This is a genomic window from Arthrobacter sp. 01L42 (assembly GCF_056400005.1).
On record NZ_JBFTSL010000003.1, the window covers coordinates 165824 to 246901 of the forward strand.

At 67.9% G+C, this 81078-nt stretch carries 73 protein-coding genes (1 of these 73 running past the window's edge); 20 read left to right on the top strand and 53 right to left on the bottom strand.

What is annotated here, in order from left to right; genetic code table 11:
* Positions 1-906, bottom strand: partial view of a glycerol-3-phosphate dehydrogenase/oxidase gene (locus tag AC1DN2_RS03915; protein ID WP_476849288.1) — the 5' portion only. 867 nt of this gene lie to the left of the window's left edge; only the first 906 of its 1773 coding nucleotides appear in the window; it begins with the start codon at positions 904-906; its stop codon lies off the left edge, out of view.
* A 123-nt stretch (positions 907-1029) separates the two neighbouring features.
* Here AC1DN2_RS03915 and AC1DN2_RS03920 point away from each other — a divergent pair, with 123 nt between their 5' ends.
* The 4 genes from AC1DN2_RS03920 to AC1DN2_RS03935 all read left to right on the top strand — a co-directional run bounded on the left by AC1DN2_RS03920 (position 1030) and on the right by AC1DN2_RS03935 (position 4970).
* Positions 1030-1992, top strand: a complete 963-nt coding sequence (locus AC1DN2_RS03920; RefSeq protein ID WP_476849289.1) for a sugar-binding transcriptional regulator — start codon at positions 1030-1032, stop codon at positions 1990-1992.
* Between the two features lie 82 nt (positions 1993-2074).
* Complete coding sequence (locus tag AC1DN2_RS03925; protein ID WP_476849290.1) at positions 2075-2944, top strand: aldo/keto reductase; 870 nt, start codon at positions 2075-2077, stop codon at positions 2942-2944.
* Between the two features lie 11 nt (positions 2945-2955).
* On the top strand, positions 2956-3882 hold the full coding sequence (locus AC1DN2_RS03930; protein WP_476849291.1) for an alpha/beta fold hydrolase: 927 nt from the start codon (positions 2956-2958) through the stop codon (positions 3880-3882).
* Entirely contained in the window at positions 3879-4970 is a 1092-nt protein-coding gene (locus AC1DN2_RS03935; protein WP_476849292.1) for a glycosyltransferase family 4 protein, read from the top strand. The genes AC1DN2_RS03930 and AC1DN2_RS03935 overlap by 4 nt, the downstream gene beginning before the upstream one ends.
* 250 nt (positions 4971-5220) lie before the next feature.
* Here AC1DN2_RS03935 and AC1DN2_RS03940 read toward each other — a convergent pair whose 3' ends face one another.
* From AC1DN2_RS03940 to pyrR, 13 genes are all read right to left on the bottom strand, one after another.
* Positions 5221-7440: a primosomal protein N' gene (locus AC1DN2_RS03940; RefSeq protein WP_476849293.1), complete on the bottom strand. Its 2220-nt coding sequence runs from the start codon at positions 7438-7440 to the stop codon at positions 5221-5223.
* A 198-nt stretch (positions 7441-7638) separates the two neighbouring features.
* On the bottom strand, positions 7639-8874 hold the full coding sequence (gene metK / locus AC1DN2_RS03945) for a methionine adenosyltransferase (RefSeq protein ID WP_028276457.1): 1236 nt from the start codon (positions 8872-8874) through the stop codon (positions 7639-7641).
* A gap of 77 nt (positions 8875-8951) precedes the next feature.
* The gene (locus AC1DN2_RS03950; protein ID WP_476849294.1) at positions 8952-10280 is read right to left on the bottom strand and encodes a bifunctional phosphopantothenoylcysteine decarboxylase/phosphopantothenate synthase; all 1329 of its coding nucleotides are present in this window, start codon (positions 10278-10280) and stop codon (positions 8952-8954) included.
* A gap of 52 nt (positions 10281-10332) precedes the next feature.
* Positions 10333-10593, bottom strand: coding sequence for a DNA-directed RNA polymerase subunit omega (gene rpoZ, locus AC1DN2_RS03955; protein ID WP_018773134.1), 261 nt, complete (start codon positions 10591-10593; stop codon positions 10333-10335).
* A gap of 39 nt (positions 10594-10632) precedes the next feature.
* On the bottom strand, positions 10633-11205 hold the full coding sequence (gene gmk, locus AC1DN2_RS03960; protein WP_028276459.1) for a guanylate kinase: 573 nt from the start codon (positions 11203-11205) through the stop codon (positions 10633-10635).
* Between the two features lie 40 nt (positions 11206-11245).
* A complete protein-coding gene (gene mihF, locus AC1DN2_RS03965) occupies positions 11246-11563 on the bottom strand; it encodes an integration host factor, actinobacterial type (RefSeq protein ID WP_223916673.1) in 318 nt (105 codons plus the stop codon).
* A gap of 189 nt (positions 11564-11752) precedes the next feature.
* A complete protein-coding gene (gene pyrF, locus AC1DN2_RS03970) occupies positions 11753-12619 on the bottom strand; it encodes an orotidine-5'-phosphate decarboxylase (protein WP_476849295.1) in 867 nt (288 codons plus the stop codon).
* Positions 12612-15911 (bottom strand): carbamoyl-phosphate synthase large subunit, encoded by a 3300-nt coding sequence (gene carB, locus AC1DN2_RS03975; RefSeq protein WP_459384934.1) that lies wholly within the window; start codon positions 15909-15911, stop codon positions 12612-12614. Before carB ends, pyrF begins: the two co-directional genes overlap by 8 nt.
* The gene (gene carA / locus AC1DN2_RS03980) at positions 15911-17140 is read right to left on the bottom strand and encodes a glutamine-hydrolyzing carbamoyl-phosphate synthase small subunit (protein ID WP_476849296.1); all 1230 of its coding nucleotides are present in this window, start codon (positions 17138-17140) and stop codon (positions 15911-15913) included. The genes carB and carA overlap by 1 nt, the downstream gene beginning before the upstream one ends.
* 97 nt (positions 17141-17237) lie before the next feature.
* On the bottom strand, positions 17238-17759 hold the full coding sequence (locus AC1DN2_RS03985; protein ID WP_476849297.1) for a PH-like domain-containing protein: 522 nt from the start codon (positions 17757-17759) through the stop codon (positions 17238-17240).
* Positions 17756-19144 carry a dihydroorotase gene (locus AC1DN2_RS03990; RefSeq protein ID WP_230009705.1) on the bottom strand — a complete coding sequence of 463 codons (1389 nt, stop codon included), beginning with the start codon at positions 19142-19144 and terminating at the stop codon, positions 17756-17758. Before AC1DN2_RS03990 ends, AC1DN2_RS03985 begins: the two co-directional genes overlap by 4 nt.
* The gene (locus AC1DN2_RS03995; protein ID WP_476849298.1) at positions 19144-20214 is read right to left on the bottom strand and encodes an aspartate carbamoyltransferase catalytic subunit; all 1071 of its coding nucleotides are present in this window, start codon (positions 20212-20214) and stop codon (positions 19144-19146) included. Before AC1DN2_RS03995 ends, AC1DN2_RS03990 begins: the two co-directional genes overlap by 1 nt.
* Entirely contained in the window at positions 20211-20825 is a 615-nt protein-coding gene (gene pyrR / locus AC1DN2_RS04000) for a bifunctional pyr operon transcriptional regulator/uracil phosphoribosyltransferase PyrR (RefSeq protein ID WP_476849299.1), read from the bottom strand. Before pyrR ends, AC1DN2_RS03995 begins: the two co-directional genes overlap by 4 nt.
* 136 nt (positions 20826-20961) lie before the next feature.
* Between pyrR and AC1DN2_RS04005 the strand changes: the two genes are divergently transcribed.
* A complete protein-coding gene (locus AC1DN2_RS04005) occupies positions 20962-22236 on the top strand; it encodes a PrsW family intramembrane metalloprotease (protein WP_476849300.1) in 1275 nt (424 codons plus the stop codon).
* A gap of 103 nt (positions 22237-22339) precedes the next feature.
* Here the strand turns inward: AC1DN2_RS04005 and nusB are convergent, their stop codons facing one another.
* From nusB to AC1DN2_RS04080, 15 genes are all read right to left on the bottom strand, one after another.
* Positions 22340-22750, bottom strand: a complete 411-nt coding sequence (gene nusB, locus AC1DN2_RS04010; RefSeq protein ID WP_018773145.1) for a transcription antitermination factor NusB — start codon at positions 22748-22750, stop codon at positions 22340-22342.
* Positions 22750-23313, bottom strand: a complete 564-nt coding sequence (efp, locus tag AC1DN2_RS04015) for an elongation factor P (protein ID WP_018773146.1) — start codon at positions 23311-23313, stop codon at positions 22750-22752. The genes nusB and efp overlap by 1 nt, the downstream gene beginning before the upstream one ends.
* A gap of 155 nt (positions 23314-23468) precedes the next feature.
* On the bottom strand, positions 23469-23987 hold the full coding sequence (locus AC1DN2_RS04020) for a tetratricopeptide repeat protein (protein ID WP_476849301.1): 519 nt from the start codon (positions 23985-23987) through the stop codon (positions 23469-23471).
* Positions 23987-25078 (bottom strand): 3-dehydroquinate synthase, encoded by a 1092-nt coding sequence (gene aroB, locus AC1DN2_RS04025; protein ID WP_079554549.1) that lies wholly within the window; start codon positions 25076-25078, stop codon positions 23987-23989. The genes AC1DN2_RS04020 and aroB overlap by 1 nt, the downstream gene beginning before the upstream one ends.
* Positions 25078-25632: a shikimate kinase gene (locus tag AC1DN2_RS04030; protein WP_290370253.1), complete on the bottom strand. Its 555-nt coding sequence runs from the start codon at positions 25630-25632 to the stop codon at positions 25078-25080. The genes aroB and AC1DN2_RS04030 overlap by 1 nt, the downstream gene beginning before the upstream one ends.
* Positions 25633-25697: 65 nt before the next feature.
* On the bottom strand, positions 25698-26897 hold the full coding sequence (gene aroC / locus AC1DN2_RS04035) for a chorismate synthase (protein ID WP_476849302.1): 1200 nt from the start codon (positions 26895-26897) through the stop codon (positions 25698-25700).
* Positions 26898-26923: 26 nt separating this feature from the next.
* The gene (locus tag AC1DN2_RS04040) at positions 26924-27835 is read right to left on the bottom strand and encodes a shikimate dehydrogenase (protein WP_476849303.1); all 912 of its coding nucleotides are present in this window, start codon (positions 27833-27835) and stop codon (positions 26924-26926) included.
* Positions 27832-29598 carry an endolytic transglycosylase MltG gene (mltG, locus tag AC1DN2_RS04045; RefSeq protein WP_476849304.1) on the bottom strand — a complete coding sequence of 589 codons (1767 nt, stop codon included), beginning with the start codon at positions 29596-29598 and terminating at the stop codon, positions 27832-27834. The genes AC1DN2_RS04040 and mltG overlap by 4 nt, the downstream gene beginning before the upstream one ends.
* Entirely contained in the window at positions 29595-30179 is a 585-nt protein-coding gene (gene ruvX, locus AC1DN2_RS04050) for a Holliday junction resolvase RuvX (protein WP_223916695.1), read from the bottom strand. Before ruvX ends, mltG begins: the two co-directional genes overlap by 4 nt.
* Before the next feature lie 10 nt (positions 30180-30189).
* On the bottom strand, positions 30190-32868 hold the full coding sequence (gene alaS / locus AC1DN2_RS04055; RefSeq protein ID WP_476849305.1) for an alanine--tRNA ligase: 2679 nt from the start codon (positions 32866-32868) through the stop codon (positions 30190-30192).
* Between the two features lie 175 nt (positions 32869-33043).
* On the bottom strand, positions 33044-33310 hold the full coding sequence (locus tag AC1DN2_RS04060) for a DUF6167 family protein (RefSeq protein WP_223916699.1): 267 nt from the start codon (positions 33308-33310) through the stop codon (positions 33044-33046).
* Positions 33311-33330: 20 nt separating this feature from the next.
* Positions 33331-33705 (bottom strand): DUF948 domain-containing protein, encoded by a 375-nt coding sequence (locus AC1DN2_RS04065; protein ID WP_018773156.1) that lies wholly within the window; start codon positions 33703-33705, stop codon positions 33331-33333.
* A 179-nt stretch (positions 33706-33884) separates the two neighbouring features.
* Positions 33885-34511, bottom strand: coding sequence for a 30S ribosomal protein S4 (rpsD, locus tag AC1DN2_RS04070; RefSeq protein ID WP_018773157.1), 627 nt, complete (start codon positions 34509-34511; stop codon positions 33885-33887).
* 186 nt (positions 34512-34697) lie between these two features.
* Positions 34698-35096 (bottom strand): cupin domain-containing protein, encoded by a 399-nt coding sequence (locus tag AC1DN2_RS04075; protein WP_028276474.1) that lies wholly within the window; start codon positions 35094-35096, stop codon positions 34698-34700.
* 265 nt (positions 35097-35361) lie between these two features.
* Positions 35362-36807, bottom strand: coding sequence for a replication-associated recombination protein A (locus AC1DN2_RS04080; RefSeq protein ID WP_476849306.1), 1446 nt, complete (start codon positions 36805-36807; stop codon positions 35362-35364).
* A 59-nt stretch (positions 36808-36866) separates the two neighbouring features.
* On the opposite strand from AC1DN2_RS04080, the gene AC1DN2_RS04085 reads away from it, so the two are divergent.
* Entirely contained in the window at positions 36867-37514 is a 648-nt protein-coding gene (locus AC1DN2_RS04085; protein WP_476849307.1) for an acVLRF1 family peptidyl-tRNA hydrolase, read from the top strand.
* A gap of 61 nt (positions 37515-37575) precedes the next feature.
* Here AC1DN2_RS04085 and AC1DN2_RS04090 read toward each other — a convergent pair whose 3' ends face one another.
* The 3 genes from AC1DN2_RS04090 to aspS form a co-directional block, all read right to left on the bottom strand.
* Complete coding sequence (locus AC1DN2_RS04090) at positions 37576-39288, bottom strand: DUF222 domain-containing protein (RefSeq protein WP_476849308.1); 1713 nt, start codon at positions 39286-39288, stop codon at positions 37576-37578.
* Between the two features lie 121 nt (positions 39289-39409).
* Positions 39410-40240 (bottom strand): GNAT family N-acetyltransferase, encoded by an 831-nt coding sequence (locus AC1DN2_RS04095; protein ID WP_476849309.1) that lies wholly within the window; start codon positions 40238-40240, stop codon positions 39410-39412.
* Positions 40241-40335: 95 nt separating this feature from the next.
* The gene (gene aspS / locus AC1DN2_RS04100; protein WP_476849310.1) at positions 40336-42120 is read right to left on the bottom strand and encodes an aspartate--tRNA ligase; all 1785 of its coding nucleotides are present in this window, start codon (positions 42118-42120) and stop codon (positions 40336-40338) included.
* 123 nt (positions 42121-42243) lie between these two features.
* On the opposite strand from aspS, the gene AC1DN2_RS04105 reads away from it, so the two are divergent.
* Positions 42244-43623, top strand: a complete 1380-nt coding sequence (locus tag AC1DN2_RS04105) for an APC family permease (RefSeq protein WP_476849311.1) — start codon at positions 42244-42246, stop codon at positions 43621-43623.
* Here the strand turns inward: AC1DN2_RS04105 and hisS are convergent.
* On the bottom strand, positions 43620-44960 hold the full coding sequence (hisS, locus tag AC1DN2_RS04110) for a histidine--tRNA ligase (protein ID WP_476849312.1): 1341 nt from the start codon (positions 44958-44960) through the stop codon (positions 43620-43622). The two genes, AC1DN2_RS04105 and hisS, sit on opposite strands and share 4 nt — an antisense overlap.
* A gap of 279 nt (positions 44961-45239) precedes the next feature.
* Here hisS and AC1DN2_RS04115 point away from each other — a divergent pair, with 279 nt between their 5' ends.
* The 3 genes from AC1DN2_RS04115 to AC1DN2_RS04125 all read left to right on the top strand — a co-directional run bounded on the left by AC1DN2_RS04115 (position 45240) and on the right by AC1DN2_RS04125 (position 48581).
* Complete coding sequence (locus AC1DN2_RS04115; RefSeq protein WP_476849313.1) at positions 45240-46046, top strand: peptidylprolyl isomerase; 807 nt, start codon at positions 45240-45242, stop codon at positions 46044-46046.
* Between the two features lie 61 nt (positions 46047-46107).
* Positions 46108-47784: a DUF349 domain-containing protein gene (locus AC1DN2_RS04120; protein ID WP_476849314.1), complete on the top strand. Its 1677-nt coding sequence runs from the start codon at positions 46108-46110 to the stop codon at positions 47782-47784.
* 116 nt (positions 47785-47900) lie between these two features.
* Entirely contained in the window at positions 47901-48581 is a 681-nt protein-coding gene (locus AC1DN2_RS04125) for a hypothetical protein (RefSeq protein WP_476849315.1), read from the top strand.
* Positions 48582-48621: 40 nt separating this feature from the next.
* On the opposite strand, the gene AC1DN2_RS04130 is transcribed toward AC1DN2_RS04125, so the two are convergent.
* From AC1DN2_RS04130 to pdxT, 9 genes are all read right to left on the bottom strand, one after another.
* Positions 48622-50940 carry a RelA/SpoT family protein gene (locus AC1DN2_RS04130; RefSeq protein ID WP_476849343.1) on the bottom strand — a complete coding sequence of 773 codons (2319 nt, stop codon included), beginning with the start codon at positions 50938-50940 and terminating at the stop codon, positions 48622-48624.
* Between the two features lie 215 nt (positions 50941-51155).
* Positions 51156-52175, bottom strand: coding sequence for a protein translocase subunit SecF (gene secF, locus AC1DN2_RS04135; protein WP_230008622.1), 1020 nt, complete (start codon positions 52173-52175; stop codon positions 51156-51158).
* Positions 52176-53951 (bottom strand): protein translocase subunit SecD, encoded by a 1776-nt coding sequence (gene secD, locus AC1DN2_RS04140; RefSeq protein ID WP_476849316.1) that lies wholly within the window; start codon positions 53949-53951, stop codon positions 52176-52178.
* A 104-nt stretch (positions 53952-54055) separates the two neighbouring features.
* On the bottom strand, positions 54056-54478 hold the full coding sequence (yajC, locus tag AC1DN2_RS04145; protein ID WP_476849317.1) for a preprotein translocase subunit YajC: 423 nt from the start codon (positions 54476-54478) through the stop codon (positions 54056-54058).
* A 214-nt stretch (positions 54479-54692) separates the two neighbouring features.
* The gene (ruvB, locus tag AC1DN2_RS04150) at positions 54693-55817 is read right to left on the bottom strand and encodes a Holliday junction branch migration DNA helicase RuvB (RefSeq protein WP_476849318.1); all 1125 of its coding nucleotides are present in this window, start codon (positions 55815-55817) and stop codon (positions 54693-54695) included.
* Positions 55810-56454 (bottom strand): Holliday junction branch migration protein RuvA, encoded by a 645-nt coding sequence (ruvA, locus tag AC1DN2_RS04155; protein WP_018773177.1) that lies wholly within the window; start codon positions 56452-56454, stop codon positions 55810-55812. Before ruvA ends, ruvB begins: the two co-directional genes overlap by 8 nt.
* Positions 56455-56579: 125 nt before the next feature.
* Positions 56580-57158 carry a crossover junction endodeoxyribonuclease RuvC gene (gene ruvC / locus AC1DN2_RS04160; RefSeq protein WP_079554348.1) on the bottom strand — a complete coding sequence of 193 codons (579 nt, stop codon included), beginning with the start codon at positions 57156-57158 and terminating at the stop codon, positions 56580-56582.
* Between the two features lie 49 nt (positions 57159-57207).
* Complete coding sequence (locus tag AC1DN2_RS04165; protein WP_223916716.1) at positions 57208-57963, bottom strand: YebC/PmpR family DNA-binding transcriptional regulator; 756 nt, start codon at positions 57961-57963, stop codon at positions 57208-57210.
* 3 nt (positions 57964-57966) lie between these two features.
* The gene (gene pdxT / locus AC1DN2_RS04170) at positions 57967-58668 is read right to left on the bottom strand and encodes a pyridoxal 5'-phosphate synthase glutaminase subunit PdxT (RefSeq protein ID WP_476849319.1); all 702 of its coding nucleotides are present in this window, start codon (positions 58666-58668) and stop codon (positions 57967-57969) included.
* Positions 58669-58772: 104 nt separating this feature from the next.
* On the opposite strand from pdxT, the gene AC1DN2_RS04175 reads away from it, so the two are divergent.
* The 3 genes from AC1DN2_RS04175 to AC1DN2_RS04185 are packed head-to-tail and all read left to right on the top strand — an operon-like array spanning position 58773 to position 61359.
* Positions 58773-60062: a MurT ligase domain-containing protein gene (locus tag AC1DN2_RS04175; protein WP_476849320.1), complete on the top strand. Its 1290-nt coding sequence runs from the start codon at positions 58773-58775 to the stop codon at positions 60060-60062.
* Positions 60059-60865, top strand: a complete 807-nt coding sequence (locus AC1DN2_RS04180; protein WP_476849321.1) for a type 1 glutamine amidotransferase — start codon at positions 60059-60061, stop codon at positions 60863-60865. Before AC1DN2_RS04175 ends, AC1DN2_RS04180 begins: the two co-directional genes overlap by 4 nt.
* A 5-nt stretch (positions 60866-60870) precedes the next feature.
* Complete coding sequence (locus AC1DN2_RS04185) at positions 60871-61359, top strand: GNAT family N-acetyltransferase (RefSeq protein ID WP_476849322.1); 489 nt, start codon at positions 60871-60873, stop codon at positions 61357-61359.
* Positions 61360-61393: 34 nt separating this feature from the next.
* Here the strand turns inward: AC1DN2_RS04185 and AC1DN2_RS04190 are convergent, their stop codons facing one another.
* The 3 genes from AC1DN2_RS04190 to AC1DN2_RS04200 are packed head-to-tail and all read right to left on the bottom strand — an operon-like array spanning position 61394 to position 64389.
* Positions 61394-62230 (bottom strand): alpha/beta fold hydrolase, encoded by an 837-nt coding sequence (locus AC1DN2_RS04190; RefSeq protein ID WP_476849323.1) that lies wholly within the window; start codon positions 62228-62230, stop codon positions 61394-61396.
* A 9-nt stretch (positions 62231-62239) separates the two neighbouring features.
* Positions 62240-63103 carry an alpha/beta fold hydrolase gene (locus AC1DN2_RS04195; RefSeq protein ID WP_476849324.1) on the bottom strand — a complete coding sequence of 288 codons (864 nt, stop codon included), beginning with the start codon at positions 63101-63103 and terminating at the stop codon, positions 62240-62242.
* Positions 63104-63114: 11 nt separating this feature from the next.
* Positions 63115-64389, bottom strand: a complete 1275-nt coding sequence (locus AC1DN2_RS04200; RefSeq protein ID WP_476849325.1) for a CapA family protein — start codon at positions 64387-64389, stop codon at positions 63115-63117.
* An 82-nt stretch (positions 64390-64471) separates the two neighbouring features.
* Between AC1DN2_RS04200 and AC1DN2_RS04205 the strand changes: the two genes are divergently transcribed.
* Entirely contained in the window at positions 64472-66484 is a 2013-nt protein-coding gene (locus tag AC1DN2_RS04205; RefSeq protein WP_476849326.1) for a M3 family metallopeptidase, read from the top strand.
* Between the two features lie 298 nt (positions 66485-66782).
* Here AC1DN2_RS04205 and pdxS read toward each other — a convergent pair whose 3' ends face one another.
* The 6 genes from pdxS to AC1DN2_RS04235 form a co-directional block, all read right to left on the bottom strand.
* Positions 66783-67709, bottom strand: a complete 927-nt coding sequence (gene pdxS / locus AC1DN2_RS04210; protein ID WP_026266390.1) for a pyridoxal 5'-phosphate synthase lyase subunit PdxS — start codon at positions 67707-67709, stop codon at positions 66783-66785.
* Between the two features lie 208 nt (positions 67710-67917).
* A complete protein-coding gene (gene pgsA / locus AC1DN2_RS04215; protein ID WP_223916731.1) occupies positions 67918-68556 on the bottom strand; it encodes a phosphatidylinositol phosphate synthase in 639 nt (212 codons plus the stop codon).
* The gene (locus AC1DN2_RS04220) at positions 68549-69169 is read right to left on the bottom strand and encodes an HIT family protein (protein ID WP_476849327.1); all 621 of its coding nucleotides are present in this window, start codon (positions 69167-69169) and stop codon (positions 68549-68551) included. The genes pgsA and AC1DN2_RS04220 overlap by 8 nt, the downstream gene beginning before the upstream one ends.
* Positions 69170-69188: 19 nt before the next feature.
* Positions 69189-71198: a threonine--tRNA ligase gene (gene thrS, locus AC1DN2_RS04225; protein ID WP_476849328.1), complete on the bottom strand. Its 2010-nt coding sequence runs from the start codon at positions 71196-71198 to the stop codon at positions 69189-69191.
* 129 nt (positions 71199-71327) lie between these two features.
* Complete coding sequence (locus tag AC1DN2_RS04230) at positions 71328-74840, bottom strand: DNA polymerase III subunit alpha (protein ID WP_476849329.1); 3513 nt, start codon at positions 74838-74840, stop codon at positions 71328-71330.
* Complete coding sequence (locus AC1DN2_RS04235; protein WP_476849330.1) at positions 74837-75172, bottom strand: DUF6504 family protein; 336 nt, start codon at positions 75170-75172, stop codon at positions 74837-74839. The genes AC1DN2_RS04230 and AC1DN2_RS04235 overlap by 4 nt, the downstream gene beginning before the upstream one ends.
* Positions 75173-75374: 202 nt before the next feature.
* Between AC1DN2_RS04235 and AC1DN2_RS04240 the strand changes: the two genes are divergently transcribed.
* Positions 75375-75761, top strand: a complete 387-nt coding sequence (locus tag AC1DN2_RS04240; protein WP_476849331.1) for a hypothetical protein — start codon at positions 75375-75377, stop codon at positions 75759-75761.
* A 7-nt stretch (positions 75762-75768) separates the two neighbouring features.
* Here AC1DN2_RS04240 and AC1DN2_RS04245 read toward each other — a convergent pair whose 3' ends face one another.
* Positions 75769-76095 carry a chorismate mutase gene (locus AC1DN2_RS04245; protein WP_028277548.1) on the bottom strand — a complete coding sequence of 109 codons (327 nt, stop codon included), beginning with the start codon at positions 76093-76095 and terminating at the stop codon, positions 75769-75771.
* Between the two features lie 14 nt (positions 76096-76109).
* Between AC1DN2_RS04245 and AC1DN2_RS04250 the strand changes: the two genes are divergently transcribed.
* Positions 76110-76532 (top strand): VOC family protein, encoded by a 423-nt coding sequence (locus AC1DN2_RS04250; protein WP_476849332.1) that lies wholly within the window; start codon positions 76110-76112, stop codon positions 76530-76532.
* A gap of 68 nt (positions 76533-76600) precedes the next feature.
* On the opposite strand, the gene AC1DN2_RS04255 is transcribed toward AC1DN2_RS04250, so the two are convergent.
* Positions 76601-77347, bottom strand: a complete 747-nt coding sequence (locus AC1DN2_RS04255) for an SOS response-associated peptidase (RefSeq protein ID WP_476849333.1) — start codon at positions 77345-77347, stop codon at positions 76601-76603.
* Positions 77348-77607: 260 nt separating this feature from the next.
* Here AC1DN2_RS04255 and AC1DN2_RS04260 point away from each other — a divergent pair, with 260 nt between their 5' ends.
* The 4 genes from AC1DN2_RS04260 to AC1DN2_RS04275 all read left to right on the top strand — a co-directional run.
* On the top strand, positions 77608-77865 hold the full coding sequence (locus AC1DN2_RS04260) for a mycoredoxin (protein WP_011692168.1): 258 nt from the start codon (positions 77608-77610) through the stop codon (positions 77863-77865).
* A 132-nt stretch (positions 77866-77997) separates the two neighbouring features.
* On the top strand, positions 77998-79083 hold the full coding sequence (locus AC1DN2_RS04265) for an S-(hydroxymethyl)mycothiol dehydrogenase (protein ID WP_476849334.1): 1086 nt from the start codon (positions 77998-78000) through the stop codon (positions 79081-79083).
* A gap of 11 nt (positions 79084-79094) precedes the next feature.
* Complete coding sequence (locus AC1DN2_RS04270) at positions 79095-79742, top strand: MBL fold metallo-hydrolase (RefSeq protein WP_476849335.1); 648 nt, start codon at positions 79095-79097, stop codon at positions 79740-79742.
* A gap of 162 nt (positions 79743-79904) precedes the next feature.
* Positions 79905-81078 (top strand): IS30 family transposase (locus AC1DN2_RS04275; RefSeq protein WP_476849336.1); only part of this gene is annotated, 1174 nt, incomplete at its 3' end.

Below are 81078 nucleotides of genomic sequence, written 5' to 3' on the forward strand. Positions count from 1 at the left end.
CGCCGCGAGCAGCTCCGGATGGTCCAGCACGATGTGCGAACCCTTGGTTCCGCCCATGAACGACGACGCCGCCCCCATGGCCTCGTTGGTCAGGTCGACCCAGGCGCCGGTGGTGTTCACGACAACGTCGGCAGTGAAGTCGAACACCTCACCGGTCAGTTCATCGCGCAGCTGGACAGTGGTTCCGGGGGTTCCGGGGGTGCTGGGGGTTCCGGAGCCGCCCAGCGAGACCAGGGAGACGTAGTTGCTGGCGCGGGCGTGGCTGTCCGCGCCGCCGGCCTTCTCGCCGTCCTGGAGCACGTCGAGGGTGAGGCGCTCGGGGTTGTGGACGGAGGCGTCGAAGTACGTGGCCGCGTACTTGATCCCGGGGTGCAGGCGGGGCAGCTCGGCGAGGGCGCGTTTGCGTCCGCGGAACTGGTGGCGCGGAACCGTGCCGCCGTCGCGGGAGAAGAAGTCGTACATGCTCAGGCCGAGCTTGATCAGGAACGCCCCGCGTTCGGTGTGCTTGCCCTGCTTGTGGGTCAGGAAGCGCATGGGGGCGGCCAGGACCCCGGAGAAGGTGCTGAAGATCGGGATCGTGGTCTGCAGCGGCTTGACGTAGTGCGGCGCGATCCGCAGAAGCCTGTTGCGTTCGGTCACTGACTCCTGGACAAGGCGGAACTCGCCGTTTTCGAGGTACCGGATGCCGCCGTGGATCATGTGGGAAGAGGCGCCGCTGGCACCCTGGCAGTAATCGCCGCGCTCAACGAGCGCCACATCCACGCCCTGCAGCGCAAGGTCACGGAACGTTCCGACCCCGTTGATTCCGCCTCCGATGATCAGAACCTGCGCGTGCCGCCGCGTCCGCAGCTTCTGCACCGAGGCGCGATCGTTCGCCGGTGTGCCGACTGAGTCCTTCTGTCCCAAAATTGCTCCCTTGGGTTTGATTCTGTGCGGCACGCCCGTGGCGCGGCGCCGTTCAACACTATTCTTTGGACTAATGGAAAATGGAGTCAAGCACTATGCACAAACGTGCAGATGGGAAATGTCATGATGCAATCACGCCAGTCCGACGCCCTCCGCGCGGCCCAGCTGTATTACCTGCAGGACCTGACCATGGACGCCATCGCCCGCGAGCTCCGGACGTCCCGGTCCACGGTTTCCCGGCTGTTGTCCGCGGCGCGCGATTCGGGTCTCGTGCAGATCCAGATCCGCAGCCCGCTGGACACCGGGCCCGAACTCGAGGGCATGATCCGCGCCGAATACAAGGTGGATGTCCATGTCGTTCCGGTGGTGGACACCCTCAATGAGGCGGAGACACTGGACCGTGTGGCCATGCAGGCTGCCCGGACGATCGGACCGCTGGTGGACTCCAACGCCATCATCGGCGTCGCATGGGGCTCCACCCTGAGCGCCGTGAGCCGGCACCTGACGCGCAAGATCACCCACGACAGCGTGATCGTCCAGCTCAACGGCGCCGGGAACATGCAGACCACCGGCATCACCTATGCCTCGGACATCATGAGGCGGTTCGGGAGCGCCTACGGAGCACGGGTGGAACAGTTTCCCGTGCCGGCCTTCTTCGACCACGCCGCGACCAAAAGGGCAATGTGGAATGAGCGGAGTGTTCAGCGGATCCTGGAGCTGCAGGCCCGGATGAGCATCGCGATCTTTGGTGTCGGATCGGTCGACGCCGACTACCCCAGCCACGTTTACGCCGGCGGCTACCTCGATGAAGACGACTTGAACGTCCTGGCGAACTCCGATGTGGTGGGCGATGTTGCCACGGTGTTCTTCCGCGCCGACGGGTCCTCGGACGGCATCACGCTCAACGCGCGCTCCACCGGCCCAGACCTGGCCCAGCTCCGCCAGGTCCGGCGCCGCATCTGCGTGGTGTCCGGTGCTTCCAAAATCAACGGGCTCAGGGGCGCGCTGGCGGCAGGACTGGCCACCGACCTGATCCTGGACGAGGCCAGCGCCCGCAGGCTCGTCCGGTTCGACGGACTGGGCTGAGCGGTTGCGGGCACCGTGACCGGCGCGGCCGGCGGCAACGACGGTCCGGCACTCGCCAGCGCCAGTGGGTAAAGTCTTTGTCATGAGACTCTCCCCCCGGCTGACCCTGAACAACGGCGTACTGATCGACCGGCTGGGGTTCGGGCTGTACAAGGTCCCCCCGGCCGACGCCGCCAGCCTGGTGACCATGGCGGTCGAGACCGGCTACCGGCACTTCGACACCGCCGCCATGTACGGCAACGAGACGGGCGTCGGCAAGGGAATCGGTGCCCTGTCCGGATTTGAGGGCACCGGCGGCGGGCCGGGGGAAACCGCACCCTACGTTTCCCGCGAGGACCTCTTCATCACCACCAAGGTCTGGAATGACGACCACGGCTACGACGCCACCATGCGTGCGTTCGACACCTCGATCTCCAACCTCGGCCTGGAATACATCGACCTCTACCTGATCCATTGGCCGTGCGCGCGCCGTGGCCTGTTCCCGGAAACGTACCGGGCCTTGGAGACGCTGTACCGCGAGGGCAAGGTTCGCGCAATCGGGGTCTCCAACTTCCAGCCGCAGCACCTGGACCGGCTCCTGGAAACGGCGGAGGTGGTGCCCGCCGTGAACCAGATCGAACTTCATCCCTGGCTGCAGCAGGATGAACTGCGGGAAAAGCACGAGCTGCTGGGTATCCGCACCGAGGCGTGGAGTCCTTTGGGCCGCGGCCAGGTCCTGAAGGACCCCGTGATCCTGGCCCTGGCGGCCGAACACGACCGCACGCCGGCACAGATCATCCTGCGCTGGCACCTGCAGCTGGGCAATATCGCCATCCCCAAGGCCAGCTCGTCCGGGCGGATCCGTGAAAACTTCGAGGTCTTCGACTTTGAGCTCTCCCCGCTGGATATGACGGAGGTCGGCGGCCTCGAACGCGGCTTCCGGACCGGCTCCCACCCCGACAACGTCGCATAGGATTCGAACCAATGGAACAAGTGGATACCGGGTCCTCACGCACGCCCCTCTTCAGCGGCGGACTCGACGCCCGCACCCGGGCCGCGTCCGTTGAGGTTGACGGTGCCCGGATCGCGTACTGGGTCTACGAACCCGCCGAGGTCACCCCCGAAACGCGCACCATCCTGGTGGTGCACGGGTTCCGCGGCGACCACCACGGCCTGCTCCGGGTAGCCGACCAGCTGACGGACATGCGCCTGATCATGCCGGACCTGCCGGGCTTCGGCAGCTCGGCCGCCTTCGCGGGAACCGGGCACAGCGTTGCCGGCTACAGCCAGTTCCTGGGCGGTTTCATGGCTGCTCTGGGACTGGGCGCGGACACGGTCCTGCTGGGGCATTCGTTCGGTTCGATCATTGCCAGCCATTTCGTGGCGGCCAACCCCGGTGCCGTGGCCGAGCTGATCCTTGTCAATCCCATCGCGGCGCCCGCCCTCGAAGGGCCCAAGGGCCTGATGACGAAGCTCGCGGTGCTCTACTACGAGGCCGCCGCACGCCTTCCCCAGCGGCTCGGGCTGGCCCTGCTGCGCAGCCAGGCGATCGTGCGGGTGATGAGCGTGACCATGGCCAAGACCGGGTACAAGGACATCCGCCGGTTCGTGCACGCCCAGCACAGCGCCTATTTTTCCTCCTTCGCGGACCGGGACAGCCTGCTTCAGGCCTTCAAGGCCTCGGTGGGCAGCAACGTCACCGAGGTGGCCGGCGACCTGACGCTGCCGGTGCTGCTGATCGCGGGCGAGAAGGATGAGATCGCCATGCTGGCGGACCAGCACAAACTCGCGGCGCGGCTCCCGGACGGGAGGCTGGAGGTCATTCCCGGCGTCGGGCACCTGATCCACTACGAAACCCCCGAGCCCGCTGCCCGCTACATCAGACGCTTCCTAAAGGACCACGCCGCGTGAAAATTCTCATTGATGCCCGCTTCACCCGGCTGGACCACCACGACGGAATCAGCCGTTACGGCGCCAGCCTGATCGCGGCGGCCGCCAGGATCGCCGACGTCTCGATGCTGATCAGCGACACCCGCCAGCTCGCGCTCCTGCCCGATGTTCCCTACACCCTGATCAACAGCCCGCTGTCCCCGGCCGAACTCTTCGTGGCGGCCAAGGTCAACAAGCTGGGCGCCGACGTGGTGGTATGCCCCATGCAGACCATGGGCAGCTGGGGCCGGAAGTACGCCCTGGTGCTGACCCTGCACGACCTCATCTACTACGAGCACCCCACCCCTCCCGGATTCCTGCCGGCCCCCGTCAGGTTCCTGTGGCGCCTGTACCACAAGGCTTTCTGGCCCCAGCGGCTCCTGCTGAACCGGGCGGACATCGTGGCGACGATCAGCTCCACCACGGCGGCCCTGATGGCCAAGTACCGGCTCACCCGGCGTCCTGTCAGGATTGTCGGCAACGCCCCCCAGCACGGCCACACCCCGCGCGATCCCGGGGCGGGGGCCGACAAGACGCTGCTCTACATGGGTTCCTTCATGCCCTATAAGAACGTGGAGACCATGGTCCGCGGCATGGCGGAGCTCCCGGACATGACCCTGCATCTGCTCAGCCGCATCACGCCCGAGCGGCGGGCCGAGCTCGAGGCCCTGGCTCCGGAGGGCGCAAGCATCGTCTTCCACAACGGGGTGACCGACGCCGAGTATGAGGCCCTCCTGGCACGCACCACCGCCTTGGTCAGCCTGTCCCGGGCCGAGGGCTACGGACTGCCGCTCGTCGAGGCCATGTCCCACGGCACGCCGGTGATTGCCAGCGACATCCCGATCTTCCGGGAGGTCGGTGACGATGCCGTCAGCTACGTGCATCCGGACTCCCCGGCGGAGTTTGCCGAGGCGGTGCGCACGCTCGAGGACCCCGCCCTGTGGAAGGCCCGGTCCCGCCGTTCAGTGGAGCGGGCCGCAGACTTCAGCTGGGATGAGTCGGCGCGGCGGCTCGTGGCCGTCGCCGAAGAGGCCGTCGCGCTCCGGAACCGGCCCCGCGACCGGAGATAGCCGGAACGGCTGTAAGTGGCCGGCGCGGAGATCCGCTCCGCGCCGCACCCAAAGCGAGGCCGGGATGACGCCGGCGCCACGGTCCCCGACCACCCATTTGCCGCGGAGGGCCGCAATACGGAGCCTCATTCCGGCCATCTGCGGCGAATGGCCGCCGGCCTGCGGGCCTGTTGTGGCATGCGCGCCCTTTGAATAGAGGGACCGCCGTGCCGGTGGGGCCATGTGAGCTGCGGAGACGCAATGGAGGGTCCTACAGGACGTCGACGCCGTCCAGGCGCAGTTGCACCGGGTCGTCGCTGCGTTTGGCTGCGGCCGCCGCCTTGACGGCCCGCATGACGGCCGTGGCAGCCGCGGCCTGGGCGTAGGGGATGAACAGCAGGGTCCGGACCTCCTGGCCGGAGTCCCGGGGCACAGCATTCCGGGGCACAGCATCCCGGGGGACAGTATCCCGCGTCGCAGCATCCTGCGGCGGCGTGCGGCCTGCCCCCGCGGCCGCCGGCAGAATGACCGGCGCGGGCCCGGCCGTCCGGAGGACGGTTCCCTGCGCCGCCAGCCGCTGCTGGATGGCATCCGTGAAATGGCCGACGGCGGTCCTGCCGCCGGTGACGGAAGCGACCCGCACGGCGGGCGGCAGCTGCAGCTCCTGCCGCAGTGCCAGTTCCCGGCTGGCGTACCCGGCGGGATCCCAGCGCAGCAGGGCGCCAACCCCGGCGGCGTCGTCGGCGGTGATGACCACCAGGCCGCCCTCCGAAGCGGGCCGCACCAGGGCCGCGGCGTTGAACCAGCGGCGGACCGCGTCCTCCCCCGCCCTTAGGTTTTCCCGGCGCAGCAGCGAATCGCCGTCGAGCAGCAGGGCCGCTGCGTACCCGCCGAAGGCCACGGGTTCGGCGCCGACGGTGGCCACCACCAGGGCCGCGGTCTCCGCAACGGTGGCCTTGATCTGGTCCCCGGATGAGGTGATGACCGGTTTTCCCGGAAACGCCCGGCCCAGCTCCTCCGCGGTGCGGAGGGCTCCCGTGGCGCCGCGCCTTAGCTTGGCGCCGTTGCACGTGCCGCAGCGCCACGCCGGGGCCGGGGCCGAGCACCAGCGGCATTGCGGCACGGCGCTGCTCCCGGCCGGGCCGGCGATCGCCAGCGGGCCGCTGCAGGCGGTGCAGCGGGCCGGTTCCCGGCACGTGTCGCACACCAGCGAGGGGGCGTAGCCGGCGCGGGCCACCTGGACCAGGACCGGCCCCCGCTCCAGGCCCTCTTTGGCGGCCCGCCAGGCCGCGCCGGGGAGCCGGGCGATCCGGGCGAGCGGGTCATGCTCGAGTTCGTAGCTGTCGGCCGTGTTCAGGACCCGCGGGACCGTCCGCCGCACGACGGCCCGGTCCGCTTCCACTGCCTGCGCCCAGCCCGAGGCGACCAGCCGCTCCGTTTCGGTGCTGCGCGAATGGGCCGCAAGCAGGCACGCGGCGCCCTCCTGGCCCGCCCGGAGCAGGAGGACTTCGCGGGTGTGCGCATACGGGGAGCGCTGCTCGATGTGGAGGTCGTCGCCGTCGTCCCAGCAGATGACGAGCCCGAGGTTCGGCACCGGTGCGTAGGCCGCGGACCGCGTGCCCACGGCGACCCCGGCGGCGCCGCTGAGCACGCGCAGGAAGCTGCGGTAGCGCGGCGTCTGGCCGTCGTCCGCGGTGAGCCGGGCGACGTCGCCGGCGGGAAGCAGTTCCAGCAGGGCAGATTCCACGCGGTCAAGGTCCCGGTAGTCGGGCACCACGACGACGGCGCCGCGGCCGGAGATCCGCACCGCGGCCACGGCTTCGGCGATCATCCGCGGCCAGCCGGCGGGCCCGTACCCCTGCAGGGCGGTCAGCACGGCCCGGGGCGACTCCCCCGCGGCGAGGTGGGCGAGGAATGCCGCACCGTTGCGGTACCGGGTCCAGATGCTGCCGGCGGCCGGCGACGGAAGCGACACGTCGGTCGCCAGACCGAACGTCTCAGTGCCGAACAGCGCGGGATCGAGCCGGCCGTCCGGGGCGAATTCCTTTTCCAGCTTGGCCATGCGCGGCGGCACTGCAACGCGCAGGACATCGCTGACCGTTCCGGCGTAGCGCGAGGCGATCCGGCCGGCGAGCTCGGCCACTGCGGGGGTCAGGACCGGGACGGCGGAGAGCACCTTGTGCAGCGGCACCAGGGGGTGGCCGGCGTCGGATCCGGCGGTGCGCTCCAGCAGGTATCCGGCCAGTTCCTGCCCGTTGAATTTGACCTTGACCCGGACTCCGGGCATGGCGTCGGCGTCGAGGGCGGCGGGGACGCTGTAGTCGAAAGGCCTGTCCAGGTGGGGCAGCGAGGACTCGATCAGCACCCGTGCCACCGGCAGGTGTGCCGCAAGGGCCGGCCCGGACGCTTCCGCGGCGGAGGCGGGAAAACCCTGGAGCAGGGACAGCTGCTGGGGTTCACCGGGCGCGCCGCCGGCAGGAATGGGACTCACGGCTCGCACCTCCCCTGAGGATCGTTCGACACATGCACTGTTTTCCGAAATGCACTGTCTTCCGAAATGCACTGTATTCCCAAATGCAATGTAGCCAGGCCACCGGAGGGCGGCCTGGCTACAGCACATCACGCAGGACTGACAAACTCACTGTCAAAACAAACCGCCTGGGCGGCTTTGGACCGTGTGGGCCGGGCCTTAGGCGTTGAAGAACGCCTTCAGCTCGTCCACCCGGTCCAGGCGTTCCCACGTGAAGTCCGGGTCTTCGCGGCCGAAGTGACCGTGCGCGGCCGTCTTGGCGTAGATCGGGCGCTTGAGGTCGAGGGCGTCGATGATGGCCCGCGGGCGCAGGTCGAAGATCTCGGCGATCGCGGCGCTGATGCGGGCCGGGTCCACGGTTTCGGTTCCGAATGTCTCAACGTAGGTTCCCACCGGGCGGGCCTGGCCGATCGCGTAGGCGATCTGGATTTCAGCGCGCTTGGCGAGGCCGGCGGCCACCACGTTCTTGGCGACCCAGCGCATGGCGTAGGCGGCCGAACGGTCCACCTTCGACGGGTCCTTGCCGGAGAACGCGCCGCCGCCGTGGCGGGCCATGCCGCCGTAGGTGTCGACGATGATCTTGCGGCCGGTGAGGCCGGCGTCGCCCACCGGGCCGCCAATCACAAAGGCGCCTGCGGGGTTGAGGATGTTGCGGGTCCGTGAGGTGTCCAGGTTGGACAGTGCCATGACCGGCCCCACCACGTGCTCGGCAAGGTCGGCCCGGAGCTGGTCCAGGCTGGTGCCTTCGGCGTGCTGGCTGGAGATGACGACGGTTTCGACTGAGACCGGGCGGTCGCCGTCGTAGCCCACGGTGACCTGGGTCTTGCCGTCCGGGCGCAGGTAGGCGAGTTCGCCGTTCTTGCGGACCTCGGTCAGGCGCTCGGAGAGCCGGTGCGCGAGCCAGATCGGCACGGGCATGTAGGACGGCGTTTCGTCGCTGGCGTAGCCGAACATGAGTCCCTGGTCGCCAGCCCCCTGGAGGTCGTAGTCGTCCTCCTGGCGGCCCTCACGCGCTTCGAGGGAGTTGAACACGCCGCCGGCGATGTCGTTGGACTGCTGGCCGATGGATACCGAGACGCCGCACCGGGCGCCGTCGAAGCCGTTGGCCGAAGAATCGTACCCGATGCCCAAGATGGTCTCCCGGACAATCTGCGGAATCTCGACGTAGGCGTCGGTGGTGACCTCGCCCGCGACGTGGACCAGCCCGGTGGTGGCCAGCGTCTCCACGGCTACCCGGGACTCGGGGTCTTTGTCGAGCAGTGCGTCGAGGATCGCATCGCTGATCTGGTCACAGATCTTGTCGGGGTGGCCCTCCGTCACCGACTCGGATGTGAAGAGCCGGAGCGCGGCGGGCGTGGACCCGTGGAAGGCGGGGATGTGCAGCGGTAAAGTCACTCAACTACCTTACTGGTTGGATAACGGACGTCCGGCGGCGTGTGTCCCCGTGCTAAGGAGATGTTGGTTACGCCGGGCTACGCCGGCGGTACAGCCCGGCTCAGCTCGGCGCTGATCCGGTCGATCACGGCAGCCGCGACGTCGGATTTGGAACCCGACGCCTCTTGGGGTTCGGAGCCGTCACGGGAAAGGATGACTACTGTGTTCGTGTCCTTGCCAAAGACCAAGTCCCGGCCCACCTGGTTGACGACCAGCAGGTCGCAGGCTTTCCGGTGCAGCTTGGCCCGGGCATAGTCCAGGACATCGCCGCCGGCATCGCCCGTCTCGGCGGCGAAGCCGACGATCAGCTGATTCCGGGACGCGGCGTCGCGGACCTCGACGAGTTCGCGCAGGATGTCGGGGTTGCGCACCAGGTTGATCACGGGATCGGCGACGTCGTCGCGCTTCTTGATCTTGGTCCCGGCGACGTCCGCCGGCCGGAAGTCCGCGACCGCGGCGGCCATGATGACGACGTCGGAGTCGGCGGCCGCGTGCAGCGCCGCCTCCCGCAGTTCCAGGGCCGTTTCGACCTGGACGATTTCGACGCCGGCGGGCGCCGGGACTTCCATGTGGGCGGCCAGCAGGCGGACGCGGGCGCCGGCGTCGCGGGCCGCGGCGGCCAGGGCCACGCCCTGCTTGCCGGAGGAGCGGTTGCCGAGGAACCGCACGGGGTCCAGCGGTTCCCGGGTGCCGCCGGCACTGATGGTCACCGTCAGTCCGGCCAACGGCGTAACCGCCGGCTGCGCCGTTGCGGGCGCGGCGGCCAGGGCAGTGGTCACGTCCGGGTCAACGGCCGGCATCGCCGCGGAAGTTGCGGAAGCGTCGGCGGCGGCCGCTTCGGCGCCGGCGAGGGCCATGGCGGCGGTGAAGATCGCCTCCGGCTCGGGCAGGCGGCCGGGACCGGAGTCGGCGCCGGTCAGCCGCCCGCTCGCGGGTTCCAGCACGGTGACGCCGCGGCTGCGCAGGGTTTCGACGTTGGCCTGGGTGGCGGGGTGTTGCCACATTTCGGTGTGCATGGCCGGGGCCATGAGCACCGGGCAGTCGCCGGCCATCAGCAGGGTGTTGGTGAGGAGGTCGTCGGCCTGGCCGGTGGCCGCGCGGGCCAGGAGATCGGCCGTGGCCGGGGCCACGACGATCAGTTCGGCCTCGTGGCCGAGCCGGACATGGTTGACCGTGTGGACGGCGTCGAACACGCTGTTGCTCACCGGGTGCCCGGACAGGGCCTCCCACGTGGCGACGCCGACGAAGCGGGTGGCCGCCTCGGTGGGGATGACCGTGACGTCATGCCCGGCTTCAGTAAAAAGCCGGAGGAGCGATGCCACCTTGTAGGCGGCAATCCCTCCCCCGACTCCGAGGACTATGCGCACGTGATCTCCGTCAGCAGGCAGTCTGTTTACTTGGCTCTTCCCGCGGGGGGAATTACTCTGCGGTTTCGATCGGCGTGGAGACGAGCTTGCCTTCGTTGATCTCGCGCAGGGCGATCGACAGGGACTTCTCGTTCAGCTTGGTGTCGACCAGCGGGCCAACGTACTCAAACAGGCCCTCATGCAGCTGGGCGTAGTACGCGTTGATCTGGCGTGCGCGCTTGGCACCAAAAATCACCAGTCCGTACTTCGAGTCGGCGGCCTTCAGCAGCTCGTCGATCGGCGGGTTGATGATGCCTTCAAGGTTCGTGGACACGAATTCTCCAAATTCTAACGGGCCGGTACGTCCCGGCGCCTAGCGCGGGTTCGGGGTCAGCCCCATGAGTGAAACAAGCTCGTCCGCTGCCCGACGAACGTCATCATTGATGACGGTGTGGTCGAACTCCGGTTCAGCGGCAAGTTCTAGTTTAGCGGTTTCCAGCCTCTGCTGCTGTTCTTCGGCGCTTTCCGTGCCGCGGCCGACCAGCCGGCGGACCATTTCGTCCCAGCTCGGGGGCGCCAGGAACACAAACTGGGCATCCGGGACGGCCTGCTTGACCTGCCGGGCGCCCTGCAGATCGATCTCCAGCAGCACCGAGCGGCCCTCGGCAATGGCGGCGTCAACCGTGCTGCGCAGCGTGCCGTAGCGGTTCCGGCCGTGGACGACGGCCCACTCGAGCAATTCGCCGTTTTCGACCAGGGAATCGAATTCCTCGGCCGATTTGAAGAAGTAGTGGATCCCGTCCTGCTCCCCCGGCCGCGGCGGGCGCGTGGTGGCCGACACGGAGAGCCAGACGCCGGGGTAGTTGTCCCGGATGTAGGTGGACACGGTGCCTTTGCCAACAGCCGTCGGGCCGGCGAGGACTGTCAGTCCCGGTTTCTTGCTCACATATTCCTTTGGGCGGTGGTGGGCAGCTCGGCGGACCGGGCTACTTGTCGTCAATAAAATCTACCAGCGCCCGGCGCTGGTGGATTCCCAGGCCGCGGACCCGTCGGGATTGTGCGATGCCGAGCTGGTCCATGATGGCCGCCGCCCGGACCCGGCCGATCCCGGGCAGGGCCTCGAGCAGCTCCACGATTCTCATGCGGGCAATGGCGTCGTCGGATTCGGCGGCACTGATGACATTGGCGATGGTCAGCTCGCCCGTCTTGAGCCGCTCCTTTGCCTCGGCCCTGGTGGCCCTTGCGGCAGCGGCCTTGCGAAGGGCGTCGGAACGCTCCTGAGGAGTGAGTGGTCTCAAACTCACGGAAGGCCTCCCTGCATGGCGGGACGGGGCACTCATGCCCTTGCCCCGAACCTACCGTCAGGCGGCGGCAGAAATCAATGGAAATCTGCGCGCCGGCCAGTTCGGGAACGGGAAAAGCACAATCCCGCACGGGACAGCCCCCGGCCCGGGTCCGGCAGCTCCGGTCCCGGGCCGGCGAGGCGGCTGCAGCTAAGCCGCGAGGAGTCCGTCGAGGGTGCGCCGCGCGGCATCCCGGAGGGACTGCAGCTGCGGTCCGGCGCCGAGAATCTCCCGGCTCGACGTGCCCAGAACCTGGGGATAGGCCGCACCGAACGTGCGGCGCAGGTCCGCGGCCGTGGCGCCCTGAGCGCCCAGCCCGGGGGCCAGGATGGGCCCACGGACCGCCGCCAGATCGATATCAAGTGCGGCGAGGGCCGAGCCCACCGTGGCACCGACCACCAGGCCCACGGAACCGAGCGAACCGTCATAGCGCTGGTTCTCCACCGCGGCCGCTTCCGTGATCCGCCGCGCGACGGAATCGGCCCCGCCGACGTGCTGGACCGAGGCGCCCTCCGGGTTCGAGGTCAGCGCGAGGACGAACACCCCGCGGCCGGTCCCGGCCGCCAGGTCCAGGGCGGGCCGGAGCGACTCAAAGCCCAGGTACGGGCTCAACGTCACCGAATCCGCGGCCAGGGCCGAGCCGTCCCGCAGCCAGGCATCCGCGTAGGCGGCCATGGTGGAGCCGATGTCGCCGCGTTTGGCGTCCGCGATGGTCAGCACGGACGCTTCCGCCGCCGCGGCCAGGGTGCGTTCGAGCACGGCGATTCCAGCCGATCCGTGACGCTCGTACAGGGCCACCTGCGGTTTCACCGCGGCGGCGAGGGAGCCCACGGCCTCCAGCACGGTCAGCGAGAAGCGTTCCAGCCCGGCGGCGTCGTCAGTGAGCCCCCAGCGCTGCAGCAGCGCCGGGTGCGGGTCGATGCCGACGCACAGCGGGCCGCGGTCCGCCATGGCCCGCCCCAGCCGGGAGCCGAAGGTCTCCCGGCCGGCCGCCGGGGCGGTGGATGCCTCAGGCATCCTGGAGCGCCTTCAGGTTCGCGGCGTGTTCCTGCAGGCTCGTGACCGACCATTCGTAGGTGCGCAGCGCCTCGATGGCCTGGACGGCCGCGTTGAACTCGGCCACGGTGGTGATGCACGGGATCCCGATCGAGGTCGCGGCGGCACGGAGTTCGTAGCCGTCGCTGCGGGCCTCGCCGCCGGAGGGGGTGTTGAAGACCATGTCGATCTCGCCGGCGATGATGAGGTCGGCGATGGTGCCTTCGCCTTCGGCGCTGGAACCTTCGGCGACCTTCCGGACCGGGGTGGCCTGGATCCCGTTGCGGCGGAGCACGTCGGCTGTGCCGCCGGTGGAGACGATCTCGAAGCCGAGGTCCGAGAGCCGCTTGACGCCCATGATGACCGAGCGCTTGTCCCGGTTGGCCACCGAGACGAAGATCTTGCCCTCGGTGGGCAGGGCGTTGTTCGCGGCCGCCTGGCTCTTGGCGAAGGCCGTGTCGAAGTGCTTGTCGATGCCCATGACCTCGCCCGTGGAGCGCATTTCCGGGCCGAGCAGGGAGTCGACCACCTTGCCCTCCGGGGTGCGGAAGCGGCTGAACGGCAGCACGGCTTCCTTGACCGAGACCGGCGCGTCCAGCGGCAGGGTGGAGCCGTCGCCGCTCTCCGGCAGCATCTTGTAGGCGCTGCGGAGCTGGTTGATGGTGACGCCGGTGCCGATCAGGGCAGCGGCTTTCGCCATCTGGACACCCGTGGCCTTGGAGACGAACGGGACGGTGCGGGACGCGCGCGGATTGGCTTCGAGGACGTAGAGCACGTCGGAGGCCAGGGCGAACTGGATGTTGATCAGGCCGCGGACGCCCACGCCCTCGGCGATCGCCAAGGTGGCGGTCCGCACCCGTTCCAGCACGTTGCCGCCCAGGGTGATGGGCGGCAGGACGCAGGCCGAGTCGCCGGAGTGGATGCCGGCCTCCTCGATGTGTTCCATGATGCCGCCGAGGTACATCTCCGTGCCGTCGTAGAGGGCATCGACGTCAATCTCGACGGCGTCCTCGAGGAAGCGGTCGATCAGCACCGGGTGGTCGGGGGTGATCTCGGTGGCGTTGGCGATGTAGCGGGAGAGGTTGGGCTCGTCGTAGACGATCTCCATGCCGCGTCCGCCGAGGACGTAGGAGGGCCGGACCAGGACCGGGTAGCCGATCTCGTCGGCGATCTTCTTGGCGTCCTCGAAGGACACGGCGGTGCCGTTCTTCGGCGAGACGAGCCCGGCCTTGTCGAGGACGCGGGAGAAGGCGCCGCGGTGTTCGGCGAGGTCGATGGCCTCCGGCGAGGTACCGAGGATCGGCACGCCGGCGTCGGCGAGCTGCTGGGCGAGCTTGAGCGGGGTCTGGCCGCCGAGCTGGACGAAGACGCCCATGACCCCGCCGGTGCGCTCCTCGGCCGCGATGACCTCGAGGACGTCCTCCAGGGTGAGCGGCTCGAAGTAGAGACGGGTGGAGACGTCGTAGTCGGTGGAGACGGTTTCCGGGTTGCAGTTGACCATCACGGTCTCGTAGCCGGCCTTGCGCAGCGCCATCGAGGCGTGCACGCAGGAGTAGTCGAACTCGATGCCCTGGCCGATCCGGTTGGGGCCGGACCCGAGGATGATGATGGACGGCTTGGCATGCAGCGCAACCTCGTCCTCCTCGTCATAGGAGGAGTAGTGGTACGGGGTGTAGGCGGCGAACTCGGCCGCGCAGGTGTCCACGGTCTTGTAGACGGGACGGATGCCCAGGGCCTGCCGGACCCCGCGGACTACGTCCTCGGAGTTGTGGGTCAGCGCACCGATCTGTTCGTCGGAGAAGCCGTGGCGCTTGGCGCGGGTCAGCATCTCCGGCGTCAGCGCCGCGGCCTGGCGGATTTCGAGCGAGATCTCGTTCAGCAGCTGGAGCTGGTCCAGGTACCAGGGGTCGATCTTGGTCGCCTCGAAGAGCTGTTCCACGGTGGCGCCGCCGAGCATGGCGCGCTGCACCTGGTGCAGGCGCTCGGTGGTGGGACGCTTGGCCTTCTCGATCAGCTCCGCGACTTCCCATTCCGGGACGTGGCTGAAGTCCAGCTGGGAGCCCTTCTGCTCCAGGGAGCGCAAGGCCTTCTGCAGCGCCTCGGTGAAGTTCCGGCCCATGGCCATGGCCTCGCCCACCGACTTCATGGTGGTGGTCAGGGTGGGGTCCGCCGCCGGGAACTTCTCGAACGCGAAGCGCGGGACCTTCACCACCACGTAGTCCAGGGTCGGTTCGAAGGACGCCGGGGTCTTCTGGGTGATGTCGTTCGGGATCTCGTCCAGGGTGTAGCCGAGGGACAGCTTGGTGGCAATCTTCGCGATCGCGAAGCCGGTGGCCTTGGACGCGAGGGCGGAGGAACGGGAGACGCGGGGGTTCATTTCGATCACGACGACGCGGCCGGTGTCCGGCTCGACGGCGAACTGGATGTTGCAGCCGCCGGTGTCGACGCCGACTTCGCGGATGACGGCGATGGAGATGTCGCGCAGCCGCTGGTATTCGCGGTCGGTGAGGGTCAGGGCGGGGGCGACGGTGATGGAGTCGCCGGTGTGGACGCCCACGGGGTCGAAGTTCTCGATGGAGCAGACCACCACGACGTTGTCGTTCTTGTCGCGCATCATCTCGAGCTCGTACTCCTTCCAGCCGAGGATGCTCTCTTCGAGCAGCACCTCGGACGTGGGGCTGTACTGCAGGCCCTGGCCGACAATCCGGCGCAGGTCCCCCTCGTCGTAGGCCAGCCCGGAGCCCAGGCCGCCCATGGTGAAGGAGGGCCGGACGACCATCGGGTAACCGAGGTCACCGGCCGCGGCGAGAGCCTCGTCCATGGTGTGGATGATGTGGCTGCGGGCCGACTCGGCGCCGCAGCGCTCGACGACGCCCTTGAACTTCTCGCGGTCCTCGCCCAGCTCAATCGCGGCGATATTGGCGCCGATCAGCTCGACGTTGTACTTCTCCAGGACGCCGTTCTTGTCCAGCGCGATGGCCGTGTTGAGGGCCGTCTGGCCGCCGAGGGTCGGCAGGAGCGCGTCGGGGCGCTCCTTGGCGATGATTTTCTCCACCACTTCGGGGGTGATCGGTTCGATGTAGGTCGCGTCAGCGAACTCGGGGTCCGTCATGATGGTGGCCGGGTTGGAGTTGACGAGGATGACCCGCAGGCCTTCCTCCTTGAGGACGCGCAGCGCCTGGGTGCCGGAGTAATCGAATTCGGCCGCCTGGCCGATCACGATCGGGCCGGACCCGATGACCATGACGCTCTTGAGGTCAGTTCTCTTGGGCATTACTTCGTGTCCCCAGTCTTGGAATCGGTGGCAGTCTTTGTGCCGGTCTCTGTCTTTGAAGAAGCGTCCGCCATCAGCTCGATGAAGCGGTCGAAGAGGTAGGCGGCGTCGTGCGGGCCGGCGGCCGCTTCGGGGTGGTACTGCACGGAGAAGGCCGGAATGTCGAGGCAGGACAGCCCCTCGACGACGTCGTCGTTGAGGCTCACGTGGCTGACCTCGACCCGGCCGAAGCGCTCCTCGGGGGCCTGGGTGGCGCCGTTGAGCGGGGCGTCGACGGCGAAGCCGTGGTTCTGCGAAGTGATTTCGACCTTGCCGGTGCGGCGGTCCATCACGGGCTGGTTCAGGCCGCGGTGGCCGTAGCGGAGCTTGTAGGTGCCGAACCCGAGGGCCCGGCCGAGGATCTGGTTGCCGAAGCAGATGCCGAAGTACGGGATCTTCTCATCGAGCACGGAGCGCAGCAGCGCCACTTGGTTGTCCGCGGTGGCGGGGTCGCCGGGGCCGTTGGACATGAAGAAGCCGTCCGGGTTGACAGCCTGGACGTCGGCGAGGGTTGCCGTGGCGGGCAGCACGTGCACCCGGACCCCGCGCTCGGCGAACCGTACGGGGGTCATGCGCTTGATGCCCAAATCGATGGCGGCAATGCTGAACCGCGGCTCGCCGTCCCAGCCGAAGTCCTTGGGCTCCACCGTGTAGGCGGCGTCCACGCTGACTTCCTCGGCGAGCCGTGAGCCTTCCATCGGCGCGCTGGCCAGGACAGCGTCGACGAGTTCCTTGTCCGTGGCGCGGGCGGCGTCGCCGGAGAAGATGCCGGCGCGCATGGTCTTGTGTTCGCGCAGGTGGCGGGTGATGGCGCGGGTGTCGACGCCCTGGATGCCGACGATCCCCTGCTCGACGAGCTCGTCGTCGAGGGATCGCTCGGAGCGCCAGTTGGAGGGCCGGCGCGCGGCGTCGCGGACGATGTAGCCGGCCACCCAGATGCGGCGGGACTCGGCGTCGTCGGTGTTGACGCCGGTGTTGCCAATGTGCGGCGCGGTCTGGACCACGAGCTGGCGGGCGTAGGAGGGGTCGGTGATGGTCTCCTGGTAGCCGGTCATGCCGGTCGCGAAGACTGCCTCGCCGAGGGCCGTTCCGGTGGCGCCGTAGCTGGTGCCGCGGAAAATCCGGCCGTCCTCGAGCACGAGGACCGCGGGGGTGGATGCTGCTGCGGGTGCAGTGGGGTTAGCTGGCACTGATTCTTCTGTCACTGTTTTTTCTGACACTGCTGTTTCTGTCACTGTTTTCTCTGACACTGCTGTTTCTGTCACTTCGTTGGATTCCGTCACGTCGTTACTTTCCACTATCGGCTTCTGCCTGAGGGGCTGCGGAGATCAAATCTTGGAGGGTGGTGAGGAGCACGGCTTTGTCCTCGGCACGGCGCGTCCGGTAACCGGTGTCGAGTTCGTGGGAACCGAGCATCCAGCTGAGCACCAGCAGGCCGTCCTTTTCCACGAACTTTCCGGCCATGCCGCTTTCCTGCCGCACACCGGTCAGGCATCCGGCCGGGATGAACACCGGGCCGGCGCCCGCGCGCTCGAACAGCACGCCTTCGGGGTGCACGGAGAGCTTGGCGTTGGTGCGGATGCCCAGATTGTGCACGGCGATCCGGTCCAGCCAGTCGCCGGCGGTGGTGGAGGCGACGTACTGGCCGTCGGCGGCGGCCAGCGGGGCGCCGAGTTCGGCGGGAACCTCGGGGAGGGGCTCGACGTCGGACTGGCGGCGCAGGCGGTTACGCCAGCCGACGGCGATGAGGGCAAGCGCGACGCCAATCAGGACGAGCGTGAAGAGCAGGGAGAGGTCCTTGACACTCACGGGCGGCGGCCCGCCGGTCCTGCGTCGAGCGCTTCGGCCGGCCACCGGTACGGGGTGTTGAGTTTTCCGTCGAGAACGGTCGGGTGGCCCTTGAAGAACGTCGCCACTACCTTCCCCGGCAGTTCCCGGCCGGCAAACGGAGAGTTACGGCCCATGGTTGCCATCTTAGAAGGGTCCACGGTCCAGCGCGCAGCCGGGTCCACGAGTATGACGTTGGCAGGCTCCCCGGCCTCGAGCGGGCGGCCCTGGTCCTGGACCCGGCCGATGGCGGCCGGCGCCGTGGAGGTCACGCGGGCAAAATCCTCCCAGCCCATCAGGCCTGTTTCGATCATGGTGTGCTGGACCACGGAGAGCGCGGTTTCCAGCCCGGTCATGCCCATGGCCGCCTGCGCCCACTCGCATTCCTTGTGTTCGCTCGGGTGCGGGGCGTGGTCGGTGCCGACGACGTCGATCGTGCCATCGGCCAGGGCGGCCCGGAGGGCCTGGACATCGGCGTCCGTGCGCAGCGGCGGGTTGACCTTGTAGACGGGGTCGTAGCTGCGGGCGAGCTCATCCGTGAGCCAGAGGTGGTGCGGGGTGACCTCGGCCGTGACGTTGACGCCGCGGGACTTGGCCCAGCGGATGATCTCCACGGACCCGGCCGTGGAGACGTGGCAGACGTGCAGGCGGGACCCGACGTGCTGGGCCAGCAGCACGTCCCGGGCGATGATGCTCTCTTCGGCGACGGCCGGCCAGCCGGCCAGGCCGAGGACGGCGGAGACCTCGCCCTCGTTCATCTGGGCGCCGGCGGTGAGTCGGGGTTCCTGCGCGTGCTGGGCCACGACGCCGTCGAATGCCTTGACGTATTCGAGCGCGCGGCGCATCAGCACCGGATCGTGGACGCAGATGCCGTCGTCGGAGAACACGCGGACGTGGGCGCGGGAGTCGGCCATGGCGCCGAGCTCGGCGAGCTGCTCCCCCGCGAGGCCCACGGTGACTGCTCCCACCGGACGGACGTCCACCCAGCCGGCGGTCCGGCCAAGGGTGAGGACTTGCTCCACGACGCCGGCGGTGTCCGCCACCGGGGTGCTGTTGGCCATGGCGTGCACGGCCGTGTAGCCGCCCAGGGCGGCGGCGCGGGTGCCGGTTTCGACGGTTTCGGCGTCTTCGCGGCCGGGTTCGCGCAGGTGGGTGTGGATGTCCACCATGCCCGGGAGCGCGACGAGGCCCGCGGCGTCGATTACTGTTGCGTCCCGCACCCCGGCGCCTTCGGCGTCCAGCTGACGGCCGCGGGCGGCGATCACGCCGTCCCGGATCAGCAGGTCCTCGGCTGCTCCGCCCAGGATCGAGGCCCCCCGGATGAGGTAGGCGCCGCTGTTGTCTGCGTTCTGGTGCTGATCGGCCATCAGTGGCTCTCCTGGTGGGAATAAGTGAGGTTCGGAATGGCGGCGTGCGCCGCGGACGCGGCCGCAGAGGCAGAAGCTATGGCAGAAACTGGTGCGGCGGCCGGCTCGCGGTTCTCCCCGGACAGGAGCAGGTACAGTGCCGCCATCCGGACTGAGACGCCGTTGCGCACCTGCGCCAGCACGGTGGAGCGGGGCGAGTCGGCCGCGGCCGCGGAGATTTCCAGCCCGCGGTTCATGGGACCGGGGTGCATGATGATGGTGTCCTTGAGCCCCAGGCTGTCGAGGGCACGGAGCCGGTTGTCGTCGAAGCCCCAGCGCCGCGAGTATTCGCGGGTGGTGGGGAAGAAGGAGGCATTCATCCGTTCGCCCTGGACGCGGAGCATCATCATGGCGTCCACGCCTTGCGCGAGGGTCTCGTCGAGGTCGAAGCTGACGGCGCACGGCCATTTTTCGACGCCGATGGGGAGCAGCGTGGGCGGCGCGACGAGGGTGACCTCGGCGCCGAGGGTGCGCAGCAGCCAGACGTTGGAGCGGGCAACGCGCGAGTGCAGGACGTCACCGGCGATGGCGACGCGCATGCCTTTGAGGTCGGCGCCGGCCGAGGGCGTGCCGGCCAGCTTCGACCAGTGCCGGCGCATCGTGAACGCGTCCAGCAACGCCTGGGTGGGGTGTTCGTGGGTGCCGTCGCCGGCGTTGATGACGGCGGCGTCGATCCAGTCGGTCGCGGCGAGCCGGTGCGGGGCGCCGGAGGCCCAGTGCCGGATGACGACGGCGTCGGCGCCCATCGCGGCGAGCGTCTGGGCGGTGTCCTTCAGCGACTCGCCCTTGGAGACGGACGAGCCCTTCGCGGCGAAGTTGATGACGTCGGCGGAGAGCCGCTTGGCGGCGGCTTCGAAGGAGATCCGGGTGCGGGTGGAGTCCTCGAAGAAGAGGTTGACCACGGTGCGCCCCCGCAGGGCGGGGAGCTTTTTGACCTCGCGCTCCCCCACCGCAGCCATTTCCTCGGCGGTGTCCAGGATGCGGATGGCGTTGTGCAGGCTCAGGTCTTCGGTGGAGAGCAGGTGCCTCATGCGGTGGCCTCGATGACGACTTCATCGACGGGGACGCCGTCTGTTGCCCCGCCTCCGGCAGAGTCGGTTTCCTCGAGCCGGACCCGGACCTTCTCCGATGAGGAGGTAGGCAGGTTCTTGCCGACATGGTCGGCGCGGATGGGCAGTTCCCGGTGGCCGCGGTCGATCAGCACGGCGAGGCGGACAATCCGCGGCCGGCCGAGGTCGATGATGGCGTCCAGTGCTGCCCGGATGGTGCGCCCGGAATAGAGGACGTCGTCGATCAGCACCACAACTTTGTTGTCGATGCCCGTGCGCGGCAGCTGGGTGGGGTAGGGCGGCCTGGTGGGCTGGTGCGAGAGGTCGTCGCGGAACATCGTGACGTCGAGTTGGCCGACAATGGCGGCGGCGTCCACGGTGGGATCCGCGGCGGCGATCTTGGCGGCGAGGCGGACGGCGAGGGGATAGCCCCGGCGCGGGATGCCCAGCAGGACGAGGTCCTGGGAGCCCTTGTTGGCCTCAAGAATTTCATGGGCGATACGAGTGAGCGCGCGGTCGATGTCAGCCTGGTTGAGGACAACCCGGGTGAGCACCACCTGCGCCGGACCCGGTGCTGAAGGCACGGAAGTCAAAGCTCGTCTCCCCTTTCCCCGCCTCACGGGACGGAATTAAAAAAGGATTATTTGCCCTTTCAAATTACCACAACGGCACTGCTGCCCCGTCGCCGCCGGAATGCGTTTAACCTCACACGGACATAGGCTCGGTTCCATGACGATGAACGGACCGCGGCCGGGGCATGAGCACCCTGGCGGCCCGCGCCAGGGGCCGCTGCCCCGGCAGGCCAACCCGACGTGGCTGGGGCGTGTCCAGCCCGCGAACTACCAGCGGGCCCCTGCCAACGACGGCGGCCAGTTGCAGCCGGCACTGCCTCCCGCCGGGCCGGCGGGAGGCAGCCCGGGCTGGAAGAACGGCCGCGGTTCCGGCGTTTTTGGCCTGGTGATGGCCGGCGGATTCCTGGCGTTCCTCTGCCTCTTCCTGGTGGTGCCCTTCCTGCTGGAAAGGACCGGAATCACCGGCTTTGCCGTTGGTTTCGTGGCCTCGCTGGTTCCCCTGGGGACCGTATTGCTGACGGTGCGCTTCATCGACCGCTGGGAACCTGAGCCGAAACCCCTGCTGCTTTTCGCGTTTGCCTGGGGAGCCGTCGTCTCGATCGCGGTGACGATGCTGATCCAGCCCTATTTCTCACTGGTGGCCGGGCCCGCCTCGGGACTGGACTCTACGACGTTCGCCGTGACGGTCCAGGCGCCGGTGGTGGAGGAATTCGCCAAGTCCCTGGGGCTGCTGTTGCTCGTGCTCTTTGCCCCGAAACACTTCAACGGACCGGTCGACGGTGTGGTGTTCGCCTTCACGATCGCGGCGGGCTTCGCGTTTACCGAGAACATCCTCTACTTCGGCCGCGCCATCGCCGAATCCAGCGATCCCGGCACGGACCTCGCGGTGGTTTTCTTTCTCCGCGGGGTCCTCTCACCCTTCGCCCACGCCATTTTCACGGGTACGACCGGTCTGGTGATGGGCTTCGCCGCCGGCCGCGGGAACACCGGGCTGTCCGTGCTGGCGTTCTTCGCCGGCCTCGTCCCCGCGATGCTGCTGCACAGCGCCTGGAACAGCATGGGCCGGGACTTCCTGGGCCGGTACGTGATGGTGCAGGTGCCGATCTTCCTGCTGGCGGTGCTGGTGATCGTGCTGCTGCGGGTGGCTGAGCGCAGGCTCACCCGCCAGCGGCTGACGGAATACGCGGCCGCGGGATGGTTTACCGCGGCCGAGGTCGACATGCTGGCCACCGCCGCCGGCCGCCGTTCCGCGCTGCGCTGGGCCAGGTCCACCGGGCGGGGCGTGCAGATGAAGGCGCTGCTCGATGCCGCCACCCAGCTCGCCCTCACCCGGCAACGGATTCTCAGCGGCCGGGACGTGCCGGCACACCAGCGCGATGAGCAGCACCAGCTCGCCGGGATCGCCGCGCTTCGGTCCGCCGTCGTCGGTTAGGGACAGTTGGAACCCAGTGGGGCCAGCCCAGCGTGGGCAACCGGGGAAAAGAAAGAACCCCGGCCAGGATGTCCTGGCCGGGGTTCTGCGGGGAGCCGAGAGCTTACGCCAGCAGCGAGGGCTTGAGCTGCTGCAGCCGGCCCAGCAGGCCGTTGATGAACGACGGCGACTCGTCCGTGGAGAGCGTCTTGGCCAAGGCCACGGCCTCGCTGACCGCCACGCCGTCCGGGACGTCGTCGTTGTAGAGCAGTTCCCACGTGCCGATCCGCAGGATGATGCGGTCCACGGAGGGCATGCGCTCCAGGGTCCAGCCCTGCGAATAGGTCTCCAGGAATTCGTCGATGGCCACCTGGTGCGAGACCACGCCTTCGACGATTTCGAGGGTGTAGGGGTTGACGATCTGGTCTGTCTGCTCGCGGCGGGACTTCAGCACGTCGAACGCGGAGGCTGAGCGCTGCTCGGCCTCAAAGAGCACATCGAGGGCCCGGTTCCGGGCCTTACCGCGCGCACTCACTAGTCGTTGACCCGGCCGAGGTAGCTGCCGTCGCGGGTGTCGACCTTGACCTTGGTGTTGTTCTCGACGAACAGCGGCACCTGGATCTCGTACCCGGTTTCGAGGGTGGCGGGCTTGGTGCCGGCCGAGGAGCGGTCGCCCTGCAGGCCCGGCTCGGTGTAGGTGATCTCGAGGACGACGCTCGGGGGCAGCTCGATGTAGAGCGGGTTGCCTTCGTGGATGGCGATGTTGACCATCTGGTTCTCGAGCATGAAGTTGGTGGCGTCGCCGACGGTGGCGGCCGAGACGGTGAGCTGGTCGAAGTCCGAGGTGTCCATGAAGACGAAGTCGGCGCCGTCCTGGTACAGGTACTGGTAGTCGCGGCGGTCCACCGTGGCGGTCTCAATCTTCAGTCCGGCGTTGAAGGTCTTGTCGACGACCTTGCCGGACATCACGTTGCGCATCTTGGTGCGCACGAACGCGCCACCCTTGCCGGGCTTGACGTGCTGGAACTCGATGATGTTCCAAAGCTGGCCCTCGAGCTTAAGGACGGTTCCGTTCTTGATGTCGTTAGTGGTTGCCACTGTATCCTCTTAGTTTCTCTCTGGTTCCATCAGGCCGGTGCTATCGGCCGGACGATCTATGCCGGGCCGGCATGCCAAGCGGGCCGCCAGCGCGTATTTGTCAAAAATCCAAGATCTATTCTACCGGTTCCGGCGGACAGCTGCCTGACGCAGGCTCAGGACTGCTGTTCCAGGACGTCCCTGGCGCGCTGCAACGCAACCGTGGAGGCATAGATGAGGGCCGCATCGGCGGACCCGGCGACGCGCAGATCCAGCGCCTTGGCGAAGGATTCGACGGCGGCGCCAATGTTCCCGCCGGCGAAGTAGGACCGGCCGAGGTGCTGGCGGACGGCGGCCTCCTCCAGGGTGCCCTGGGTCTCGGCGAGGAGTTGGCGGAACACCTCCACCGCCCGGTCGAACCGGTTCGAGACCCGGAGCACGTCCGCCTCGAAGATCCGCAGCCGGAGCGAGCCGGGGTCCTTGTAGCGGGCCTCGGCGAGGAGCTCGGCGGCTTCGGCCGCGTGCCCTTCTACGAGCCGGACCAGGATCAGGTCCCCGGGGTCTGTCGAGGCCGCCAGGGCCTCGGCCATGACCTCGTCATTGACGACCTGGGGCATCAGGGACTGCGGGTTGATCCGGATCCCGGGAAATCCCGCGTCCGGCCACTCGCTCGTGCCGCCCTTGACCATGTGCATCAGGAGGCAATCTCCTGGTAGGCGGCAAACAGCAGGGACGTGTCCGGAACATCGAGGATGCCGGGCCGGCCAACGCCGTCGAGCACCACGAACCGCAGCAGGTCACCGCGGGATTTCTTGTCCCGGCGCATGCCGTCCAGGAGGGCCTGCCAGCGGTCGCGGCGGTACGTGATGGGAAGCCCGAGGCTTTCCAGGATGCTCCGGTGCCTGTCGGCGTCGGCGTCGCTGAGCCGGCCGACGCTGCGGGCGAGCTCGGCGGCGAACATCATGCCCACGGAGACGGCGGCGCCGTGCCGCCAGGAGTAGCGCTCGGCGAGTTCGATTGCGTGGCCCAGGGTGTGGCCGTAGTTCAGGATCTCGCGCTGGCCGGTTTCCTTCAGGTCCTCGGACACCACCCGGGCTTTGACGCTGATGGCGCGTTCGATCAGTTCGCGCAGGATGTCCGAGCGCGGATCGGAAACCGCGGACGGGTCCTTCTCGATCAGGTCCAGGATGGCCGGGTCGGCGATGAAGCCGCACTTGATGACCTCGGCCATGCCGGAGATGATCTCATTCTTCGGCAGCGTCTCCAGCGTGTCGAGGTCCGCGAGGACACCGGCCGGCGGGTGGAACGCGCCCACCAGGTTCTTGCCCTCGGCGGTGTTGATGCCGGTCTTGCCGCCGACCGAGGCGTCCACCATGCCCAGCAGGCTGGTGGGCATGTGGATGACCTTCACGCCGCGCAGCCAGGTCGCGGCGACAAAGCCGGCCAGGTCGGTGACGGCGCCGCCGCCGACGGCGACGATGGCATCGGAGCGGGTGAAGTCGTTCTGCCCCAGCACCTGCCAGCAGAACGAGGCGACCTCGATGTGTTTGCCCTCTTCGGCGTCGGGGATTTCTGCGGTCAGCGCGGTGAACCCGGCGGCGGCCAGCTCTTCCCGGACGGTGTCCCCGGTCAACCGCAGCGCACGGGGGTGGATGACCAGGACGCGCTTGACGCGCTCACCCAGCAGGCCCGGCAGGCTTGCCAGAAGGCCGCGGCCCACTACGACGTCGTAGTTCTCACCCGGCGTTTGTCCGGTGACTTTGATGACGGTTGATTCGGTACTCACTATTCAACTTCCTTTGTCGACGCCGGAGTGGGCACCGCCGCGGCCTTAGCCGCGGCGCGCTCCCCCAGCGCATCTTCCAGCCGGTGAGCCAGCTCCGGAACGCTGCCGCGCCGGACATCGAGGACGAGGTCGGCGAGCCGTTCGTAGACCGGCTGCCGGGTGGCGAACAAGGTCCGCCACCGGCCCATGGCGTCGCCGGCCAGGAGCGGCCGGCCCGAATTTCTGGCGATGCGTTCCGCCACAGTCTCGGCGTCGCATTCGAGGTAAACAACGGTACAGCGGCCCAGGAGCTGCTGCGTACCGGAATCAAGGACGGCCCCGCCGCCGAGCGAAATGACGGCGGTGCCGCCCTGTGTCTCTTCGATGGCCTGGGCCACGGCCCGGGCCTCCATTTCGCGGAAGGCGTGCTCGCCACGGCTGGCGAAGATCTCGGCGATCGTCCCGTGCTGGGCCACCACGAGGGCGTCGGTGTCCATGAAGGCGCACCCCAAGTGCTCGGCGAGCTGCTGTCCGATCGCCGATTTGCCCACGGCCATCGGTCCGATCAGGACCACCGGTCCAACGTTATTTGCCGCGGGCGCCGCCGCGGCGGAGGGCCCGTCGGTTTTCCCGGCCGGCACTAGTGGCCGATCGAGTCCAGGGACGCCGGAATGCTGTCCAGGTAACCCTTGATGTTGCGCGCGGTCTCCTGCACGGAGTCACCGCCGAATTTTTCCGCGACCGCTTCGGCGATCACGAGGGCCACCATGGCCTCGGCCACCACGCCGGCGGCCGGCACGGCACAGACGTCGGAGCGCTGGTGGTGGGCCTTGGCGGCCTCCCCCGTGCTGACGTCGACCGTCCTGAGCGCGCGGGGTACGGTGGCGATCGGTTTCATGGCGGCACGGACGCGCAGGACATCGCCGATGCTCATGCCGCCCTCGATCCCGCCTGCGCGGTTGGAGGTACGGATGATCTTGCCGTCCGCGTCCTTGACGATCTCGTCGTGGGCGGCGGAGCCGCGGCGCGCGGCGGTCAGGAAGCCGTCGCCGACTTCAACGCCCTTGATGGCCTGGATGCCCATGAGGGCCGCCGCCAGACGCGAGTCGAGGCGCCGGTCCCAGTGCACGTAGCTGCCGAGTCCCGGCGGGAGGCCGTAGGCAAGCACTTCGACGACGCCGCCGAGGGTTTCGCCTTCCTTGTGCGCGACGTCGACCTCGGCCACCATGGCGTCCGAGGTTTCGCGGTCGAAGCAGCGCAGCGGGTCGGCATCCAGGGCGATCACGTTCCCCGGCACGGGCAGCGGCCGGCCCTCCGGCACGGCTACGCTGGCGATGGATACGGTGTGGGAGACGAGCTCGATGCCGAGCTGCTTGAGGAAGGCCGCGGCGACCGTGCCTAGCGCCACCCTCGTGGCCGTCTCGCGGGCGCTGGCGCGCTCCAGGACCGGGCGGGCCTCGTCGAAGCCGTATTTCTGCATGCCGGTGAAATCTGCGTGGCCGGGCCGCGGGCGCGTCAGCGGGGCGTTCCGGGCCTGGTCGGCCAGGACTTCAGGCTCCACGGGATCGGAGGACATGATCTGTTCCCACTTGGGCCATTCGGTGTTGCCGACCTGAATGGCGACGGGGCCGCCCTGGGTCAGGCCGTGGCGGACTCCGCCGAGGATCGTGACCACGTCCTGCTCGAATTTCATCCGGGCGCCGCGGCCATAGCCGAGCCGGCGGCGGGCCAGCGCCTCGCTGATGTGGGCGCTGGTGAGTTCCACACCGGCGGGCACGCCTTCAATTATTCCGACCAGTGCCGGGCCATGGGATTCTCCGGCAGTCAACCAACGCAACATACATTCCATCCTGCCATGTCGGGCGGTTAGAACACCCGTCGGGGCGCCCCGACTGCGTCACACATCACATCTGTGACACCGGCAGGGAGGGCCTCGCCCAGCCCGGTGAAGTGCCGTACCTGCTCCACGGCCTGGTAGATCAGCATTTCCAGTCCGGGGACCACCGTGCCGCCGGCTTCCTGCCAGACCGCGGCGATCCGGCTGGGCCATGGATCATAGGCGACGTCCAGGAGGACGCCCGGGCTGCCATGCGGAGGCAGTTCTCCTGGACGTTTCGCCGCCAGCTCTTCGGCCAGTTCCGCGGCCAGCGCGTCTGCCGCGCGGGGCGGCAGCGTGGAGATGACGACGTCGGCCGCGGCGACGGCGGCTGCCGCCCCGGCGAGGGGAAGCACCCGGATGGGGACGCCGACGGCGGCGGAGGCCGCGCGGGCCTCTGCCGCTCGGCTGACATCGCGGACGAACACTTCGGCGGACACCGCCCCCAGTTCCTTGAGCGCCGCGATGGCTGCTGCCGCGGTCCCGCCCCCGCCGAGGATCACGGCGGTGGGCGCCGAGGCTGCCCCCGCGTGCCGGAGCGCGTTGACGATCCCGGTGACGTCGGTGTTGTACGCGACCAATCGCGTGTGGCCGGCACTGCCGCCGTCGGATTCGAACGCAACCGTGTTGACGACCCCGAGGGCGCGCCCCACCCCCCGGACCTCGTCCACTTCCGCCACCATGGCCGATTTGAGCGGCATGGTGACCGAGAGGCCGCGCCAGGAACCCTCAGCGCGCACCTCGTCCCTGACCTGCCTCATGAAATCGGGCAGGGCGGCCTCGGTCACGTCAATGGCGGAGTAGGCGATATCCACGCCCAGGTGGGCGTACGCGGCCCGGTGCAGCGCGGGCGACTTCGAATGGCTGATGGGATGCCCGAGGACGGCCGCCCGCAGCGTCATACGCAGCGTCCCGGGTTGGCCTCGCACCAGGCGTTGTACTGCGCCACGTAGCCGTTGTGTTCCGCCAGCGTCTTGGAGAACTTGGTCTCCTTGGTGTCCAGGTTGATGGTGACCCAGTAGAGGAAGCTGTTGGACTTGGGCTTGGCGGCGGCGTCAATGGCCGTCTTGCCGGGGGAACCGATGGGTCCGGCGGGCAGCCCCTGGTTGGCGTAGGTGTTGTAAGGGTTCGACTTGTCAGCCTTCTGGGCCTCGTCGATGTGGAAGCTGCGGATGCCCAGGCCGTAGGTGACGGTGGCATCGGACTGGATGAGCCCGTTGGTCTCGGTGTTGTTGGGCTTGAGGCGGTTGTAGATGGCGCCGGCGACGTCACCATATTCGGCCTGGCCGCCTTCGGCCTGGACGATGCTGGCCACCGTCACGACGTCGTACTGTTTCGCGGGATCGGTAACGCCCTGGGCCTTGAGTTCATCCTGGGTGCTGCCGACGAGCTTCTGCAAAATGTCCTTGGCGGAGGAGCCCAACGGGAAGCGGTACTCCCCCGGCGCCAGGTAGCCCTCGAGGTTCTTGGCTTTGGCCGGGACACCGAACTGTGCGGGCGCATCGCTGAGCGCTTTCAGGTCCTGAACAGGAATCCCGGTGCCCTCGGAAATCGCCTGCAGGGATTCGCCGATCCGCAGCCCGGCGCTGAGCGCAAAGTACATGACCTTGCTCTGGCCCTTGTTGAGCAGGACATCCACGGCATCGGAGTTCTTCATTTCCTGGCGCATCGAGAACGTACCGGGGTTCAGGGCACCGCCGGAAGCGGTGAACTCCTTGAGGAAGGTGTCCGCGTTGGCCACGACCTTTTTCGACTGAAGTTCGGTGGCCACGGACCGCGTTCCGGCGCCGGGTTCGATCGTGATGGTGACCTCACCGGTTCCGGGGCCGGGGTAGTCGGCCATGGTGTCTCCGCCGAGGAGGGGCTTGAGGAACTGTGCGCCGACGGCGATTGCGACGACGAAGACCGTCAGGGTCAGCACCAGTGCCAGGAAGCGGCGCCTACGGCGGACCTTCTTGGACGGTCCCTTGTCGTAGCGGGCTGCTCCGGCCATCAGCTCCTCGCCCGGGTCGCCGTGGTACTCGGCTTCCGGGTGCGGCTGTGCCTGGGGGTCACCGGAGTTGCCGTAGAGATGGTGGGCCTCGTCGTGGGGGTGCGGAGCGTAGCCATCGTGGACGCCGGCGTCATGGGCAGCCGCATCGTGGCTGGAGCCGTAGCCGAGCCCGCCCGCTGACGCATAGACGACGTCCTCGTGGCCAGCGTCTTCGCGGACGGGCTCCTCGCGGGAAGGTACTTCGTGGACAGGTACATCGCGGACAGGGATCAGCTGCGTGAAGTCTTCTTGCACGGGCCCTTCACGCAGGGCTTCTTCGCGCACCGGCTCTTCGTGAACGGGCTCTTCGCGCACCGGCTCTTCACGCACGGCTTCTTCGCGCACCGGCTCTTCGTGAACGGGCTCTTCACGCACGGCTTCTTCGTGCACGGTCGGTGCCGCGTCGGGAAGTTCCGGTGCGGACTGCGGCAGGCTGTCCTCTGCCGGTGCCGGCGTTGGTGCCGGTGCCGGCGTCGGAACGTCCGGTCCCGCCTCAAAAGCCTGCGGCGGGATCACGTTGTGGCCCTGGGTGGCCAGAAGCTTTTCCCGGGCCCGGATTTCTTTGCGCGTCAGCGGTCGGCCGGCGCCACCAAGGGCGTCACCGGAGGAGTCATCACTGTAGACCGGGCTCACTGTAGCCTTCCATGTTCTGAAGAGTGCGTCTGTACTGCCGGGCCGGTCTGTGCGCCGCCTCCGGTCGGCCCCGGCGCAGACTCCGCGTACACGCGGTTTCCGACCTCCGTTCCCCTGGCCTTTTGCATATCAATCGCATGTTGCAGAATACCTGCCGCCGCAACCTGATCAACAACTGTACGGTGATTCCTGCTGCTCATGCCAGCTTCGTGCAGGTTGCGGTGGGCGCTCACGGTGCTGAGCCGTTCGTCAACCAGGCGCACGGGCACCTCGGATCCGGCGTCCTGCAGGGCCAGTACCAGCAGCTGTGCGTACTCGGTCGCCATCCTGGCGGAGGCGTGCTCTTCGCCTTTCATGGTGCGCGGCAGTCCCACGAAAATCTCCACGGCGCCCAGTTCCGCGGCCAGGGCGGCCAGGATTCGCACGTCAGTGTTCTTTTTCACGTTCCGCGCCAGAGTGCGCAGCGGCGTCGCCAGGATTCCGTCGGGGTCGCAGACGGCCACGCCCACACGGACGGTGCCGACGTCCACCCCGAGCTTCACGCCCCGGGGATAGACGCCGGCAACAGCAGCTTCAGACACGTGGGATCCGCTATCGCCTGGTAATGGCGTCCACGACAGCGCCGAGGGCAGCACCGACCTTGGCGGCGTCGGTCCCGCCGCCCTGGGCGACGTCGTCCTTGCCGCCACCGCCGCCGCCGAGGATGCCTGCGGCGAGGCGCACCAGGGCACCGGCCTTGACTCCGGCTGCCCGGGCGGCTTCGTTGGTGGCGATCAGGATCACGGGACGGTCGTTGCTGACACCGGCCACCGCGACGGCGGCGGGCTCGGACCCGAGACGCGTCCGCAGGTCCAGGGCCAGGCCGCGCAGGTCATCCGCGCCGCTGACCTGGCCGGCGTCGTGCGCGATGACCTTGACGCCGGCGACATCCTGGGCGGTGCCGACCAGCTGGGCTGCGGCGGCCGTGAGCTGCTCCTTGCGCAGCCGCTCGAGTTCCTTCTCGGCCGTCTTGAGCTTGGTCAGGGTGCTGGAAATCCGGTCCGCGAGCAGCCCGGAGGGAACCTTCAGCATTTCCGTGAGCTCGGTGACGAGCGCCCGCTCCGCGGCCAGGTGCCGGAACGCGTCCATGCCCACGAAGGCTTCGACACGGCGGTTTCCTGAACCGACCGACTGTTCGCCGAGCAGTGACAGGCTACCAATCAGCGAGGTGTTCTCGACGTGGGTGCCGCCGCAGAGTTCCCGGGACCAGGCGCCGTCGATTTCCACGACGCGGACCTCGTTGCCGTAGTTCTCGCCGAACAGTGCCATGGCGCCGAGCGCCTTGGCCTCGGCGAGCCCCATGATCTTGGTTTCCACCTGGAAGTTGTTGCGGATGGCGATGTTGGAGACTTCCTCGATCTCGGACCGGGTGGCGGCGCTCAGGCCCTCACCCCAGGCGAAGTCGAAGCGCAGGTAGCCGGCCTTGTTGAAGGAGCCGCGCTGCAGGGCCTCCGGGCCGAGGATCTGGTGCAGGGCAGCGTGCACAATGTGCGTGCCGGTGTGGGCCTGCTCAGCGGCGTGGCGGCGTTCCCGGTCCACGGCGGCCTGAACCAGCGAGTCGGCACCGATTTCGCCTTCGCGGACGATTGCCTTGTGGACGCTGAGGCCCTTGACGGGGCGCTGGACATCCAGGACCTCGACGACGAAGCCGTCGCCGGTGATCAGCCCGGTGTCGGCGGCCTGGCCGCCGGCTTCGGCGTAGAACGGCGTCTCGGCCAGGACCAGTTCGATTTCATCGCCGGTCGAGGCCTGGGCGACCTTCCGGCCGCCGGAGAGGATGCCGCGGACCTTGGACTCGCCCTGGAGCTCGGTGTAGCCGGTGAAGACTGTCTCGCCGGCGGACAGCAGCTCCTGGAAGGCGCTGAGGTCAGCGTGCGACCCCTTCTTGCCCTTGGCGTCGGCCTGGGCGCGCTGGCGCTGCTCGAGCATGAGCTTGCGGAACTCGGGCTCGTCGACTTTCAGCCCGGCCTCTTCGGCCATTTCCAGGGTGAGGTCGATCGGGAAGCCGTAGGTGTCGTGCAGGGCAAAGGCGTCGGCGCCGGAGAGCGGCTGGTTGGCGGCCTTGGATTCCTTGACGGCGTCCTCGAGGCGGGCGGTGCCGGAGGCGATGGTGCGCAGGAACGCCTTCTCTTCGGCGTAGGCAATCCGGCTGATGCGTTCGAAGTCGGTCTCGACGATCGGGTAGACACCCTTCATGGCGTCCCGCGAGGCCGGCAGCAGTTCCGGCAGGCAGGCTTTTTCGACGCCGAGCAGGCGCATGGAGCGGACGGCCCGGCGGATCAGGCGGCGCAGCACGTAGCCGCGGCCCTCGTTGGAGGGGGTCACGCCGTCGGCGATCAGCATGAGGGCCGAGCGGATGTGGTCGGCAACGACGCGCATGCGGACGTCGTCCGTGTGGTGCGGGTCCTCGGCGGACTCCGCGGAGGTGTATTCCCGGCCGGAGAGGGCCGCGGCCCGGTCGATCACGGGGCGGACCTGGTCCGTCTCGTACATGTTCTCGACGTCCTGGAGGATCATCGCGAGGCGCTCCATGCCCAGGCCCGTGTCGATGTTCTTCTTGGGCAGTTCTCCGGTGATGTCGAAATCCACCTTGGAGCGGACGTTGTCGATCTGGTACTGCATGAACACGAGGTTCCAGATCTCGACGTAGCGGTTTTCATCGGCGATGGGGCCGCCCTCGACGCCGTAGGACGGGCCGCGGTCGTAGTAGATCTCCGAGCAGGGACCGGCGGGGCCGGGCTGGCCGGTGGACCAGTAGTTGTCGGACTTGCCCATGCGCTGGATCCGCTCGGCCGGCATGCCGGTGTTCTTCAGCCACAGCTGCTCGGCCTCGTCGTCCTCTTCATAGACGGTGACCCAGAGCCGCTCCGGCGGCAGTCCGTACCCGCCGTCGTCCACGCTGGTGGTCAGGAGCTCCCACGCGAACTTGATGGCGTCTTCCTTGAAGTAGTCGCCAAAGGAGAAGTTGCCGCACATCTGGAAGAACGTGCCGTGGCGGGCGGTTTTGCCCACTTCCTCGATGTCACCGGTCCGGATGCACTTCTGCACACTGGTGGCCCGCTGGTAGGGGGCCTCCTCACGGGCGGTCAGGTACGGAATGAACGGGACCATGCCGGCCACCGTAAACAGCAGGGACGGGTCGCTGGAGACCAGGGAGGCGGAGGGCACGGCGGTGTGCCCCTTGCTGACAAAAAAGTCGATCCAGCGCTTGGTGATCTCCTGCGACTTCATGAGCTGTTTTCTTACCCTTCAATATTCACTGCGTTATGTGGCCCGCGTCTGTGCTGCGCGGGACAAGCTGAGGACCGGCACTGATCCGGGCCCGTCAATCTGGTACCCGTCACCGGGGGCGTCGGCGCGCCGTCGCCCCCGGTGACGGGCACCTTACTTACTAATTCTCTCCCGGCTAGCGCCGGACCGCATCCCGGCGGGCGACAGTGCCGCCGGCGGCGAGGTCCGTTGCCGTCTCGATCCCGAGGGCCGTGCGGAGTTCTGACTCCCGCTCGCCCATGCCATCGCGGACGGCATCGGCGAAGTCGAGCAGGCCGTCCGCCAGCCGTCCGACGGCCCGGTTCAGGCCTTCGGGGCCGAGGGCGGACTGCGCTTCGGTGACTTTGCGGAAGGCGATAACGCCGATCGCGACGCCGATTCCCATCCAGATGATTCTGTTCATGTCAGGTGCTCCCGGAGGGTTTAGCGGCTGCGGCGGCCGGTGGCGGGCTTTTTGCGGGTGCTGAAGGCGGAGCGCACGCCGTAGCTGAAGGCTGCCACCTTGATCAGCGGCGAGCCCACGGTGGCGGCCATGAGCGAGGACAGCGCCGAGATGTTGGCGGAGGCGTCCGAGACGTTCGAGGAGATGCCGTCAACCTTCTTCAGCTGCTCGTTGGTGGTGGTCACCGTCGCGGTGACCTCGTCCATGAGCGGGGTGGCGCCGTCGCTGATGGAGCGGATGGTGGTCCGCATTTCGTCGAACACTCCCCCGAGCTTCAGGATCGGCACGGCGAGCAGCAGGACCAGCAGTGCAAACACTCCAGCCGCGATCAGGCCGGCAATATCGCCACCAGACATAGACACTCATCTCCTTGAACTGCAGTGGATACCTGCTTGTTGCGTCGGGTCCCGACGGTTTCGCCGACAGTTAAATCCGGCAAGCCGAACCGGCTCCCGGGGAACTCCCCCAAGTACCTTACATACAAAGAAGCCCGCGGCGCTTGCCACGGGCTTCTTTGTAGGTGATGCCTTTTGAATTAGCGTGCGTAGAATTCCACGACGAGCTGCTCTTCGCAGGTCACGGGGATCTCGGAGCGCTTGGGGCGACGCACCAGGCGGGCCTGCAGGGCGTCAAGCTTGACGTCCAGGTAAGCCGGAACGATCGGCAGGACGTCGCGGTGAGCGCCGGCTGCTGCAACCTGGAACGGAGGCATGGTCTCGCTGCGGCTGTGAACGTGGACCAGCTGGCCCTCGCCGACGCGGAAAGACGGGCGGTCAACGCGGATGCCGTCAACGAGGATGTGGCGGTGCACAACCAGCTGGCGGGCCTGGGCGATGGTGCGGGCGAAGCCGGCACGCAGCACGAGGGCGTCGAGACGCATTTCGAGCAGTTCGATCAGGTTTTCACCGGTCAGGCCCTTGGTGCGGCGTGCTTCTTCGAAGGCACGGGTCATCTGGGCTTCGCGGATGCCGTACTGGGCGCGCAGACGCTGCTTTTCGCGCAGACGTACGGCGTAGTCGGAGTCCTGCTTCTTGCGGGCACGGCCATGCTCACCGGGGCCGTACGGGCGGCGCTCCATGTACTTGGCGGCCTTGGGGGTCAGAGCGATGCCGAGTGCACGCGAAAGGCGTGCGGTACGGCGAGCACGAGTGTTGTTAGCCACTTGTGTCCTTCCAATATCTGCGGTGTGTCAGTGTTACTGGCCTCCACGATGGAGAGCATCGGCCAACCGCTGCCTTTTGCTACTGGGCACAGGGCAACCCTCATCGAACCGAAGTTTCCATGGATTGTGCGTCCGTGCCTTGCCAGACAACGGTCCAGCCTACCAGATCCGGCCGGCGGACCGAAGTCAGATTCTGGCGTGCGCTCCCCGGACACCGCTGCGCCCGAAGGACGCCGCGCCCAGGAATTCCACGGCCACGAACGGTTTCGGGCCCACCACCCATTCGTCGTGTCCCGGCGGAATCGCGTAGGTGTCGTTGGCGTGGATCGTGGAGCGCAGCCCTTCGGCCGTTTCGACTTCCATTTCACCGGAGATGCAGAAGCCGAGATGGTGGTGCAGGCAGACGTCGGTCCGCTCGTAGGGTCTGGTGTTCTCCGACCACCGCCAGCCCGGGCCCAGGATCAGCCGGGCCACCGAGTAGTCGTTCACTGTGCAGAGGTCGAATTCGGCCTTGTCCGGGCACCGTTTCTTGTCCGGCACATCGAAGGACTTCACTGCCATGGCTGTAACGAAGTTGATACTCATGGGACACCTGCCGGGGACGGGACGGGAACGCTCGCGCTGGATGAGCTGGGATGGAGCGAAGCCGGCTGCCGTTCCGGGGTCCGGAACGAGGGAGCCAGCGATGTGACCGCGCTGTCCCCTGCGCCGCACGGACGGTCAGCAGATCCATGCCGCCGTAATTCCACGTTAGACCTCTTGGCCCCTATGTCAACGGCGGATTCCGGCGCCACCGGGCGCCGCCGACCAGCCGCAGGTCACGGGCGTTCACCTGCCGCCCACGTGCCTTTCAGGTGCCGCGGATGATCCTCCGAAGCCGCTCGAGCCGGGTGGCGATGTCGCGTTCGGCCCCGTTGCCGGTGGGTTCGTAGTAGTTGCGCCCGACGAGGTCGTCCGGCGGGTACTGCTGCGTGGCGACGGCGTGCGGGGCATCGTGGGCGTATTTGTAGCCCTTGCCGTGGCCGAGCTGTTTCGAGCCCGGGTAGTGGGCGTCGCGAAGGTGGGCGGGGATGCCGTTCCCGAGCCCGGCGCGGACGTCGGCGATCGCCTGGTTAATGCCCATGTACGCGGCGTTGGACTTCGGCGCGGTGGCCAGATGCACCACGGCTTCGGCGAGGATGATGCGGCCTTCCGGCATGCCGATCAGCTGTACGGCCTGGGCCGCCGCGACGGCGGTCTGCAGCGCAGTCGGGTCAGCCATGCCGACGTCCTCGGCCGCCGAGATCACGATCCTGCGGGCCACGAACCGGGGGTCCTCACCCGCCTCCAGCATCCGGGCAAGGTAGTGCAGCGCGGCGTCGACGTCGGAACCCCGGATCGACTTGATGAACGCGCTGGCGACGTCGTAATGCTGGTCCCCGGCCCGGTCGTAGCGGACGGAGGCGACATCCAGGGCGCGCTCCGTGTGCTTGAGCTCGATCTTCACCGGGGCCGCCTCGGGCGCCCCGCTGGCTGTGCCGGCTACGACTGCGTCAGTGTCGTCCGCGTCCCCGAACGCGACGCCGGCCGCCGCCTCGAGCGCGGTCAGCGCACGCCGGGCGTCCCCGCCGGAGAGCCGGACGAGGTGTGCCAGGGCCTCGTCGCTGAGTTCCACTTTGCCGCCGAGCCCGCGGTCATCCGTTGCGGCCCGCAGGAGAAGGCCCTCGACGTCGGCGTCGGTGAGCGGTTTCAGGGTCAGCAGCAGCGAGCGGGACAGCAGTGGGGAAACGACGGAGAAGGAGGGGTTTTCGGTGGTCGCGGCGACCAGGACCACCCAGCGGTTCTCGACGCCGGGCAACAGGGCGTCCTGCTGGGCCTTGTTGAAGCGGTGGATCTCATCCAGGAAGAGGACGGTGGTGGTCTTGAACAGGTCGCGCGCGGTCAGGGCTTCGTCCATCACGCGGCGGACGTCCTTGACGCCGGAGGTGATGGCGGAGAGCTCGACGAACTTCCGCCCTGGGCCCTTGGCAATCACATGGGCAAGGGTGGTCTTGCCGGTACCCGGAGGACCCCAGAGGATCAGTGAACTGGGACCCGCGGGGCCGGTGGCGTCCGTGCCGGCGGCGAGCTGGCGCAGCGGCGAGCCTTGGCCGAGGAGGTGCTGCTGGCCCACGACATCATCGAGGGTGCGGGGCCGCATCCGGACGGCGAGGGGGCTCCGCGGGGAGACCCGGCGGCTCTCGCCGGTCTGGTCAGCGTCGCCGTCATCCTCGGTAGCGGCGCCGCCGTCCCGCCCTGCGCCAAAGAGATCATCCACATAGATAGGCTACTTCTAGTTCCCGCCTGTCCAGACACCCTCATAACGGAGACCCCGCCATGACAACCCCCGACACCCGTGTGGCCTTCGTCTCCGGCGACCGGCTGCCGGGCTGGGTGGACCGCTTCGCCGCGAGCCACGGCGCACTGGTGGAGGAGGAGCTCGACGCAGGTCTGCAGCTGCGCGCCGCCGACGGGGCCGTGGCTCTGCTCCAGGCGCCATGGCCGGTGGACGGCCGTCCTGGGCGCGGCGGCGACGCCGTCGCCCGCCTCGCTTCCCTGGCGTCCCAGTCGCGGGGCATCGGGGCGGTACTGGTCCGCCGCGGCGGTTACTCGGTGGCGGTGGTGAGCGGCGGCGCCGTGCTCGCGTCGAAGACCGGTACACGGCATGTCCAGTCCCGGACGGCTGCGGGCGGCTGGTCGCAGCAGCGCTTTGCCCGGCGCCGGGCGAACCAGGCCGATGCGCTGGTGGAGGCCGTTGCGGAGCATGCCGGGCGTATTTTCGCGGAGCACCCGATCGAGTATCTGGCTCCCGGCGGCGACCGGACCCTTGCCGAGCAGGTCCTCGCCGAACCGGTGCTGAAGCAGTACGCGGCACGGCCGAGGCTGGCGTTCCTCGACGTCCCGGATCCGCGCGCCGCGGTACTGAAGAAGGCGGCCACGGACCTGTGCGCGGTTCGGATCCTGGTGACGGATCAGCAGGCGTAGCAGTTGCCCGATTGGCCGCGGCTGCTCTTCGGGCGCCAACGTAAGTGTGATCGGGGGTAGATCACACACAGTGGAACAGGCCGCCGTCCGCGGAAAGACTGTCCGCGCGTGCTGGCCAGCCCGGATCGTCCGCTTCCGTGTCGGCAAATGGGTGTCCAGCGGTGAATTGATGCCAGTCCGGGAACGGGTCCGGAGGCAGTTCAATTTCGGGCTCCGGGACGGGATTCTGGCCGGGATGGCAGTCCGGGAGCGGTTCCGGTTCGCAACGATGTCCTGGATACGCGGGCAAGCCTTGATCCGGGCCCGTGTCGGGGTCGGGTTCCGGGCGTGTGTCCGTGGCCTGGATGTGGGGCAGCCAGTCCTCGGGCCAGCGGGGTGGTTCCCAGTCTTGGTGTTCGCTGGGATAGTGCCGTCCGGACGGTGAGGTCCAGCCCGGCGGGTGGTCCCTGCTGGCCCGGTCCGGTGTCCAGGCGGAGGCGTGTTTGAGCCGGTGGTGTTTCGGGCAGGGCTGGCCCAGGTTCGAGATACCGGTGGTGCCGCCGTCGGCCCAGGCCAGGAGGTGGTCTGCCTCGTTGTCCAGGGAATGGTTGGCGCAGCCGGGGAAGGGACACCGGCCGTCGCGGAGCCGGAGCCAGTGGCGCTGGGCCGCCGTAAGCCGGTAGCTGGTCCGGCCGATTTCCAGCGGGGCGCCGTCCCGGGGATCGGTCAGGACCCGGGAGAAGGAACCGGCACCGTCGGCGACCAGGCGGCGGGCCATCGAGGGAGGGATCGGACCGTACCCGTCCAGGACGGCCGGTTCGTCTGTGGCGCCGAGCAGGGACAGGACCGGGACGGTGACCAGAACCTGCGCACGCGGGACCGGAACAAGCCCACCCGCAGCCGTTTCGCCGGTGGTGCCGTCGCCCGATCCAGCACCCGTGCCGGTGCCGGTGGTGAGGAGCCAGGTGGCGGTGATGTCGGCCCGGAGCTGGGTCAGGGTCCGGGGCTCGTCCGGGCCCTGGAGGGCGCGGGCCGCAGCGGTGGCCCGGTCCCAGATCCCGGCCGGGAAATAGGCCGAGAGCCAGGCCATGCCGTCCCGGTCCGGGGTGTACTCGACCCGCCGGTCCGCGGCGCTCGTGGCGTGGCGTTCCTCGATGCCGGCCGGGTGGTGGCGTTCGCGCCAGGCGCGTGCCTTGGCCCGGAACCGGGCCGGAACGAGCTCCCCCGCCGGACAGCCGCGGGCCGGGTTCGGTGCGGCCGGGTCCAGGAAGTGCGCTTCGAGCCCGGCCGCCCCGGCAGCATCCAGGCTGCTGGTTTCGTCCACGATGATCCGGGCGTGGGCCCAGGAGATCGCCCCGGACTCAAGGGCGGCCAGGGTCAGCGGCAGCGCCGTCGTCAGTGCCCGGGATTCGGACAGCAGGGCCGCGGCGGTGCGTTCGCTGACGGTCAGGACACAGGCGACCTCGGCCACCAGGGCCATCTCCTGGACGGCGCGGTCCCTGGCGGACGGCGCCGGCGGCGCCAGGAACCTGGTTGCCTGCGCGTAGTCGGCGGTCAGCCGCACCCTCAACGCCGCGGTCCGGGCCTCCATCCGGGCGACCTCGGCGAGCCCGTCCAGGCAACCGTCCGCCAGCCGCCGCAGCGGATCGCCGTCTCCCACCGGGTCGGCAGCAGGCGCATCTGCATGGTCAGCCCTAGCGGCCGATCCGGCCAAGGCGGCAAGCGCGGCAACCGAGGCGGCGACGGCTTCTATCGCCGCACCGCTCTCCGCGCTCAACGCTGTCCTGCTCTCCACACTCAGATCATCTCAGGAGGCACCGACAGAAATAGCGACATAGGCTGTCCTCGAGCGTGAGCAGTGAGCCGAGGGACATCCCGCGACACCGGAGTGACCTGAACGGCGGGAGCCGGAATCCTTAGCAGCCGGTCAGGTGCCGCTTGGGCCTGTCCTGACGGTAGAGGTAGCGGCCGGCTTCACGGAAGCCGGCGCGGGCGTACAGCTCACGGGCACCGGCGTTGGAGGCCATGACCAGCAGCCAGTACCCCGCCAGGCCGCGGGCCCCGCCCTCGTGCAGCAGCGCCCGGACCACCCGGCCGCCATAGCCCCGACGCCGTGCATCCGGACGCGTCGCCATGCAGTACAGCCCGCCCCACCCGGGCCCGGACGGGCCGGTGTTGGGCAAGGCGAGGCGTGCGACGGCGGCCGGCGCGCCGCCGTCGTCCCGCACCAGAGCATACAGCGAGGGGCACCCTTCGAGAATGCCGCGGGCCACGGCGAGCTCGTCCGCTCCCCCGCGGCCGTCGACGCTCCACCACAGCTCCAGCCATTCCGCCGACGGCCCGGCCGAAATTTCCACGGCAGGTTCGGGGGCGCCGGGCCCGACGCCGGACTCAGCACCGGGAACATGGACCAGCACCAAGGTTTCGGACTGCCGGGTGAACCCTTCGGCGTCGAGCACCGCGTTGAGCGCCGCGTGGCGTGGGCCGTCAAAAATTTGGAAGATGAGCGGTAGCCGCCGGCTGCGGTACCAAAGCCGGGCGTCACGGACTGCGGCGAGCTGCCGGTGCGGATCCTCGCCGGGATCCCTCGGCCAGACCGAGTTCGCCCGCTGGGTCACCCCTGACGCCGCCCGCAGCACCCACCCGCCGGATTCCTCGCGCTCCGCGGCAGGCCACGCTGCATCCATCAGCGTCTCCAGCCCGGGGATGGATCCAGGAATCATCCCGGGGCGCGGGTCCAGGTTCATCGGGCTACTCCGTCCGGGACGAATGCGGGCAACTAATGACAGACGGCAGGGACTCCCCGGTTGCCCGGGGAGCCCCTGCCGCTGAAGCTCGAAGGCTAGTCCCTGCCGTCCTCAGGCTTCTTGGGCTGCGGCTTGAAGTCGACGCCGGCTTCCTTGCGCTGCTGGGCCGTGATGGGAGCGGGAGCCTGGGTCAGCGGGTCGAAGCCGCCGCCGGACTTCGGGAACGCGATGACGTCGCGGATGGACTCCACACCGGCCAACAGGGCAACCACGCGGTCCCAGCCGAAGGCGATGCCGCCGTGCGGAGGGGCTCCGAACTTGAAGCCCTCCAGCAGGAAGCCGAACTTGGTCTGGGCGTCTTCCTTGTCCAGGCCCATGAGCTCGAAGACGCGTTCCTGGACGTCGCGCTCGTGGATACGGATCGAGCCGCCGCCAATTTCGTTGCCGTTGCAGACGATGTCGTAGGCGTAGGACAGCGCCGATTCGGGATCGGCGTCGAAGGAGTCCATGAACTCGGGCTTGGGCGAGGTGAACGCGTGGTGGACGGCGGTCCACTTGCCTGCGCCGACGGCGACGTCGCCGGAGGCGACCGCAGCGGCGGCCGGCTCGAACATCGGCGCGTCCACGACCCAGCAGAAGGCCCAGTCAGCGGGGTTGATGAGCCCGGTGCGGTGGCCGATCTCGACGCGGGCAGCGCCGAGGAGCGCGCGGGACGGTGTCTTCTCGCCGGCTGCGAAGAAGATGCAGTCACCGGGCTTGGCGCCGACGGCGTCGGCGAGGCCCGCCCGCTCGGTCTCGGTGAGGTTCTTGGCGACGGGACCGGCGAGTTCGCCGTCTTCCTTGTACAGGACGTACGCCAGGCCCTTGGCGCCGCGCTGCTTGGCCCACTCCTGCCAGGCGTCGAGGGCCCGGCGGGCCTGGGAGGCGCCGCCGGGCATGACGACGGCGCCGACGTAGGGCGCCTTGAAGACACCAAAGTTGGTGTCCTTGAAGAATTCGGTCAGCTCGGTGAGTTCCTGGCCGAAGCGCAGGTCCGGCTTGTCCGAGCCGTAGCGGGCCATGGCGTCGTGGTAGGTGATGCGCTGGATCGGCGTCGGGATCTCGACGTCGATCAGCTTCCACAGGGCCTTGACGATGTTCTCGCCCAGACGGATGATGTCGTCCTGCTCCACGAAGCTGGCCTCGATGTCCAGCTGGGTGAATTCCGGCTGGCGGTCCGCGCGGAAGTCTTCATCGCGGTAGCAACGGGCGATCTGGTAGTACTTTTCGAAGCCGCCCACCTGAAGGAGCTGCTTGAACAGCTGCGGGGACTGCGGCAGCGCGTACCAGGAACCCGGCGCCAGGCGGGCGGGAACCACAAAGTCGCGGGCGCCTTCCGGCGTCGAACGGGTCAGCGTGGGGGTTTCGATCTCCACGTAGCCGTCCTGGTGGAGCAGTTCGCGGGCCACCCGGTTGGCTTCCGAACGCAGGCGCAGGTTACGGGCGGGGCCGGGGCGGCGCAGGTCCAGGTAGCGGTGCTTCAGGCGTGCTTCCTCGCCCACCTCAACGTGTTCGTCGATCTGGAACGGCAGCGGATCCGAGGTGTTGAGGATCGTGACCTTCTCGGCCATGACCTCGATCTCGCCGGTGGGAAGCGCCGGGTTCTCGTTGCCGTCGGGACGCTGGGAGACGGTGCCGACGATCTGCAGCACATACTCGTTGCGCAGTCCGTGGAAGACCTCTTCTTCACGGACCACAACCTGGGCGACGCCGGACGCGTCGCGCAGGTCAACGAATGCGACACCACCGTGGTCACGACGCCGGCCGACCCAGCCGGCGAGGGTTACGGTTTGTCCAATGTGCTCGGAGCGAAGTGATCCGAGGTCATGTGTGCGCAGCACAGCACGCCTTTCTGAAGAAGACAGAGGGAAAATCAAAAGTGATAACAAAACAATGACGTTCTAATAGGATCGCTACGGGAACGATCCCGTTCGAGTTTACCCGTTGGAAAGGCCCCTTTTGCCATGGCAACCCGGCGCAACGGAACCCAGCCCGGCGACCAGCCCCCCGGTCAGCACCGCGATCAGCCCGGCGGCCGGCCTGGTCCGCAGCGGCCACCCCAGCGGCTGCAGCGCCGCCTCGGCGTGTTCGATTCCACGGCAATCGGCCTGGGTTCGATGCTGGGCGCCGGCGTGTTCGTCGTGTTCTCCCCCGCCGCGGCCCTGGCCGGGCCGCTGCTGACACTTGCCGTGGCCGTGGCCGGCGTCATCGCCTACTGCAATGCCGTCGCGTCGGCGCAGTTGGCGGCGAGGTACCCCGACAGCGGGGGAACTTACGTGTATGGGCGCCGGCAGCTCGGCCAGTGGCCGGGCTTCATTGCGGGCTGGGGCTTCATCACGGGTAAGACGGCGTCCTGCGCGGCGATGGCGCTGACGTTCGGGCACTACGTGGCGCCGGCCTATGCCACGCCGCTGGCGGTCGCCGGCGTCGTCGTCCTCACGGGAGTTAATCTGCTCGGCATCACGCGGACCGCGCTGCTGACCAGGATCCTGCTGGCCGTCGTGTTGGCCACGCTCGTCTTCGTCGCCGTGGCCTCCCTGCTCGGTCCGCACCCGGCGGGCGCCCCCGCCGTGTCGGCGGCGCCGGCCTATCCCGCGCCGCCCTCCGGCGGCTGGGGCGTCCTTCCCGCGGCGGGGCTGATGTTCTTCGCCTTCGCGGGTTATGCGCGGATCGCCACCCTCGGCGAGGAGGTCAAGGATCCCGCCCGTACGATCCCGCGGGCCATCCTGGCCGCACTGGCCGGGGCCTTCGTGATCTACCTTGGCCTGGCCGCGCTGCTGCAGTGGCACCTGCCCCCGCAGCAGCTGGCGGGTTCGACGGCGCCGCTGCTGGACGCGGTGGCGGTCTCCCGCCTCGGCGCCGGCGTCCCGTTCGTCCAGGCCGGAGCGGCGGCGGCCGGCCTCGGCGCGCTGCTGGCCCTGATCACCGGGGTCGGCCGGACCACGTTGGCGATGGCGCGGGAACGGGACCTGCCCGCCCCGCTGGCCAGGGTGGGCCGCGCCCGCACCGTCCCGTTCACGGCGGAACTGGCCGTCGCCGCCGCCGTCGTGGTCCTGCTGCTGAGCACCGACGTGATGACCGTGGTCGGCTTTTCCAGCTTCGGCGTGCTGGTCTATTACGCCGTGACCAACGCCGCGGCTTTCACGCTGGCCGGCCGCCCCTGGCATGCGCCGCGCTGGCTCAATGTGCTGGGCTTCCTCGGCTGCCTGGTCCTGGCCGTCACCCTGCCGCCGGCCTCCGTGCTGTTCATGGCGGCGGTGCTGGCGGCAGGGGTGGCCGGGCGGTTCCTCGTCCTGCTGGTGCGCAGGACGCGGGACACTAACGGGCCTGCCCGGAAGTCCTAGCCCGCGGCGACTACGCGCACGTGCAGGTCCTCCTCGGAGGGCGTCCACGAGTCCGGGTCGGCGTCGTACTGCTCGCCCGTGCGGATGTCTTTGACCTGGTGCTTGCCGTCGTCGTCAGTGAACCAGACAAACGGAATGCCGCGACGGTCGGCGAACTTGATCTGCTTGCCGAACTTCTCGGCCTTCGCGGCGACCTCCGTGGCGATGCCCCGGCTGCGCAGCTGCGCGGCGACATCCTGTGCGGCGGCCCAGCTGTCGTCGTTGTTGAGCGTCACCAGCACGGCGGTCGGCACGGAGCGGGTGGCTTTGGCCAGGTCCTGACTCAGGATCCGCGACACCAGCCGGGTCACGCCGATCGAGAGGCCGACGCCGGGGAACTTGCGGTTGCCCTTGCTCGCCAGGGCGTCGTAGCGGCCGCCGGAGCAGATCGAGCCCAGCTGCTCGTGCCCCACCAGGACGGTTTCCACCACGGTGCCGGTGTAGTAATCGAGGCCGCGGGCGATGCTGAGATCGGCGACGACCCGTCCCGGCGCGTGCTGGACGGCGGCCGCAATGACCTGCTCCAGCTCGTTCAGGCCTTCCTCCAACAGCTCGTTGGTGACGCCGAGCGCCCGGACCTGCTCCACAAAGGACGTGTCCGTGGTGCGGATGCCCGCGAGCTTCAGGGCAGCCTGCGCCTGATCGTCAGTGGCGCCGAGTTCCTCCTTGAGCAACTCGGCCACCTTCGCCGGCCCGACCTTCTCGAGTTTGTCGATGCTGCGCAGGACGCCCGCGGTGTCCGTGAGGCCGATCCCGGTGTAGAAGCCCTCGGCCAGCTTGCGGTTGTTGATCCGCAGCAGGAAGTCGGGGATGGGCAGCGCGTTGAGCGCCTCGGCAATCACCAGCGCGATTTCAACGTCGTACCGGAACGGCAGTTCGCCGTCGCCGACGACGTCGATGTCCGCCTGGGTGAACTCGCGGGCCCGTCCCTCCTGGGGACGTTCGCCGCGCCAGACCTTCTGGATCTGGTAACGGCGGAACGGGAACGCCAGGTAGCCGGCGTTTTCCACGACATACCGGGCGAAGGGCACGGTGAGGTCGAAGTGCAGGGCAAGGGCATGCGGGTCAACCTTGGCCGCGGAGTCCTCATCGTCCTGGAGCCGGCTCAGGCCGTAGACCTCTTTATCGATTTCCCCCTTGCGCAGCAACTGGCCCACCGTCTCCACGGCGCGGGTCTCGATCGAGGAGAAACCATGGAGCTCGAAGGTCCGGCGCAGCGTGTCCAGCACATGGAGTTCCACCAGCCGCTCCTCGGGAAGCCACTCGGGGAATCCTGACAGGGAGGCTGTGCGTGCCATGGTGAAATTTTCTCCTCTGGTTACCACTGCGGTATCGCGTTGCTACTGCAGTATCTTCGGGCGCGGGCGTCAGGCGGCATTCTCTCTGTCGAAACGTAACGAAGATAAGCGGCAGACCGGCCAGTCGTGCATAAACTGTGTGCGGCAGTCAGTTTATGCGTTCGGCGCCCGCTTCTTCCAACGGAGCCGGACCCTGCGGGACTGCCGGCAGCTTGCTGCTGCTACCGCGACGGCGCCTACGGCCCCGTCATGGTGGCGGCCATACAACCAGGAGGACCTTTGGCGGCCAGTTCACGCAGCGCACGCGAGGCGAAGCGGCGCGTCCAGCAGATGGAGGCCAGGCGCGGCCTGCGCCGGGACCAGGACAAGCGCCGCAAGCGCGACAACGTCTTCGCCATCAGCGCCGGCACGGCCGCAATTGGCCTGGCCTTGGTGCTTCAGCTGACCGCCTTCGCCTCAAACCCGACCGAAGAGGAATTCGCGGCCGCGCAGGAGGGACTGAACAGCCCGTCGGCGTCCGCCTCACCCACAGCGGCCCCGACGAACGGTGCGAACATCCCCAAGCCGGAGACTGCCGCGGGCAAGACGTTCACGGGCGAGCTCAAGCTGAACCGCGGCACGCTCGGCGTCGAACTCGACGGCACGAAGGCCCCCCAGGCCGCGGCGGTCTTCAAATCCCTTGCCGACCAAAAGTTCTACGACGGCGTCAGCTGCCACCGGCTGACCACGGCGGAGAACTTCGGCGTACTCCAGTGCGGTTCCAAGGCAGGTGACGGCAGCAGCGACCCGAGCTACACCTGGGGCCCGCTGGAAAACACCCCGACGGACAACAAGTACCCCGCCGGAACCATCGCAGTGGCCCGGACCGGCGGGAACGCCAACGGTAACGGCACCCAATTCTTCATTGTGTACAAGGACACCGTCATTCCAGCGGATGCCGCCGGGGGCTATACGGTGGTGGGCAAGGTGACCTCTGGACTCGACGTGGTGGGCGGTATTGCCGCTGCCGGACTGAAGCCCGGCGACAACGCCACCGACGGCGCACCTGCGGAACCAGTCACGATAGACTCGTTCTCACTGAAGTAACCAGCCGCGGCCCCCAAGGCCCTGGTCCCGGTATTTCCCTCCAAGCGAAAGACTTCTAGCGGTGACAGACAGTCAGAAATCCGACGAAACATTGGCAACAGCAGCTGCCAACGAAACCGAAACCGAGGCGACCCCCGCCGAGAGTGCAGGCGCTGCCGTAGACTCCGACGGCGAGACTGCGGCACCCGAGGCCCCAGCCGCGACCAGCGAGGAACCCGCCGAGGCACCCGAGGCCACTGTGCCCACCGTTCCGGCAGAACCTGCCGAGCCCACTGTGCCGCCCGTTCCGGCAGAACCTGCCGAGCCCGCGGAGACGGCCGAGCCTGTTGACCAAGCTGAAGCCACCGCCGCCCCGGTTCCGACGCCGGGTCCCGCGCCGGCCGCGCGTCCCGCGCCGAGCCCGGCAGCGTTTGCCGGCCGGCCGAAGGCCAAGCCGTCCGCGGCCGCACCGGCCCCGGCCCCGGCGGCCGTGTCCTCCGCAGCCTCACTGGCCGAAGCGGCCCGCTGGGGCCGTGTTGAAGGCGACGGCCATGTCTTCCTGACCGTTGACGGCACGGAATACCCCGTAGGCCAGTACCCGGGTGTCAGCGAGGACGAGGCCCTGGGCTACTTCGCCCGGAAGTTCGAGGACGTCGTGGCCCAGATCGTCCTGCTGGAACAGCGGGTGAGCTCCAAGGCGCCCACCGCGGACATGCAGAAGACCGTCACGCACCTGCGCGAGCAGCTCGCCGAGCGGAACATGGTGGGCGACATCCGCTCCGCCGAGGCCCGGCTGGACGCTCTGGTGACACAGATCGGCGAGCTGGAAAAGGCTGAGAAGGCCGAGCACGACGCTGTCCGCGCCGCTGAGCTTGCCGCCCGCGAGGCCATCGTGGCCGAGGCCGAGGAAATTGCCGGCCACGATCCCGCGCAGATCCAGTGGAAGACCTCCAGCGCGCGGATGAACGAACTCTTCGAGAGCTGGAAGACCGCCCAGAAGAGCGGCGTCCGGCTCGGCCGCAGCAACGAGGACGCACTGTGGAAGCGGTTCCGCGCCGCCCGCACGGTGTTTGACCGGCACCGCCGCGCGTACTTCTCACAGCTGGACAGCAACAACTCGGCGGCCAAGGCCGCAAAGGAGAAGCTGATCACCGAGGCCGAGGCCCTTTCCTCCTCGACCGACTGGGGTTTTGCCGCCGGCGAGTACCGCCGCCTGATGGATGAGTGGAAAGCCTCACCCCGCGCCAGCCGCAAGGACGACGACGCGCTGTGGGCCCGCTTCCGCGCCGCCCAGGACGTCTTCTTCACCAACCGCCAGGCAGCCAACGACGAGATCGACCAGGAGTACGGTGCGAACCTGGTGGTAAAGGAAGCGCTCCTGGTGGAAGCCAACGAGCTCCTGCCGATCAAGGATCTCGCGGCAGCCAAGAAGTCGCTGCAGTCCATCCGGGACCGCTGGGAAGAGGCCGGCAAGGTGCCGCGCGCCGACATGGGCCGCATCGAAGCCGGTCTGCGGAAGGTGGAGGACGCTGTCCGCCACGCCGAGGACGAAAACTGGAAGCGTTCCAACCCGGAGACGAAGGCGCGCACCAACAGCGCCCTCACCCAGCTCGAGGCCGCTATTGCCGGCCTCAAGGAAGATCTGGCCAAGGCGGAGAAGGCCGGCGACGAGCGCAAGATCAAGGCCGCCCGGGAAGCCCTCGAGGCACGCCAGGCCTGGCTGGAGCAGCTCGAACGCTCAGCGAGCGAACTCTCCTAGGCACACGGCACCCCAGTACGAAGTACACCAGCAGGTCAGTCCAGGCCCCGTTTCGGTTATCCACATGACCGGTACGGGGCCTGTTCTATGTCCGGGGAACCGGGAACGATGGCGGAATGGTAATCATGCCCCGCGCTCCCACCGCTCCACCGGATCCGGGCCGGCACGCCCTGGTGCCGGGAGCTCCGGTGCCGGGGACTCCAGGTCCAGGTCCGGGGCCGGAACACTGCGAGCTCTACTCCCCCGGCGCGCTGTTCTCCTGGCCGGAGCTGCAGGCCATGGCCGCCGACGGCGTGCTGACGCAGCTGTATCAGCGCGGCTACCTGCCGCCCGGATCCCATGCCAGTCCCCAGCTTCGCGCGCGGGCCGCGGCCCTGGTGGTGGCGCCGGCGATCCGGCAGCGGGTCGTGGCTGGCCGGATGACCGCGGCATGGATCTATGGGTGTGCCACGGAACCTGACCGCCTGGCGCTGCTGGTTGACGCCAACCGGCGGATTTCCAGTCTGCGGTCCGTGCGCGGCTGCACCTTCCACGAAGTTCGGCTGGGGCCGTTCGACGTCGTGAGCATGGGAGGCCTGATGGTGTCCAGCCCGCTGCGCACGGCGGTGGACGTGGCGATGCACGTGGACGCGGAGCGGGCCGTGCCGGCCCTCAGGGCGCTGTTGGCTCGTCCCGAGCTGGGCGTCCGCCTGCGGCTGCTCAGGCTCGCCGTGGAGGCGAGTCCGCGCGTTCCGCACAAGCGGGCGGCCCTGGCGAAGCTCGCCGCCCTCGAGGCAGAGCCGGCGGCGCCAGATTGATCCCGTCCAGTAAGCCTGGACCGAGGCCTGAACTGCCGGGTCAGCTGCGGCGGCGGTTTCCGGTGGTGCGGTACACGTCGAAGACGCCGTCGATCCTGCGGACCGCGCTGAGCACGTGGCTAAGGTACTTCGGGTCGCCCATCTCGAAGGCAAACTTGGAGATTGCCACCCGGTCCGTGGACGTGTGCACGCTCGCCGCCAGGATGTTGACGTGGTTTTCCGAGAGCACCCGGGTGACGTCGGAGAGCAACGATTTGCGGTCCAGCGCCTCGACCTGGATCTCCACCAGGAACACGCTGGACTGTGTGGGGGCCCAGTCCACCTCCACGATCCTGTCCGGCTGGTCCATCAGGCCGCTCACGTTGGTGCAGTCGGTCCGGTGCACGGAGACCCCGGAGCCACGGGTGACGAAGCCCAGGATCGGATCCGGCGGGACCGGCGTGCAGCACCGGGCGAGCTTGACCCAGACGTCGTCCACGCCGCGGACAACGACGCCGGAATCGGAGAACCGGGCCTTGCTGACCTGGGTGGGGATGGAGACCTCGGTGAGGGCATCGTCCGGGTGCTCATTCCCGCCCAGGCTCTCCACCAGGCGTTCCATCACGGACTGGGCGGAGGTATGGCCGTCGCCCACGCCGGCGTAGAGCCCGGAGATGTCAGCGTATTTGAAGTCCTCTGCGATCGCAGCGAGGGCGTCGTGGGTCATGAGCCGCTGCAGTGGAAGGTTTTGCTTCCGCATCGCTTTGGTCAGGAGGTCCTTGCCGCGGTCAATCGCTTCCTCGCGGCGTTCCTTGCTGAACCATTGCCTGATCTTGTTCCGGGCCCGGGCACTCTTGACGAAGTGCTGCCAGTCCTGGCTGGGGCCGGCGCCTTCGGCCTTCGAGGTGAAGATCTCGACCCAGTCGCCGTGGTTCAGTTCGCTGTTGAGCGGAACGAGCTTGCCGTTGACGCGTGCGCCGATAGTCCGGTGGCCCACCTCGGTGTGCACGGCGTACGCGAAGTCGACGGGCGTGGACCCGGCGGGGAGTGCCATGACCTCGCCCTTGGGGGTGAAGACGAACACTTCCCGGGCGTTGATTTCAAAGCGCAGGGAGTCAAGGAATTCGCCGGGGTCCGACGTTTCCTGCTGCCAGTCCACGAGGGAACGCAGCCAGCCCATGTCGCCGTCGCGCGGGCTGCCGGGGCCGGCCGCCGTCCGGTTCGGCTGGTCCTTGTACTTCCAGTGCGCGGCGACGCCGTACTCGGCCCGCCGGTGCATCTCGTGGGTGCGGATCTGGATTTCCACCGGCTTGCCGCCGGGACCGATCACCGTGGTGTGCAGCGACTGGTACATGTTGAACTTGGGCATCGCGATGTAGTCCTTGAACCGCCCGGGCAGGGGGTTCCAGCGCGAGTGCATCGCGCCCAGGGCCGCGTAACAGTCCCGGACAGAATCAACCAGGACGCGCACGCCCATGAGGTCGTTGATGTCGTCGAAGTCTTTGTCGCGGACGATCATCTTCTGATAGATCGAGTAGTAGTGCTTTGGCCGCCCGGTGATCGTGGCCTTGATCTTCGCGGCCCTGAGGTCCTCGGTGATTTGGTTGCGGATGACAGCCAGGTTCTTTTCGCGTTCCGGGGTCCGGTCCCCCACCATGCGCACGATTTCCTCGTACACCTTGGGATAGAGGGCAGCGAAGGACAGATCCTCCAGCTCCCACTTGATGGTATTCATGCCAAGCCGGTGGGCCAGCGGCGCGAAGATTTCCAGCGTTTCCCGGGCCTTGCGGGCCGAGGACTCAGCCGAGACAAAACGCCACGTGCGGGCATTGTGGAGCCGGTCGGCGAGTTTGATCATCAGGACGCGGATGTCCTTGGCCATCGCGACGACCATCTTGCGCACGGTCTCGGACTGGGCCGCCTCACCGAAGCTGACCTTGTCCAGCTTCGTGACGCCGTCCACCAGCATGGCCACTTCCGGACCGAACTCGGTCTTGAGGTCGGCGAGGGTGTAGGACGTGTCTTCGACGGTGTCGTGCAGCAGGGCCGCGGCCAGCGTGGTGCCGCTGAGGCCGAGTTCGGCGAGGATGGTGGCCACCGCGACGGGGTGGGTGATGTACGGGTCGCCGCTCTTGCGCTTCTGGCCCCGGTGGCAGCGCTCGGCGACCACGAAGGCACGCTGGATGAGATCGAAATCCTCTTTGGGGTTGTTGGCGCGCACAGTGCGCAGCAACGGCTCCAAAATCGGCGAGTAGGCCGGAGTGCCACGGCCCGTCAGCCGGGCAAGGCGGGACCTCGTGCGCTCGCGCCTGCCGGGAAAAGTGGGCCGGGCACCGGAGTTGTCCACCGGCACGGGAACATCGGGGCGTCCGGGAACCACCAGGCCAGTCTGTGAACCCTGGCCTTGGCCCTTGTCCGCAGGTGCCTCCGGCACCGGCGTCGAACGTTCTTCCAATGGAGCACCTCTCGCGACCGGTTAATTATTCAAGTGTATTCCCGCAGCAGGATACTTCGATAACCGGCGGGGATACGGCGACGGGCCGGAGGCCGTCGAAAACGACGGTCTCCGGCCCGTTTGTGGCCGCTGGGGACGGTTCAGGCCGTGGCGGGCGACGCCGGCGACTCGGCCTTGGCTGCCGCGTCAGCACGCCTCTGTTCCACCCGTTTGGCCTGCTTGACCAGGTCGGGTTCGCCCTGCCGCAGCGCGGCGTAAAGCGGAGCCGCGATGAAGATCGTGGCGGCAGTGCCCACCAGGATGCCCACGAACAGCGCCAGGGACAGGTCCCGCAGCGTTCCGGCACCGAGCAGCCCGGCCCCGATGAAGAGGATCGCACCGACCGGCAGGATGGCCACCACCATGGTGTTGATGGACCGGACCAGGGTCTGGTTGATGGCGAGGTTGACCTCTTCGGCGAAGGTCCGCCGGGTGGAGGCCTGCATGTCCGAGGTGTTCTCCCGGATCTTGTCGAACACCACCACGGTGTCGTACAGCGAGTAGCTGAGCACCGTGAGGAAGCCGATGATGGCCGACGGCGTTACTTCGAAGTCGCTGAGGCCGTAAACACCGGCGGTCACGAACATCGTGACCGCCATGCCGACAAGTGCCGAGAGCGACATCTTCCAGGTCCGGAAGTAGAGCGCCATCAGGACGGCGGCCAGGCCCACAAAGATTGCCAGGCCCATCAGCGCCTGCTTCGTGACGTCCGCACCCCAGGTGGGGCCGACGAAGGTCGAGGTGACTTCGTTATCGGTCACGCCGTAGGCCTTGGTGAGGCCTTCCTTAATCTGCAGCGTCTCGTCGTCGGAGAGCTTGTCCGTCTGGATGCGCATGGTGGTACCCGCGACGTTAGCCACGCGCGGCACGGATCCCGACACGACGTCCTTGACGGCCTTCTCGCCGAGGGAGGCCTCGGTGGTCTTGACGTTGGAGACCGTGAACTCGGAGCCGCCGCGGAACTCGATGCCGAGGTTGAACCCACCCTTGGCGACCGGGATCAGGATGGAGAGGGCGACGGCGATCCCGGCAATCAGGAACCACAGCTTCCTGTAGCCGACGAAGTCGTACGAGCGCTTGCCCGTGTACAGCTCATTGCCGAATGTTGAGAAGTTGACCATTTACTTGCCCTCCTTGGACGCGCTCTTGGAGGTACCGGCGAGCTGTGCCTGTTGTGCCTGATCCTGCTTTTCGGCGAGGCGGCGTTCTGCAATGGTCATCCGGCGTTCTGCCTCGGCGGCGGCGCCGGTGTTCTTCGCGCGCACCACTGCCACGGGCTTGTCCTCCGGGGTACGGACCCGGCCGGCACCGCGGTACAGCGGGACGGCACCGAGGCGCTTCGGGTCCAGGCCCGAGAACCGGTGGCCTTCGCCGAAGAACTTGGTCCGGGCCAGCAGCTGCAGGGTGGGGTGGGTGAACATGAAGACGACGATGAGGTCGGCTATCGCGGTGAGGCCGAGGGTGAACGCGAAGCCGCGGACGTTGCCCACCGCCACGAAGAACAGCACGACGGCCGCGAGGAGGTTCACGGCCTTGGACGCGAGAATGGTGCGCTTGGCCCGCTTCCAGCCGTTTTCGACGGCCGAGACCAGGCCGCGGCCTTCGCGGAGCTCATCGCGGATGCGTTCGAAGTAGACGATGAACGAGTCGGCTGTCTGGCCGATGGCCACGATCAGGCCCGCGACGCCGGCGAGCGAAAGCCGGTAGTTTTCGGTCCAGCCGAGGATGGCGATGGCCAGGAACGTCAGCACCCCGGCGATCACGAGGGATGCCACGGTCACGAGGCCAAGGGCCCGGTATTGGAACAGCGAGTAGACAAACACCAACAGGAGGCCGATCACGCCGGCGAGCATACCCATGCGGAGCTGCTCACCGCCGAGGGTTGCCGAGATCTGCTGTTCGCTCTGGATTTCGAAGCTGATCGGCAGGGCACCGAAACGGAGCTGGTCGGAGAGGGCCTTGGCCGACTCCTCGGTGAATCCGCCGGTGATCTGCGGCCGGCCGTCGGTGATGACGGCGAGGGAGCGCGGGGCGGAGATGACCTGGTCGTCCAGGACGATTGCGAACTGGGATTTCGGATCCGAGCCGGTCTGGCCGCCGCCGGCGGCGTAGAACTGGTACAGGCGCTCGGTGATTTCCTTGAACTTGGTGGTGCCCGCGTCATCGAACTGGATGTTGACGGCCCATTCATTGGTCACGGCACCCTGTGCGCCGCGCTGCAGCTGGAACGAGGAGGACTTGATGTTCGAGCCCTTCACCTCCACCGGACCGAGGATGTACTTGATGGCCGGCGACTTGGCCGAGGCCGGCTCGCAGGTCACCAGCGGCTTGGTCGGGTCGGAGCGCTGCTGCTTGTCCTGGGAGGGGTTGTCGCAGTCGAGGGCCTCGAACTGCTTGTAGACCTCGGGGGTAATCCAGTTCTCGTCGCTGCTGTTGGCGGGCGCGGCTGTCGGCTTCGGCAGCTGGGCATCCGGGGTCCTGGAGGCGGCGGGGACTGCTGCGCCGGGGCCGGTCTGGATGACCGGGCGGAAGTTCATGTCGGCGGAAGCCTGGATCAGCGCACGGGTTTCCTTGGCAGGGGTTCCCGGGAGGCTGACGACGACGTTGCGGCCGGACTGCGTGCTGATTTCCGCTTCCGCGACGCCCGAGCCGTCCACGCGCTGGCGAATGATCGCCACGGCCTGGTTGAGCTGGTCTTCGGTGATACCCGAACCGCCCTCAACCTTGGGCGCCAGGATCATCTGGGTGCCACCTTCAAGGTCCAGTGCGAGCTTTGGAGCCCAGCCCGCCTGGCCGGCCATCGTGCCGCCCGCCAGGACAGCCGTCATGGCGGCGATGATTACGCCAAGCCAGACCAGCATCCTGATGGCTGAGTTTTTGGGGCCAGTTCGTGCCATTGTCGATCTTTCTATTATTTACGGCGGATCCGCCGGCGCGGGCTCTGGGCCCCGCCGACGGATGCCCGCAACCGTTGCTTCGCGGGATAGCTCAGGTAGGCAGACTAGCTGTCTTTTTTGCCTTCGTCGTTGAGGCGGCGCAGGGTTTCCTCGGGCGTTTCGGTGCGCGGCGCGTCGTGGACGGGGGCGCTGGCGTCGGTCCCCTCAGCACCCAGCTTCTCGGTGGTCAGCGAGGACGCGTCGTCGGGAACGACCGTGGGCTCCTCGGCGGCGACAACCGGCTCCACAATTTTGGTGACGGCCTGGCGGTGCACCGTGGCCGTGTTGCCCGGGGAAAGCTCAAGCGTGACCTTGTTCTCCGCTTCGTCAATGTCGACGATCCGGCCGAACAGCCCGAAACTCGTCATGACCTCGACGCCCGGGCCGAACTTCGACTGGAGCTGCGCCTGCTGCTGCTGCGTTTTCTTGTTGCGGCGGAACATCATGAAGACGAACACGCCAAGCATCACGAACAGGAGAATTGTCATTAGATCCAAGGGGAAAGTTCCGTTCTGTACTTGCATAGCTGTTTTTCAGCAACGTCCGTTTGCTCCTGACGGCGCGGGCAGGGGTCTGCGCAGCAAACTGGCCGCGAGACCGTCCCCCAGACCGCCGGCGGCTACCTGCTCTCCGCCCACGGAAACAAAACCCGGACGTGCCGAGCGTCATACCAGTCTAAAGGGAAAAGCTGAAAGAACGGTGCTAGCGGCTGTTTCGGATCCACTGAGGATCGGTTTCTTCGCCGAGATCCCCACCGGACCCGCCGATCGGGCTCTCGCCCGGCTCGTCGGCCTGGAACAGTTCCAGCGGGTCCTGGCCGAAGGCGCCGGCCGGAATGGCGAAGCCCAGGTGCGTCCATGCCGGCGCCAGGGCTATCCGGCCGCGCGGCGTCCGGCCCAGGAGTCCTTCGCGCACCAGATAGGGCTCGGCGACCGTTTCCACGGTCTCCGTTTCCTCGCCGACGGCGATCGCGAGCGTGGACAGGCCTACCGGGCCGCCGCCGAACTTGGTGATGAGGGCCTCGAGAACGGCACGGTCCAGCCGGTCCAGGCCCCGCTTGTCCACCTCATACATGTCCAGGGCCGCGGAGGCCGCCCGCGCGTCGATTTGCTCGATGCCGTGCACAAGCGCCCAGTCCCGGACCCGGCGCAGGAGCCGGTTGGCGATGCGCGGCGTGCCCCGGGACCGGCCGGCAATCTCGCTGAATCCGGCGGAGTTGACCTTCAGGTCCAGCAGGCCGGCGGAGCGGCGCAGGACCAGTTCCAGCTCCTCGACGGAGTAAAACTCGAGGTGGCCGGTGAAACCGAACCGGTCCCGCAGCGGGCCGGGAAGGAGGCCGGCCCGCGTGGTGGCGCCGACGAGCGTGAAGGGCGGCAGCTCCAGCGGAATGGCCGTGGCGCCGGCGCCCTTGCCGACGACGATATCGACGCGGAAATCTTCCATCGCCATGTACAGCATTTCCTCGGCCGGCCGGGACATGCGGTGGATTTCATCCAGGAACAGGACCTCACCCTCAGAGAGTGAGGACAGGATGGCCGCAAGGTCGCCCGCGTGTTGGATGGCCGGGCCGCTGCTGATCCGCAGCGGAACGTTCATTTCGGCGGCGATGATCATGGACAGTGTGGTCTTGCCCAGGCCGGGAGGGCCCGAGAGCAGCACGTGGTCCGCGCTGCGCCCACGCATGCGCGAGGCCTCCAACACGAGGGAGAGCTGCTTGCGGACCCGGTGCTGGCCCACGAAGTCGTGCAGGTTCTTGGGCCGCAGGGCGGCTTCGATGACCCGCTCCTCCGGTTCCTCTCCCCCGGCGACGATCGACGGCTCAGCCACGCGCGCCTACCCGGTTCCCGGCGCGGGCGCCGTCCTGGCCCAGCCAGCGCAGCGTCGCGCGGAGAATCTCCGCCACATTGCCGTTCGCCGCGAGGTCCGGGGAATCGGCAAGGGACTTGTCGATGCTGGCCGTGGCATCCTTTTCGGACCAGCCCAGGCTGGTCATCGCGGCCACCACCTGCGGCTTCCAGACGGATTCGGCGGACACGGCCGCGACAGGCGCGCCGGCGGTGCCGTGCGGCACAAGCTTGCCGGCTAGTTCGAGCACGATCCGGCCGGCCACCTTCGGTCCGATGCCGGGGACCTTCGTGAAGGCCTTGCCGTCGCCGGAGTGGGCGGCCACCCGGATGGCTTCGGGCTCGTGGACGGCCAGCACCGCCAGTGCGAGGCGGGGACCGACTCCGCTGACGCTGAGGAGCACATCAAACACCTCGCGTTCGTCATCGCTGGCGAAGCCGAACAGGGTCAGCGAGTCTTCCCGCACGATCAGGGACGTGAATAGCTTTCCCTCCTCACCCACCCGGAGGCCGCTGAGGGTCTGCGGTGTGGCGTTGACGCTCATGCCGGCGCCGTTGAGGTCGATCACGGCGGAGGACAGGCCAACATGCGCAACGGTTCCACGAAGAAAACTGATCAAGGCCGGGCTCCTGGTCTAACTGGCGTCTACAACTGGGTGATGAAAGAACGTACAGCCGGGCACGCCGGCTATCCGAACATATCTACGAATACCCTACCAAGCCCCGCGGCGTCACAGCCGGACATTCAGCGCGCACGGCGCGCTTTTGCCTCCGCGTCCGCCCACGCCCGCTGCGCCGGAGTGAGGGACTGGCTGCCCGGCCCAGTCGTGGCTACGGCGGCCCCGCTGCCGGCCCGCCAAGCGTGGGTGATGGCCAACGCAAGGGCGTCGGCGGCGTCGGCAGGGCGCGGAGGCGCGTCCAGCCGGAGGATCTTGGTCACCAGCTTGGTGACCGCATCCTTGTTCGAGGTCCCGCTTCCCGTCACGGCTGCCTTGACCTCGGACGGGGTGTGCAGAGCCACCGGGATGCCACGGCGCGCGGCGGCCGCAATGACCACACCGGAGGCCTGCGCCACCCCCATGACCGTGCTGACGTTGAGCTGGGAAAAGACCCGCTCCACGGCGAGGACCTGGGGTTCGTAGCGGTCCAGCCACTCGTCGATGGACGTGGCGATGACCAGCAGCCGCTGGTCCAGGCTCTCCTCGGGTGAGGTGCCCACAACGCCGAAGGCCACCAAAGTGGCCCGCCGGTTCCGCTCGACGTCGACAACGCCGATCCCGCAACGGGTGAGGCCCGGGTCGACCCCCAACACGCGCAGCGTCACGGTTGGGCCGTCAAGACCGGGCCCCAAAAGTCACGTTTGGGTGAGCGGGTCACTCGGCTTCCAGTGCGGCCTGCACTTCGTCGCTGAGGTCGGCGTTGCTGTACACGTTCTGGACGTCGTCGAGCTCTTCCAGGGCGTCCACCAGCTTCATGAACTTCTTGGCGGCATCAAGGTCCAGCGGCACCTGCATGGACGGCACAAACTCGGCCTCGTCGGTGTCGTACTCAATGCCGGCTTCCGTGAGGGCATCGCGGATGGCCTGGAGGTCGGTCGGCTCGGAGTGGATCTCGAAGCTGTCGCCGTTGTCCTTGACTTCCTCGGCCCCGGCATCCAGCACGGCCATCAGGACGTCGTCCTCGGCCAGGCCGTTCTTCGGCAGCGAGACGACGCCCTTGCGGGAGAAGAGGTAGCTGACGGAGCCGGGATCGGCGATCGTGCCGCCGTTGCGGGAGATGGCGAGCCGGACCTCGGAGGCGGCACGGTTCTTGTTGTCCGTGAGGCACTCGATCAGCAGCGCGGAACCCTGCGGGCCGCGGCACTCGTACATGATTTCGGTGTAATCGACGACCTCGCCGGTGAGCCCGGCGCCGCGCTTGATGGCGCGGTCGATATTGTCAGCGGGCACCGACGTCTTTTTCGCCTTGGTGACGGCCAGTTCCAAGCTGGGGTTGCCGGAGAGGTCGGGGCCGCCCATGCGCGCGGCGACTTCGATGTTCTTGATCAGCTTGGCGAACGACTTGGCCCGGCGGCTGTCAAGGATGGCCTTCTTATGCTTGGTCGTCGCCCATTTGGAGTGGCCTGACATGCTTTACGCTTCTCCTCTGATCATTCGAATAAACAGTTCATGCACGCGCTTCTCCCCCGTCACTTCCGGGTGGAAGGAGGTGGCCAGCAGCTTGCCGGAACGCACTGCAACAATTCTAGCCGTCCCGTCCAGGGATTCGGGGTGGCCGGCTTTCGACGGTTCCACCTGGGCAAGGACTTCGACACCGTCGCCGACGCGCTCCACCCAGGGCCCGCGGATAAAGACGGCGTGGACCGGCGCCACTGCCCCGCCCGCGCCGCTGAACCCTAATCCCCTGAAGTCCAGGTCCGTCTCGAAGGACTCGCGCTGCCGGCCGAAGGCGTTGCGGCGCACGGTGATGTCGAGTCCGCCGAACGTCTGCTGCGGGTTTCCGGCCAGGTCCTTCGCCGGGTCCGCGATCTCGTCCGCCAGCAGGATCATCCCGGCGCACGAGCCGTAGACGGGCAGGCCGGCCTGGATGCGTTCGCGCAGCGGATCCCGGAGCCCGAAGATCCGGGAGAGCTTGTCGATCGTGGTCGATTCGCCGCCGGGGATGATGAGGCCGTCCAGGCCGTCGAGTTCGGCGGGACGCCGGATCCCGACGCCGGCGGCGCCGGCGGCTTCCACGGCATGCAGATGCTCCCGGAAATCGCCCTGCAGCGCCAGGACGCCGATCCGGAGCCCCGTTCCCACGCGGGATTCAGGGGAAAAAGAGGGGGTGGTCATCCCCACAGCATAATGCTCTGCGCCTGCACGGCACGCATGGAAGAAGCATGCAGCGGCCCCCGGGCGTCCGGGTTCCATGCCGCTGCTGGGATATATTACAGAGCATGCTTTACTTCAGCGTTCCGCTCGGCAAGTTCGTCCGCCGGGTCTCCCGGCTCAGGGGCGGAGGCTCGGCCCTCCCCGGGCTTGTGGTCGAAAAAATCGACCCCGATTTCATGCGGCGGACGCTGTCCACGCTGCCGCTGGGGGTCGCCGTCGTCAGTGGCACGAACGGGAAGACCACCACCACCAAGATGGTTGTGGAACTGCTCGAGAGCCAGGGACTGAGAGTCTTCACCAACCGCACCGGCAGCAACTTCACCCGCGGCGTGGCCGCGGCGCTCCTGGGCGAGGTCGACTGGCGGGGCCGGCTCGATGCCGACGTCGCGGTCCTGGAACTGGACGAGGCGCATGCCGTCCACTTCGTCAACAAGGTCCCGCCGCGGTACAGCCTCCTGCTCAATGTCCTTCGCGACCAGCTGGACCGGTTCGGCGAGATCGACAAGACCGCCGAACTGCTCCAGCACATCGCGTCCAAGACCACCGGGACCGTGGTCCTGAACCGGGAAGACCCGCGCGTCGCCCGGATCGCCCAGACCCTGGACGGACCGGAGGTGCTCTACTTCGGGCTCGACGATTCGCTGCTGAGCACCTTCCCCAACGACGACGACATGCGCGCCGCCCCGGGCAGCCCGGTGCCGGCCGCCCCCGCCCGGCCCGCCGCCGACGTCGTGTTGCGCCGCGTGGGCGCCGACGACGCCGATTTCGAGTACGACGGCGCGACAGTCACCACGGGGATGAAACTGCGCGGCGTCTACAACATCTTCAATGCCGCCGCCGCGCTGACCCTGGCCCGCGGCGTCTCCGGCGCCCGCGGCACCGGGACCGACCAGGCCGGACTGCTCACGGCGCTGTCCAAGGTGGCGCCGGCGTTCGGCCGCGGCGAAAGCCTCGTGGTCGATGGCCTGCCGCTGGAACTGGTCCTGGTCAAGAACCCCAGCGGTTTCCGGCTCGGCCTCAAATCGTTCCCCGCCGCCGGGTACGCCACGATGATCGCGATCAACGACAACTACGCAGACGGCCGGGACATGTCCTGGCTGTGGGACGTCGAATTCGACACGCTCCGCAACGGCGGCGTGGACCAGCTCACGGGCTCCCGCGCGTATGACATGGCGCTGCGGCTGCAGTACGACGACGTCGCGATCGGCGCCGTCGACACGGACATTGCGCCGGCACTCGCGGCGTTCATCCGCGGCGGCGAGGGCAAGCCGAAGAGGATCTTCTGCACCTACACGGCCATGCTGGCCATCCGCCGCGAGCTGTCCAAAATCACCACAGTGGAGGTGGTCTCATGACCCCCGCGTCCCCCGAATCCCCCGAAACCCCGCACGAGCTGTCCTTCGGGCACGAACTTCCGCCCGAAGATTCCGCGGCCCCCAGCAAGGGAACCATCCGGGTCCTGCAGCTCTACCCGCGGGACATGAACATTTACGGCGACTGGGGCAACGCCCTGGTCCTCGCGCAGCGCCTGCGCTGGCACGGCTACACGCCGGAACTGCTCGAGTACAACGTTGGTGACCCGTTCCCGGCAGATGTGGACCTGATTGTCGGTGGCGGCGGACAGGACAGCGGACAGCTCGTCATCCAGGACGACCTCCTCTCGCGCGAGTCCACCCTGAAGCAGATGGCCGACGCCGGCACCCCGATGCTCGTGATCTGCGGGCTGTACCAGCTGTTCGGGAAATTCTTCAAGACCCGGCTCGGGTCGGTCCTCCCGGGCATCGGCATCCTGGACGTGGAAACCCACGGCACCGACGAGCGCCTGATCGGCAACGTCACGGTCTCCTCCCCCGAATTCGGCAACATCCTCGGCTACGAAAACCACAGCGGCCAAACCACACTGGGACCGGGCGTCGAACCGCTCGGGACGACGGCCAAAGGTACCGGCAACAACAGCACGGACGGCCAGGAGGGAGCCCGCTACCGCAACATCGTGGCGAGCTACCTGCACGGCTCGCTGCTGCCCAAGAACCCGGCTCTCGCGGATTTCCTGATCCGGACCGCCGTCGAACGCAAATACGGCAGCTTCACCCCGGGCACGCCGGATGACTCCTACGCGGTGCTGGCGCGGGAACACGCCGCCCGCCGGCCCCGCTGACCCAGGTGGCAGGCACCGAGGGCGGCACGGTCCGGATTGGGCGCGACACCCCGGAGCGCGAGGACGTCCTGCGACTCCTGGGCGAACACCTCGCCGACATGTACGCGACCTCCCCGCCGGAAAGCGTCCACGCCCTTGAACCTGCCGCCCTGGCCGGACCCGGCATCAGCTTCTGGACCGCCCGGCAGGACTCCCGGCTCCTGGGCTGCGCGGCGCTGAAACACCTGGCTCCCGGCGACGCCGAGATCAAGTCAATGCGCACCGCGAATGCAGCCCGCGGGCGCGGCGTTGCGTCGGCGCTGCTCCGCCACCTCCTGGCCGAGGCCCGGCACAGCGGCTACGAACGCTTGTTCCTGGAGACGGGGAGCCAGGAGTTCTTCGCCCCCGCGCGGCGGCTGTACGAGCGGCACGGCTTCACGGACTGCCCGCCGTTTGCCGGCTACGAAGCCGACCCCAACAGCGTCTTCATGTCCCTGCTCCTGGACGCCGGGTAGCTGCCCGGCAGCCTTCCATGGGCCCCGCCTGCCGTCATCGGCTCCGGACGAAAGCCAGGACATCGCGCGGCACCCGCCGGCTCGATCCTGCCCGGATATGGCCCCATCGCTCGTAGACGATCAGGGTGCAGTCTGGAATCAATTGCGCGGTCTCCTCCGCAACCGTCCTCGGGAAGAACGCGTCCCGGCCGCCGCAGAGCAGCAGGACGGGCGGACGAATGAGCGGCAGTACCGCCCGCGCATCAAACGCGAACTCGGCCCGCGCCTCCGTCAGGACGTCCGCGGCGGGGCATCCGGAGGGGTCCAGCACGCGCCGGCCGACGACAGGTCCCAGCAGTTCCCGCAGCCAGCGGGTCCGCGGCCCCGGTAAGAGGTACTCGGCCATGACCGTCCCGGCGCGGCCTGGGTCTCCGGCAGCGACGGCGGCGGCCATCCGCTCGTCCACGTCCTTGCCCCACGCGCTCAGTTCGGCCGCCGTGACCACCATCGCGATGTGCCCGAAGGACTCGGGATGGCGTGCGGCCAGGTACTGCCCGATCATGCCGCCGAATGACTCGGCCACCACCAGGCCGACCCGGCCGCCGAACTCCTCGGCGATCAGCTGGGCGTAGTCGTCGGCCATGTCGGCGCTGGTGTGCGACGCCGGCATGTTCCGCCGGCGGGTGACAATCCAGATGGCGTACCCGGCCTCCTGATAGGCGGCAAACTCCCGCCGGAACAGTCCGCGCAGCACCCCCTGGGGCACGAAGCTCCCCGGTCCGCCCTGGACGAACAAGAGCGTCTTCGGGCCCCGGCCCCACGTCAGGTATTCCATCCCGTTGCTGAACGTCCCGCTCCGGGATTCCCGATCCCGCCGGTTTACCCGGGCCATGGCGCCGTCCTACGGTGTTATCTGAGTCGTCGGCTGCGGCTGCCGGAGCAGCTCCGCGAACTCCGCCGGCCGGGATGCCGGCCACCAGTGGCCGCTGTCCACCCGGATCACCGTGAGGTCATCCACCCAGGAATCCAGTCCGTCCACGAGGCCCGGCGACAGGAAGGAATCCTTCAGCGGCACCACCACCCGGACGGGCAGCGTCACGCGGCCGCCGGCCGGCCAGTTCACCGCCGAAAAGAAATTTGCGCGGTAAAGAGCCAGGCCGCGGATGGGATCATCGCCGACGTCGCGCTTGGCCATCTGCCCGTAGCGTTTCGTGAGGAGGAGGCGCCAGGCGGCCTCCGGCAGCTTCGGCACAAGGAACGCGGCGATGTACCAGCTGCGGGCCAATTGTCCGGCCAGCTGCGGCCACGCCCGGGGACGTGCATACCGGCTCCGCACCCAGCGGGCGAAGTGCCGCAGGTCCGGGCCCGAGATGGACGTGTACCGGCCGATCAGGCCCGCGGCCCTGGGGTCCTGGACGGCGGCCCAGCCCTGGATCGAGCCCCAGTCATGGCCCACAAGATGGACATCCGCGGCTCCGACGGCGGCCAGCACGGCGAACATGTCATCCACGAGCGTCTTCAGGGTGAAGTCCCCGGGGAGGCCGACGACGGCGGATGCGCCCGCGTTCCGGGTGTCGTAGGCGACCACGTGGTGGCTTCGGGCCAGATCACGGATGGCCGGCAGGAAGACCTGATGATCGTCCGGATAGCCGTGCACCAGGAGCAGTGTCGGCACTTCGGGTCCCGGCTCCCTGCCATACTCGAACACTGCAAGCTCAGCCCCGCTGGACGCGACGGTGCTCCGCCGTTCGTTGATCATCTCCATGCTGCCCAAGCTTAGGACCCCGGGGTGAGAATAAGCTCATGGGCGCCCGCCGCCGCGGCGCCCATCGACTCCAGCACGGCCGCGGTGCGCAGGCGCGTGGCTGCGTCCACCGCCGTTCCGGCGCAACGGCCCTGCGGCGCGTCGGCAGCCACCGAACACCAGCGGTAGGGTCCGCGGACCATCACCGACGGCGCCCAGGCCAGGTCCGAGGCGGCCCAGGACCCGGACGCGTCCTGGCTGAACTGCACCCGGACCAACAGGCCCTCGTTGTTGACCACGAACGACGGCGAGAGCTCGGTGATGCCGTTGCCGAGCCCGTACACAATCCAGGTTCCCTTGTACTTTTCGATCGGCAGCACCGAATGGCTGTGGTGGCCGTAGATCAGGCTGAACAGGCCGCTGTCCACGAGCGCATGGGCGACGTCGCGCTGCTGGGTGTTGGGCTCGGCTGAGTACTCTTCCCCGGCGTGCATGACCCCCAGCACGATGTCCGCGCCCAAAGCCTTGGCCTTGCGTGCTTTGGAAATCATGGCGTCGGGATCGAGCAGGTCGACCTGCCAGGGCTGCTCGGCGCGCAGCCCGTTGAGGCCGTATGCGGCATCAATGACGGCGATTTTGGCCGCGGCGGTCTGCAGGATCAGGATGCCCTGGGACTCTGCCTCGGTCCGGTACGAGCCCGTGTGCCGGAGTCCGGCGGCGTCGAGGGCGTCCAGGGTACGGACGAGTCCCGCGGTGCCGCGGTCAACGGTGTGATTGCTGGCGGTCGTGCAGGCCTCATATCCCACGCCGCGCACGGCGGTGATGATCTGCGGCGGAACGTTGAAGGAGGGATACCCGGAGAATGGTCCGTCCGGGCCGGCCACCGGGGTCTCCAGATGGCAAATCGCCACGTCGCTCTGCTCGATGTAGCGCCGCTGGCCCTCCAGCAGCGGCCCGAAGTCCAGCCCCGTCGCGCCGGCAGCGCGGGCGTCCTCGCGGGCCTGCTGCCAGAGCTGGGGGTGGACCAGCATGTCCCCGGTGACGAGGACGGAGGCGCACCGGGCGGCCGCACAGCCTGGCCCCTTCCCGGGCGTCGGCGTCGGCGTCGGCGTCGGCGGCGGGGTCGGAGTCGGGGTGCCCGACGGCGGCTGGGTAACGTCGGACGTTCCCCCGGTACCGCCGGCCGTGGGAGCCGGGGGGTTATCCGGCCCGGCGAGGAGTCCGCAGGATGCCAGCATCGACCCGAGAACAACGGCCGTTGCTGCGGTCAGGATCCGGCCCCGCGGCCTCGCGGTCGTGTTCTCCATGCCGCTCATCCTATGGTGGGCGGCATCACAACACACGGAGCCGATCGTTGAGAAGCGGCCGCCTGCATGAAAGAGTCATTTCATGACCAATCCCCTCCTGAGCCCCAGCACCCTGCCCTATGGACTGCCGCCGTTTGCGGACATCGACGACGCGCACTACGCCGAGGCCGTCGAGGCCGGCCTGGCCGAGCACCTTGCCGAAATCCAGGCCATCGTGGACACTCCGGCGGCCCCGACCTTCGAAAACACGGCCCTCGCCATGGAACGCTCCGGGCGGCTCCTGGACCGGGCCGCCGCGTCCTTTTTCACGCTGGTGTCCGCAGACGCCTCTGACACCATCCGCGACCTCGAGACCCGCCTGTCCCCGCTCTTCGCCGCCCACCAGGACGCCGTCTACCTCAACCGCGGGCTCTACGAACGCTTCGCGGCGCTGGACGCAACGGTCCTGGACGCGGAGTCCGCCCGGCTCGTGGAGGAATACCTCAAGGAGTTCCGGGCCTCCGGCATCCAGCTCGACGACGCCGGCCAGGAGCGCCTCAAGGAGGTCAACGCCGAGCTGTCCCGGCTCGGCACCGAGTTCGGCCAGCGCGTCAAGGAGGGCATGAAGTCCGCTGCCCTGCTGCTGGATGACGCCGCCGACCTCGCGGGCCTGCCCGCCGACGACGTCGCCAGCGCCGCCGAGGCCGCCCGGACCGCCGGGCACGAGGGAAAGTTCCTGCTGACCCTGATCCAGCCGAGCAACCAGCCTGCCATGGCCGCGCTGGCGAACCGGGAAATCCGCCGTCGCCTCTACGAGGCCTCCATCGGCCGCGGCAGCGACGGCGGAAGCTTCGATGTGCTCGACCTGGTCAAGGACATGGTCCGGCTCCGCGCCGAGAAGGCCAGCCTTCTCGGGTTCGCGAACTTCGCCGAACTCAGCGTGGACCGGCAGACTGCACCGGACTTCCAAGCCGTCCAGGCAATGATGAGCCGGCTGGCCCCCGCAGCCGTCCGCAATGCCGACGCAGAGGCCGAGGCGCTGGCCGGGGCCGCCGGCCACCCCCTCGAGGCCTGGGACTGGGCGTATTACTCGGCCAAGGTCAAGCGGGAGCGGTATGCCGTGGACGAACAGGCCCTGCGCCCCTACTTCGAGCTGGACCGGGTTTTGAATGATGGCGTGTTCTTCGCGGCAAACGCCCTGTACGGCGTCACCTTCCACGAACGCGCCGACCTCGCCGGCTACCACCCGGACGTGCGCGTCTGGGAGGTTAAGAATTCCGACGGCACGGATCTGGGCCTTTTCCTGGGCGACTACTACACACGGGAGACGAAGCGCGGGGGCGCGTGGATGAATTCCCTCGTGGAGCAGTCAGGGCTCTTGAACACCCGACCCGTGGTGATCAACAACCTCAACATCTCCAAGCCGCCGGCCGGCGAGCCCACCCTGCTGACGCTGGACGAGCTCCGCACCACCTTCCACGAGTTCGGCCACGCCCTGCACGGCCTGTTTTCCGCCGTCACCTATCCTCGGTTCTCCGGCACGAACGTGCCGCGGGACTTCGTGGAATACCCTTCGCAGGTCAACGAAATGTGGATCATGTGGCCCGAAGTCCTGGCCAACTATGCCCGGCACCACGCCACCGGCGAACCCCTGCCGCAGGAGACCGTGGACAAGCTCAATGCCGCCCAGCTTTGGGGCGAAGGCTTCGGCACCACGGAATACCTCGGCGCTGCCCTGCTGGACCTGGCGTGGCATGTCCTGGATGGCTCCGACATCCCGGATGACGCCGTCGAGTTTGAAGCGAAGGCGCTGGCCGCGGCCGGCGTGGCGCACAGCCTGATCCCGCCGCGCTACCGGACCGGCTACTTCCAGCACATCTTCGCGGGAGGCTGGTATGCCGCCGGCTACTACTCCTACATCTGGAGCGAGGTCCTGGACGCTGACACCGTGGAATGGTTCAAGGAAAACGGCGGACTCAGCCGCGCGAACGGCAATTTCTTCCGCGCCGAACTGCTTTCCCGCGGCAACAGCCGGGACCCGCTGGAGTCCTTCCGCGCCTTCCGCGGCCGGGACTCGGATCTCGGGCCGCTGCTGAAGCGCCGCGGCCTCGACTAACCCCCGCAGAACGCAAACGACGCCGGGCGGTCACCTAAGAAGGTGACCGCCCGGCGTCGTCGTTCAATCAGAAGCGCAAGGCGAAGGGCGGCGTGATCCGGCAGCGTGCGTAAAAGGGGCCCCGCGCCCCGGGCAGCCGCTCAGCTGCCAACAGGGCGCGGGGAATAGCACGCAGAGGATCAGCGCCGTCCGCGTTCGACTGCTTCTCCACAAACTCGGCGCCGAGGCGCCTCGCTTTTGGAGCCTCTGCAGTCTCTCTTATTGAGCCAAGCGGGTTAGGCGCGATTATCGCCTAGTATTACCAGCCGCGCTCGGCGAGGCGGTGCGGCTGCGGGATCTCGTCGACGTTGATGCCGACCATGGCCTCGCCCAGACCGCGGGAGGCCTTGGCGATCTCGTCCGGGTCGTCGTAGAACGTGGTGGCCTTCACGACGGCGGCGGCCCGCTGGGCCGGGTTGCCGGACTTGAAGATGCCGGAGCCGACAAACACGCCGTCGGCGCCGAGCTGCATCATCATCGCGGCGTCGGCCGGGGTGGCGATGCCGCCGGCGGTGAACAGCACCACCGGGAGCTTGCCGGTCGCGGCAACTTCCTTGACCAGTTCGTATGGGGCCTGCAGCTCCTTGGCCGCGACGTAGAGCTCGTCCTCGGCCATGCCGGCGAGCTTCTTGATCTCGGCACGGATCTGGCGCATGTGCGTGGTGGCGTTGGAGACGTCCCCGGTGCCGGCCTCGCCCTTGGACCGGATCATCGCCGCGCCCTCGTTGATCCGGCGCAGGGCCTCGCCCAGGTTGGTCGCACCGCAGACGAACGGAACGGTGAAGTTCCACTTGTCGATGTGGTTGGTGTAGTCCGCCGGGGTCAGGACCTCGGACTCGTCAATGTAGTCCACGCCGAGGGACTGCAGCACCTGCGCCTCGACGAAGTGCCCGATCCGGGCCTTGGCCATAACGGGCACGGACACGGCCGCAATGATCTTGTCGATCATGTCGGGATCGGACATGCGGGACACGCCGCCCTGGGCGCGGATATCGGCCGGAACACGTTCCAGCGCCATCACGGCCACGGCACCGGCGTCTTCGGCGATGCGGGCCTGCTCGGCGTTGACGACGTCCATGATGACGCCGCCCTTGAGCATCTCAGCCATGCCGCGCTTGACGCGGCTGCTGCCCGTGACGTTCTTCGCGGACGCGCCGGCTTCGCTGCTTACATCAGGTGTAGACACAAAAACCCCTATGGGTAGATAGATGACCTCGCCGGGGCGCGGACGGCACGTTCATGCCGTGTCTCGCACACACCGGATTACCGGATCCATTGGCCGGTAAAGCTAATACTATCCCCCGGCCGGGGCGCGGCAGAATTCGGGTTACAGCAGTCGAATCTCGCGCGGGGACAGGGATTCGGCGCGGCCGCCGGGGTGCCGCCTGGCGCTGTCAGGCGGGACGTTCCGTGGCGGTACCTTCGGGTTCCGCCAGCGACTGGCGGTGCACTGTCACGATGCGCTGGATCACCGTCACCAGGCTCGCTGTAGCGAGAAGGCACAGCGTCACGAAGAGCACCACCGGGGTCAGGCCCAGTCCGGTGAGCCCCGTGACCACCAGCACGGACACGAGGCGCTCGGCGCGCTCGGCGATGCCCACGTTGGCGTGGAAGCCCAGGGCCTCGGCCTTGGCCCGCGCATAGGAGACCACCATGCCGAGCACCAGGCAGAGAATCGCGGCGACGGCGACGGCCGGGTTGGCGCCGCCGGTGAAGAACCAGACGGCGACGCCGGCGAACAGGGCGCCGTCGGCCACGCGGTCAAGGGTGGAGTCCAGGAAATTGCCCCACCGGCCGCCGCGGTGCTGCATCCGGGCCATGATGCCGTCAATAACGTCGGAGAAAATGAACGCCGTGATGAACACGGTCCCCCAGAAGAGCTGCCCGAGCGGGTAGAACACGAGAGCGCCGATCACGACGCCGAGCGTGCCGACCACGGTCACGGCGTCGGGAGAGACCCCGATCCTCAGCAGCCAGCGGGCAACCGGGGAAAACAGGGCGGTGAAGAAGCCCCGGGCGTGCCTGTTAAGCATCCTTCTCCCCCGCTGTGTCCTGCGGCGCGGGCATTTCCTGCGGCCATGCGTCGGCGACCTGCTGACGGACCTCACCGAGGGTCTGCGTGACCGCCTTTGTCTGGGCAATGATGGGGAAGAAATTTCCGTCACCGCCCCAGCGCGGCACCACGTGCTGGTGCAGATGGCCGGCGATGCCCGCCCCGCCGGTGACGCCCTGGTTCATGCCCAGGTTGAAACCGGAAGGGTTGGCGACTTTGCGCAGCACCCGCATGGCCGTCTGGGTCAGTTCGGCGAATTCCGCCGTTTCCTCGACCGTGAGGTCCGTGTAGTCCGGGATGTGCCGGTAGGGGCAGACCAGCAGGTGGCCCGGGTTGTACGGAAAGAGGTTCAGCACCACGTAGCTCGTCCTTCCCCGGTAGACGATCAGGGAGTCCTCATCGCCCCGCTCGGGCGCGGCGCAGAACGGGCAGTCGTCCGGGTTCTTGAACTGGTGCTGGCCGCCCTTGATGTACGCCATCCGGTGCGGGGTCCACAGGCGCTGGAAAGCGTCCGGGACCCCGGCCAGGCTGAAGTCGTCCGTCACGGCGTGGTCGCCCGGATACTCCGGCCCGGCCCCTGTGGTTTCCTGCACGCGCTGCCCTTCCGTCTGCCTAGCTGGTCCGGTTTCGGACAGCGTCGACGATCCGCTGTACGGCCTCGGACACGGGCACGCCGTTGTCCTGGCTGCCGTCGCGGAAGCGGAAGGACACTGCACCCGCCTCGGCATCGTCCCCGCCGGCGATCAGCACGAACGGGATCTTGTCCTTGCTGGCCGTGCGGATCTTCTTCGGGAAACGGTCCGAGGAGATGTCTACCTCGGCGCGGATACCGGCCGCCTTGAGCTGGTCCACGACGTCGAACATGTAGTCGTTGAAGGCTTCCGCCACCGGGATGCCCACCACCTGCACCGGTGCCAGCCAGGCGGGGAAGGCACCGGCGTAGTGCTCGGTAAGCACGCCCATGAAGCGCTCCACCGAGCCGAACAAGGCACGGTGGATCATCACGGGCCGCTGCCGGGTGCCGTCGGCGGCCTGGAACTCAAGCTCGAAGCGTTCGGGCAGGTTGAAGTCCAGCTGGATGGTGGACATCTGCCAGGTGCGGCCGAGCGCGTCCTTGGTCTGGACGGAAATCTTGGGGCCGTAGAACGCGGCTCCGCCCGGATCCGGGATGAGCTCGAGCCCGGAGGCTTCGGCTACTTCGGCGAGGGTGCGGGTGGCTTCGTCCCAGGTAGCGTCGTCGCCCACGAACTTGTCTTCGTTTTTGGTGGAGAGCTCGAGGTAGAAGTCGTCCAGGCCGTAGTCCTTGAGCAGGCCGAGGACGAAGTTCAGCGTGGTGGTGAGCTCGTCCTTCATCTGCTCGCGGGTGCAGTAGATGTGGGCGTCGTCCTGGGTCATGCCCCGGACGCGGGTCAGGCCGTGCACCACGCCGGACTTCTCGTAGCGGTAAACCGAGCCGAACTCGAAGAGCCGCAGCGGCAGTTCGCGGTAGGACCGGCCGCGGGACCGGAAGATCAGGTTGTGCATGGGGCAGTTCATCGGCTTGAGGTAGTAGTCCTGGCCGGGCTTGCGGACCGTGCCGTCCTCGTTCAGCTCCGCGTCGATGTGCATCGCCGGGAACATGCCCTCCTTGTACCAGTCCAGGTGGCCTGAGACCTCGTAGAGGTGGCCCTTGGTGATGTGCGGGGTGTAGACGAAATCGTAGCCGGCATCCACGTGGCGCTGGCGGGAGTAGTCCTCCATGGCCTTGCGGATAATGCCGCCCTTGGGGTGGAAGACCGGCAGGCCTGAGCCGAGCTCATCCGGGAAGGAGAACAGGTCCAGCTCCGCGCCGAGTTTGCGGTGGTCGCGGCGCTCGGCCTCGGCAATGCGCTCCTGGTAGGCCTTGAGCGCGTCCTTGGTGGGCCAGGCGGTGCCGTAGATGCGCTGCAGCTGCTGGTTGCTCTGGTTTCCCAGCCAGTAGGCGGCCGAGGACCGGGTCAGTGCGAAGGCGTTGGAGATGAGTTTGGTGTTCGGCAGGTGCGGGCCGCGGCACAGATCGCACCAGATGCTGTCCCCGCTCTTGCGGTCCACGTTGTCGTAAATGGTGATGTCGCCGGCGCCGACCTCGACGTTGACGCCCTCTACGGCCTCGGCGGCGTCATTCTTCCTGCCCAGCAGTTCGAGCTTGTAGGGCTCGTCCTTCATCGCCTCGCGGGCCTCGTCCTCGGACACCACGCGGCGCACGAACTTCTGGTTCTGGTTGATGATCTTCTGCATCATCTTTTCTAGCTGGCGGAGGTCTTCCGGGGTGAACGGTTCCGCGACGTCGAAGTCGAAGTAGAAGCCGTCCGTGATGTAGGGGCCGATGCCGAGCTTGGCGTCCGGGCGCAGCTGCTGCACGGCCTGGGCCATGACGTGGGCCGTGGAGTGGCGCAGGACGTTGAGCCCGTCCGGGGAATCAATGGTGACGGCCTCGACATTGGCGTCCTCGGGAAGGGGCTGGTCCAGGTCCTTCAACTCGCCGTTCACGCGGGCCACAACGACGTCGCGGCGCTCAAAGAAGAGTTCCGCGCCGGTGGTCCCGGTAGTCACCTTGGTCTCTTCGCCGTCGACGAGAAGGGTGATCTGCTGGGCATCTGACACGGGTGTCTCCTATTCAAAGTTAAGGCTTCGTAGCTTGTGGCGTACGGGGACCACAGCCAGCCTCGTCCATGCTATCGGTTTCTCCAGAGGCCAACCAACGCGCCACGAGCGAGCCGCACCGCCGGCCGGTCAGCCGCCCAGCCCGGTGATGGCGAGGTTCCTGCTGATCCCGTCCAGGGGGCTGGACAGGGGGCCGGACAGGTAAGGCTCCTTCCGGCCGGCGGCGCCGGGAGCCGATGCCGGGAACGGGAGGGTCTCCGGGCGGCTGAGGTCCCAGGCCATGGAGGCACTGATGCTGATCCCCCGCGGCCCGGTCCGGCGAGTGGTGCCGCGGATCAGGAGCAGGCGGGTGCCGAACAGCAAGGGTCCGGACTGCTCCTGCGCCTCGTGGAAGAACACCGAATCCACACAGCCCGTGCCGTCGTCGACGCTGATGAACACCACCCGCCGGCCGCCCCTCATGGGCGGGGTCTGAGTGGCCACCCGGACCCCGGCCACCAGCACCTCCGTGCCGTTGCGCAGTCCCAGCAGCTTGTCCGCGGTGGTGACGCCCAGCCGGTCCAGCAGCGGGCGGTGGCTGGTCATGAGGTGCTCGCTGACGTCCACAGCCATCAGGTCCAGTTCCGCGCGGACGTTATCCACCATGCTGGGTGCGGGCAGTGCCGCCTTGAGGTTCGTCAACTCCACGTCCCCCAGCGGCAACGCCAGCTGGCCCTCAATGACTTCCACGCCCTTCCGGAGGGGGCGGGCCTGTAGTTTTTGCAGGTGCTGAACCAGATCCGCCCGGTTGGCTTCTCCCCCGGACGCCCGGTGCAGCGAATCGAAGGCGCCCAGCTGGGCCAGTCGCTGGATGCTGGGCCGACTGAGCCGCGACCTGGCCCGCAGGTCCGCCAGGGAGTCGTAGGGCTGGCCGGCCACAATCCGTTTCAGCTCGGCGCCGGAGAGCCCGAAGATACCGTTCAGGCTCAGCCGGATGCCCAGCCTGCCCCGGTCCGGCCCGGATTGCACCCGCTCCACCCGGTACTCGGCCTGGCTCCGGTTGATGTCGAGGGGAAGGATGGGGATCCCCAGCCGGCGGGCCTCGGCCACGAGCAGGCGTTTGGGGTACATTCCAGGGTCGTGTTCCCAGAGCCCTGCGAGGAAGGCCTCCGGGTGGTGTGCCTTGAGCCAGGCCGATTGGTAGGTGGGCACGGCGAAGGCGGCTCCGTGGGCCTTGCAGAACCCGAAGCTGCCAAAGGCCTTCAGCGTGCCCCAGACCTTGTCCACCACCTCGGGACTGTAGTTCCGGGCCCGCGCCTCCTTCCGGAAAAACTCCTCCACCCTGGCTTCAAGCTCTTCGTTGCCCAGCGCACGGCGGAACTCGTCGGCCCGCGCCAGCCCGCACCCGGTCATGACGTCGAAGGTCTTGAGGATTTGTTCGTGGAAGACCGTGACCCCGTGGGTTTCCTGAAGGACAGGTTTGAGGTCCGGGTGCGGGTAGACCTCGGGAGCGAATCCGTGCCGGTGCTCCAGGAAGGGCCGGACCATGTCGGATTTCATCGGGCCTGGACGGAACAGCGAGATGTCAATGATGAGGTCGTTGAACTCCCGGGGGGCCAACTTGCCGATCAGTTCGCGCTGGCCAGGGGACTCGATCTGGAAGCAGCCCAGGGTGTGGGTGCTGCGGATCAGTTCAAAGGTTGGCTCGTCATCGAGCGGGACGGCGTTGAGGTCGATGTGCCCGTCCTCGGCGATGTAGTCCGGGCCCGTCCCGTCCGGCCCGGCCGGATGCGCGCCGGCGGCCACCACCTCGGCCTTGGACGGGTGGAGCCGGATCACTTCCCGGACGGCGAAGGCCATGGCGCTCTGCATCCGGACGCCAAGGACATCGAGTTTCAGCATGCCCATGGGGTCCATGTCGTGCTTGTCGAACTGGCTCATGGGCAGGCCAAGGCCGCTGGGCTGCACGGGGGTGCGGTCCAGCAGGGTGGCGTCGCCGAGGATGACGCCGCACGGGTGCATGGAGATGTGGCGGGGCAGCCGGTCCAGCCGCTCCGTGAGGTCCACCAGCAGGTCCAGCTGCTGGTTCTCGGAGAAGCCTCGCTGCTCCACCCGGTCAGCGAATTCCTTCAGCTCGGGTTTCTCCACGAGGGCTTCGCGGAAGTGCCGGGCCGAGAACCGCCACAGCTGCTTGGCGATTTCCCCGACCTCGCCGTCGTCCATGCCCAGGGCCAGGCCGGCATCGCGCACGGCACCGCGAGCGCGGTACCCGTTCTGCATGCTCATCAGCGTGACGCGTTCGGCGCCGAAGCGCTCAAAGATCTTCCGGTAGACGTTGTGCCGTTCGGCGCTTTCGACGTCGATGTCTATGTCCGGCAGCGTGGCACGGTCGCGGGAGAGGAAGCGTTCAAAGATGAGGTCGTGCTCGAGCGGGTTCACCTGGCTGATGTCGATCAGGTAGTTGACCAGGCTGGAGGCGCCCGAACCGCGCGCGGCCGCCCGGATGCCCAGGGCCAGGATCATCCGGGAGACCTCTGCGACGGTCAGGAAGTACGAGGCGAAACCCAGCGAGTCGATGATCCGGAGCTCATGCTCCAGCCTGGCCCGCAGCTGCTGTTCCCGCTGCCCGGAAATGCCCGGGAAGCGGCGGCCGATGCCGGCCTCACACCGCAGGGTCAGTTCGGCGAGCGCGTCGCCGTCGATCCCGATCACGGATGCCTCCGGGACCACGGGCTGTTTCCAGCCCATGTCGGCTTCCGGATCCATGCGGCAGCGGTCCGCGAGCGCCTCGGTCTGGGCCAGGAGCCGCTTGAGGTCCGCCGTGCCGTAGCCGGCGGCGTGGATGATCTCCTTGCCCAGCTGCAGCATCCGGGCCGCCGATTTGAGCCAGCCCTGCCCGTTGGGCTGCAGCAGCGGGGCGGCGGAGAGCTCGGGGAGGGATTTCAGTGTCCGGGCCGAGTCCAGCACATCGGCGGTGGCCGCGCCGTCCTCAGCCACGTACCGCACAGCGTTGCTCAGCACGGCGGGCACCCCGTGTTCTGCGGCGAGTTTGAGCATGCGCACCGCGTGGGCGGTGCTCAGCGGTTCCCCGGGCGGGCTGAGCTGGGACACAACCTCTGCCGCCAGCGTTCCGGGGGGCATGGCGTCCAGCCAGCGTTTGAACAGGGTGCGGGGCCGCAGGTAGCGCCGGCCGCCCATGGCCCGGCCGACGTCGGAGTCCGGGCCGATCAGCACTGTCAGGACCGGCTTCAGGGTTTCCGGGTGCAGGGTGCGGGAGGCCAGTTCCGCCCGGGTGACGGCCACCGGCACTATTCCCCCGGCCTTGCCCGTGGTGCGGGCGTGGGCGTCGGAGATCAGCCGGCACAGCGCCCGGTAGCCGGCACCGTTGTTGTGTCCCTGCGCCAGCACGACGACGCGTCCCCCGAGCTGGGTACGGTGGTCGCCGTCGTCGTCAAAGACTGCAAGGTCCACCCCGACGATTGCATCCAGCCCGGCTGCCATGCACGCCTTCAGGTGCTTGACGGTTCCGTACAGGCCGTCGCGGTCCGTGCAGGCCAGCGCGGTGGCGCCGTCAGCGGCGGCCGCGGCGGCAAGTTCCTCCGGCCAGGAGACGCCATAGTGGGCGCTGAACGCGGTGGAGACGTGCAGATGGGTGAAACTCATGCTGATTCGGGCTTCCGGAGGGGCTGCAGGGCGTCGTGGATCTTCAGGAGCCGCCACCGGCCGCTGCCGACATGCCGGGTCAGGTCAAGGGTGAGGGTGGAATCCGCGGCGTGATCCCCGGCCGCACGCACCTGGACCCGCCAGATCTCATGGTCCACCAGGCCCGGCCCGCTTCCGAGTGGCGCCCGGCGTTCCTCGGCCCACCATTGGCGGCGTTCGTACCAGCGGACGGGGTCCGCGCAGACCGTGTAGCACCGGCCGGCCCAATCGAGGCGCAGGGGCTGGCCCGAGGGCGTGCAGACGACATCCACGGACTCGCTGAAAATACCCACGTTGCCTCCCGACCCAGTCCGGGCTGGAGCCGGCCCAGTCCCCGCTTCGACTTCCTACGTCCATTCCGCATCCGGCGCCCTCAGTTCCAGGCGCCATGATTTTATTCGAACATATCTTCGAATAAATTCAGTCTACGTCGGAGAGGCGACAAAACCCAGATCGGGGGTGGACTCACGCAGGTACAGGTAGCAGGATTGAGCCATGAGCTCCCATAACGCACTCCTGAAGCACGTAAGCATCGCCGCCAAGGATCCAACCTTGGTGGCGACTTTTGATATTGACGGAAACATTCCCGGCCAGGGCGCCTACGTGGTGGGGCTCTTGGCAGCCACCCCGGACTATTCCCACCAGCGCAGGATGGGGATCGAGTTCATGAACGGCGAAGCCGTGTCCTTCTACTGCTTCAGCCACGACGGCACCGAGGAAAATTTCGACCTCAAGGGGGTCGAACACTCGGGCAACACCATTACCGGCCATTTCCCGCTTACGACTGTGCTTGGCCTGCCCAAGGGCCATCTCATGACGGCCTTCAGCGATTGTGACGGCCGGGACTACCAGGCCAACGTGCCTGTCGAAGAAGCCCTCTAGGCATCTTCTAGGAGCTGGACTTGTACACTTCCAGCTCGAGCGTGATGAAGGCATCGATCATCGCCCGGTAGGTCTTCTCGACAAGTTCGACGTCGATGTCCTTCTTTTCCGCCGTGGCGCGGACGTGTTCGATGACCCGCTCCACGCGCCCGGGCGCACGGACCTCGGCGCTGTCCGCCTTGAGGGTCCCGGCGATCCGGATCAGCCGTTCCCGGCGCCCGATCAAGGACACAATCTGCTCGTCCACCTCGTCAACAGCCACCCGCACGGCGGCGAGCTGTTCGCGGTCGGCCTGGGCGGCCTTGTCGTCTGCGTGATTTGTGGGCATGTGCATGACAGTATCGAAAGATGCAGCCACGAGTCGACTTCATATCGCTAGGTGTCCGCAGTGTTGACGCCTCACGCCGCTTCTACGTCGATGGCCTCGGATGGCCGGTCCACCGGGAAGTCCCCGGGGAGGTGCTCTTCATCCAGGTCAACCACGGCCTCATCCTTTCGCTCTGGGACGCGGGTCAAATGCAGTCCGAGGCGGCCACCGATCCCCCTGCCGGCATTGCGTGCATCACGCTCAGCCACAACCTGGCCGGCACGGCGGACGTCGACCGGGTGATGGCCGAAGCCGGGACCGCGGGAGCCCGCATCGTTGCGGCACCGAAGACCCAGCCCTGGGGCGGCTACACCGGCTACTTCGCCGATCCCGACGGCTACCGCTGGGAGGTCGCCTTCAACCCCGACTGGTCGGTCGACGGCGGCGGCAAAGTAACGCTCTGACTCAGGTAACCAGTGCCGCCCCGTGCCTTGGCAGCCGCCGGGCAGCCGCCAGACAGGCCGGCGTACCGCTAGAACAGGCTCCCCACCGGCTGGATGAGTTCCGGTGAGTCATTCCTGACGTTCCCGACGGCGGTGCCGACGGCGTCGATCGTCCAGCCTTCCGCGACGTCGTGCGCCCCGGCCCGGACCAGATCCACGAGCCCGGCCGCATCATCGGCCTGCGGGTCCAGCCACGTCTGCATGGTCTCGCGGTTCATGGGCAGCGGAACCCTGTCATGCAGCGCGGTCAGCTCGGCCAGCATTCCCCCGGCGTAGCCCTCCGGCGGCGAGTCGGTGGTCATGATCGAGGTCGAGAGCATCCAGCGCTCCGGGTCACCCTCTGCCTTGGACGGATCCCGCCACCATTCATAGAGTCCCGCGAAGACAATGGGGCGTCCGTCCTTGGGATGGACGTAGTAGGGCTGCTTGGTGCGGCCCTCGCCCTTCCACTCGTAGTAGCCATCCGCCGGGACGGCGCAGCGACGGGCGCGGGTCGCTTTCCGGAAGGCGGGCTTCTCCAGCACGGTCTCGCTGCGGGCATTGATCATCTTGGACCCGATGCCCGGGTCCTTGGCCCAGGACGGCACCAGGCCCCAGCGCGCAATGTGCAGTTGGCGGACCGGTTCTCCCTCCACAAGCCGTTCGAGCAGGATCGGCACATCAGCCGTCGGGGCCACGTTCCACGACGGCGGAATCGCGATCTCATCCTCCAGCCCGGCATCGAATTCGGCCAGCAGGTCTCCGACGGCCCGGGCCATCACGTAGCGTCCACACATGGCATCAGCATGCCACCGCACCCATCCCATGTCATCCGGGCTGCCGCCTGAGCCCGCCGAGGTCGCCGGAAACGTGCGAAGTCGCCGGAACTTTCCGGCGATTTCGCATCTTTACCGCGAATTCGCGTCGAACGGCGAAGGGGGCAGCGCTCTCTGCGGGAATAGCGGGCTGCAGGGTACGGTTGTTGGCAGTGACGTACGACTTCAGTTGGCGCCCGGCCCGATACGCCGGCCCCATCCACTTACTTGAGGAGAACTTCGTGGACTTCACCCCCGAATCCGGCACCATCACTATGTTTTCGACCACGTGGTGCGGCTACTGCAACCGGCTGAAGAAGCAGCTGGACGCACAGGGCATCGGGTACACCGAGATCAACATCGAGGAAGTCGAAGGCACGGCCGATCTCGTCGAGCAGCTCAACGGAGGCAACCGCACCGTCCCCACCGTGCTGTTCCCCGACGGCACCGCCGCCACCAACCCCTCCGCAGCTGAGGTCAAGAGCCGGCTCGCCGCCTAGGCCCTTCCTGCATCCCAGGACACCACCAAACCACGACGGCGCGGCCTCCCAAGGGCCGCGCCGCCGCCCGTTGCGCCAGTAACCAGTAAGTTGTGCCAGCAATCCGCGTTCCAGAACAGAGGAGCTTGTTTCATGGTCCATAAAGTCAAAGCCGCAGTAGTCCGTTCCAAGAATGCCGACGTCACCCTGGAGACGATCCTGGTGCCGGACCCGGGCCCCGGCGAGGCCCTCGTGGACATCCTCACCTGCGGTGTCTGCCACACCGATCTGCACTACAAGCAGGGCGCCATCAACGACGACTTCCCCTTCCTGCTCGGCCACGAGGCCACCGGCGTTGTCAGTGCCGTGGGACCGGACGTCACCGAGGTCGCCCCCGGGGACCGCGTGGTGCTGAACTGGCGGGCCGTCTGCGGCGAGTGCCGGGCCTGCCGCCGGGGCCAGCCGCAGTACTGCTTCAATACCCACAACGCCACCCAGAAAATGACGCTGGAGGACGGCACCGAGCTGACGGCCGCGCTGGGCATCGGTGCCTTCGCCGAAAAGACCCTCGTAGCGGCCGGCCAGTGCACCAAGGTGGACGACGACGCCGATCCCGCCGCCGTCGGCCTGCTCGGCTGCGGAGTCATGGCAGGCATCGGCGCGGCGATCAACACCGGAAACGTCCAGCGCGGCGATTCGGTCGCCGTGATCGGCTGCGGCGGAGTCGGCACGGCGGCCGTCGCCGGCGCGGCGCTCGCCGGCGCCACCACCGTGATCGCCGTCGACATCGACGCCAAAAAGCTCCAGCGCGCCAAGGACCTCGGCGCCACCCACACGGTGGACTCCTCCGCCGTCGACCCCGTCGAAGCAATCCGCGAACTGACCGGCGGTTTCGGCGCCGATGTGGTGATCGACGCCGTCGGCCGCCCGGAAACATACAAGCAGGCCTTCTACGCCCGGGACCTCGCCGGCACGGTGGTCCTGGTGGGTGTGCCGAGCCCCGAGATGACCCTGGAACTGCCGCTGCTGGATGTGTTCGGGCGCGGCGGCTCCCTGAAGTCCTCCTGGTACGGCGACTGCCTGCCTTCGCGCGACTTCCCCACACTCATCAGCCTCTACCGGCAGGGCAAGCTGGACCTGGACGCCTTCGTGACGGAGCGGATCACGATCGACCAGATCGAGGAGGCCTTCACGAAGATGCACGCCGGCGCTGTGCTGCGCTCGGTGGTGGAGCTGTGAACGCCGGCCCTGTGAGCATCCGGATCGACCGGCTGGTCACCTCCGGGACGTTTTCCCTCGACGGCGGCACCTGGGATGTTGAAAACAACGTCTGGATCCTCGGGGACGACGCCGAATGCGTCATCATCGACCCGGCCCACGATCCCGCTGCCGTGGCCGCGGCCGTCTCGGGCCGGAAGGTCACCGCAATCCTGCTCACGCACGGCCACGATGACCACATCAGCGCCGTGGGCGAGGTCCGGACGCTCGTGAACGCGCCGGTGTACCTGCACCGGGACGACTGGATGCTGTGGGAGCGGGTGTTCCCCGGCACCGAGCCGGACCACGCCATTGCCGACGGCGACACGTTCGACGTCGCAGGGGCAAGACTCGTGGCACGGCACACCCCCGGCCACTCGCCCGGGTCAGTGTGCTTCCTTCTCGAAAGCGAAGGCACCGTGCTTAGCGAAAAAACAGTGTTCAGCGGGGACACGCTGTTCCAGGGTGGCCCCGGGGCGACGGGCCGATCCTTCAGCGATTTCCCGACCATCATCGAGTCCATCCGGACCCGGCTCCTGCCGCTCCCGGCCGACACGACGGTCCGGACCGGCCACGGGGAACCCACAACGATCGGCGCCGAAGCACTGCACCTTGAGGAATGGATCGCCCGCGGCCACTGACCGCGTCCGCGGAAAGGCCCGGTCCGCTGCTTCTTGGGTTCTAGCGGTCGTTGCAACACCCAGAATTTTTGGGAGTTGCAACGACCGTGTCGTCTTTAACGGGTGAACCACGAACCAGCAGGAAATACACGCAGGAGCAGAAGGAAGAGTTCTTCCTCGTGTTTGACCGGCTCAAGAGCACTCCGGACCGCCGAAGAATGGGACCAGGGAATCCGCAAGTCGGGCGGCCGACGCATTTACCCCGATGGTCGGGTGGTCGACTACAAACGTGGTGTGACCACTATGACCTCGCCCACCGCTGCGTCCGGAACGGTTCTCGCACCTCCGGCGTCGCTATCGGCACTGGAGAAACCCCTCGATCCGCGGTTCCTCAGCGTGCAGGAGCGGGAGATCATCCGGGACCTGAAGACCGCAGGTTCCTCAGTCAGGGCGATCGCACAAACGCTGGGCCGTGCGCCTTCAACGATCAGCCGTGAGCTRGGCCGAAATACCGATGCCGTGATGGGCTATATGCCGCACGGGGCGCACCGGAGAGCCGCCGCCCGGCGGGCACGGCCCAGGGCCGCCAAGCTCGCTGGCGAGTCGGACCTGCGCGACTATGTGAAGGGCAAACTGCTCATACGCTGGTCACCGGAGCAGATCAGCCACACCCTGGTCGAAGAGTTSCCCGACCAACCGGAGATGCGCGTGAGCCCAGAAACGATCTACCAAGCCCTCTACATCCAGGCAAGAGGCGGACTCAAACGCGAAATGCAGGCAGCGCTGCGCACCGGCCGGACCCGCCGAAAACCCCACCGCAGTGGGGACCAACGCGCCTCCCGGTTCGTGGATCCGATGGTCATGATCTCCGAACGCCCGGCTGAGATCGAGGACCGCGCCGTTCCAGGGCACTGGGAAGGGGACCTCATCACCGGGGCGCTGAACCAGTCCGCGATCGCCACCCTGGTCGAACGCACCACCCGCTACGTGATGCTCGTCCACCTGCCCGGCGACCACACCGCCGAAACCGTCCGCGACGGCCTCATCGTGACCATGAGCACCCTCCCGGCGCACCTGAGAGGCTCCCTGACCTGGGACCAGGGAGCCGAAATGGCCGGCCACAAGTCCTTCAGCATGGCCACCGACATGCAGGTCTATTTCTGCGACCCGGCCAGCCCCTGGCAACGCGGTTCGAACGAGAACACCAACGGACTGCTGCGGCAGTATTTCCCCAAAGGCACCGACCTGTCCGCCTACGGGCCGGAAGACCTCGAACACGTCGCCCAGGAGCTCAACGGCCGCCCACGTAAAACGCTCGGCTGGGATACCCCAGCCGAGCGTCTGCGTGATTTACTAC

Excerpts from the sequence above, each read along its gene's own strand:
- AC1DN2_RS03920 (WP_476849289.1), top strand. The coding sequence starts at position 1,030 with ATGATGCAATCACGCCAGTCCGACGCCCTCCGCGCGGCCCAGCTGTAT.
- AC1DN2_RS03925 (WP_476849290.1), top strand. The coding sequence starts at position 2,075 with ATGAGACTCTCCCCCCGGCTGACCCTGAACAACGGCGTACTGATCGAC.
- AC1DN2_RS03930 (WP_476849291.1), top strand. The coding sequence starts at position 2,956 with ATGGAACAAGTGGATACCGGGTCCTCACGCACGCCCCTCTTCAGCGGC.
- pyrF (WP_476849295.1), bottom strand. The coding sequence starts at position 12,619 with ATGCCTGAGGCATCCACCGCCCCGGCGGCCGGCCGGGAGACCTTCGGC.
- carB (WP_459384934.1), bottom strand. The coding sequence starts at position 15,911 with ATGCCCAAGAGAACTGACCTCAAGAGCGTCATGGTCATCGGGTCCGGC.
- AC1DN2_RS03990 (WP_230009705.1), bottom strand. The coding sequence starts at position 19,144 with ATGGCCGATCAGCACCAGAACGCAGACAACAGCGGCGCCTACCTCATC.
- AC1DN2_RS03995 (WP_476849298.1), bottom strand. The coding sequence starts at position 20,214 with ATGAGGCACCTGCTCTCCACCGAAGACCTGAGCCTGCACAACGCCATC.
- AC1DN2_RS04005 (WP_476849300.1), top strand. The coding sequence starts at position 20,962 with ATGACGATGAACGGACCGCGGCCGGGGCATGAGCACCCTGGCGGCCCG.
- AC1DN2_RS04020 (WP_476849301.1), bottom strand. The coding sequence starts at position 23,987 with ATGCACATGGTCAAGGGCGGCACGAGCGAGTGGCCGGACGCGGGATTT.
- aroC (WP_476849302.1), bottom strand. The coding sequence starts at position 26,897 with ATGTTGCGTTGGTTGACTGCCGGAGAATCCCATGGCCCGGCACTGGTC.
- AC1DN2_RS04040 (WP_476849303.1), bottom strand. The coding sequence starts at position 27,835 with ATGACGCTGCGGGCGGCCGTCCTCGGGCATCCCATCAGCCATTCGAAG.
- alaS (WP_476849305.1), bottom strand. The coding sequence starts at position 32,868 with ATGAAGTCGCAGGAGATCACCAAGCGCTGGATCGACTTTTTTGTCAGC.
- AC1DN2_RS04060 (WP_223916699.1), bottom strand. The coding sequence starts at position 33,310 with ATGAACAGAATCATCTGGATGGGAATCGGCGTCGCGATCGGCGTTATC.
- AC1DN2_RS04065 (WP_018773156.1), bottom strand. The coding sequence starts at position 33,705 with ATGTCTGGTGGCGATATTGCCGGCCTGATCGCGGCTGGAGTGTTTGCA.
- AC1DN2_RS04075 (WP_028276474.1), bottom strand. The coding sequence starts at position 35,096 with ATGAGTATCAACTTCGTTACAGCCATGGCAGTGAAGTCCTTCGATGTG.
- AC1DN2_RS04085 (WP_476849307.1), top strand. The coding sequence starts at position 36,867 with ATGACAACCCCCGACACCCGTGTGGCCTTCGTCTCCGGCGACCGGCTG.
- AC1DN2_RS04095 (WP_476849309.1), bottom strand. The coding sequence starts at position 40,240 with ATGAACCTGGACCCGCGCCCCGGGATGATTCCTGGATCCATCCCCGGG.
- AC1DN2_RS04105 (WP_476849311.1), top strand. The coding sequence starts at position 42,244 with ATGGCAACCCGGCGCAACGGAACCCAGCCCGGCGACCAGCCCCCCGGT.
- hisS (WP_476849312.1), bottom strand. The coding sequence starts at position 44,960 with ATGGCACGCACAGCCTCCCTGTCAGGATTCCCCGAGTGGCTTCCCGAG.
- AC1DN2_RS04125 (WP_476849315.1), top strand. The coding sequence starts at position 47,901 with ATGGTAATCATGCCCCGCGCTCCCACCGCTCCACCGGATCCGGGCCGG.
- secF (WP_230008622.1), bottom strand. The coding sequence starts at position 52,175 with ATGGTCAACTTCTCAACATTCGGCAATGAGCTGTACACGGGCAAGCGC.
- secD (WP_476849316.1), bottom strand. The coding sequence starts at position 53,951 with ATGGCACGAACTGGCCCCAAAAACTCAGCCATCAGGATGCTGGTCTGG.
- yajC (WP_476849317.1), bottom strand. The coding sequence starts at position 54,478 with ATGACAATTCTCCTGTTCGTGATGCTTGGCGTGTTCGTCTTCATGATG.
- AC1DN2_RS04165 (WP_223916716.1), bottom strand. The coding sequence starts at position 57,963 with ATGTCAGGCCACTCCAAATGGGCGACGACCAAGCATAAGAAGGCCATC.
- pdxT (WP_476849319.1), bottom strand. The coding sequence starts at position 58,668 with ATGACCACCCCCTCTTTTTCCCCTGAATCCCGCGTGGGAACGGGGCTC.
- AC1DN2_RS04175 (WP_476849320.1), top strand. The coding sequence starts at position 58,773 with ATGCTTTACTTCAGCGTTCCGCTCGGCAAGTTCGTCCGCCGGGTCTCC.
- AC1DN2_RS04180 (WP_476849321.1), top strand. The coding sequence starts at position 60,059 with ATGACCCCCGCGTCCCCCGAATCCCCCGAAACCCCGCACGAGCTGTCC.
- AC1DN2_RS04190 (WP_476849323.1), bottom strand. The coding sequence starts at position 62,230 with ATGGCCCGGGTAAACCGGCGGGATCGGGAATCCCGGAGCGGGACGTTC.
- AC1DN2_RS04195 (WP_476849324.1), bottom strand. The coding sequence starts at position 63,103 with ATGGAGATGATCAACGAACGGCGGAGCACCGTCGCGTCCAGCGGGGCT.
- AC1DN2_RS04200 (WP_476849325.1), bottom strand. The coding sequence starts at position 64,389 with ATGGAGAACACGACCGCGAGGCCGCGGGGCCGGATCCTGACCGCAGCA.
- AC1DN2_RS04205 (WP_476849326.1), top strand. The coding sequence starts at position 64,472 with ATGACCAATCCCCTCCTGAGCCCCAGCACCCTGCCCTATGGACTGCCG.
- pgsA (WP_223916731.1), bottom strand. The coding sequence starts at position 68,556 with ATGCTTAACAGGCACGCCCGGGGCTTCTTCACCGCCCTGTTTTCCCCG.
- AC1DN2_RS04230 (WP_476849329.1), bottom strand. The coding sequence starts at position 74,840 with ATGAGTTTCACCCATCTGCACGTCTCCACCGCGTTCAGCGCCCACTAT.
- AC1DN2_RS04240 (WP_476849331.1), top strand. The coding sequence starts at position 75,375 with ATGAGCTCCCATAACGCACTCCTGAAGCACGTAAGCATCGCCGCCAAG.
- AC1DN2_RS04245 (WP_028277548.1), bottom strand. The coding sequence starts at position 76,095 with ATGCACATGCCCACAAATCACGCAGACGACAAGGCCGCCCAGGCCGAC.
- AC1DN2_RS04250 (WP_476849332.1), top strand. The coding sequence starts at position 76,110 with ATGCAGCCACGAGTCGACTTCATATCGCTAGGTGTCCGCAGTGTTGAC.
- AC1DN2_RS04255 (WP_476849333.1), bottom strand. The coding sequence starts at position 77,347 with ATGTGTGGACGCTACGTGATGGCCCGGGCCGTCGGAGACCTGCTGGCC.
- AC1DN2_RS04265 (WP_476849334.1), top strand. The coding sequence starts at position 77,998 with ATGGTCCATAAAGTCAAAGCCGCAGTAGTCCGTTCCAAGAATGCCGAC.